We start from the raw sequence: 115,343 nt of genomic DNA on the forward strand, positions 1-115,343 counted from the left end.
TTTTGTATGCGGTATATTCAAGTGATGGACCTTTGGCAGGAAATTTTTCTGAACTATTTAGTTGGGATAAAAATTATGTGAAAAAGTATTTTAAAACAGCTTATCCAGTTATTTTAAATGAAACATTCTGGTCTTTAGGAAATGTCATGTATTCTATTGCTTATGCAAAAATTGGCACAGGGGCTACAGCTGCTGTTCAAATCACAAGTACGGTGCAAAATATATTTTTAGTATTTTCTCGAGGCCTTGCCAATTCCTGTACTGTAATGGTTGGAAACAAAATAGGGGAAGGAAAAGAAGAAGAAGCAGTAGACTATGCCAACAAATTTTTGAAAATATCTGGTATATTGGGAGTTTTTCTCGGCATCATATTATTTTTTACAACGGATTTTGTACTTATGCTATTTAGAAATTTACCCGAAGATTTGTATGAAATCTCTAAAAGCATGATTATAGTATTGGCTATTTTCTTACCTATAAAGATGTTTAATGGAAATTTGATAGTAGGAGTTTTTAGAGGTGGTGGAGATACAAAGTTTTCCATGATGGTTGAAATGGGAGCAGTTTGGGCAGTTGGAGTACCGTTAGCGTTTTTAGGTGCAACAGTATTTAAACTCCCAGTTTATTTGGTATCTGTACTTGTAAATATGGAGGAAGTAGTGAAAGCTATAATTGGAATTCCAAGGGTTGTATCTAATAAATGGGTACAAAATGTAGTTGAGAATATGTAATAAAAAAATACTGATTTTATCAGTATTTTTTTTATCTAATTTTACTGAACAAATTTGTAAGATATATATAATTGAAAATTAAGAAAAGTGTGATATTATACTTTGTTAAAAGAAGGTTATTAAATATGGGTTATGACAACAATGATGAGAAAGGGGATAAAAATGGAATCTACAAATGAAAAAACTCATGGTTATGTATGGATTTTTTTGATTTGTCTTATTGCAATTTTTTTTATATCTTTTTTTATTGGACGATATCCTGTTTCTATCGAATTGTTGTTAAAAGTGTTTTTTTCTAAGATATTTCCAATATCCAAAACTTGGCCAGACACTATTGAAACCATAGTATTTCAAATAAGACTTCCAAGAATTGTTGGAGCAATGCTTGTTGGTGCTTCTCTATCTGTATCAGGGGCAGTATATCAAGGTATGTTTAAAAATCCTCTGGTTTCTCCTGATATATTGGGAGCTTCTGCAGGTTCTGCCTTTGGGGCAGCTCTTGCTATATACTTATCTTTCAGTATTATTGGAATACAGATATGTTCTTTTATTTTTGGACTTATAGGAGTGCTTCTAGTATATTTAATCAGCACAAAAGTCAAAGAAGATCCTCTTATTGGTCTTGTGATTACAGGAGTGTTGGTAGGTTCTATATTTACTTCTCTTACTTCTCTTATAAAGTATATTGCAGATACAAATGACAAATTGCCTACTATAACTTTTTGGCTTATGGGTAGTCTTTCAAGTTTCTCTACAAGGGATATAAAGGCAATTCTTGTTCCAATATCTATTGGAATTATTCCATTATATATTTTGAGATGGAAATTGAATGTCCTTTCATTGGATGAAGATGAAGCTAAAACCTTGGGCTTAAATACTGGTAAGATTAGAGCTATTGTGATAATATGTTCGACATTGATGACTGCTGCTTCTGTTTCTGTAAGTGGAATGATTGGATGGATAGGGCTTGTCATTCCTCATTTAAGCAGAATAATAGTTGGTCCAGATTATAGAGTGTTGCTTCCTACTACTATATTGTTAGGTAGTTCATATCTACTTATGATTGACAATATTTCAAGAACTCTTCTGACGGTAGAAATACCTCTAGGAATACTCACTTCTCTTATGGGGGCACCTTTTTTTATATTTTTACTACTTAAAAATAAAAGGAGTTGAAAAGATTGCTTGAGGTAAAAAACTTAAGTTGTGGCTATAAAGATAAAATTGTTTTGAAAGATGTATCTTTTACCGCAAATCCTGGAGATATACTTTGTATATTGGGTTCAAATGGATCAGGAAAATCTACTCTTATAAAGACTATAATAGGTTTGTTGGACATTTATGAAGGTGAAATATTTGTAGATGGTGAAAATACAAAAGATTGGCCTTGGGAGCAAAGGGCAAGAGCAATAAGCTATATACCTCAATCATTTAACTCCACATTTCAATACAAAAGTATAGACATAGTATTGATGGGGAGAACATCTTATTTGGGATTTGCTTCATCTCCTTCTAAAGAAGACGAAAAAATTGCAGATGAGGCTATGGAAAGACTAAAAATATCCTACTTAAGAGATAAAGTTTATTCAAAGCTTAGTGGTGGCGAAAGACAATTGGTCAAGATTGCTCAAGCTTTAGCTCAAAGGTCAAATATAATCATAATGGATGAACCTACAAACAACTTGGATTTTGGAAATCAAATAGTTTTATTTAAACATATTAAACAATGTGCTGATTTAGGTATAACAATACTTATGGCTACACATTTTCCAGAACAGGCTTTTTTATATGGAACTAAGGCTCTTTTAGTGAAAGATGGGAGAGCTATTGAGATTGATAGACCAAATGAAAATCTGACAGAAAGTGAAATTCAAAATCTATATTGTGTAGAAGTAAAAGTTGTGGAACTTGATGTAGAAGATAAAACCATAAAAATGTGTTTACCTATTCTTTAGAATACAAATAAAAAGGAGTGTTTTCATATGTTTAAAAATAAAAGATTCATATCATTAGTCATTATTTTTATTTTAATATCATCTTTATTGTTTGGATGCAATCACCAAAAGACCAATGGAGAAGTTAATGCCAATGAGAGCTTAGAAGTTGAAGATATGGCTGGAAGGAAGATTTCCATACCTGCTAAAGTGGACAGAATATTTTCAGTTGATCCTGTGGGAACAATTCTTTTGTATTCATTAAATCCCGACAAAATGGCTGGGTGGAATTATGAATTGAGGGAAGGAGAAAAAAGATTTATAGGAGAAAAATATCAAAGTTTGCCTAATTTGGGTGATGCTGGAAAAGAAACTATAAATATTGAGGAACTTTTGAAGGTAGATCCAGAAGCATTGATAATGGTGACTAAGATAGATGACTCAACTTTATCCAAGGTAGATGAACTAGAAAAGCAAACAGGTAAAGCTATAGTTGTTTTGGATTATAACATGAAAAGGCTAGATGAAGCATATGAAATTCTTGGAGAAATTATGGATGAAGAGGACAAGGCAAAAGAATTGGCAAAATACTGTAAGAAAACCCTCGATGAGATAAGGAAAAATTCATCTAAGATAATTGAAGAAAAAAAGATGAATATATATTATGCAGAAGGGCCAGATGGACTTCAAACTGAACCTGCTGGCTCCTGGCATGTTCAAGTTATAGATATGATAGGTGGTAGGAATGTAGCACAAGTTGAAGTGAAAGGAGAAAAGGGAAAGTCTGAAGTATCCATTGAGCAAGTCTTGGCTTGGGATCCTGATATAATCATTTCTTGGGATGATGAAAGGGGAGGGTATTATTCAGAGATTTATAAGGACTCAAATTGGAAGGATATAAAGGCAGTTAAGAATAGAGAAGTATATGAGATACCAAACAAACCTTTCAACTGGTTTGATAGACCACCATCTATCAATAGAATACTTGGATTGAAATGGTTGGGGAATTTACTATATCCTGATGTATATAATTATGATATGAGAAATGAAGTAAAGGAATTTTATGATAAATTTTATCACTATAAACTTTCAGAAGATGAAATAGATGAGCTTCTTCAAAATTCTACAAGGCACTAATTCTTTGTATATAAAGGTATTATGGATATATATAAATACATCATTGTAATTAGAATGAATAGGTGATAATATGAATATACATAAATTCCTGATTGTATAATAAAATTATATGTAATTATAATTCGACAAATGGATGAATATAATTTAGTTTATTAAAAATATGATGAGGTGAGAAAATGGGATGTAGAATAGTTGCGGATAGTAGTTGTGACTTAAGCGATGAGCTAAAAGAGAAAATGGACATTGGTCTAGTTCCACTAAAAATAGATACAGAAAATCGAAGCTTCATAGATGATGAAAATTTAGATATTCATGAGCTTTTAACTGCTATGAAGGATAGTGAACATGGTGTAAAAACTTCATGTCCTTCTCCCAACGATTTTCTAAAAGAATACGAGAAGTCAGATAATACATTTGTAGTGACCTTGTCTTCTAAATTGAGTGGTACCTATAATAGTGCAGTTCTTGCTAAAAATATTATGTCTGAAGACAATGATAAGTTTATTCATGTATTTGATTCTAAAAGTGCTTCAATAGGAGAAACTTTAGTTAGCATGAAAATATTTGAATTGATACAAAAACAATATGATAAATTTGATATTGTGACTAAAGTAGAACAGTATATTGATGAGATGAAAACTTTTTTTGTATTGGACAATTTAGATAATTTAATTAAGGGTGGAAGATTGACTAAAATTGCAGCTCATATTGCTTCTTTTCTATCTATAAAGCCTATTCTAGGCTCAGATGGAGATGGAGATATTAAGTTGTATGATAAGGCGAGGGGTAGCAAAAAAGTTTTTAGGAGATTTGTTGAAGTGGTGGGAGAAGAAGGAAGTGATTTTGAAAATAAAGTTCTTGGAATAGCTCATTGCAATGCGCCCGAAGTAGCATATGAGCTTAAAGAGCAATTTCAAGAAAAATATCATTTTAAGGATATAATAGTAGTTGAAACGGCGGGTCTTAGTACTGTTTATGCTAATGACGGGGGAATAGTCATAGCATTTTAATACGAAAACATGGAGGTGTTTATATGAAGGAAATAGTTTTGGCAGGTGGATGTTTTTGGGGTGTTGAAGAGTACATGTCAAGAATAGATGGAGTGGTAGAAACAAAAGTAGGTTATGCCAACGGTATGAAAGAAAACCCTACTTATGAGGAAGTTTGCACAGGGCTTACAGGTCACGCAGAAGCTTGCTATATAAAATATGATGAAAATATAATATTTTTAAGTGAGTTGTTGAATAGATTTTGGAGAATAATCGATCCTACTTCATTAAATAAGCAAGGAGGAGATTTAGGTCATCAATATCGAACAGGAATATATTATATAGATAAAGAAGATTTAGATACAATCGAAAAGAGTTTTAAGGAAATAGAGAAAAAGTATGAAAAAGCTATTGTGACTGAAGTTAAACCTTTGAGTTGTTTTTATGCTGCAGAAGAATATCATCAGAAATATTTAAAAAAGAACCCAAATGGCTATTGCCATATAAATCTTGATGCATAAAAAAATGCCTATGGAAATTTCCATAGGCATTTTTTAAACATGATTTATTTTTTTGTTTTTTCCATATATATTTTCCCAGTCATCAATAAATTTATCTACACTTTTATTGGTCAATGGGTGATAAAGCATATCTTCAATTAAATTAAAAGGTACGGTGGCAGCATGGCTTCCAACAAGACTTGCATTGTAAACTTGTTCTACATTTTTGAAACTTGCAGCAAGTATTTTGGTGTCTAAATTGTGTATTTTAAAAAGTTTGGATATATCAGAAACTACTTTTATCCCATTTCCAGATATATTGTCCAATCTATTTACATATGGAGCTACAAAGGAAGCTCCAGATTTAGCTGCCATGAGAGCTTGAAGAGGAGTGAATACTGCAGTGGCAGTGATCTTTATATTTTTATCTGAAAGTATTTTCATAGCTTTTATTCCTTCGTTTATAACGGGAATTTTTACATAGAGGTTTCCACCTATTTTGTCATTTATGTATAATGCTTCTTCGATTATATCTTCTGCATTAGTTCCAAGAGCCTGAATGTGAAGAGCTTTGTCTTTTCCTATGATTTTTCGTATCTCTTTTAAAAGCGGTAAGAAATCTTTATTTTCTTTAGATATAATACTTGGATTAGTAGTTACACCATCAATTGGGTAGTATTCTATTCCTTTTCTTATGTACTCTATATTTGCTGTATCTAATAGTATAAGCATTTTGCACACTCCTTATAGTTTTTAAAAATATATTTTAAAATAATTCTAGAAAGCATTGACACAATATATTGTACTTTGATATCATGGATATACGATATGTTGTTTGAGTTGCTTTTATATCTAAGTATATATTGTATCACAAAAAATAAAAAATAATAGACTTGATTTATTTAAGGGGGCATTGAAATGATAACTAAGATTAAAAAAAGGGATGGGAGAGAAGTACCATTCAATATTGAAAAAATAGCAAATGCTATTTTTAAGGCAGCACAAGCTGCTGGGGGACAGGACTATAATACTGCACTGAATTTGGCAGAAGAAGTGACTAGATATCTTGAAGAAAATTATAATGGAAAAATACCTGAAGTTGAAGGAATTCAAGATGCAGTTGAAAAGGTACTTATAGAATCAGGTCATGCAAAGACTGCCAAAGAATATATCCTATACAGAGCTGAAAGAACAAGAACAAGAGAAATGAATACTAGACTTATGAAAGTCTATGGTGATTTAACTTTTAAAGATGCACAAGATAATGATTTAAAAAGAGAAAATGCCAATATAGATGGAGATACTGCTATGGGAACCATGCTTAAATATGGTTCTGAAGGAGCAAAGCAATTTTATGATTTATTTATATTAAATCCAGAACATTCAAAGGCTCACAAGGATGGAGATATACATATTCATGATTTGGATTTTCTCACATTGACTACTACTTGCTGTCAAATAGATATAGTCAATTTATTTAAAGGCGGATTTAGTACAGGTCACGGATACTTGAGAGAACCCAAGGATATACAAAGCTACTCTGCGTTGGCTTGTATAGCTATACAATCAAATCAAAATGATCAACACGGTGGTCAAAGTATTCCAAATTTTGATTATGGAATGGCTCCTGGAGTTAGGAAGACATATACTAAAACTTATAGACAGGATTTGTTGAAAGCTATAGAGTTTATAACATCAGATGAAACTATTAAAGATAGGGCAATAGAAATTTTTGAAGAGATAGAAAAAAATTATGGATTAGTTCCTACATTAGATGACAATGAAGAATATTTAAAGATTGAAGAAGATTATTTGTATGAATTGTTGAAGGACAGAGAAATGGTCTCTAAAGTGCAAAAATTCACAGTGAAGAATGCATATCTTGAAACTGATAGAAAGACTTATCAGGCTATGGAAGCTCTTATACACAACTTAAATACTATGCACAGCAGAGCCGGAGCTCAAATTCCTTTTAGTTCCATAAATTATGGAACAGATATATCTAGTGAAGGAAGAATGGCTATGAAGAACCTTCTATTAGCTACGGAAGCAGGCCTTGGGAGTGGAGAAACACCTATATTTCCTATACAAATATTTAAAGTAAAAGAAGGGATAAACTATAATACAGAAGATCCCAACTATGATTTGTTTAAACTTGCTTGTAGAGTTAGTGCTAAAAGACTATTTCCTAATTTTTCTTTCATAGATGCTCCATATAATTTGCAGTACTATAAACCAGGTCATCCTGAAACAGAAATAGCTTATATGGGATGTAGGACTAGAGTAGCAGCTAATGTATATGATCCTTCAAGGGAGATTATCTATGGAAGGGGAAATTTAAGTTTTACTACTATAAATCTTCCACGACTTGGTTTGAAAAGTGGTGGAGATATAAATGTATTTTATGAAGAACTAGACAAGACTATAGATATCGTTATAAGTCAATTGTTGGAAAGATTTGAAATACAGGCAAGGAAAAAAGTGAAAAACTATCCATTTCTAATGGGGCAAGGTGTATGGCTTGATTCAGATAAATTAGATAGAGAAGATGAAGTGAGGGAAGTACTAAAACATGGTACTCTCACAACTGGTTTTATTGGGCTTGCTGAATGCTTGAAGGCCCTTACAGGAAAGCATCATGGGGAATCAGAAGGATCTCAAAAATTAGGTCTTGAAATAATAGGACATATGAGGAAAAGAATGGATGAGGCTAGCAAGAAGTATCATATGAATTTTTCTCTTATAGCTACACCAGCAGAAGGTACATCAGGAAGATTTGTTGGGATGGACAGAGAATTGTTTGGAAGTATAGAAGGAGTTACAGACAGAGAATACTATACAAATAGTTTTCATGTGCCAGTATATTATGAAATAAGTGCTTATGACAAGATAAGACTAGAGGCTCCTTATCATGAACTTACCAATGGAGGCCATATCACATATGTAGAGGTTGATGGAGATCCAACACAAAATTTAGAAGCCTTCGAAAAGATAATAAGAGCTATGAAGGAATTGGGTATTGGCTATGGTTCCATAAATCATCCAGTAGATAGGGACCCAGTCTGTGGTTATACAGGAATTATAGGAGATACTTGTCCTAAATGTGGTAGGGAAGAGGGAGATATAAAATTTGAAAGAATTCGCCGTATCACAGGATATCTTGTAGGAACTCTTGATCGCTTTAACGATGCCAAGAGAGCTGAAGAAAGAGATAGAGTTAAACATTTCTCTTGTAAATAAGAGGTGATAAAATGAGTACTTATTTGAGAATTGCAGGCATTGAAAAAGAGTCTATTGTAGATGGTCCGGGAATTAGATTGACTGTATTCAGTCAAGGCTGTAAACACCATTGTCTTGGGTGTCATAACCCACAAACTCACTCTTTTGAAGGCGGACAGATTATAGATATTGAAAACATTTTAGATATGATAAAGAAAAATCCATTGCTAGATGGCATCACTTTTAGTGGGGGTGACCCTTTTGAGCAGGCAGAAAGTTTTGCGGTACTTGGAGGAAAAGTTAAGGCTATGGGATTAAATGTCATGAGTTATACAGGTTATACTTATGAAGAAATATTGGAAGGTATGGATAAAAGACCTGAGTGGAAAGAACTTTTGTATGTAACGGATATACTGGTTGATGGACCTTTTGATATAAATAAGAAAAGCATGATGTTGAAGTTTAAAGGTTCATCAAATCAGAGAATAATTGATGTGAAAGAATCTTTAACGAGCAATGAAGTGGTGATTTTTGATTAATTCAAATAGTAAAAAGCATCTACAAAAGTAGATGCTTTTTTATTATCTTATGGTATTATAAAATAAGGACGAGATTGAAGTGTTTTAACAATACTAGAAGAAAGTAATTAGTCGAAATCAGAGGTGGTTTTGTGAAGAAAATATTGCATATAATATCACAATATCCAGGGAAAACAGGAAGTGGAGTGTATTTAAGAGCTCTTATGAATGAAGCTAGCAAGAAGGGATATAGTCAAAGTCTTATAGCAGGTATATCAAAGGATGATGATTTAGTTTTAGATAATATAGATAAAAAATATTTTTATCCTGTGGTATTTAATACTGAAGCTCTTCCATTTTCTATAGTGGGGATGAGTGATATTATGCCTTATGAAAGCACTAGATATAAGGATATGACCGATGAAATGTTTCAAAATTGGGAAAAGGCTTTTAGTAGGAGTATAGGGAAGGCTTTAGATGAGTTTAAACCAGATATTATTATATCTCATCATCTATGGATACTTACTTCTCTTGTGAGAAAGCTTACACAAGACATCCCATTGGTTTCTATATGCCATGGTACAGATATAAGACAGTTTGAAATGTGCCCTAGGTATAGGGAATATGTCTTGGAAGGATGTAGCGGTATTGACAATGTACTTGCACTAAACGAATTTCAAAAGGAAAAAATAGTTGATATTTACAGAATAAGTAGGGAAAAGATTTCTGTCGTAGGTGGTGGATTTGATTCAGATATATTTTATCCATCAAGAAAAGAATTTGTTAAAGATAGAATTAGACTTATATATGCAGGGAAAATAAGCTGTTCTAAAGGCGTACTATCGTTAATTAGAGCTTATGACGGATTAGATACATTAGAGAATATAGAACTCTATATTGCAGGTTCTGGAAGTGGAAAAGAAGCAAAGATTATAAAAAGTGCTGGAGAAAAATCTAAGAATAAAATTATATTTACTGGAGAAGTATCTCAAGCTGTCCTTGGAGATTTATTTCGGGAAAGTCAAATATTTGTACTTCCGTCTTTTTATGAAGGGCTTTCCTTGGTGACCATTGAAGCCCTTGCTTGTGGACTTAGAGTCGTTGCAACGGATATACCTGGACTTAAAAATTTTTTGGGGGATACTATAAATAGTAGTGGTATTATACAATATGTACCACTGCCTAATATGGTAGATGCAGATACGCCAGATAGTAGTGAGATTAATATATTTGAAGAAAGACTAAAAAACGCAATGAAAATGCAAATACATGAGTTTGAAAAATATGGGAATGTAGAAGATGAAAAAGTTTTTCAAGATATAAAGGATATGTCTTGGGAAAATATTTTCAATAAAATACTTTGAGGGGGAAATAAGAAATGTTTAAGTTAGGACCTTTAAAAAAGATGACAGATGAGGAAAAATATAGGTATATGCTTATACTTTTAAAAGGACAATTAAGTTCAGAACAAGATGAAATTGCCAATCTTTCGAATGCTTCTGCTATAGTTATGACTTGTGTAGATAAGTTGAATTGGGCAGGATTTTATATATTGAGAGGCAAAGAATTAGTTCTCGGGCCTTTTCAAGGACTTCCAGCTTGCAATAGAATTCAAATGGGAAAGGGAGTATGTGGTACTAGTTTAGCCAATAGAACTACGCAGAAAATTGAAGATGTTCATGTTTTTCCAGGTCATATAGCTTGTGATGAAGCTTCTAGATCGGAATTGGTCATACCTATTGTCAAAAATGATGTGCCTTATGGAGTTCTTGACTTAGACAGCCCTTATGTGGGAAGGTTTACTGAGCTAGAGGAAAAATATTTGATTAAATTTGTTGAAGTATTGAATAAATATATAAATTGGCAGAATATATTGTAAGCACGGTTAAATAAACTGCAAGTAAGTACTCGTTTATGGTGATATAACTGGATTTGAACGGTAGCAAAACTTGACTTAATTTTCAGTAAGTTATACTATAGTCTTGTTAGGGTATGGTTATTTTGGTATGTCAAACCATGGAGGCAGTCTAAAATTTACAGGACTTTAGTATTAGACTGCAAAAGTGGGACTATTATTTTAGAAGGGGGACTATTTATGACCAGGTATGTTTATCAATTTTGTGATGGAAACAAAGACATGAAGGATTTATTAGGAGGGAAAGGTGCCAATTTATCAGAAATGACTAAAATAGGACTTCCGGTGCCTCCAGGAATAACAATTACAACAGAAGCTTGTAAGAGATTTTATGAAAAAGGACAAAAGATTGATTCAGATCTGGAAAAAGAAATTTGTGAAAATCTTGAAAAATTAGAAGAAAAGATGGGGAAAAAACTTGGCGACAAGGAAAATCCACTATTGCTTTCCGTTAGATCTGGTGCTCCAATTTCTATGCCAGGGATGATGGATACAATATTAAACTTAGGATTGAATGATGAGTCAGTGAAAGGGTTTTCTAAGGCGATATCCAATGAAAGAACAGCTTATGACAGCTATAGAAGACTTATTCAGATGTTTGGCGATGTTGTCATGAAAATTCCATCTGAGAAATTTGAAGAAGTACTAGATGATATAAAGAAGAGCAATGGATATAAAGATGATACTGAGCTTACAATTGATGATTTAAAAGAAGTAGTAGATAGATATAAGACTATATTTAAGGAAAATGCAGGAATTGATTTTCCACAGGATTCAAGAAAACAGATGATGATGGCTGTAGAAGCTGTATTTAGCTCATGGGAAAATGATAGAGCTATAACTTATAGAAATATAAATGGTATACCTCACACTTTAGGCACTGCTGTAAATATACAGAGCATGGTGTTTGGAAATATGGGAAATGATTCTGCTACAGGAGTATTGTTCACAAGAAATCCTGCTACAGGAGCTAAAGGGCTTTATGGAGAATTTCTTGTAAATGCACAAGGAGAGGATGTAGTTGCAGGTATCAGAACTCCTCAATTTATTGATGAAATGGAAAACGTATTTCCAGATAAATATAGAGAAATTGAAGAGGTTGCACAAAAATTGGAAAGACACTATAAAGATATGCAGGATGTTGAATTCACTATTGAAAAAGGCAAACTCTACATGCTACAAACGAGAAATGGCAAGAGAACTGGTGCAGCTGCTGTAAATATTGCCGTAGATATGGTGGAGGAAGGATTTATTGACAAGAAGACTGCGGTACTTAGAGTTGAACCATTGAGTGTTAAGCAATTGTTGCATCCAGCTTTTGATGAAGTTGAACTTCAGAAAGCTAAAAAGATAACTAAAGGATTAGCTGCATCTCCAGGTGCTGCTTATGGAAAGATTTATTTTACATCTGAAGAGGTTGTAGCAGCTGCTGAAAGAGGAGAAAATGCAATTTTAGTTAGAACTGAAACTTCTCCAGAAGATATTGATGGAATGTCCAAAGCAAAAGGATTTTTGACGGCAAGAGGAGGAATGACTTCTCATGCAGCAGTAGTTGCAAGACAATTTGGGAAAAGCTGTATATCTGGATGTAGTGAATTAGTTGTAAATGAAAAGGCTAAAAAGTTTTCTGTAAAGGGTGTAGAATACAAAGAAGGAGATTATATATCCTTAGACGGAAATACTGGATGTATTTATGAAGGAAAAATCCAAACTAAAGAAGCTGAAATCACAGGAAATTTAAATAAATTGTTGACTTGGGCAGATGAATTTAGAAGATTGGAAATTTGGACCAATGTAGATAAGGCAAAGGACTTGGAAAGAGCCCTTGAATTTGGAGCAGAAGGTATAGGACTTTGTAGAACTGAGCATATGTTCTTTGGAGAAGATAGAATTAAATATGTGAGAAGAATGATCCTTACAGATGATATTGAAGAAGAAATGAAGGTATTAGATAAATTGTTTGAATTCCAAAAGAAAGATTTTTACAATTTATTCAAGCATATGGATGGAAGACAAGTAATAATAAGACTTTTAGATATGCCACTTCATGAGTTTTTACCTGTCAGGGATAAAGACATAGAAGCTTTGTCCAAAGAAATGAATAAAGATTTTGATGAATTAAAACACAAAGTATCAAGTTTAAAAGAGTTCAATCCAATGCTTGGACATAGAGGATGTAGACTTGGTATGACTAATCCTGAAATATATAGAATGCAAGTAAGAGCTATAATTACAGCTGTGACAGAACTAGAAAAAGAGCTTAATATCACATTAAGACCACAAATAATGATACCCTTGGTTGGGATAGAAGAAGAAATAGCTTCAATAAGAAAGAATGTTACAGAAGTAGCAGATGAGATAATAGAAAGAGAAAATAGCAAATTGGTATATGAAGTAGGTACTATGATAGAAATTCCAAGAGCTGCACTTATGGCAGATAAAATTGCAAAACATGCGGATTTCTTTTCTTTTGGAACAAATGATTTAACTCAAATGACTTTTGGATTCTCAAGAGATGACGCAGATGCTTATTTGAAATCTTATGTAAAACAATGTGTACTTGAAATAAGCCCATTTGAATCTATAGACACAGAAGGCGTTGGAAAGCTCATGGATATAGCTGTTAGATTGGGGAGAGAGACAAATCCAAAACTTCACATTGGTATATGTGGGGAACATGGAGGAGATCCTAAATCCATACAATTCTGTGACAAGATAGGTCTAGATTATGTGTCTTGTTCACCATTTTTAGTACCAGTAGCTAGACTAGCTGCTGCTCAAGCAGCTATAAAAAATAATTAATGAGTAAAATAGCGTGGCAGTTGCCACGCTATTTTATTCATTTTAAATTTCCTGAGCTTCTATTATTTCAAGTATAGTTTCGTATTCTTGTGATTCTAAAAATCTATCATTGTATTCTATTTCACCTACTTGATTGTCACAGAAATCTTGTCTGAAATGTTTTTTAGAGGGCAAGAATTCATAATTCACATCAGAATTAGCTACCATTCTAAATGGATCAAGATTTCCAAAATAGAAGTTCCATCTTTCCTCATTTTTGTTTCTAAGAGCTCCTCCTCCAAAGGATGGATCAGCAAAAATCCAACCATAAGGTTCTATATAAAATTCAGCCCAGTCATGGCATCCTATATATTGTGGATTTACATATAATCCAGATTGCCATCTTGCAGGGATTCCGACAATTCTACATAAGGTTATAAATAGTAGAGCTTGTACACCACAATCGCCTTTTAAGTTGTAAGCACAGTATTCAGGAACATTTATTATAGTTGCATATTGAGGCATATAGGAATATTTCACATTTTGTGTTATATAGTCATATATTTTTCTTGCTTTTAGAAGAGGATTAGTTTCATTTCCTACAATTTTATCAGCCAATTGAACTAAAAATGGTGTAAATCTTATATGAGGAAGCCTTTCTTCAGTATAGAAATTTGGTTGTTCTTTTGAAATTATATTTGGGTCAAATTTTGTATATTTTACATGATTTTCATAAGTATATTCTACAGTGAATATTTCTTCTCCTTTTACTTCTGTTTCAAAATATATGGTTCTTTGAGGATAATTTTCTGGTGAAATATATTTTGGTTCATGAGAAGTACTGAGTATTTTTATATTTTTTATTTGTTGAGCATTTTGAGGAATAGGAATGTGTACTCTTACAGTTTCTCCAATTCTTGCATGCTCTCCATTTAATTTGATGCCTGTTTTTAAATGGAAGAAGTATTTTTTTTCTTTTCCATTTATCATTTCTTCTACAGTTTTTGAAAGTATTTGGCTATCATTATTTTCCTCATCTTTTTCAATAAGTCTGTCTTTAAGATTTGTATTGACTTTTATCATATTGTCTAAAAAAGAGTGGATGAATTTAACTTTTCCATTGACATAAATCCATTCTGCATAGCCTTCGTCCTTCATGATTTCTAGTTCATCTTTTGAAAAATCACTTATTTTTTTTGAAGCCAATTCTAGTGCTTCATCATAGCTATAGATATAGTCTTCTTTTAGCCTTCGAATTCTATCTTTTTCATATACAAGTCTTTCTTTAAGAATAGTAGGAATATTTCTATTCATGTAAAGTTCTATTAAATGTAGTGCCTTGTTAAAATCTCCATGATATTCAGCTTTCCTCACATCTTCAGGAAGGTCAACTACTAAAGATTTTAATATTTCCATCATTTCACCCCCGAAATAATATATTAATTGAATTATATCATTAAACTAATGATGATTAAAAGATATAAAATTCAGAAATAATAATATTTCATATCTTGAAGGTATTTATTAAAACATGTAGAATACAGATAAGACAAAGATTTTAGGAGGATGCAATTTGCTTAGGGAAATTGTTGATATTATAAGTGAAGGGAAAAGAGAAGTTGAGAATTTGCTAAAAGAGGACACGAAAAAATTTGAAACAGTAGAAATAGTAGGGGAATACAATGAAGAAAAATTGACTAACAGATTTATATCTGGAGATAATATATACATAATGAATGCTCTACTAAAGGGAAATGGCTGCACATCTATGAAAGAAAAAATTGATCTTATATATATTGATCCACCTTTTTTATCAAAAGCTGATTACAATTCAAAAATAGTATTGCCATTAGATGATGAATTGGTGACTATTGAAAATTTTGCTTATTCAGATACATGGAAAGAAGGCGATATTTCATATCTTAAGATGTTATATAAAAGACTGTTACTTATGAGAGAACTTTTGAGTGACAGGGGAAGTATTTATCTCCATTTGGACTGGCATGTAGTGCACTATGCAAAAGTACTAATGGATGAAATATTTGGAGAAGATATGTTTTTAAACGAAATAATTTGGAGTTATAAATCAGGAGGAGTCAGTAAAAAATATTTTTCAAGGAAACATGATACTATTCTACTATATTCAAAGACTAAAGATTATATATTTAATGCGCAAAAAGAAAAATCGTACAATAGGGGTTTTAAGCCTTATAGATTTAAAGGAGTAAGTGAATATGAAGATGAAATGGGATGGTACACTTTGGTCAATATGAAAGATGTTTGGAATATTGATATGGTAGGTAGAACATCTAGTGAAAGAGTGGGATATGGGACCCAAAAACCTGAAAAGCTTCTTGAAAGAATTATATTGGCTTCTTCAGATGAAGATTCAATAGTTGCAGATTTTTTTGCAGGTAGTGGTACTACAGCGGTTGTGGCAGAAAAGTACAATAGGAAATGGATATTATCTGATTTAGGATATACATCTTTACAAACCACTAAAAAAAGACTTATGGATATAGAATCTGAGGGATTTATCCATGAAAAAATCGAAGAATTTTCTGTACCTAAAGGTGGAAAATTAAAAATACATTCAATAGACAAAAAAAGTTTTGAGTTCGATACGAAAATTATTAGCATTAATTTGGAAGGATATGAAATAGATATAGATAATATTCCCATTGAAGAAAAATATAAGGATATTTTATATAAAGTTATGCTTAAAGATTCTCTTGCACTTATAGATATTATAAGTATAGATCCAGATTATGATGGGAAAATTTTTAGAAGTAGATGGCAAAGTAAAAGAGATAGAGAAAGCTATAAAATTCCTGACAAAATTGAGTTGGAATTATTGAAAAAGCCAAAAAGAAGTATTGGAATAAAGATTATAGATGTATTTGGATTTGAAAGTGAGTATATTATAGAAGTATGAATGTTTAACTTTATGAAGGAGGGTTTTGTATGAGAGCTTTAGAAAATTTGAAACCAGAAAGAGTATTTTATTATTTTGAAGAATTGACTAAAATACCTCACTGTTCTGGAGAGGAAAAAGAAATAAGTGATTATTTAGCAAACTTTGCAAAAGAACACAATCTTGATTTTATTCAAGATGAGGCACTAAATGTGATAATCAAAAAACCTGGTACAAAGGGATATGAAAATCTACCTACAGTAGTTTTGCAAGGACATATGGATATGGTATGTGAAAAAGATGTAAATGTTTGTCATGATTTTTCAAGGGATCCACTTGAATTAAAAGTAGATGGAGATTTTATAAGTGCAAAAAATACTACACTTGGGGCGGACAATGGAATAGCTGTAGCTATGTGTTTGGCAATTCTTGAATCGGAAGATATTCCTCATCCTCCATTGGAAGTTCTTGCGACTACCTCAGAAGAAACAGGAATGAATGGGGCAAATGGGTTGGACCCCCAAAACATCCAAGGCAAAATATTAATAAATATAGATTCAGAAGAAGAAGGAAAGCTATTGGTAAGCTGTGCTGGAGGAGAAAGAGATAGAATAGAAATACCAATACTTTGGGAAAATAGAAGTGAAAATACATCCGTCTACGCTTTGAAGGTAACAGGGCTCAAAGGTGGTCACTCAGGTATGGAGATAAATGAAGGCAGAGGAAATGCCAACAAACTTATGGGCAGAGTACTTTATGAGATAGAAAAACAAATAGATATTAGACTTGCAAATATTGAAGGTGGAGCAAAGACAAATGCCATTCCAAGAAGTGCAGAATCAGTACTTGTTATAGATAGTGATGAAGAAAGTATTTTAAAAGAAATTGCAATTAAAATGGATAGTCAATTTAAAAACGAGCTAATGTCAGCTGATGCCAATGTAGAGCTAGTTGTTGAAAAACTGAGCACAGAAGAATCAAAAGTATTTTCTAAGGAAACTACTGAGAAAGCTATTGCTACTCTTATGCTAGTTCCAAATGGAGTTCAAACGATGAGCAGAGAAATTAAAGGATTGGTAGAGTCTTCAAACAATTTAGGAGTAGTCAATACTTTAGATGAAAGTATTATTTTCGAAAGCTCTATTAGAAGTTCTGTGCGAAGTTTGAGGGAAAATATATCGAATCAAATGGCTATCATAGCTGAAATATTGGGAGGAAAGTGGGAAAGCTATTCTGCTTATCCTGAATGGGAATACAAAGAAAATTCCTATATAAGGGAGGTCTTTCAAAAGGTATATAGAGAACAATTTGGCAAAGAGTTAGAAATAGCTGCAATTCATGCTGGACTTGAATGTGGACTGTTCAACGAGAAATTTGAGAATATGGATATGGTTTCCTTTGGACCAAATATGTATGGAGTTCATACACCAGATGAAAAGCTCAGCATATCTTCAACGGAAAGGACTTGGAATTTACTTGTTGGAGTTTTGAAAGAAATAAAATAAATTATGAATTTCTATATACTTCTAGTTTAAAATGGGGTATTATAAGCATATATTAATTATTAAATAAATTGTAAAGGAGAATGATAATGACAAATAAACATGATGATCATAATTGCTGTGACCATTCTGACAATGCTTGTGATTGTGGATGTGACTGTGGACATGAAGAGGAAATGGATATTATAACTCTTACTTTAGAAGATGACAGTGAAATGGAATGTGCTGTATTAGGAGTTTTTGAAGTAGAAGATAAATCGTACATTGCATTGCTTCCACTAGAGGATGAACAAGTACTATTGTATGAATATATTGAAGCTGAAGATGGATTTGAATTAGGGCAAATTGAAGATGATTCAGAATTTGAAATAGTTTCAGAAGCTTTTTATGCACTATTCATGGACGATGAAGACTATGATGAAGAGGATTTTGAAGACGAAGACGAATAATCATCAATATATTTTCTAGAGAATATTAGAACGCATTATCCTGTGGAGATGGTAGTTATTTATGTCGATGAAACAGGATATTTTCGTTTTAAGAAAAATTTTATAAAAATATGAAAGGGTGGTTGATTTGACTGTAGAACTAAAATTTGCTGAAGAATTGGTGGATTTTATTGACAGAAGTCCTAGTCCTTTTCATGCAGTAGAAAACGTTAAACATGAACTTTTAAAAAATGGTTTTGTGGAATTAAATTTAAAAGAAAAATGGAATGTTGAAAAGGAAGGCAAATATTTTACTGTTAAAAACGATTCAGCTCTTATAGCTTTTGTTGTAGGTAAGGGAGATATTGAAGAAGATGGGTTTAAATTGATTGGAGCTCATACTGATTCTCCTACTTTTAGAATTAAACCAAATCCTGAAATGGTGGAAGAAGGGGCATATTTAAGGCTAAATACTGAAGTATATGGAGGCCCTATCATAAATACTTGGCTTGATAGACCACTATCTATTGCAGGAAGAGTAGCTATAAAAGGTAAAGATCCATTTAATCCAGAAGTTAAGTTTATAAATATAGACAAGCCTTTGATGATAATACCTAATTTAGCTATACATATGAATAGAAAAATAAATGAAGGTGTGAAATTAAATACCCAAAAAGAGACCTTGCCTCTTGTTGGAATGATAAATGATGAATTTGAAAAGAAAGACTTTTTAATAAAACTATTAGCTAAAGAATTAAATGTTTCTCATGAAGATATAGTAGATTTTGATTTATATCTTTATGAATATGAAAAGGGCTCCATTGTAGGATTAAATAATGAATTTATATCTTGTGGCAAACAAGATGATTTGGCTATGGCTCATGCTGGAATAAAAGCTCTTATAAATGGAGAAGTTGGAAATTCTACAAATGTTGTGGTTTTATTTGATAATGAAGAAGTAGGCAGTACTACAAAACAAGGAGCAGCTAGTCCTATGCTTAGAACTGTTCTTGAAAGAATTTGTATAGCTCTTGGAAAGGGTAGAGAGGATTTTTACAGGAGTTTATACAATTCATTCTTGATTTCAGCAGATATGGCTCATGCTGTTCATCCAAATTATGCTGAAAAGCAAGATCCAACTAATAGGCCAGTATTAAATGGAGGACCTTGTATAAAGATAAGTGCCAATCAGTCTTATACTACAGATAGTTTGTCACTTACAGTATATGAAAGTGTATGTAAATGTGCAGGAGTTCCTGTTCAAAAATTCTTAAATAGATCAGATGAAAGAGGAGGTTCAACTATTGGACCTATTTCATCCACTCAAATTGATATTTCTTCTGTAGACATAGGCAATCCACTACTTGGCATGCATTCTATAAGAGAATTGGGTGGAGTAAAAGACCACTACTATATATATAAATCTTTTGTCGAATATTTTAAATAATGATGATTAGGTTCGGATTTTCCGAACCTAATTTGTAAATACTGTATTAAAAAATTAGGGTGATAATATGAAATATAAGCTTATTGCTATTGATTTAGATGGAACACTTCTTACAGATGATAAAAGGATAACTGACGAAAGCATATCTGCTTTAAAGGAGATAATTGAAAGAGGATATGAAATTGTCATTGCTACTGGCAGAAGATATTGGTCAGCTAAAAGGTTTGTTGAAAGCATAGATGAGAATATATGCATATTGGCTAACAATGGGAATATAGTTAGGAATAAGAAAGATGACAAAATACTCATAAAGAAATATTTAAATGTAGAAGATTTCAACTTGCTAGTTGAGGAAGGGAAAAGGGAAGGACTATATCCAGTCATACATGTGGACAACTATGAAGATGGCTATGATATGGTCATAGAACTTGATAGAAAAAATTCTAAATATTCTACTTATCTATCGGACAATGTAGATAGATTTAGAAGAGTGGATGATTTACTTAAAATGGATAGTCCCAAAGTTTTGACTGTTGTTTATGTAGGAGATAAGGAAAAACTGGAGTCTTTCAACAACAAGATACTAGAGAAATATCCAGGTAAATACAGTTCACATGTGATGGAAAACATGACTATAGCAGGGGCTTTGCTTGAAGTTATGAATCCATTGGGTTCTAAATGGCTCAGCCTTGAGGAGTATGGAAAAGCTAAAGGCATAAAAGATTATGAAATGATTGCCATTGGAGATGACAACAATGATGTTGAAATGGTGAAAAAGGCTGGCCTTGGAATAGCTATGAAAAATGGTTCTCTAAAGGTAAAAGAAGCAGCAGATATTGTTACGGATAAAAGCAACAATGAAAATGGTGTTGGATGTATATTAAAAGAGGTGCTTAATATATAAAAAAAGGGGGAGTTTTTGTGAAAGTTAAGTCTAGAATATTATCTTTGTTTTTGGCATTCTTCATCATATTTAGCTTTATACCTATATCTTTTGCAGAAAATGTAGGAGATATAAATGAGTATAAAATAGATATAAAATTAAACCACAATGAAAAAATACTTAATGGAAAAGAAACTTTAGTTTTTAAAAATAACTACAATAGAGAATTGAAAGAAATAGTATTTCACCTTTATCCAGATTCCTACAATGATATAAAGACCATGCCTGCATTATCTTTTTTAGGCATTGAAGGAGAAGTTAAATTAGCTAAAGAAGAATTGGGAGACATACATATTGAAAAAGTTCTCGTAAACAAGAAAAACATAAAATATACTCAAGATAAAGAAGTACTTAAGATTTCATTAGATAAACCATTGAAACAAGGAGAAAAATTAGATATAAGTATGGATTTTACGCTAAAAATACCTTTTGGCAGAAATAGACTTGGATTTTATGAAGATGTTTATTCTCTGACAAATTGGTATCCTATGCTATCTATATATGATGAGAAAACTGGCAAGTGGGACGAAAATCCTTATCATCCTGTAGGAGAATCTAATTATAGCGATGTAGCAAATTATAATGTGCATTTGACTGTACCTAAAGATATGGTAGTAGCTCCCACAGGTAGTATAATTGACGAAAAAATAGAAGGACTAAATAAAACCCTTAATATAAAAGCGGAAAATGTAAGAGATTTTGTATTCATGATGAGCCCTAAATACAAAGTACTTACGAAGGAAATAGATGGAGTAAAATTGTACAATTATTATTTACCTGGGGATAAAAAACAAAATAGTGCTCAAATTTTGTTAGATGAAGCGGGTAAGGCAGTTTCATTTCTGAATAAAAAAATAGGAAAGTATGCTTATGATGAACTTAGAATTGCTGAAACAGGACTTTTAGGAGGAGCTATGGAATACCCTCAAATTGTACAAATGGGATTTTATCAGCCTATTGATGGATATGAAGAGGAATATATTCCATCAATTTTAGAAATGGTTGTTCATGAAGTTATACATCAATGGTGGTATGTAGGAGTTGGGAACAATGAATATAAAGAACCATTTTTAGATGAATCCTTAACTGTTTTTACTACAGCATATTATTTTGAAAATGAATATGGCAAGTACAATAATCGTGCTGTGAATATGAAAATAAGACGAAGTATATATGAAAGTGAAATTCCAGCACTTAATTCAAGTGTAGATGATTTTAAGGATTTTGATAGCTATGTGCATACTATATATACAAAGGGGCCTCAATTTTTTGAGGATTTGAGAAAAAGAGTAGGAGAAGAAAAATTTACTAAAATACTTCAAAATTATTATAAGAAATTTTTATTTAAAAATGCTACTATAGTTGATTTACTGAATACAATTGAGGAAGTAGCAGGAAAAGGTATTCGAAAGACAATGGAAGTTGCAGTTTCAAAGCCCAACTATTTTCCACAAAATATACAACTTACACAAGAAGAAGATAGGGCTATGGAAGTTGAAAACAAGAAAAAATATTTAAGTAAGAAAGAAAAAGAAAATGGTTTAGTTGTTGGAAGCCTTATTTTGAGATGCCTAAATGGAGAAGAAATAGTATTTGTAAAGCCAAATAATCTATCCCAAATTGATGCCAAATTGATGGATTACTTCATTGAAAATATGTCAGAAGAATTGCAACAAATTTATGGACTAAATATAAAAGTAGTAGAAGAAAATAGATTGACTGAAAAAGATAAACTTAAAAACTTGATTGTATTCGGATATCCTAAAAAGAGTAGTATTATGAATAAAATAGGGCCTAAACTTCCCATCAATCCAAATAGTGATGAAATAGTTATAAATAATATAAAGATAAAAAATGAAAATATTTCAGGAATGTTTATAGCTGAAAATCCTTACAATAAAAAGAAACTTAGTCTCATAATATTTTTAGATGAGAGCAATACCCAAGATGATAGTTTTATGTTTAACTACAATCCACTTTACAATGATGGTATTCAATTTATTTTAAATGTAAATGGTAAAAAAAATGTGCAGATAAAAGGTATGTATAAATAATTCTTTAATTTAGATGAGGTGAGAATTTGGAAGATATAGAAGTGTATAATGTCTATTCAAAATATTTAAGAAAAAGATTTAAACAAAAGGTATATAAACTTCCTATAAGTCTTCCTATTACATGTCCCAATAGAGATGGATGTGTGGGAGATGGAGGATGTATATTTTGTGGAGAAGAAGGAGGTTCTTTTGAAAATCTTTTAAATACTATATCTATAAGAGAACAAATCCTACAAAATAAAGAGTATATACAAAAAAAATATAAGGCTACTAAATTTATTAGCTATTTTCAAAATTTCACCAATACCTATATGCCAATAGAAAACTTTAAGGTTTCAATAGAAGAGGCAATATTAGAGGACGTAGTAGGTATTTCTATATCTACTCGTCCTGACTGTATTAGTGATGAGTATTTAGAGTATTTAGCTTTCGTTAAGAAAAAGTATGATTTAGATATAACAATAGAGCTAGGACTTCAAACGGTAAACTATCATACATTGTACAAGATAAATAGAGGTCATACTTTAGGGGAGTTCATAGACGGAGTTCTTCGAAATAAGAAGTATGGCATAAGGACTTGTGCTCATCTTATATTAAATTTGCCTTGGGACGGAGAAGTAGATGTAGTTGAAAATGCAAAAATACTTTCAGCCCTCCAAGTAGAAGAAGTAAAGCTTCATGCACTATATATACTAGATGGAACTACTATTGGCGAAATGTACAAGAATGGAGAAATATCAATTATTCCAAAAGATGAATATGTAGAAAGAGTGATTACATTTTTAGAGTATTTAGACGAGGATGTAGTCATTCAAAGGTTAATAGGAAGAGCTCCAGAAGAAAATTCTCTTTTCGTGAATTGGAATGAGAGCTGGTGGAAGATAAGAGATGAGATAGTAAGTGAAATGGTTAAGAGAAATACACATCAAGGTATAAAATGCAATTATTTAAATGGAAAGGCTTTAAAAAGATTTAAATAATTAAAAAATATTGAAAAAAATAAAGGATAAAAGGTTTTTTTGTAGAATACAATAAATATAGTATAAAAAAATATAAGGTTGGAGGGTGGTAGGAATGATAAAATTACTATGTGGCACTAAAGGTAGTGGCAAAACAAAACGTCTAATAGATATGGCTAATTCTGAGATGAAATCTGGAAATGGAAACATTGCATTTATTGATGTAGATGACAACCATATATTTAGTCTTGATTATTCTGTAAGACTTATAAATGCCATGGAGTTCAATATAAATAATATTGAATCGTTCTATGGCTTTTTGTGTGGGATTATAGGCATGAATTATGATGTAGAGAAGATTTATGTAGATGGCATATATAATTTGATTGACATAAAGATTGAAAATTTAGAAAGCTTGGTAAAATCTCTAGAAACCATAAGTAAAAAGTTTAATACAGATTTTTATATTGGATTAGATTATACAGTAGAAGAAATTCCAACAAGTTTAAAATCTATAGTTGAAGAAGTTACAGAAGAATAAGGCAGGATATCCTGCCTTTTTCTATCCTTTCATATTTGGAGAAAATGTGGCACAATCTGTTTCATCTGTAGAAGTAGCATTTCTAGGTTGAATTTCTATACTGGAAGCAGTACAGTAATCTCCTGAAACATGATATTGACAAGTGTTTACAACACATTTTACGCCATTTAATGGTTTATCAGATTTTTCTACTCTCATACTATATCTCCTTTCTTTTGTTTTTAGACACTATAATTATTTTTTCATATTATGTTTAAATTATTCTTTATTTATAGCTATAATTTCTTAAACAAAATAGTATATAATAATATAGGAAAGGAAGAGGAAATGTGATGGGCAAAAAAGAACGAGTTGATAAAATTCTTTCCAATATGGGATATGGTAGCAGGAAAGAAATAAAAAGCTGTGCAAGAGAAGGCAGGATAGAAGTCAATGGAGAAAGAATATCAGATAGTTCTATAAAAGTAGATCCTCAAATAGACGATATTGTTTTTGATGGAGAAAAAGTGATATACAGAGAATATATTTATATTATGATGAATAAACCTGATGGAGTAGTTTCATCTACAGATGATCCTATAAATAGAACAGTATTGGATTTGTTAGATGACAAATATTTGGTTTTTAATCCCCATCCGGTTGGACGTCTTGACAAAGATACAGAAGGGTTGTTACTTTTGACAAATGATGGGAAGCTTTCTCATGAACTTCTATCTCCAAGAAAACACGTAGATAAAACTTATTATGTAGAAGTAGATGGATATGTAGAAGAAAGACATGTGAAAATATTTGAATCTGGAATAATACTCGATGATGGCTATAAAACTATGCCTTCAGTTTTGAAAATATTAGAGTCTGGATATGTTTCTAAAGTACATTTGACGATAAAAGAAGGGAAATATCATCAAGTAAAGCGAATGTTTGAAGCTTTAGACATGAAAGTACTATATTTAAAGAGGATTTCCATAGGAAATTTGACTCTTGATGAAAATCTTTCAGAAGGAGAATATAGAGAATTGAGTGAAAGTGAACTTTTAGCATTATTAAATAGTTAAATTCAAATGTTTAGCTTTGTTAGATTCTATATTAATGGTATAATGTATTTGAGACTAATTGCAAATATGATATTAGATAGGGTGTTTTAAATTGGCTTATAATAGTAGAAGGGGTTTATTTGATACCTTTTTTGACCACAGAAATTCTCTTATTATCCAGTACAAGAATGGAGATATAAGTAAAAGAGAGTTTCTAGAAGGAAATTTTGATTTTGTCCAAGAAATGCATGTGAAACCTTTTTCGAAAGTTGATAGCTATGAGAAAGGAATGTACAATTATCAGTATTATAATGTACTGGCTAAGTATTATACAATGCTTGCCAAGGACTTGAAGAGGGAAGGCAAGCCTGAAAAATATTATATTTATTATTTAAATCAAGGGAATTATTATTATCATGAAAAAGATAGGGCTACTCTTCAACTTTTAAGATTTTTAAATTTTGAGAATGTAGAAGCTTATTTTATCAAAGTAGAATCAAAATTTCTAAAAAACAAACTCTATGAAATAGTACTTATGAATTATCAATATGCTATTTTTCATTCAAAGAGTAAGTGGTTGTTAGATATATTGAAGAAAGAGGGAGTATTTGTAGAAGGAACTAAAGTTTCGCTGATTGATGAGTATATCAATGAAAAGTATTGAAAAATAGTAGCCTTTGGCTACTATTTTTCGTCTATTTAGTTAAAGTTTTAATTATATCCTCTAATGAACTATTTTTCTTAATTTCAAATTCTCCTGATTTGAATTTTGTGTCTAAATGCATTTCTTGAGCTTTAGCTAAAAATTCTCCCTTATCAGTTATAAGACCTTCATTTTGTAAAATTCCTGCTATACTTGAACAAGGAGAACCTTGGGGAATTACAATTTTTGTTATTTCATCAGAATTTGTATCAGTATCATTTGCTTTTTTGTCGTCTTTTTCTGCTGTAGATGTATTGTTTTTTGATGTACTGCTTCTATTGGTTAAATTTTTATCTTTTGAAGTTTCTATTTTATTTTCTGTGGCAATATGTCCATTTGATGTATCTTCATCAAATAGTACATTTAGTCGCCAACCGATTATTCCTGCAACTACTATTATGATTGCAATCATGACTATGTAGTCAATGGCGTCATAAAAGAAGTCTTTTATCCCTTCGTTAAATTTTTTCATTCTTCACACCTCTTTTTTCTACGAGAATAATAGATAAATAGAGTAGAGCTTTTATTTGAACTTCGTGTATAATATATTATAACATATAAAAAAGAAAAAGGTGAGAAAAGTTTGAGGGAAATAATAGTAGATATAAATGAGTCAAATCAAAGAATAGACAGGTTTTTAAAAAAGTATTTATCTAAAGCAAGTCAAGGAACTATATATAAAATGATTAGGAAAAAAAGGATTAAACTCAACAATAAAAGAGCAAATCCAGAGGACATAATTGTAGAAGGAGATAGTATACAATTTTATATTTCAGATGAAGTTTTAGATAAATTCATACAGAAAAAAGAAGAAATAAATAGCTCCATTATGCCTAGAATAATCTATGAAGATGAAAATATAATACTTATGAATAAACCAGTAGGCATGCTTTCTCATTCGGCAAATAAGGAATATGGAGATAATGTTGTAGATAGTATGATAAGCTATTTGATTAAAAGTGGAGAATATAATCCAAGACTTGAAAGAATTTTCACTCCATCTATTTGCAATAGATTGGATAGAAATACTAGTGGAATTGTAATTGGAGCTAAAAACTATGAGGCATTGAAAGATATGAACAGTGCAATAAAATCAAGAAGTATAAAGAAATACTACAAATGTATGGTTAAAGGAACCTTGAAAGAGGATATCCTTTTAGAAGACTATTTATTAAAAAATGAAGATAAAAACAAGGTAAAAGTACTTAAAGATGATGTAAATGGGGCTAAAAAGATATCTACATATATAAAAATTCTTAAAAAACACGATGAATTTTCATTGCTGGAAATAGATCTTATAACGGGCAGGACTCATCAGATAAGAGCTCATTTGTCTTATATAGGTCACCCAATTGTAGGCGATACAAAATATGGGGATGCAAGTATAAATAAAAAGTTTAGAGAAAAATACAATTTAAATAGTCAATTCTTACATGCAGACAAAATAGTAATGAATGGACTAGGATATTTGGATTATTTAAATGGGAAAGAATTTGTAGCTGAACTTCCATCTACTCTTGAAAAAATTGAAAAAGACTGGTTTTAAATTTATAGTACTAAAAAATATAAAATTGCACATCCTAATAGTGCTTTATTATCAAACAAAAAGGATGGTGGTAGTTTGAAAGTTAAGGATATAATGACTACTAATGTTCAGTGTGCAAATCAAAGTACTACATTGGAAGAAGTAGCAAATAAGATGAAAAGTTTAAATGTTGGTAGTATACCAGTTTGTGATAGTGGCAATAGACTTCTTGGTATTGTTACTGATAGAGATATGGTAGTAAGAGGATTGTCTCAAGGATTACAGTCTCAAGCTGTAGCAAAGGATGTCATGACTGTAAATCCAGTGACAGTTTCTCCAGATACTGATGTGAATGAAGCTACAAGACTTATGTCAGAACATCAAATAAGACGAATTCCAGTGGTGGAAAATGGCACTCTTGTAGGAATTCTTGCAATAGGAGATATGGCGGTAAGAGATAGATTAACTGATGAGGCAGGAAATGCCTTATCAAGCATATCTGAACCAAGTAGGCCAAATATGTAAATAAATAAACTATAGAGGAAATTTCCTCTATAGTTTATTTATTTGGAATAATATATAATATATATACTATATATTTTGAGATTTGAATTTGGAGGGATAAGAATTGGGGAAAATAAAAGTTTTCGTAGACAATATTGGAGAAATTTCCATAGATAAAGGTGCGACACTAGAAGATATTTCAAATTTGGTTTATAAAAATGATTATAAAAAATATTTAGGAGCTAAAATTGAAAATGAAGTATTTCATTTGAGAACTGTGGCTAAAGATGGACAAAAGATAAAATTTATTGATATAACAGATGTTGATGGCCATAGAATATATACAAGAACTTTGGGTCTTATATATATAACTGTATGTGAAGAAATGTTTCCTGGATACAATGTGAATATTGAACATTCTCTTGGAGAAGGATTTTATACAGAATTAAGTGATAAAAGGACAATAAGTTTTTCAGAAATAGAAAAGATAAAAAAAAGGATGCTAGAAATTATTGAAGCAGATGTTCCTATAGAAAGAGAAAAGATAAATAGAATGGATGCATTAAAGATTTTCAAAGAAAAAGGTTATGAAGATAAGTTTAAATTATATAGTCATGTAGAAAAAGATGAAATTCATATATACAAAATATTAAATCATATAGATAGTTTTTATGGATATGTGGCTCCTTCTACTGGATATGTGAAAATTTTTGACTTGAAGTATTATTATCCAGGAGCAATATTGTTGTCTCCAAATCAGCAAAATCAAACAACGATTCCCGAATTTGTTGAACAAAGAAAATTAGCTAAGGTATTTAAAGAAGCAGAAGATTGGGCTGATATTTTGGATTTAGGCTATTTAGGATCATTAAATGACAAGATAATGGATGGTTCTATAGATGAAGTCATAAGAGTATCAGAAGCACTCCATGAGAAAAAGATAGCTAGTTTTGCTGATGAAATTTGTAAAGATGAAAGTATAAATTTAATAATGATAGCTGGTCCTTCTTCTTCTGGGAAGACAACTTTTGCCCAAAGATTGGGTGTTCAACTTAAGGTAAATGGTAAAAGACCAATTTCTATTTCCATAGATGACTATTTTGTCGATAGAGAAGATACTCCTAAAAATGAATATGGAGAGTATGATTTTGAAGCATTAGAAGCTATAGACTTAAAGAGGCTAAATAAAGACCTTATAAGTTTATTAGAAGGAAGTGAAGTAGAACTTCCTGTATATAATTTTATAAGTGGAAGAAGTGAACCTTCTGGTATCAAAGTCAAAGTAGATGAAGATCATCCTATTATAGTTGAAGGATTACATGCTTTAAATCCAAACCTTACATCTTCTATACCAGAAAAAAATAAGTATAAAATTTATGTAAGTGCGTTGACACAACTAAATATAGATGCACACAATAGAATTCCTACAACAGATACTAGAATTTTAAGAAGAATAGTTAGAGATAGCAAATTTAGAGGAAATGATATAGAAAGGACCTTTAAACTTTGGGAGTTAGTCAGAGTTGGGGAAGAAAAGAATATATTTCCATATCAAGAAGAAGCCGATGCAATGTTTGATTCTTCACTTGTATACGAATTGACTGTACTTAAAAAATATGTAGCTCCACTATTAAAGGAAGTAGATAGAGAGAGTATATATTATTCTGAAGCTAAAAGACTCCTTAAGTTTTTAAATTATTTTAAAGATGTGGAAGATGAATCTATAATACCTCCAACCTCTATTTTACGAGAATTTATTGGAGGAAGTTCTTTTAAAAAGCGTTAAAATTTCAATGCCAAATTAAAGGGGGTTATATTTATGAGAGAAATGCTAAAAAAAATAATAATGGATAATAGGGAATTAACTAAAAAAGGTAGAGTGGCGGATTATATTCCTGCTTTAAGTAAAGCAAATCCAGAAGATTTGGGGATTTGTGTTATAGATATGAACAACAATGTGTATACAGCTGGTGATTACAATAAAAAATTTACAATTCAAAGCATATCCAAAACTGTGGCTCTTATGTTGGCTATAATGGACAATGGAGAGGAGAAAGTTTTTAATAAAGTTGGAATGGAGCCTACAGGGGATGCATTCAATTCAATTTATAAATTGGAAACAAAGGATATTGCAAAACCTTTAAATCCTATGATCAATGCTGGGGCTATTGCCGTAAGTTCACTCATCAAAGGAAATAGTTCAGAGGAAAGATTTGAAAGACTTTTATCTTTGTTTAGAAAGATTTCCTCTAATGACAATTTAAAAGTAAATGAGGAAGTTTATTTGTCTGAAAAGAAAACAGGAAACAAGAATAGGGCTATGGGATATTTATTGAAAGATATGGGGGTACTAGAAGGAAATGTAGAAGAAACTTTGGATATATATTTTAAACAGTGTTCTATTGAAGTCGATTGTGTTGACATAGCTAATATTGGACTTTTTTTGGCAAATGGTGGGACTATTTTAGAAACTGGGGAAGATATAGTTACTGAGCATGTAGCTAGAATTGTAAAAACTTTTATGGTTACTTGTGGCATGTATGATTCTAGTGGAGAATTTGCTATAAGAGTAGGGATACCAGCTAAAAGTGGAGTAGGAGGAGGAATCATGGGGGCGGTTCCTCATAGAATTGGTATAGGCATTTACGGGCCGGCATTGGATGAAAAAGGAAACTCTGTGGCTGGATATGGAGTCTTGAGAGATCTATCAAAAGAATTGAATTTGAGTATTTTTTAGACGATTTATCACTTTATCACATTGCACAAATTTTTTATGATGGTATAATTTATTTAACGTATGAAAAAGGGGTGATTTTTTGTGAAAATATGTGATATGCAAATAGGGAAAATAAATATCCCACTTAAAAAACCTTTTAAGACTGCTTTGAGAGAAGTTTACGAATTAGAAAATGTAGTGGTTAAAATTGTGACTGATACTGGGAATATTGGCTATGGTGAGGCAGCTATTACTCCTGTGATTACGGGAGATACTTTAGGGTCTATAAAATGGGCTATTATGGATCAGATCAAGCCAAAAGTAATTGGTATGGACATTGAAAATTTAGAAGAGATAATGAAGAGAATAGACAATTCACTAGTGCACAATGAAAGTTCAAAAGCTGCTTTAGATATGGCTATATATGATTTATTTGGACAACTTCATGATGCTCCTGTTTTTAAACTTTTGGGAGGCTTTCGAAATAAAATAGTTACTGATATAACTGTAAGTGTCAATGAACCAGAAGAAATGGCAAGGGATGCTAAAGAAGCTGTAGAAAAAGGCTATGAAACTATTAAAGTAAAAGTAGGAAAGGATTCAAAAAAAGATTTAGAAAGACTAAAAGCTATAAGAAATGCAATAGGATATAGTGTAAATATTAGAATAGATGCCAATCAGGGCTGGACTTCAAAAGAAGCAGTGAAGGTCTTGAGGATGATGGAGGATGCGGGGCTTTCTATTGAGCTAGTTGAGCAACCTGTCAAGGCTTATGATATTGCTGGACTTAAATATGTTACAGAGAATGTAGAGATTCCAGTATTAGCTGATGAAAGTGTGTTTTCTCCTTTAGATGCAGCAAATATTATCCAAAATAGAGCTGCTGATTTAGTTAATATAAAGTTGATGAAAGCGGGTGGAATTCACAATGCGTTGAAAATATGCAATTTTGCTGAAACTTATGGTGTTCAATGCATGCTTGGATGTATGATGGAAAGTAAGATAGGACTTACTGCAGCATGTCATCTAGCTGGAGCTAAAAGTATCATAACTAAATTTGATTTAGATGGTCCAAATTTGTGTGCCGAAGATCCAATAACAGGTGGAGCTAATTATGATGAATATACTATAACGTTGGAAGATAAACCGGGACTTGGATTTGAAGAAATAGGCAATACCATATATTATTAAGGGTGAGTCTTATGTTTAATAGTGAAGGCTATTTAGAATTGTTTACTGACATGATGTCTGAAGGATTTATAGTCATTGACAACAATGGTACTATACAGATCTATAACAATAAAGCCAAAGAAATATTTGGTATTTTATACAACCAGCAAATAAGCCATCCTAGAGGCAAAATTCAAACTGGTGATATAGTCATTATTGGTGATAATGCTATAGGCAAGGATGATGGAAATCTTGATGCCGAAACTTTAGAGTATTTGGGAATTCATGACAGAAGAATTGAGAAGGAAAAGATATTAATTGCCGTAGGCGTCTATAAAGACAAGAATATAAAACCTGTATATCTTTGCAAAAGGGATAGTGAAGTAAAAGATGCACTAAAGATGGAAACCAAATTTCTTGGGATAGACATTAAAGTAATAATAGATTTTATGAATAAAATCATAACAATTGAAGTGGATAATGAAAAATATACCATGAATTATATAAACCATATTGGATATCTTGTCATTTTAGATGGAAAGACAAAGAAGATGAAGTTCTATCAAGCCCAAGGATATACGGCTAGAGGAGAGGGCTTAAGAGATATTTTAAATGGAAAAGAATATATGGCTAAAGGAGAAAATTCCAAATATCTCAATGTAATAGGGAAAAATATTTTTGAAATTCATGGAGGAAGTTCAACTATTAAAGAGTTTTGTGAAGTAGCAAAGGGAGAAAATATAAGCTATGTAGATGAATTTAAAGAAATAAATGGTTTTCCTACTATGTGTACATTGATACCAGTTGATAAAGATAATGAAAGAATTGGTGCAGCATTGAAAGTAGAAGATATTTCTGAAATAAAAAAAGTTATTAGAGAAAGGGATGAAGCACTTTTAAATCTTGAAGAAGCTGAGAAACAATTGGATGAAGAAAAAATGTTGAAAGAGTTGTTTCACAATATTGTTGGAGAAAGTAGGGAAATGAATTATATAAAGAAATTAGCACTAAAAGCTTCTAATACAAATTCTACAGTTCTCATACTTGGAGAAAGCGGTACAGGTAAAACACTTCTGGCAAAAGCTATTCATGAGAACAGCAATAGAGATAAACCTTTTATTCATGTCAACTGTGGTGCTATACCAGAAACTCTTTTAGAAAGTGAATTGTTTGGATACGCAAGAGGAGCGTTTACAGGGGCTAGAGTTGACGGGAAAAAAGGCTTTTTTGAAATGGCAAATGGAGGGACTATATTTTTGGATGAAATTGGAGAAATATCTACAAACTTACAAGTAAAACTATTGCAAGTTCTCCAAGATAAGAGCTTTTATAAAGTAGGAGGCCAAGAAAAAATAAAAGTTGATGTAAGGGTTATAGCTGCATCAAATAGAAATTTAGAGGATGAAATGCTCAAAGGCAATTTTAGGGAAGATCTGTATTATAGAATAAATGTATTTCCAATTTGGATACCACCGTTAAGAGATAGAAAAGAAGACATTTATTCCTTGGTAGAAATGTTGTTGCCATCAATATGTCAAAAGATTGGCTGTGAGAACAAGACCATATCAGTTGAAGCTTTAAATATGCTTTTAGAGTACGATTGGCCAGGAAATGTAAGGGAATTAGAGAATATATTAGAAAGGGCTATAAACTTATGTGATGGAAATACAATTTTCTCTAAACACTTAATTTTAAAGTTGAATAGAAGTGAAGAACTAGAAACCGAAGATATAGTTCCTCTTAAAGAGTCTATTGAAGAATTCGAGAAAAAAACTATTGAAAAAGCTATGAAGTTATATAAAGGAGATAAAAAGAAAGCTATGAGTGGATTGGAGATTAGCAAGACTACTTTTTATGAAAAATTGAAAAAATATGGAATAAACTAGTTCGGGAAAACGGAAATTGATTCTAATTGTAGGAAAATAGATAAAAATGTTGTATAATACTTATATAAATGCTTCCACTAATATTAGCAAAAAATTATTACGAAAATACGGAAATGGTATATAATATAGTATATGAATTAGAGGCAATTAAATATGATTTTGCTTGGCATGTTTTTTGCTAGTTAATATATTTAAAATATTGCAAAATTGTGAAAATTAGAATTTTTCTATTTATTGAAATGTTTTTGTACATCAAATTAATTTTCGATAAAAATAAAAGGGGGATGTAAGTATGTTTAAAAAGGGAAAACCCAAAGCCTTAATGGCTATTTTGCTAGTTTTGTCCTTGACTATGACCGCTTGTTCTTCAGGGAATAAAAAAGGGTCAAAAGATGGAAGCGAAGAATATTCAACAGTCTATTCGGGAGAAATCACAACATTAAATTATTTGGTTACTTCAACTACATTAGAATTTGCACTTGCAGCTAATTTGATAGATACTTTGATAGATTATGATGAGTACGGTGTGGTACAGCCTTGCTTGGCAACGGGATGGAATGTATCAGATGACAATTTGGTCTGGACATTTAAATTGCGTGAAGGAGTAAAATGGGTAACTTATGATGGCAAAGAGTATGGAGAAGTTACAGCACAGGATTTCGTAGATGCTATGAAATATATACTAGATCCAAACAATGAGTCACAAACTGCAAATATAGCTTATAGTGTTCTCAAAAATGCTGAAAAATACTATGATGGTGAAATCACTGATTTTGAAGAAGTTGGAGTAAAAGCTTTGGATAAATATACCCTTGAATATACCCTTGAAAAACCTACGCCATATTTTTTATCAATGCTCACATATGTATGTTTCTTCCCAGTTAATGGACAGTTTTTGGAAGAAGTAGGAGATAAATTTGGGACAGATAATATAAATTTTTTGTACAATGGTGCATATATAATGGAAACATTTGAGCCTCAAACAAGAAGAGTATTAGTTGCAAATGAAAACTATTGGGATAAAGAAAATGTTCATATTAAAAGATTGAATTATACTTATAACAAGGAAGCGGCAACATTGTCACCAGAATTGTTTTTGCGTGGTGATATAGATTATACTGATGTTCCTTCATCAGTTCTTGATGAGTGGATGAAGGATTCAGAAAAGAAAGATATGATTCGTCCAAATAGAACTTCGTTTTATACTTATTTTTATGCATTTAACTTCGATCCCCATTTTGCGGCAGAATATGAACCAGAAAATTGGAAGATAGCAGTTAACAATGTGAATTTCCGTAAATCTATATTCCATGCATTAGATAGAAAAGCTGCTATGCTTACCGAAGAACCTTACAACCCAGAAGATAGATTGACAAATACTATAACTCCAAAGAACTTTGTGAATTTAGATGGAGTAGATTATACTCAACTTGGTGGATTGGATAAATTTTCAGACAATGATTCTCTTGATGAAAAATTAGCTCTTGAATATAAAGAAAAGGCTATGACTGAATTAAAAGGAAAGGCTATATTTCCAGTTAAAATTTTGATGCCTTACAATACGAGTTCTTCTGAATGGGCAAATCGTGCTCAAGTAATAGAGCAACAACTTGAAAATTTGTTAGGCACAGATTATATTGATGTAATCATAGAACCACATCCACCTACAGGATTTTTAGATGAAACAAGACGTGCTGGAAATTATGCATTGGAAGAGTGCAACTGGGGGCCAGATTATGCAGATCCAGAAACCTATACTGATCCATTTACTCCAGATAGCAACTATAACTGGCCTCATTTGGCAGAAGGATATAAAGAATCCAACGGGAAAAATACCTATGAAAATATGATAGATAAAGCAAAAGCAGAAGTATTTGATATTGAGAAGCGTTATAATTTGTTTGCTGAGGCTGAAGCCTTCTTTATAGACCAGGCCTTTGTCATTCCTTATGCAGTAGGGGGAGGCGGATATTCGGCTTCTAAATTAAATCCATTTGAATCTCCATATTCACCATTTGGTGTTGCTGGAGAAAGATTTAAGGGACAGAGAATTATGGATAAACCTATGAATACAGATGGATATCATAAAGCATTAGAAAAATGGGAAAAAGAACGTGCCGAAGCATTAAAGAAAGCAGCACAATAAATATATATTTAAAAATATATTAAAGTCAGTTGAAGGACTATTTTTAAATAGTCCTTCAATTTTATAAGCTAAAATAAGGGAATTATTTGAATTATATTTTATTTATGGCTAAAAGGGGAGGTTAGAAATATGTTAAAGTATTCGTTGAAAAGATTATTGCAATCACTACTTACACTAATAATCGTAATAACTTTAGTTTTTCTTCTCATGCGCCTAATGCCTGAAGAAGGATATTTTGGAGATAACTATGAAAAACTTGATGAGTCACAAAGAGAAGCTATATTGACTAGCATGGGACTTAGGGATCCAATGCATGTACAGCTTAAAAACTTTTATAAATCTATATTATCTGGAGATTTAGGAACTTCTATAACTTATAGACCTAAAGTGCCTGTAGCTGATATTATTAAAACTAAAATTCCTTATTCATTGTATTTTGGATTAGTTGCTATGGCACTGTCATTAGTATTTGGAATTATGCTAGGTATAGCTATGGCACAAAGCAAAAGCAAATTTTGGGATAAATTTGGTACAGTATATATCGTTATTATAAATGCTGTTCCAGCAGCGGTATATTATTTGTTTATTCAGTTGTATTGCTCAAATGCTCTTAAACTTCCAATATTGTTTAGTCCAAGTCAACCTAGTAGTTGGATTTTGCCGGCTATTTCCATGTCCCTTGGTAGTTCTGCATCTTATGCAATGTGGATGAGACGATATATGGTGGATGAGTTGAATAAAGACTATGTGAAACTTGCAAGAGCTAAAGGACTTAAAGACAAAAAAACTATGAGAAAGCATGTTTTGAGAAATGCTTTTGTTCCTATGTCTCAATATTTGCCAGCATCTTTGTTGTATACTATAGCAGGTTCTATATATATAGAATCCTTGTATTCAATTCCAGGTATGGGAGGATTGCTTGTAGATGCTATTCAAAGACAGGATAATCCTTTGGTTCAGGCACTAGTTCTTATCTATTCATCAATTGGTATAATAGGACTTTTTTTAGGAGATGTTCTTATGGCTTCACTGGATCCACGTATAAAACTAGATAGGAAGGGAGGCGCTAGATAATGACTAATGCAAAGATCAATAAATTAGGGGATGGAATAAATGAATCATTGTTTACTTTTGCAGAATATGATGAATCCCAAGCAGAACGTACAGGATATTCCAATTATTCATATTGGCGCTCCACATTTCAAATGTTTAGAAGAAATAAAGTTGCAATGTTTTTTCTTGTACTCATGATAGTTCTTGTTGTATTTACTGTCATTCAGCCATATTTGCCAAATCAAAAATCTCCTACTAAAATATATATTGATGAAAATACAAATATGCAGATTAGAAACAACCCACCAGATTTAGAATTTTGGTTTGGAACCAATTCTATTGGTCAGGATTTATGGTCTCGTATATGGAGTGGTACACGTACTTCACTTTTAATTGGCTTTTTAGTAGGACTTTGTGAAGCTGTGATTGGTATTACTGTAGGAGCATTATGGGGATATGTAAGAAAGCTTGATGCGGTGATTACTGAAATATACAATGTTTTGGACAATATACCAACTACTATCATACAAGTTCTTTTAACGTATATAATGCGTCCTAGTATAGGGACTTTGGTTTTTGCCATGTGTATAACTGGGTGGCTAGGTATGGCACGTTTTGTACGTAATCAAATAGTCATCATAAGAGATAGAGAGTACAATTTGGCATCTAGATGTCTTGGAACTCCAACTAAAAGAATTATAACTAAAAATTTACTTCCTTATTTGGTTTCTGTCATTATGCTTAGAATGGCATTAGCTATTCCTGCAGCAATAGGCTCTGAAGTTTTTCTAACTTATATTGGTCTTGGATTGCCTGTAAGTATTCCATCATTAGGAAATTTAGTCAATGAGGGTAGAGTTGTTATGATGGTTCCATCATTGCGTTATCAGTTGATATTTCCAGCAATAGTTCTTTCTTTGGTCACGATATCTTTTTATGTAATAGGAAATGCTTTTGCAGATGCTGCTGATCCAAGGACTCATATTTAGGAGGTGAAAACATGGATGATAGGAAAAAAATATTGTCAGTTAAGGATTTAGTAGTGAAATTTGAATTAAGAGGCAGAGTTTTAACCGCTATAAGAGAGGCTTCATTGGACCTATATGAAGGTGAGAGCCTTGCAATAGTTGGAGAATCTGGATCGGGAAAATCTGTTTTCACCAAAACTTTTATGGGGCTTCTTGATGGAAATGGATGGATTGATTCTGGAAGTATAATATATAATGGGGAAGATTTAGCCAAATATAAGACAGAAGATGATTGGATAAAAATTAGAGGTAAGGAAATTGCAATGGTGTTTCAAGAACCTATGACTTCATTGAATCCACTGATGACCATTGGAAGTCAAATTGAAGAGGCGGTAGTACTTCATAGAGGACTTAAGGGAGAGGAAGCTAAAAAACTTGTAATAGATATTTTGAATGATGTAGGAATAGCTGAACCTGAAAAGAGATATCATCAGTATCCTCATGAGTTTTCTGGAGGAATGAGACAAAGAGTTGTTATAGCTATTGCGATAGCATGCAATCCTAGAATACTTATTTGTGATGAACCAACTACGGCATTGGATGTGACTATACAGGCTCAAATTCTTCAACTTTTAAGGAATTTAAAAGAAAAATATAATTTAACTATAATATACATTACCCATGACTTAGGAGTAGTAGCTAATGTGGCAGACAGAATAGCTGTCATGTATGCAGGTGATATCATTGAGATAGGGACTTGTGAAGAAATCTTTTATGATCCAAGGCATCCATATACATGGGCACTGCTTTTGTCTCTTCCACAACTTGGAATTAAGGGAGAAGACCTACATTCTATAAAAGGTACTCCACCAAATTTATTTAATGAAATAAAAGGGGATGCTTTTGCACCAAGAAATCCAAGGGCACTTAAAATAGACTTTGCAGAAAGGCCGCCATATTTTTCTGTAAGCCCTACTCACAAAGCTAAAACTTGGCTGTTAGATCCTCGTGCACCAAAGGTAGAACCACCTGAATCCATAAAAAAATTGAGTTCACAATGGAGGATGAGTGAAAATGAATGACAAACAAAGAGAAGTTTTATTGGAGACAAAAAATTTGCGTGTGGAATTTGGCAATAGAAAAAAGAAAAAATTTGTAGCAGTAGATGATGTAAGTTTTCATATTTATAAGGGTGAAACTTTTGGACTTGTTGGTGAGTCTGGTTCAGGAAAAACTACTATTGGCAGGGCTATTATGCGTATAAATGAAGTTGCTAATGGAGAAATACTTTTTAAAGGACAAAGAATAAGTGGAAAGATCAGCAAGGACTTAGATAGGGAATTGACAAGAAAAATTCAGATGATATTTCAAGATCCCATGGCTTCTTTGAATGAAAGGGCCAAAGTTGATTATATAGTATCTGAGGGACTATATAATATAAAGAATTACAGCAGTGAGGAAGAAAGAAAAGAAAAAGTTTGTAAAGCCCTTTTAGATGTAGGGTTACTTCCAGAGTTTTCAGATCGTTTTCCTCACGAATTTTCAGGAGGACAAAGGCAGAGAATAGGTGTTGCAAGGGCTTTAGTTATGGAACCGGAATTCATCATTGCTGATGAGCCGATATCGGCATTAGATGTATCTATTCGTGCTCAAGTTTTGAATTTATTGTCTGAACTTCAAAAGAAAAAGGGATTAACTTATTTATTTATCACTCATGATTTATCTGTTGCAAGATTTATAACTGATAGGATAGCTGTCATTCGAAAAGGGAAAATAGTAGAACTTGCAGATACAGAAAAATTGTTTGAACATCCCTATCATCCATATACTAGGGCACTATTGTCAGCTATTCCATTGCCTGATCCAATAAGGGAAAAGGAGAAAGTATTGGAGGTATATGATCCTAGTTGTCATGATTATGTAAATAATCCACCTAAATGGGTAGAAATAGAACCGGAACATTTTGTATTGGCAAATGAGAAGGAATTGGAAGAATATAGAGCTAGAAGTAGAGCATAAGGAGGAAATGGTATGGAAGATTATGCTATTATAAAAACAACTATAGGGTCTTTAAAACAAGAACCAAAGTTTACAGGAGAGGCAGCAGATGAAGCTCTTTTTGGAATGATAGTTAAATTGATCGAAAGGCCTTCTGATGAATGGTACTATATTGAAACGAGCTATAATTATAGAGGATATATTCATGAAAGCCAAATTGAGATTTGTGGTGAGTATGCTCTCAAATGGGATAGAGAAGCAGAGCATACTATAAATTTAGGTATAGTAGATGTCTTAAAGGAACCTAAATTTCAAAGTTATCCTATATTTCAGCTCACCAGAGGAGCGGTAGTCAAATTGTCTGGAAGAGTAAGTGAAAATTGGACTGAAATACTTTTCCCAGATGGAAATAGTGGATGGATAAGAACTGATTTTATAATTAAGAGGATTAGGCTGGAAGATAGACCATCTGAAGAAGTTTTGAGAGAAAGTGTAGTTAAAACCGCTTTGTCTTATTTGGGAACTCAATATAGATGGGGAGGAAAATCGCCATTAGGTATAGATTGTTCTGGATTATGTTCAATTTCTTATATGATGAATGGAGTCATCATATATAGAGATGCAAAACTTAAGGAAGAATTCAACATGAGAAGTATAAGTAGAGAAGAAATGAAACCCGGAGATTTGATGTATTGGCCTGGACATGTAGCGATGTATATAGGAAATGATAAATATGTTCATTCTACGGGAGCATCCAGTGGAGTTGTGATAAATAGTTTGAATCCTGAGGATATAGATTATAGAGAGGATTTAGCCAATATAAGTGAAATAGGAACAGTTTTTTAGATTTGCCCTAGCCTTGCTAGGGTAAAAATTTTTTATATGTAGAAACTAAAGCATAATAGGCTATAATGTAATGTGTAGGAAATATTAGAAGGGTGATATTGGTGAATAAAAAACTATGTATTTTTATGATAGTTATTTTTGCTTTGCTTTTAAATGGATGTCAAAAAAATGAGGATATTCCTAAAAAAGAAGACATAAAAGATATGGAAGAAAGTGAAGAAGAGAAAATAGATTCTATAAAAGAAAGTATGATTAATATGACTATGGAAGAAAAAATAGGTCAACTTCTAATTGTAGGTATTGAAGGGACTGCCATAGAAGAAAATACGATTGAACTAATTGAAGACTATAAAGTAGGGGGTTTTATATTATTTAGTCGAAATATCAATGACGAACATCAGACATTGGAGTTGTTAAATAGCCTTAAAAAAGCAAATTCTAACAATGATATACCTTTATTTTTATCTATAGATGAAGAAGGTGGAAGAGTAAGCAGATTGCCTAAATCCTTTGAAAAACTACCTGAAGCTAAAAAAATTGGTGATATTAATGACAAAGATTTTTCTTTTAAATATGGTAAGATATTAGGAGAAAGAGTAAAATCTTTAGGGTTTAATATGGACTTTGCGCCAGTTTTGGACATTAACTCTAATCCTAAGAACCCAACAATAGGAAATAGAGCTTTTGGTTCAACTATAGACGTAGTAGTATACAATGGATTGGAAGTAATGGAAGGAATTCAATCGGTAGGGGTTGTTCCTAGTATAAAACATTTTCCAGGGCATGGAGATACATCTATAGATTCTCATTTGGATTTGCCTATTATTGATAAGAATTTAAATGATTTAAAAGAATTTGAGTTAGTTCCTTTTAAGAGAGCCATAGATGAAGGTGCAGATATGGTCATGGTTGGGCATATGCTTCTTGCCGATGTAGATGCCGATAATCCTTCTTCTCTTTCTAAAAAGGTGATTACAGATGTTTTGAGACATGATTTGAAATATGACAAAGTAGTTATAACTGATGATATGACTATGGGGGCTATTGTGAAAAATTATGATATAGGAGAAGCTTCGTTGAAATCTTTAAAAGCAGGAAGCGATATAGTACTTATATGTCATGGATATGAAAATTCAAAAAAGGTCATAGATACTTTGAAAAAGGCTGTAGAAGACGGAGATATAACTGAAGATGAAATAGATGAAAAAGTATATAGAATACTAAAAGTCAAAGACAAATATAGATTAAATGATGAGAAAGTAAAATATGCAAATATAGAAAAAATTAATATAGAAACTAGAAAAATTTTAGACAAATATATAAAATAGAGGTGATGATATTGTATATTGTTAGTGCTTGCCTTGCTGGTATCAAATGTAGATATGATGGAAAAGACAATGGAGATGAAAAAATAATTCAACTTGTCAAGGAAGGAAAGGCAATACCAGTGTGTCCAGAAGTATTTGGGGGACTTCCCATTCCTAGAGTACCTTGTGAGATAGTATTAGATGATAAAGGAAATATAAAAGTTATAAATAAAGAAGGAGCAGATTGTACTGAAAATTTCAAAGAAGGAGCTAAAAAGACTTTAGTCATAGCTGAAATATTGGGGGTTGATACTGCGATACTTAAGTCCAAGAGCCCTTCTTGTGGTTGCGGTAAAATATATGATGGTACTTTTAGTGGGAAATTGGTAGAAGGAGATGGAGTAGCTGCAAAATTTTTAACTGAAAATGGGATAAAAGTCTATAATGAAGATAATTATAAATAATAAATACTATAAAGGAGTTGTATGCATTGAGTAATAAAAGATTAGAAAAGATGTGTACAGATGAAATATTGTCTTTAGCAGAATTAAAAGAAGATTTATATTTTAAGAAGCTACCAGAAGATAAAATAAAATATTATGTATATGAATCTATGAAAATTGGAGAAGAGGCTGCAAAAAAAATAATTTGTTCAAACCCAAATAAAAACATAAGGGATATATGTGAAGACAAGAAGATAAAAATAGAATTGAAAACTGATGAATACGATTTTGAAATAATACAAATGAGAGGCAAGTATGACGCAATTGAAAAAAAGATACTGTTGTATGATAAATCTATAAAATGGTTGGAAGATGAATTTAACAAATTGAAAGTGGACAAGATGTTTGATTATGAAACAATAGCAGAAATTCATATTGCCCATGAATTGTTTCATTATCTAGAGATTGAAGAAATAGATTATGTATATGATAAATTGGATAAAGCAGTAGTATTCAAAATGGGTCCTATAAAAAAGAACTATCCTATTGTGAAAACCAGTGATATTGCTGCCCACATTTTCTGCAAGAATGTACTTAATTTGCCTTTCAATCCCAAAATAATGGATTATTATTATTTAATAGGTAAGGGTTATATTGATTTTGACTATTTGGAAAATTATTTTAGGGAATTAGATGAGACATTAAAATGTAATTAGGGGGTAGTATATATGAGAAAAGTCATAGGAATTGATTTAGGTGGCACTAAAATTAATGGTGGTATTGTTGATGAAAGTGGAAATATTTTAAAAAAAATCACTATAGACACTAATATAGAAGGCGGAAGAAAAGGAGTGCTTGACGGAATAAAGTATATTGTAAGAGAACTTAAAAATGGTGAGGATATTGAAGCTATAGGTCTTGGAACTCCAGGTTTTATAGATGTCGAAAAAGGAGAGGTTATATTTCATGGTGGAAATATTCCAAACTGGGCAGGAGTGAATATAAAGAAGGAATTGGCCAGTGAGTTTAAAGATATACCTATTATCATTGAAAATGATGCCAATGTGGCTACTATATGTGAACAGTGGCTAGGTTCGGGGAGGAATTTAAATAGTTTTGTGATGATTACTTTGGGAACTGGAGTAGGAGGAGGAATTTGGACTAAAGATGAGAGAATTTGGCGCGGAAACAATTATCAAGGAGCTGAATTTGGTCACTCTATACTTTATCCTAATGGTAGACAGTGCAATTGTGGTCAAAGAGGTTGTGCAGAACAGTATATCTCAGGAAATGGGATAGAGAAGTCTTTTTATGAAAAGGGCAATAAAAAGATGAGTGGAGTGGATATATTCAAAAATAGTGAAGATGATCCTATTTGCAAAATGGTTGTAGAAGAGTTTGTGGATGATTTGTCTATATTCTTGATTACTTTAAAAAACATCTTTGATCCAGAAGGAATTGTAATAGGTGGAGGGGTAATAAATTCTAAAGAATATTGGTGGGATAAAATGATTAGCTCTTATGAAAAAAATTGCAACAATTCAAAAGGAACGAAAATACTTCCAGCGGAGTATTTAAATGATTCTGGAATGATTGGTGCTGGAAAAGTAGCTTTTGATTATATAAATATGGATTTCTAGGGGGATTTTTATGCCAAATAGAGTTGTCTATTATGGACCATTTAACAATACCAAAAGAGAAGAACTGCTAGAAAAATCTAAAAAGTATTTAAATGAAAACAAAGGAGATAAATTTTATTATATACTTCCAAATGGCAAGTTGTTCATAAAATATAGAGAGATATTGCTTAAAAGCAATCAGGGTGCCTTTGATATAAGATTGTTTACTTTTGATGATATAATAAGAAATTTACTGAAAGATAAACTTTATTCAACCATAGGTTCAGAATTGAAAGAAGAAATTATAAAAAATATTCTAAAAGAACTATATGAGAATGGAGACATTGTATATTATAAGGATGTATCTCTTATGGATGGATTTGTATGGAATATATCAAATATTATTGGAGAGATGAAGAGGTCTTTGATATCTCCTGAAAAATATTATGAAAATACACCTTCTTTACCTTTTTATAGTGAAATAGGTTTGGTTTATGAGAAATATCAAAAATTTTTAAGGGAAAATGAATTGATAGATGTGGAAGAAGGATTTATAAAGGGAATAGAGCTACTTAAAAGCAATGGGGATTTTTTTGAAAGTACAGATTTTGTTGTAATAGATGAGTTTTTTGATTTTAGGCCCCAAGAGTTAGAGATCCTCAAAGAAATGTGCAAATATCCAATGGATATCTATGTAAATATTCCATATAAGAGAGATAAAGAATTTTTAACTACAAAGAGTACATTGAACATTTTAAAAGAAATGGATTTTGAAGTAGTCAATTTAGATAAGAATGAAAAAAATACTTTTGAAGCACTTGGAGACAAATTATTTACTGAAGATAGTGAATTGTTACTAAAAAATGAGAATATAAAATTGATAAAAGTTCCAAACAAGTATTTAGAATTGAAAAGAATTTCTCAAGAGATAAAGTGTTTAAATAAAAAAGGTATTCCCCTAAATCGTATGGCAATTGTACTTACTTCTCCCAATGAGTATTCAAACACATTGTATAGAGTTTTTAGAGAGGAAAAAATACCTGGTTCATCAAATGAGGAGATAAGACTTATTGATATTCCATTGGTCAAAGAGTTACTCAATATAATAGATATAAAAATAAACAATTTTGACAAGAAATCAACTATAAATAGAGTCAAAAATAGCTATTTCAATATTTATTCTGATGAAAATAAGGACAAAGTGGAATTTATTTTGTATAAATTAAATTATAGTCAAATTGAAGAATTGAAGATTCTTCTTGAAGAAAAAAAGAAAAGGCTTTTAAACAGGATAGAAAGTGGAGTAGAAGGTTTCATAAAAAAATATGAAGAAGTAGTTCATCTTGAAAATTCTCTTGAAAAAATGTATATAGAAGGAAGTTCTATTCCTGAATTTACTTCTCCAGAAGAGATAGGTTCATCTATATTGAATATTATTGAAAGCTACAATTTAAGGCAAAAAATACTTGATAATTATAAAAAAACGGAAGATTACAATATTTTTTACAGAGATATTTCTGCACTTGCAAAGATTAAAGAAGTGTTCGTGAATATGAGTAGAGATATTTCTATAGTCTATAAGGAAATTCATCTGAAAGATTTCTATGAGATATTGCTTAAATATTTAGAAAAAGAAACTGTAGTTATAAGTTTAGGAAATAGTGAAGGGGTAAATATACTCACATCTGCAACAACTCAAGGAACAAACTATGATGTGATATTTATGACTGGATTGGTAGAAGGAAAGTATCCAAATTTAAAAGGAACCAACTTTTTCTTTAGAGAAGACAATCTTTCCATGTTTAAAGATATGGGATTAGACAGAAGTAGTTATTATGAAAAATTGGACAAGGAATGTCTATTGTTTGCCATAGGAGTGACCAGATGTAAACAAATATTGTATTTGAGTTTTCCAGAAAGTTCAACTGGTGATGAAGTAAATATTCCTTCTATGTTTTTAGATGAACTTTTAAATTTATTTGAAGGAAATAGTGAGGAAGAAAAAGTTGATGTGATAAGTTTGGATATGGACTATATAATAAAAAGGGATTTTGATGAAATAACTACAGATAGAGAACTTGTAGCTCATCTATTTTATAGATATTACAATGGAGAAGATTTAAAAGATTATTTTAGTATGCTAAATAGCCGAAAAGATGGTCTACTGGAAGAAATAAGTGAAAAAATAGAGTGTGAAACTTTGAGGAGTTCTAAAGAATATAATGAGTATTCGGGATTTATAAATGATGAGAATATAAAAAATGATTTAATGCAAAGTGAGAAGAATAGAATTTGTTCTATAACTTATTTTGAAAACTATGGGAAATGCCCTTATAAATTTCTCATGGAGTATATATTAGAATTAGAGGGAATGGAAAGATTCATGGAAGACTTTTCACCACTTGACAGGGGCAATATATATCATAGTGTGCTTAAAAATTATTATGAATTTCATAAAGCTGATTTCATAAAATCTATAAAAGGGCAAGCTGAATTTCAAGTAGAAGATACACTAGATGAAATAGTAAATGGAATAGAAAATATATTGCGAAAAAACGAGATAGATATCACCGATAAATTGTGGAGACTTAGAATAGACAATATGGCAGATACAATTTTAAATCTCATCAAATTAGATTTAGATAGAATGTCTAACTCAAAATACAAAATGGTACCTTATGATTTTGAAGTGGAATTTGGATTTAATGAGGATTTTTCAATAGATGTAGATGGTGAAAAAATAAGGCTGTTAGGGAAAATAGATAGAATAGATAAATTGGCAGATGAAGATAAATATATACTCTATGATTACAAGACTTCTTCCTATGGAATAAGAAAAATTGTAGATATGATGAATGGGGTTTCATTTCAATTGCCTGTATATATAATAGCTGAAGAAAACAAAAACATCATTGCTGGAGGATATATAAATATATCTAAGGGAGAAGTAAGTATAGAACTATTAAAAGAAGATGAAAAAGCTGTATTCAACAAGAAAACTGGGAAATACATTTTAAATGATGAAGAGTGGAATAGCTTGATGGAACATATAAAAGGAGAAATGAAAGAATATATTCAGAAGATATATGATGGGGATTTTTCTATAAATCCCAAAGAATGTGATTCATATTGTCCTTATGGTGAAATCTGCAGATATAGAGGTAGATAGGGGTGAAGGGAAAAGTGGAGTTAAATAAAAATCAAAAAAGAGCTGTTGAAACCATAGATAAAAATGTGGCAGTAAATGCAGGGGCTGGTTCGGGGAAAACTAGAGTGTTGGTTGAAAGATATTTATATATACTTGAAAATGGAGATTTAGATGAGGAAAGTGAAATTGAATCAATTTTAGCTATTACTTTCACTAAAAAAGCGAGTCAGGAAATGAAAGAGAGAATAAGAAAAAATATAAAAGAAAAGTTTCCTCTAGATCCAAAATGGAGAAGAATGTATAGGGATTTGGAGAAGGGAAGTATCTCTACTATACATAGTTTTTGTTCAAAGATACTTAAGGAAAATCCCATAGAAGCTAATATAGATCCACAATTCAAAGTATTAGAGGATCATGAATCAGACGAAATATTATATGAAGTAGTTAAAGAAATTATATTGAAAGGAATCAATTCTAATGAAAAAGTCTATGAACTTATAAAGAACTTCAATGTGTACAATTTGGACAACTTTATCTACACTATGATGAATTTGTATAAAAAAATAAGAAGTACTGGGATGAGCTTTGAAGAGGTAAGAGAAATCACATTGAACAATATGCAAAGTTTTGAGTTCAATGAAGAAGATATTTTTCACATGGTAGACGAATTTAAATATCTAATGTCAAAGAGCAGAAAAAATTCAAAATTGTATAAATTAAAGGAGGACCCAATATGGTTAGAGTTTAATGAAAGAGATAGTTATGATGAAAGTGTTTTAGATGTACTTCCATACCTAAAAGACAATATAGGAACTATGAGTTCAGAAGAGGATAGAGTTTCTGCACTGATGGAGACTATTGATAAGGTTTTGAAAGTAATTGAAAAAGATAAAATAGAATTCTATGAAACTCTAATAGATTTACTTGTTCAAATGGATTTGGAGTTTTCTAAAATAAAGAGCAGTTTAGGATATTTAGATTATGAAGATCTTCAGATAAAAGTACTTCATTTGTTGGACATAGATGAGATAAGAAAAGAATATCAAAGAAAGTATAAATATATAATGATAGATGAATTTCAAGATACAAATGAATTGCAAAGACAAATAGTGTATAAATTGGCAAGTGAGAATTCAAAATTAGATAGACAAAATTTATTTATTGTAGGAGATCCTAAACAATCTATTTATGCCTTTAGGGGAGCAGATGTAGAGGTTTTCCATGATGTAATTGACGATATAATGGAAGTATCTAAAATAGAAGCCATAAATCTTAAAGATAATTATAGAAGTATGAATACAGTTCTTGAATTTGTAAATTGTATATTTGAAAAAGTAATGAAGGAAAAATATGAACCATTAGATTCAATATTTAAATCTCCCAATAATGTAGATGTGGAAATACTTGAAAATGAGAATTTAGAAGTTCCAAATGGAGAAAACCCTGGCGAATTCAACAAATACTATGAGAGCAGATTAATAGCTAAGCGGATAAAAGCTTTAGTAGATAGTGGAGAGTACAAATATGGAGACTTTGCTTTACTTTTTAGATCCAGTACAGAAGATTATATTTATGAGGAAGCCTTAAGGGAATATGGTATTCCATATTATAATTTTGGAGGAAAGGGATTTTTTAGACAAGAAGAAATAGTGGATTTACTAAATGGGATAAAGGGAATAAGCAATATCTATGATACTATTTCACTAGTGGGGGTACTTAGAAGTCCCATGTTTGGACTTTCAGACAAAACAATCTATTGGCTTTTGCGAGAAAAAGAAGAGTCTATACTATATGCTCTAAATTCCAATATTCCATATATTGAAGATAGGGAACTTAAGAAAGTTCAAAGGGCTAAAGAAATATTGAATTTAATGATTGTAAAAAGAGATTTATTAAATGTTTATAATTTATTAAATGAATTGTTGAAGAAAACTTATTATAATGAAGTGCTCATGTTAATGTATGGGGGAAAGCAAAGAGTAGCCAATGTATATAAATTTTTAGAAATGGCTAGAACCTATACTGAAGAAGAAAATGGAACTATCTCTGATTTTATAAATTATATTGAAGAATTGAAACTAAAGGAAATAGATGAATCCCAAGCTAAAATAGAGTCAGAAGATGGAGATAGCGTGAAGTTGATGACTATACACAAGTCAAAAGGTCTGGAATTTAAAGTGGTTATAGTTCCTCAAATGGCTAAAAATTTCAATACGGATAAATCTCAAATTTTATTTGATAAAGATATAGGATTGGGTATAAAGTATGAAGGAGTTTCACCATTATATGATGAAATAAATGCCGTCTTAAAAGAAAAAGAAGAAGAAGAAAACAAGAGGATATTATATGTGGCAATGACTAGAGCAGAAGAAAGATTGATTTTAGGGAATCAGGGAAAGAAAAGTGGGTTTAAAAAATTCATAACTGATTTTTTAGACTTTGCCAGCTATGAATTGATTGAGGATTTGGATGTAAAAGAAGAGGCAGTAGAAGAAATAAGGACATTGGAAGGGATTACAAATGAGTCAAAGCCTTTTAATGAAAATATATTTCCCATATTGGGAGGAATAAAAGGTTTCAATCAAAGACAATTTAATACCTATTCTATATCACAATATTTAATATTTAAAGAATGTAAGAGAAAGTTTTTTATGACTTATTATAGAAGACTTCCCATAGATGAATACGAAGAGTTTCAGCTTACTAATAGAAAATCTATAAATCCAGTAGTTCGTGGAGAAATAGTTCATAAGTTTTGTGAATTGTATAGAAATGGAGAAAATAGTGCGAAACTTTTAAGAAATATAGTACAATCTTTTGGCATAATGCCTACAGAGGAATTAGCTCAAGAATTTTCACCATATATTCATAATTATATTGCAAATTATAGTGAAAATTATGATAAAATCTATAGTGAGAAAAAATTTTACTACAATTTGCCCAGTGGCATTATATATGGAATTGTCGATAGAATATATATAAGTGGGAACAATATTGAAATAGTGGATTTTAAAACAAATAAAGTTAAAGATAAGGATTCTTTGATAAAAAAATATTCTCCTCAAATTCAGCTATATACGAAGGTCTGTGAGAATTTATACGGTTTAAAGGCAAATAGGGCTTCACTTTTTCTTTTAGAGACTGGTGAAATAGTAGATGTGGACATATCTGATGAAATTTTAAATAAAAATCTTAAAGATATAGAAAATTTTATGGAATTTGTTTGTCATAACAACGATATTAAACAATATGAAAGAGGAGAAATTTGCAATTCATATTGTAATTTTAATGTGATTTGTAACGAATGATTGTGTAAAAACAAACAGAAGAAATTTAATATAGAAAATGAGGTGCTTAATTTGCTTATCTTTGGTATATTATTTATCTTGATAGGTATATATGTTATAATTAGTGATAAATACGAAATTGTTAATGACAACAACTATAGAGAAATAGTTAAAAAACAAGATTTTCAAAAAGATAGACTTTATAAATATAAAATCGCAATAGGAATATTATCTATTGTTTTAGGTTCCTTTAGCATTCTTAACTATATTTTATACTAAAAGGGTGTTTCTATGAAAAAAAATAGTTGTCTAATGGTTCTTTTAGTTACATTGATGGTTTTCATAAACAGTTTTGCCTATGGGAGTTCAGATAAGAAAACCATAATAATAGTATTGGATGAACTTGATTTTCAATTGGCTGAAGAAATAGGAAAAGATTCCTTTTCAATGGGACTTATGAATACAAAGGTGAGAGGAATCAATAATGCTGAAAGCTATTTTATGACCATTGCTACAGGTAGAAAGGTAAAGATAAAAGATGGAGAATTTGAAGGCCTTATAAAACGAAATGATGGAAGCATAGAAGTAAAAGGTTATGACAATATAATCAGAGATTTAAATAAGAAGTATCCTGAATTCACAAATAAAATTGATTTTTTTGGTGAGAAGCTTAAAGATAAGGGAATTGCCTTTATAGGGGAAGATTCATCATCATTGATAGCTTGCGATAAAAATGGGCTGATAAAAAATGGAGAAACTAAAGTTGTTTATGATGAAAGATGGTTAGAAGAAAAGACGAATGAACATTTGAGAAATTCAAATATTTTGGTCTTGTCTTATGAAATAGAAGAAAATAAGAATAGGGTAGAAGTGTTAAAAGGATACTTAGAAAGCTTAAATGAATATGATATTCTTATTTTTCCTGGAAAAGTTTCAGCTAATATGAAAAAGATAGTTAACAATTCTCTAGTTCCAATAATGTACAATAAACTTAAGACGAAGAGTGGAATTTTAACTAGTGACTCTACAAAAAGAAAGGGTATCATAACAAATTTAGACATATTGCCAGAAATAATGCATTCTTATGGCATAAAAAGTCATGTTGTCATAGGAAAAAAAATCAAAGTATTACCTAGTAAAGATACTATTGAAGAAATCAAAGTTATTTACAATGAAGTAATAAATATGACATGGATAACTTATATTTTTCATGGTATTGTCTATTTCATACAAGTTTATTTTACTTATTTTTTTGTCAAAAATAGAAGGGATAAATACTGGGACATAGCTTTTTATTACAATTTCATAATAATAACAATTTTTATTTCGCTCTTGATGGGATTTCTAAATATTCATAGGAGTGTTTTTGCTTATCTAATTACTTGTATAATGTTAAGCTATAGTATTTCATATATTATAACCAATAGAAAGTTAAATGGAGCTGGAATTTTTTCAACTCTTACTTATATAGTTTTGACATTGGGAATGCTATTTTATCCAGACTTCATTTATAACTCTTATATTGGATATGACAATTTAATTGCAGGAAGCAGATATTATGGTTTCAACAATGGTGCTATGGGAATACTTTTAGCTACTTCTATTATCAGTTATTTTACAATTAAAAAATATTTGCCAAATGATACAATGGAGAAAATTCTAGCAATATTGTATTTTGTGCTAAATATCATAGTATTGTCAGCTAGCTATGGAGCAAATACAGGAGGGTTTTTTACTTCTATTGTGTTACTTTTGATGATGATATATGTAGTTTTTCTTGACAAGAATTTCACATTTAAGAATTTGATTTTTCTTCTACTTTTAGGTGTATTGATTTTATTTGTCAATTTATATATAGATTTAAATAGTTTAGATAAAAGTCATGCTGGAAGTTTAATTTATAGAGCCAAAATATTGGGTAAGAAAGAAGTATATGATATTGCAAAAGTTAAACTTAAAGAACTCTTAATTTATACTTTATCTCCACCGTGGTGTATAGTGCTTTTTAGTCAAATTCTTTTTATTAAAAGTTTTTGGGATAAATGTAAGACTAAATTGCCTTATATATTGGAAGAAAGACCAGAAATTCGTAAAGAGTATATAGTTTTACTTATAACTAGTATTGTTGCATTTATTGTAAATGACACAGGAGTTATTGCATTTATATACATGATACAATACCTTTTAGTGTTATTTGTAAATATTTCTATTATCAGGGAGGTGTAAATATGGCAAAAATGGAGATGTCTAATTATCTATCAAAAAATAAAGATGGGCTAATGAAAATTGTAAACGTTCTTTCTAAAGAATATAAATATGTGTCTATATTAGGCACAGATGTAGTGGGGAAAAGATATTCAGTACAAAAAAGTGGGATAAGTATAAGTGATAGTGACTGGACAGAAAGAGGATTTGTACTTAGAGTATACAATGGTATAGGATACTCAGAGTTTTCTTTCAATGAATTGCCAGAAGATGTAGAGGTATTGAAAAGCAAGATAAATAATATTGCAATGGAAGATGTAAAAAAGTTAAGGGAATCTTCTGTTGACATGACTAAATTTCCAATCATAAAAGAAGATGTTATAGAAAAAAGTTTTATTGGCGAAGTAGAGGTACTACCTGGAAGCATTACGTCAAAGGAAAAGGTGGAAAGATTACTTAATATACAAAAAAAGGCCTTTGAATACTCTGAAGCATTGATAGATTTCAGGACATTTTATGAAGAAGTTCATGTATCTAAAATCTTCATATCTTTAAATAAAAAATTAGAGCAATCATATATTTGGAGCCAAGGATATCTTGTGCCTATAGTGAGAAAAGATGAGAATGTAAAGGTAAACTTCAATAGTTTTTCAGGACTAAAAGGCATTGAACTATTAGATGAAATGGATGGCGGATACAAAAAAGCTATTGATGAAGTTGTATCTCTATTAGATGCTGAAAGAATAATTCCAGGAGAATATGATGTTATATGTACTCCAGAAATTGCAGGACTTATTGCTCACGAGGCCTTTGGTCATGGTGTAGAGATGGATATGTTTGTAAAAAATAGAGCTAAAGCAATAGAATATATAGACAAGGAAGTAGCTTCAGATTTGGTTGTTATGCATGATGGGGCAGCTAGTGCTGTAGATGTTTCTTCCTATCTATTTGATGATGAAGGAGTTCTTGGGACTGATACCAAAATTATAGATAAGGGTATTTTGAAAACTGGAATATGTGATACTATTGCAGCTTTGAGATTGGGTATAGAGCCAACTGGAAATGGTAAAAGAGAATCTTTTGAAAGAAAAGTTTATACTCGAATGACAAATACTTTTTTTGAAGAAGGAAATTCAAAACTTGAAGATATGATAGCTTCTATTGAGTATGGATATTTACTAGATGGTTCTATGAGTGGAATGGAAGATCCAAAGAATTGGGGTATTCAGTGTATGCTTCTCATAGGAAAAGAAATAAAAAATGGAAGACTTACTGGGAAAATAGTGTCTCCTGTTGTCATGACTGGTTATGTTCCAGATTTACTTAAATCTATAAGCATGGTTTCAGATAGGGTAGTACTTTTTGGTTCTGGTGCTTGTGGAAAGGGATATAAAGAATGGGTTAAGGTTTCTGATGGTGGTCCATATATTAAAGCAAAAGCGAGGTTAGGATAAATGATAGAGAATATAAAAAACATTTTATCAAATATTAAAGAATTAGATGAGTGGAAGATTGTTGAAAACAAAATATCTTCCAGAGAATTGTTTTTTATAAGGCAAGAACTTGATATGAACAGGGGAAAAGAAGTGATAAAATATATAGTTACTGTATACAAAGATTTTGAAGAAGATGGGGAGAAATACAGAGGGTCTTCCACTGTTCAAGTTCATCCAACTATGACTAAAGAAGAAATAAAAAATAGTATAGAAGGAGCTGTTTTTGCTGCAAGTTTTGTTAAGAATGAATACTATCCTATAAATGAAGGAAAGTATTTAGAAGAAGTAAAAATAGAAAGTAATTTTGACAATGATACTATGTCTAATTATTTGCCCAAAATATCTAAATGTTTATTTGAAGAAGATGTATATGAAAAGGGTTGTGTAAATTCATCTGAATTGTTCTTAAATAAAGTGTATATTAGAATTGTTAATTCTAAAGGATTAGATGTTTCTTATAGTGGCTATTCTGGTATGCTTGATCTCGTCACAAACTGGAAAGAAGAAAGTGAAGAAATAGAAGTTTCTAGAAATATTGAATTTACAGAATATGATGGAGAAATGATAAAGAATGAAATAAGAGATATGCTTAAATTGAGCCAAGAAAAAGCAATTGCTAAGCCTACTCCAGATTTGAAAACTTCTACTATTATTTTAAGTGGAGAGCCTGTAAAAGAGTTTTTAAAATATTATTATATAAATGCTAATGGAAAACAAATATATGATGGGATTTCCACTTATAGGGCGGGTGAATGTGTACAAGGACAAGAAGTTATAGGAGAAAAAGTAAATCTTTTATTGGATCCAAAGCTAGAAAATTCTACTTATAGTGCTCCTTATGATGAAGATGGAGTATACCTTAAGAAAACTCAAATCATTGAGGATGGAGTACTTAAAAGATATTGGGGAGATATGAGGCATTCTTATTATCTAGGTATTGAACCAACTGGGAATATTAAAAATTTCATAGTTAAAAGTGGAAGTAAAAGTATAGAAGAAATGAAAGCATCTCCATATATTGAACTTGTAAGTTTTTCAGATTTTCAAATGGATACAATGACTGGTGATTTTGGAGGAGAAATAAGACTTGGTTGGTATTTTGACGGAGAAAATACTGTATCTATAACTGGTGGTTCTATTTCTGGGAATATAAAAGAAGTAGAAAAGGAAATGTATTTTTCTAGTGAGACACAAAAGCTAAACAATTTTTTAGGACCTAAAACTATAGAATTATCCAATGTATCTTTGGCAGGAATTGAATAAAAGTATAAAAGCCTTGATATTTAATCAAGGCTTTTGCTTACATTAAAAAACAAAAATAGAGCTACAATACCTGATACAGAAGCAATAGAAGCAATCAATTTATATCCTCCGAGATTATACAAAAGTGGTCCAATGAGGGTGAACAGGGTTATCATCATTGCATTGGTGAAAAATAAAAGAGTCATAAAGGTAGTCCTCTTTTCTGGGTATATTTCTGTACATATGGCTTGATAGGCAGTCCATCCGCCATCTAATCCAAAAGCAAAGGTGAATATAAGAGCAATTGTTAAATATAAAGATTTTGAATAGGGTATAAGTGATAGAGCTAAAATCATTATAGTATAAAATATTTTTGTAAACTTTTGTTTTCCAATTTTATCAGCTGCAAAAGTGGACATAGTGATTCCTAAAACAGTACCACAGGCTGCAGCCGTGTAGACATATCCAATTTGGAGCTGGCTTAAACTAAAATCTTTGCTGAGCCAAATACCTAAATAGCTGTAGATGGTAAAAGGAGCAGTTACAGTTAAAAACTGAATGATTAAAAGTTTAAGTCCAACGGGATTTTTCAATATGTTTAATACATCATTAGAATCTATTTTTTCATTATTAACTTTCTCAGATTCTGGAAGTTTTATAAGTAAAAACAAGCATATTATTCCCACTATTGCAAAAGGAATATATATTCCTTTTAAATTGTCAAAAGTCTCAATCATAAAGGTGGCATATAGAGGACTGGTAAGTAGAGCTAGTCCAAAAGCTATTCGAAGTATTCCAGAAGCTTTTCCTCGCTTTTCATAGGGAACAAAATCACTTATATAAGATATGACTGAAGCATTTAAGGAAAAGTATCCAATCCCTATAAAAGTTCTACCTATGGCGAATACGGATGGGGAATGTGAAATTCCACTGATAAAAGCACCCAATACAAAGAAAATTAATGAGGTAAATATGTATTTCTTTTTTCCATATTTATCGGCCCATGTTCCCAAGAGGGGTATCAAAAGCCCTACTATAGAAAAACCTAAGTTCAATGTGATTACAGAACTAGCTTTTATATTAAAGAAATTTGCTAGATATGGAGCTATGGCACTGATCAAATTGAATTCCATAGAAATTATTATGTGAATTAGAAAACCAGTTAAGAATATTAAAAATAAATCCATAAATTGACCTCCCTTTAACTGTACTAAATACAATTATACAATATTGTCAGTTGAATTTGTATTAAAAAAAGAATATAATATTCGTGAGTCGAAATATATTTTGAGGGGGAATAGATATTGCTTAAAAAATTTATTTCTTATTATAAACCACATATGAAGTTATTTATATTAGATATGGTATGTGCCTTTTTTATATCTGTTTTAGATTTGGTATTCCCTGTAGTGACGAAAAATTTTATAAACGATTATATTCCAAATGGGAATATAGAGCTATTATATAAATGGACTATTTATTTGGCTATATTGTTTGTACTGAGATACATAAGCCAGTACATTGTCAACTATTATGGTCATGTTGTAGGTGTCAGGATAGAACATGATATGAGAAAAGATGTATTTGCTCACTTACAGACTTTATCTTTTACTTACTTTGACAACAATAAAACTGGACATATAATGTCAAGAATAGTTAATGATTTAAGAGAAATAACAGAACTTGCTCATCATGGTCCTGAAGATTTATTTATATCACTAGTCATGCTAATAGGTTCTTTTATTATACTTATGAGAATTGAGTGGAGGCTTACTTTAATTATATTTGCTTTTGTTCCACTGATGGTATGGTTTGCTATTTCAAAGAGAAATAAAATGTCTGAGTCTTTTAGGCAAGTTAGGAAGCGAATAGCCAATGTAAATTCTCAGCTTGAAAATAGCATTTCTGGTATTCGAGTTGCTAAATCCTTTACAAATGAAGATTATGAGATAGAAAAATTTGATGAGAATAATATAGAATTTAAGGAGGCAAGAGAAGCCTCCTATAAGGTAATGGCTGAGTTCATGTCAGGAATAAACTTTATGTCCAACATACTAAATCTAATTGTACTAAGTCTTGGAGGAATATTTGTATATAAAGGATATATTGATTACGGAGAATTAGTTGCATATTTGTTGTTTGTAAACTACTTTTTACAACCTATTAGAAGGCTAACAGAATTTGCTCAACAATATCAAGATGGTATGACAGGTTTTGAAAGATTTATGGAAATAATGAATATTGAACCAGATATTAAAGATAAAGAAGATGCTGTAGAGCTTAAAGATGTAAAGGGAGAAATTGAATTTAAAAATGTATCTTTTAGTTATAGCAATGGGAAAGAGACAATTTTTTCAGGCATAAATTTAGATATCAAACAAGGTAAAACTGTTGCCATAGTTGGTCCGTCAGGAGCAGGTAAAACTACTCTATGTCATTTGATACCAAGATTTTATGAAATAGATGAAGGCCAAATACTTATTGATGAAATAGATATTAGAGATATAAAATTAAAATCATTAAGGCAAAATATAGGATTGGTACAACAAGATGTATTTTTGTTTACAGGAACTATAAAAGACAATATATTATATGGAAATCCAGAAGCCAGTGATGAAGAAATAGTTGAAGCAGCCAAAGAAGCAAGTATCCATGATTTCATAATGACTCTTCCAAATGACTATGACACATATATTGGAGAAAAAGGTGTCATGCTTTCAGGAGGACAAAAACAGAGAATATCTATTGCCAGATTATTTCTTAAAAATCCTCCTATATTAATACTTGATGAAGCAACATCAGCTTTGGACAATGAAACTGAAATAGCTATTCAAAAATCTTTAGAAGAACTTTCTCATGGCAGAACTGTTTTAGTTATAGCTCATAGACTATCTACTATTAAAAATGCTGATGAAATAGTAGTATTGACTGATAAAGGAATAGAAGAAAAAGGCAGACATGAAGAACTTCTTGAAAAAAATGGAGTATATGCAAGCCTTTACAAATCACAATTTAAACAATTATAGCATAGACAAGTTTCCAAAAAACCTCTCCACTCATATGATGATATTGTAATATATTTGGGGAGGTTTTCTTATGGATTATAGTTTAAATATTCCATATCCAGAACTATATTATCGTATATATCCAAAAGTAATAAGTGCAATCAGCAGAAGTACAGATAATTTATCGGTTGATGGAAATGTTTCAGAAGAGCAAGTAGACAAGATGGTGGATGAAGTATATGAACAAATGCTAGCTGAGTGCCCAGAAATAGGCGAAGATCCTATGGAAAGACGACAACGCTCTTCTAGGTACAAAGCTATGCAACGGCCTTATTATGGCAGGGGAAGACTTGTAAGAGACATAATAAGTATCATACTTATATCGGAATTACTTAGAAGGAGATATCCCTACAACTATTATGGATATGGTCCAGGGTATGGATATGAACCTTGGTACTAACATGAAATAAGCCTTAGGGCTTATTTTTTTGCTCTTAATCGTAACTAATTTGTAACTAATATTTCCTCCACATGAAGTATAATATAAACATAGAGAAATATTCTAAAAGTGGTATACTTAAGATTTTTAGAAAATTTAAAAAAATAACATGAGGGGGATTTGTTATGAAGAGAAAGGTTTCAGTATTGTTAGCGATTGTTATGATTTTGACTTTGATTCCAATGAGTTCATTTGCACAGCAAAATTTCGATAAACAGTTGAAAGAAGCCATTACAAAAAGTAAGGAATTGTTTAATATTGGGAAGGAGTATGACAAGTTTAGTTCCGATGTAAGTTCTTATGACGGGAAAACAGCTTTTAATTTAAATTGGTCAGATAGTAAGGAAAAGCTTGGCAGCATAAATGTTTCCTTAACAGTAGATGGAGAAATTTTAAGTTATTCAAAATCTGAACCATACTATGGGGAAAACAGACCTAAGTTGCCAAAAGTATCAAAAGACGAGGGACTAAAGATTGCAAAAGATTTTATTGGGAAAGTAAGCCCAGATATTGCAAAAAATATAAAATATATTGATAGAGATGAACAATTAGATATTTATTCGGATTTATATAATTATTCCTTTATAAGGACCATAAACGGAATGATCTATGATGAGAACAATGTCAATATAACTGTAGATAATATAACTGGTGAGGTAAGAGATTATTATACAAATTGGGATAAAGATATAGTATTTTCTGAAGCAAAGGATGTAATTTCAAAAGAGAAAGCTCAAGAATTATACAAACAAAAAATTGGATTGAAATTAATTTATAAGACTTCTTATATAGAAAGAGAACCTAGATTATATTTAACTTATGCATCTCTTAGAAATAATCTAGGCATAGATGCAAAGAATGGAGAAGCTGTTCAAATCGGCTATTATGGTCCATACTATGAAGGTATGGATATGAATATGGGAGCTAAAGGAGAAGAAAATGCTGAAAACTTGAGCCCAGATGAACAAGAGGCTGTGGAAAGTGTATCTGGACTTATATCAGAGGAAGAAGCAGAAAAACTTGGCAGAAAGTATTTAGAGATAAATAAAGATTATAAATTGGATTCAGTAAACTTGTATAGGGACTGGAAGAACAAGGGAGAATATAAATGGTATCTAGGGTTTAGAAAAAATGTAAATGGTGTAGAAAAGTATTCAAGTGTAGCTGTAAATGCAAAAAGTAAAGAGCTTATTTCTTTTTATAGATGGGATGATGTAAATTCAAATAAAGAAATTAAATACAATGAAAAACAGGCTTTAGATATTGCAAAGAATTTTATAGTTAAAACAAATCCTGAAAAGGTAAATAATATTGAATATATAGATCCAGTTGCTGATTCTAGAAGAGTTGATGAAGTTCCTCAAAAGATAGTCAATTTAAATTTCATGAGAATAGAAAATGGTGCTTATGTATTAGATGATGCCATAAGGGTTTCTGTAGATTTGACAGAAGGAAAGATTGTCGAATATGAGATGGATTGGTACAATGGGAAACTTCCATCAAAAGACAAAGTCATATCAATAGATGAAGCTTATAATATATTGTTTGATCAAATTGGAATGGAAGTTAGATATACAGTTCCAAATAGATATGAAAAAACAGATAACAAGAAATTAGAAGCCATATTAGTTTATGGTCTAAAGAAAGATAAACCAAATGATATAGATGCAAATACAGGTAAAATTCTAAATTATGAAGGAATACCATATGAGAAAAGAGAAAAAATCAGCTATAAAGATATAGAGAAAAGTTATGCAAAGGATAAAATAAATATTTTAACTCAATATGGAATTGGATTTTCTGGAAATGAATTCAAACCTAGTGAAAAATTGAATCAAAGAGATTTCTTGTTTTTACTTGCAAAAGCAAACAACTCATATTTAAGTTCAGATATTTCAAATAATGATGAAAAATTATATTCCTATTTGATAAATACAGGTATTGTAAAAGATGATGAAAAAGCACCCAAAAAGATAATGACTAAAGAAGAGGCTATAAAGTATATAATTAGAGCATTGAAGTATGACAAAGTTGCAGATTTAAATAATATATATAAAGATTTATTTAAAGATACAAAGGATATAAATCCAGAATTAAAGGGATATGTATCAATTGCCTATGGACTAAAAATTGTAGAAGGAAGTAATGGATATTTAAGGCCAAAGGCAGAACTCAAAAGAGAAGATGGAGCAAATTTAATTTATAATTTCTTGTTTAGCAATTAATATGCAATTAATATATAGAGAGAAGGTGAAAATAACCTTCTCTTATCTTTTGTAATAAATTTGTAACTAATGAAGAGATATAAATGGTATAATTTAATATATGAAAAAGTAACAAGAGGTGAATTTTCAATGGAAGAAAAAAAGTATACTATATTAGTTGTTGAAGATGAAGATTCTATAAGAAAATTTATAAAAATAAATTTAGAGAGGCAAGGATATTGTGTCATAGAAGCCCCTACTGGAGAAGAAGGAATACAAAATGCCAGAAATGAAGAAATAGATGTGGTAGTGTTAGATATCATGTTGCCAGGAATAGATGGATATGAAGTATGCAAAATACTTAGAAAAGAGTTTCCCACTATAGGTATAATAATGCTAACTGCTAAAAGTCAAGATATAGATAAAATTACAGGATTAGAATATGGAACGGATGACTATATGGTGAAGCCTTTCAATCCTACTGAGTTGGTATTGAGAGTTAAATCTTTACTTAGAAGAATAGCTCTAGCAAGTGCAACTAATGATGAAGAACTCATAATAGACGGACCATTTAAAATAGATACCTATTCAAGGATATTTTATAAAAATGAAATAGAAATTGAATTGACGCCTACAGAATATTCCATTATAAAAATCTTTATAGAAAATCCTGGGAAGGCATTTAAACGTGATGAGATACTTAATTGGGTATGGGGATATGATTTTTTTGGAGATTCAAAAATAGTAGATGTAAATATCAGAAGATTGAGAGCAAAAATAGAAGATGATCCTGGAAATCCCCAATATGTCGAGACTGTTTGGGGAGTTGGATACAGATGGAGAAATAGAGAGGATGAGAACTAGAAGATCATGGAAAAGAGTATTAGAACTAGACTTGTAGGGAATTTTATGCTTGTAATTTTTATCACTGTTGTCATATTGGAGGTATTTTTAATAAATGCGGTTAAGCATTATTATTATGAAAGTGTAGAAGCACTTTTGTCTAATCAAATCATGTTTTCCTCTGATTTTTATTCTAGATATTTTTCTTCAACTTCAATAGAAGATTTGATCATTGATGATGTAGATGTTTTTTGGCAGCAAACAGATGCAGAAGTACAGATATTAGACCTAAAAGGAAATGTTCTAATGGATTCCATTGGAGTATCTTTTCCTAATGTTGTAATGTCAGATGATGTTGTAAAGTCTTTAAAAGGTGAAAAGGGAACTTGGGTTGGGAATGTAGACTATGATACTTCTCCTGTAATGGCTGTATCATATCCACTCATGTCAGAAGGAAAGATAATAGGTATCATACGATTTATAACTTCTCTTAGGGAAACCAATAGAACTATTAAAAGCATAGCTATAATTTTTATTTGGATTGGGGTTATAGTTATATTTATTTCTGGATTCATGAGTATTTTTCTAGCAAATACCATTGTTAAACCCTTAAAAGAAGTGACAGATGTAGCTCAAAAAATGGCCAATGGGCAATTAAAGGTGAGAAGCGAGAAAAAGTTTGATGATGAAATAGGAAAACTTTCAGATACGTTGAATTTCATGGCAGAAGAACTAATAAAAAAAGAAGAATTAAAAAATGATTTCATATCTTCCATATCTCATGAGCTTAGAACACCTTTGACTTCCATTAAGGGGTGGGCTATAACTTTGAAATCAGAAGAATTGGATAATCCATTAATAAAAGATGGATTAGATATTATTGAAAAAGAAAGCGATAGGCTTACTTCTATGGTTGAAGAATTGTTGGATTTTTCAAGATTTGTTTCTGGTAGAATAAAGCTAAACAAAGAAGAAGTAGATATAGGGAAAATAATGAGTCAAATAACTAAACAGCTTACTCCTAGATCAAATTTAAAAGATATAAATATTGAACTAAGCATAAGTGAAGAATTACCTCGTATTATTGCAGATGAAAATAGAATAAAGCAAGTATTTATAAATTTAATAGATAATGCACTTAAATTTACTCCTGAAGGAGGGAAAATAATTTTTTCTGGAGAAAGTAAAGATAATATGATATTGGTTTGTGTCGAGGACAATGGTTGTGGTATTCCCAAAGAAGATTTACCTTATGTAATGGAAAAATTTTACAAAGGCAAAAATACTAAATCTCATAGTGGATTGGGTTTGTCAATAAGTGATGAAATAGTTAAATTGCATGGAGGATATATAAAAATAGAAAGTGAAGTAGATGTAGGAACAAAGGTATGTGTATTTTTACCTGTTGAGGAGGAAAGAATATGAGAAAATTTAACTTAATTGTGATACTAATTGTTTTAGTTCTAATTCTTACATCTTGTGGCTATAAAGATATTGATACTAATGAAAAGATCGTATCTCCAGATAACAATATTCCTCCTATATCGGGACAATGGAAAATAGATAGATATAAAAGGGGGAGCTCAAAAGGCCTTTCTGACGAAGAAGCAAACAAAATGATAGATAAAAGAGCGCTTTTTCATGAGAAAGCTGTAGTCATAGGAGATGATATATACTTAAGCCCATCTTATAAATTAAAAAATGTAAATTCCTTGGATTATTTATTGTATCAGTATAAAGTAAATCCAGATTTTTTAGGTATTAGCAGTAAGAAAATACAGGTAATATCTATGTCTAGTGAAGAACAGTTTTACTATGAATTCATAAGAGAAACTGATGATGAAATGATAGTGAATATTGATGGTGTATTTTTCTATTTAACTAAAATCTCAGATGATTTAGATGATAAAGAGATGAATAACTATATAGAAAAAATAGCAGGAAAAGCTAGAGTATTGAGTACTAAAGAAGATGAAATATTGAGATCAGGAATTATATTAGGACTCAGATATTATCAAGAAGGGGAGTCTGAAAATGAAGAAGATGAATATAAATATAGGACTATTTGGATTTGTAGCAAAAACAAGACTATAGATAAAATATATGAAACAGAAAACTTATTTGTTCCTAGAAAATCAGGATTTTGGAAAGTTGGAGTTGATAGAATATCTATAGAAGAAAATATAAAAGACATTATATATGCATATCCAGCAAATAAGAAGTCAGATGAAATGGGATATGAAGAGATATCTTATGAAGATAATTACAATACTCAAAAACAAATTAATTATGTTGGAAATAATTATATGATTGTGGAAATAACTGAAGGACAAAACAGAGCAAAATCAACTTTACAAGTATTACCTATAGATAATATAAAAAATGCAAATCCGATAAAAATATCAGATATTGCAGGAGAAAGTGGTAAAAATGCTTTTTATGAAGGTACAACAAGGTATTTTTCTACAGATCCTAAATTTCAAAACAAATATATAGATTTGAAGCCAACAGAAGAAAGTTTTGGCATTGTCAGAAGAAACGGACATTGGGTTATGAAAGGGAGAATTAATTTAAATGAAGAAAATGAAAAATCCTATGTGGATTTTAATATAAAAGCCATAACTCCAAAAGAATTGGTTAATTATGATGAATTAGCTATATCGTGGAATGCGGTTAAGATGAGAGTTCCCCAAGCAACAGATGTCTATACATCACCAAATGAAGACATAGCAGTAATATTGACTCATAGTAGCTTGATGGTATATACTCTTGAGAATGGTGAATTATCTCAAGAGCCAATAAAGAAGATAAAACTCAATAATGGTGAAAAAGTAGTTATGAACGAATGGGCAACAGGAAAATATATTTATACATGGGAAGAAGAATTTTTAAAGAATATGGTTTCCATCATAGATGAATAGCAAAAGTTTTTTTTACAAATCGAACAGTTTTTTCTAATATATTTACGGTTGTTAAATCGTTTAATCTAGTGTCAAAAGAATGACTACCATTTTTATGAACTAAAAATTCACATTTTACATTGTGAGCTTTTAGTTCTTTTATTAATTTTACTGACGAGTAAAAAGGTACAGTAGTATCTTGTTTTCCATGTACAATTAAACAGGGAACCATATTTTCAGTTATCCAATTTATTGGAGAGTAATAGTCATAGATTTCTTTTTTTTCTAAGGGAGTAGCTTTTAATGTTTTTTTAGCAGAGAATCTGGCAAATAAAGATTTATTTTCTGAAATAAATATATCATTTAAATCAGATGGAGCATAGTAGGCAACTACTCCTTTTATGCCTTCCATTTTTTTATTATCCTTAATAAAAGAATTGTAGGTTGAATACAATAGAGAAAGATGTCCACCTGCAGACAATCCCATAAGTACAATATTATTTGTATCTATATTGAGTTTTTGACTATTTTTCTTTATATAATCTAATGCATCAGTATAATCAGATAATATATCTTCCATACTGTTTTTTATTCCATATCTATAATCTATGCTGGACGCACAAAAACCCTTTGAAGCTAAATACTTGCACCAAGAAATATTATTTTTTTGATTTCTAAATCCTGATATCCAACCACCGCCATGACAAAAGAAAACTAGTGGATATAACTTTTGGGTAGGATTATTTGGATACCATATATCCATTTTCAAGTCTTTCCCATCTGATTTTTTGTAAGAATAAGTTTTATAGTTAAAATCCTTTTTTGGTTCTAGAGGAAGTTTAGATGTCAATAATTTTCCAAGAAATATTATTATAGAAACAATGAAATAATAAAATGCTAAAGTAAAATCTACAAAGGAAAGTAAGATAAATATTATATATAAATATATTTTGTTCACGATAAAAAAAGATTTTTTAAAATTTTCTTTTAATTTATTCATAAATTTTCTCCTAATGTAGATAAATTATTTTAAAGGCATGATTCTTAGAGGTTCTTCAATTTTTTCACGAGTAAGCAAAGCTTTTTTGGCTTTTTTGTCATTGATATTGGTTTTATGCAATATATATTTTGCTAGAACATATTCAAAAGGTAACCAGTTTACATGGCTTATAGGCAATACTCGTCTTTTTGCCCCTTTCATTTCATTGTAAAGTATTTCACGTGAGCCTATTGGAAGTGTAAAATCAAACAAGGCATCTACAAAAGTTACATCAGACATATTTAACAAATGAGCATAGGATATAGGATCTATCTTAAATAATGGATGAATATCTTCATTATTTATTATTTCAGATAAAGACATATTCTTAATTTTAGGGAATTGCTCATTATAAATATTATACAATTGCTCTTTGTCATTTAATGAAAAGTTAGCTTTATATCCATTTGCAAATAGTTTTCTGACAAAATTCGCTGCTGGGGATTCATGAAGTATTTGAGGAAGATATCCTCCTGTAGTCATAAATAGCTTATGATTTATTCTATTATCTAAGCAGGCTACTATGGATGTAATCATACCTCCTAGGCAATAGCCCATTAAGACATTGTTTTCTTTCCAGCGACCTTCTTGTTCTAGTAAATCTATTGTACTTAAGGTATCTACAACGGCATGTTCCCAAAACTGGTACATCAAATCCATATCTGGATACAAAAAACTTCTTCCACTGACAGAATTGTTTTCAACTCTTGTATAATTTCCAGGAAGAATAAGTATTGTTGTATTTACTCCAGCAGATGCTAGATGAGGTCCAATCCAAAGTAAAAATTTTATATTTCTACTTCCCAATCCATGAAGTACCATAGTAGAAGCACGAATTTCTTCCTTAGGTTGAAAATTATAGAATTCAACACTTTCAGTCCCAGGAGCTGGATTTCTATATAAAGTTTTATACCTTTCATAGCTACATCTGTAGTTTCTTCCCTTAAAAATATATCCAGATACATATTCAATTTTTTTCTTTTCATAAGTAAAATCAATATTCATAGAATTTCCCTTCATTCAAGTGTTTTTTCTATTATACCACAAAACCCCCTCTATTAATTATCAAAATCCGATGCACTAGGGACGGTTCTTTTTGTATCAAATTTATCTACCCGGCGCATCATTCTAGGCATCTCCCCATATTTAAATAAACTTTAATCTTTTATATAAACCTTATAAATTCTTTATAATTGAATGTTAGATTATATAGAGAATTTATAAAGGGAGGAATCAATATGGCTTTAGAAGATAGTAAAAAAGGATTTAAAGGATTCACAGGATTTCAAATTAAAATTTTAGCTCTAATATTTATGCTATTTGACCACATCCATTATTTTTTTGAATTTACAGGTAAAATACCCGTCGCATTTTCGTGGATTGGTAGATTGGCAGGAGATATGTTTTTATTCACAATGATAGAAGGGTATACTCATACTTCTAATAGAAAAAAATATTTTACAAGGATTTACTTAATGTCTGTATTTATGACACTTATAAAATATATAATTCAATTTTCCAAGCCACTTCAAAGAGGAGATGGATTTTGTCCTGAAAATGGCATATTTTCGACCTTTGTTATTTTAATTATTATATTTAAAGGAATAGATTATATAAAAGAGAAAAAGTTTTTTAAAGGTATTGGATTGACACTGTCTCCATTTTTAATAAGCTATGCTATAGCTTTTATTTTTCAACTTTTAATTATTCCAAACATGTCAATGGATACTGCAAATCATATTTATGTGATAGTATCTAGTTTTATTCCATCGCCATTTTTAGTTGAAGGCGGATTGTATGTGATTTTAACTGGTATTATATTGTATTTATTTCGTGAAAACAGAAAGTTACAATGTATATTTTTCACAATATTTATATTAACTTGGATGATAGGTATGCCTTTAATGTATATTAGACCTATTAGTCTAAAACTTATGTTTACAGATTATTATGAGTGGATGAGCGTCTTTGCAGTAATCTTTATGTTTTTGTATAATGGAGAAAAGGGCAAATCTATGAAAAAATTATTTTATATATTTTATCCAGCCCATATCTATATATTGTATGGATTATCAGTTTTAATTTATTATTTAAAATACTAATTAGGAGGATTACTATGGAGACTATCCTTGTTGTAGATGATGAAAAAGATTTAGTTATGATAATTAAAGACTCACTTGAGGCTAATGGATACAATGTTTTAACCGCCTATAATGGTTTTGATGGAATTGAACTGTCTAGAAAAAAACCAGATCTAATTATTTTAGATATTATGATGCCAGATATAGACGGTTTCAATGTCTGCAATCTTATAAGAGATAATATAGATTGTCCTATACTATTTCTATCAGCAAAGGATAGTGAAGTTGATAAAATCAAAGGGCTTGCTATTGGTGGTGATGACTATATAACTAAACCTTTTAGTTTAAAAGAATTAGTTTCTAGAGTTAAGGCCCATTTGAGACGTGAAAAAAGAAAAGCAAAAAAAGAAGACAATAGCTATTTAAATTTTAAAAAATTATCTATTGATTTAAAAGGTTTAAATGTAAAGGTAAATAATGAAGACATAAACCTCACGAAGAGAGAATTTCAAATAGTAGAACTTCTAGCTTTAAATCCAGGTCAAGTATTTTCAAAAGATCAAATATATGAAAAAATTTGGGGCTATGATGGTCTAGGAGATACCTCTACTGTTACAGAGCATATTAAAAAAATTAGATTTAAGATAAGCTCTATTGACAAAGAAAATAAATATATTGAAACTGTTTGGGGATTAGGTTATAAATGGGAGGCCTAAATTTTGAAAAATAAAAGCTTTAAAAGACAATTTGTAGTGACTTTCATTAAAATATTGGTTTTAAGTTTAATTTTTTCTGCACTTTCTTTTTTTATATGGCTTAAAACTTTTAACCATATTTATTATCCTGCTAATTATTATGAAAACCAAGTTGGGGATATTGTAAAAAAAATTTATGAAAGTCATGACAACGTATTAAACAAAAGTTTTGAAAGAGAAATGAACGAGATAATACCTTATAAGGGAATGCGCTATCAGGTATTAGATAGTGATGGAAATATTATATATGGAACACTAGATAAAAAGATGATAGAAAATAGAAATGACTTAGTTACTAATATAAACTCTACAAAACCCTTGAATGGTAAATATTTTGCCAAAATCATTCCTATTTTAGATAAAGATAGCAATGTTAAAGGAGCTGTTGTATTAAATTATAGTTTAGTAAGTACACAAAAAACTGATAGTACTGTATTATTCTTATTGTCTAAATCAATGTTATTTTTACCGTTTATATATATAATTGTATTTACGCTTATATATGCTAAAAAGTTAAGTAAAGAAATAAATAAACCAGTAAATATACTATTAGATGCATCTGAAAAAATCAAAAATCAAGATTTAGATTTTACTATCGGATATGATGAAAATAATGAGTTTACAAAGCTTTGCAATGCCTTTGAAGACATGAGGGTAAATCTCAAGGACTCTCTTATAAAACAATGGGATTTAGAAGAAAAGAGACGAGAAAATGTAGAAAGTATTGCTCATGACTTAAAAACACCTCTTACTATTGTAAGTACTTACTCTGAAGCTTTAATAGATGGTGCAGTCAAGGAGGAAAAAATTAAAGACTATATAGGAGTAATTAAGAGAAATAATGAAAGGGCTTTAATATTATTAGATGATATGAACAAGATATCTAATATTGAAAATCCTAATTTTATTTTAGAACCTATAGAAATTAATATTATAGAATTTTTAAAGTTAAAAGAAAAAGATTATAAACTTTTATGTGATGAAAAAGGAATAGACTTTAAAATTGAAATCATAGATTTAAGGGAAAAAAATTTCATAGATAAATTTGATATTAAGTCTCTAGAACAAGTATTAGACAATTGTATATCCAATAGTATTAGATATACCGAAAAAGGCGAATCAATAAAATTAAATGTACTGTGCAATGACGAAGAAATAATCTTTTCTATAGTAGATACTGGAAAGGGATTTAGTAATGAGGATCTAAAAAATATTTTTGACAAATTTTACAAAGGAGATAAATCCCGTTCATTTACAACGGGACATTCTGGTTTGGGTATGTATATAGCTAAAATTATGATTGAAAAACATGGAGGAAATATCGAAGCCGAAAACAATAATCCAAAGGGAGCTATTATTAGATTCAATATAAAACCAAAACGTGGCATCTGATGCACTGGGAACGGTTATTTTTGCATCAAATTTCAAAATAATATTAAAAGACAAACAGCCTCAGCCCGGCGAAATACCGAGCTTTGGCTGTATAAGTTGAAAAATCCTAGTTTAATTTTAATTATTTTGATTTACATTAATTGTAGCTTTGATGTGTTTATGTTTTTCTACGAGTAGACTACTTTTTATAGCATTGTTTGGACAAGAACTGATACAGTTACCACATCTGATACATTCTGGACTATTGGGAGTTTCATAGGGTTTGATATTCATTTTACAGTTGTTGGTGCATGCGTTACATTTTGTACACATATTTTCATCAATTTTAAAACTGTATAGACTGACAGGATTAAACAATGAATAGAAAGCACCCAATGGACATATATATCTGCAAAATATTCTATATATGAATATCGAAAATATTATGATAAATATTAATATGAAAAATTTCCATCTAAAAAGAAATCCTGTTGCATTTCTTAAACTTTCATTTGCCAGTAGAAGGGGTATACCCCCTTCAAGGGTACCAGCAGGACAGATATATTTGCAAAAATATGGGTCACTCATTCCTAAATCATCTTGAAGGATTAGTGGGAAAGTAAATACAAATAATACAAGGATAGCATATTTTAGATATTTAAGTACATTATTTAATTTTCGTGGTACTGATAATTTTGGTGAAGGTATTTTATGCAACAAATCTTGAATGAATCCAAAAGGGCAGAGCCAACCACAAACAAATCGTCCTAATACAATTCCTATTAATGTTATAGCTCCAAATACATAGTAGGAAAAGTTATATTTCATGCTTCCAATCATTGCTTGCATAGAACCTATAGGACAAGTTCCTAATGCTCCTGGACAGGAATAGCAATTAAGTATTGGAACACAGATTTTTTTTACATTTCCTGTATATATACAACCTTTAACAAAACCTTTTATATTTCCATTGGCAGCAATAGAAGATATAGTTTGAGTTAAATGTCTTTTTTTATTATTATCCAATTCCTATACACTCCAAGCATATATTGATAGCTTTGTTAAGAACTGTTGCTATCTCACTTCTACAGATACCTAAAAATATTGACAATATACTACCAATTAAAAATATAATTTGTATAAAAAATTTTTTCATTTAGTTACCTCCATACATAAGTTCTATTTTAATAATTTAAGTGTTTCTGATATTTTTTCCTTGTATTCATCTTTACTCATTGAACCTGTTATTACTTCACCAACAATATTTCCTTGACTATCTACAAAGAAAGAAGTCGGAACTCCTGCTATACAGTTTATTACATTCTTTTTTATATTTTCATCAGAAATTAGATTTGTGTATTTTACACCACTTTCTTTGATTATTTCCCTTGCTGCATTCTCATTATCTTCATTTGGTGTATCAGATATAATACCTATAATATTTACATTTTCATCTTTCATTTCTTCATATAATTCTGCAAGGTCTGGCATTTCTCTTTTACATGGTCCGCAAAATGTTCCCCAGATATTTATCATTGTTAGATTATAGTCTTTGAATATTTCATTGTTTACTTCATTTCCATCAAGGTCTTTTAAATTAAATTCTAATTTTTTGATCGATGTCAATGCTTCTTGAGGAGTTTCAGGTTTGTAGGTTTCTAGAGATGTTTTTATGTTTTGTATATCATCATACAGATTTTTATATATATTTTTTTCTTCTTCATCTAATTCAGAATCATCAAAGTCATTGTAGCAAAAATAGAATACATATCCTGATTTTTTGTTCATTTTTTCGTTGTGGGACATATTTGTCAATTCTGAAATTTTGTCTTCAGCTGGAATTTTATTTTCCCTAAATACAACTATGGAGAATATGTTTTTTACCTGAGAAAAAATTTCATCATATCTTTTAAACCTTTCTTGTTCATCGGCTACATTTTCAGCTATATCCAAGTACTGTTCAATTAAGTCATTGGATATATATCCATAGCTTATTCCATTATATATTGGTTCATTTTCATCTTCAGAATCTCCTAGACCATCTAGAAATATATTGTCATCATACTTTTTCCAATCTTCTCCCATTTTGAATTTTATCCCCATGTCTCTATAACCCTTGTATCCTTGACTTTTTTCTTCATCTGTTACTTCTAATTTCTTTCCACAACCCCCAAGAGGCAATACCATAAATACTATAAGTAGCAGAGATGTGATTCTAAACAATTTCTTTTTCAATTTGAATCCCCCTTTTAAATATTTTCATGTTTACAATTTACTATTTTTAGTTTGTCTTTCACCTCCTTTAAATTGAACTATAGTATGTACTAATACTATTTTATTTTTAGATTGAAACAATATGCACTGTATTCACTGGGGACGGTTCTTTTTGCATCAAATTTCACATTTAATATTATTAAACATATAATGAACTAAATCCAATGTAAAGGAGTAATAATTTATGAATAATAATTCAAATGCTCTCATATATTGCAATAATGCTTCTAATCCTGGATACTCCGATACTGTGAACTGCTACAATAGATCTTGTGTATGTTTTCCACCTTGTAGCATCCCCACCCCATCAATATATAAACCATATATGGAATACCAAGTTGCAGTACCTATTAATTTGACAAAATCTCTAGAGGGAAAATATTTTGTAGGTTATGCTGATGAACTTTTATTTGGGAAAGGAACAAGTGCATGGGCCAGATTATTTAATCCTCTTGACTCTGGAGTTAATTTACATGTAACAGTATGGACAGTAAGCGATGTTTCTAAATCCTCATTTCGAGCACAAATTTGGTTCAATACAGAACCCCCTGAAACACCACAGGAATCTACTCTTGTTACTCCAGCAAATTTGGCAATTTGTCCTCTTCCAAGACCCAAAATTAGATTACAATATGCAATAAATGTATCTGGAAACCCAATAGGTGGTATAAAAGCATTTGTAAGACGAGGTCAACCGGAAACTACAATTGTTGATGATGAACAAGGGAAATTTATTTTTTCTCCTGGTGGTTCTTTTTTAATATTTTTATCAAATCCAGAATCACCTGATATAGCAACTAGCGGCCGAATTGCTTTTGGTTGGTGGGAAGAACCAATTTGTAATAATAGTTAAAAGTTAAGTTTAAAACCCAAAATTAAAGCCATAGAGAATCAAAAAATTCTCTATGGCTTTTAATTGATATAATTCTTATTCGTTTAAACTTTGTGGATTATAGGATATAATAAGTATAATATTAGAGTACATAAAGGGATGGTTCAATGATTAATATAGCTTTGTTGGGAAGTGGCGGAAGTATGCCTATGCCTGGAAGATTTTTGTCTTCTTTACTTATGAGCTATAAAGGTAGAAAGATTCTTGTAGACTGTGGAGAAGGTACTCAGGTGTCTATGAAAAATATGAATAGTGGATTTAAATCGATTGATATCATATGTATAACTCATGTACATGGGGATCATATTTTTGGTTTGCCAGGACTTATTTCAACTATTGGGAATAGTGGTAGAACTGAACCCATTACTATAATAGGCCCGGAAGGTATAAAGGATATAATGAATAGTATTGTGACTTTGGTGCCATATCTTTCCTATGATATAAATGTAATAGAAAATCCTCCCCCAATATTAGGTATTAGCTTTTCTACTAATGGATTAAAAGTAGAAGAAGCGGAAGAACATTCAAATGAAGACATTCAGATGAGTATATTAGAACTTGATCATTCATGTCCATGTTTGGGCTACAGTTTTTATATAGTGAGGAGACCTAAATTTTGTGTACAAAAAGCAATTTCAAATCAGGTGCCTAAAGCAATTTGGTCAAGACTTCAGAATGGCGAATTTATAGTTTATGAAAATCACATGTATGAACCTGATATGGTATTGGGAGAAAAAAGGAAAGGTATAAAATTAAGTTATATAACAGATACACGACCAATAAATACGATATTAGATTTTATAAATGAAAGTGATTTGTTTATATGTGAAGGAACTTATGGGGATAATGAAGATATAGAGAAAGCTATAAAAAATAAACATATGACCTTTGCTGAAGCAGCAGGATTGGCGTATAGAGGCAAAGTGGAAGAACTTTTGCTTACTCATTTTAGTCCTTCAATGGATGAACCGAATTTATATACGACGAATGCACTAGAGATATTTCAAAATACAAAAATAGGATATGATGGATTTACTAAAGAATTATGTTTTTAATATTTCTAATGGAGTTTGTTTAGAATTATATGGTATTATATAATATATCAACTAATAAAGAAGAGGGAGGAAATAGTATGATACCTGTACAATCACCAAATAGTGGAGAAGAAATAGCAGTTATAAAAACTAACTATGGAGATATAAAGATTAAATTTTTCCCTGAAGTGGCTCCAAAAGCAGTAGAAAACTTTAAAACGCATGCCAAGAATGGATATTATGATGGGGTTACTTTTCATAGGGTAATTCAAGATTTTATGATTCAAGGTGGAGATCCTGAAGGAACAGGAAGAGGTGGAGAAAGTATTTGGGGAGAACCTTTCAAAGATGAATTTGATATAAACCATCGTAATTTCAGAGGAGCAGTATCTATGGCCAATAGTGGACCTAATACTAATGGAAGTCAATTTTTTATTGTACAAAACAGTAAAGTGGATAAGAAGATTATTGACCAGATGAAGAATTTGGGAGAAGAAGAAGGATTTCCAGAACAAGTAATCAAGGGATATGAAGAACTAGGTGGAGCATATTGGCTCGATGGAAGGCATACGGTATTTGGTCAGGTATTTGAAGGAATGGATGTAGTAGACAAAATTGCAGGAGCAAAGACTGATACATTTGATAAACCTTTGGAACCAATAGTTATGGAAAGGGTAGAAATTTTATATTACTAAAATAGGGGGCAGAAGTAATGATAGCAGATCGAATAAGGGATGGATATGGAGAAGAAGAAAAATTGAACTGTGCTGAAAAAATACTTTATGCTTCAAATGAAGTATATAATTTGGGATTAGATAAAAATGCTTTAAAGTTAGCTGCTGGATTTGGAGGTGGAATGTGCACTGGAGATTTATGTGGTGCTATCACTGGTTCTATAATGGTTCTTGGAACTATGTTTGTTAAGAACAACGGGCATGAAAGTGACAAAATAAAAAAATTAATTCAAGAGTTGATATCTAGATATAAAGAAGAAATGGGATATATAGACTGTATACCATTGAAGGAAAATCATTTAGATGAACAAGTGAAGTGTAGAAATATTATTGTAAAAGCTGCAGAAATATTGGATGATATAATTGAAAGAGAAGCAAAATAAAATTATGAATAATTTATTCAGAATAAAGTTATAATATAGTCACAAAGATTTAAGAAAGTAGAAAATTTTGGTTGCAAAACAAAATGAATAGTGATATAATTAAAAAAGCTTTGATTCGTAATAAATATTTTGTTTCTTAAAAATTTATGAAATTATTTTGGATATGTTTGCTATATATTTGAGCTACATAAATGACGACAATTTCGAAAATTTTTATAGATAAATGTTTTAAAGAGAATTAAAGAAATAAATTTTTGGAGGTATTTACATGACTAAAGGTACAGTAAAATGGTTTAATGCAGAAAAAGGATTTGGATTTATCACAGCTGAAGACGGAAATGATGTTTTCGTTCACTTTTCACAAATTAACAAAGAAGGTTTTAAGACATTAGAAGAAGGCCAAAATGTTACTTTTGAAATAGTTGAAGGACAAAAAGGACCACAAGCAGCAAATGTAACTATTGATTAATAAAAAAAACAAGAAAAATAAAAGCTTAAAGGGCTGTGCTCTTTAAGCTTTTTTTTAAAAGATTTTATGGAGGTAGAAATGATTAAGGTAATGATAGTGGATGATCAAGCTCTCATAAGAGAGGGATTAAATATGATGTTAAGTTTATATAAAAACATAGAAGTAGTAGGAGAAGCTACTAATGGACAAGAGATCATAGACAAGCTTGAAAGTGAAAAAGTAGATGTGATTCTCATGGATATTAGAATGCCTGTAATGGACGGAGTAGAAGCTACAAGAATTATAAAAGATAAGTACCCAGGTTTAAAAATACTTATATTGACTACTTTTAATGAAGATGAATATATTTTTAGAGGACTTAATTATGGAGCTGATGGATATATTTTAAAAGATGTGAGTTCACAAGAACTTGTAAATGGAATTGAGACTGTATATAAGGGAAATGTACTACTTCAGCCAGAAGTTGCAAAAAAGGTTGTTAGTGGCATAAAAAATAATGGTTTTAATAAGAAAGATAAATTGGATTTTAAAGAACTTACGCCTAGGGAAAGGGAAATTGCTTGTCTTGTAGCTGAAGGGAGAACTAATAAGGAAATAGGTCAAATACTTTACATAACTGAAGGAACAGTAAAAAATCATATAACCAGAATTCTTGATAAATTAGAACTCGATAGTAGAACACAATTGGCTTTAGTTGTAAAAGAGGTAGAATAGGGGTTTGTTTTTTAAAAGCTTTTATGTGACTTTAGTCATATGAAAAATTGTCCGAAAATGGTGACTAATGTTTGAAGCTTTTTCTTTTCTCACAATATATAATAAAATTCAGAAAATGAAAGAAGGAGGTATTTTAGTGGAAGCTATAGAGGTTAATAGATTGTCTAAATATTATGGAAAATTAAAAGCAGTAGATGATATTTCTTTTTCCATTAAGAAAGGAGAAATATGTGGAATACTTGGTCCCAATGGTTCTGGGAAAACTACTACTATAAAATGTATTTGCAATTTGATTATTCCTAATAGTGGTGAGATTAAGGTATTTGGGGAAGATAACAAAAAATCTACGGAATATATATCTGCGCTTTTTGAAGGTACAAGAAATCTTTATTGGAAACTCACACCAAGGGAGAATTTACGTTACTTTGCAGGAATAAGGGGGTTTGGAGGGAAAAAGGTTGAAAGGCATATAGATGAACTGTTGGATAGATTCAATTTGTCAGATAAAAAAGATACAATGGTCAACAACTTATCTAGGGGGATGCAGCAAAAAGTTGCTATAGCTATGACTCTTGTATGTGATACAGAAATTATATTGCTAGATGAGCCAACCCTTGGATTGGATGTGCAAAGTCATATAGATATAAAAGAGGCACTTATGGATATTGTCTCTAGCATGAACAAGACTATTTTGTTAAGTACTCATGATATGAATTTAGTTCAAGATATTTGCAAAGATGTAGTCATTTTAAATAAAGGCAAGATAGTTGCTCAAGATAGCGTAGAAGCACTTATGGATATGTTTAGAAGTATGACTTATGAAATAGTGCTTACAGAAAGTTTGTCTAGAGATGATGAAAAATATTTATCAAATTTGGGATATGATTTTTATTTTGTAAACAATGGGACTAAGATAGAAGTTGATATATCTGAAGTAAATGAAATATATGCAATTATAGATAGCTTGAAGGGAAAAAGTATTTTTATAAAGGAAATAAAACAAAAGGATAACAATTTTGAGAGGATATTCTTGAACATTACCAATGGGGAGGTGGAGTAGTTGAAAAAAATTCACTATTTATTCAAGGTTTCATTGGAGAAAAATGTAAAGGAGTTATATAGATACAAATTTAATACAATTTCTAATTTTTTGATTCTTTATATACTATTTATGGTAATGTTCTCGGGACTAAAAAGTTTCGGAATGTCATTAGGAGTATCACCTCTGGACATGGGAGAAAATTTAGAGGGGTTTATAGTTGGTTATTTTTTATGGACTATTATCATGGTAGCTTATTCAGATATTGCTTTTAGTATAATTGATGATGCAAGTAAAGGAACCTTGGAACAACTAAATATGTCCAATATAAATTTATCTCAGATATTAATTGTGAGAAGTATTTCAAATTTATTGATAGAGACAATATTTTCTATTTTTCTACTTCTAATCATAATGAAAACAACTGGTCATTGGCTGGAAATAAATGTACTTTCTATTTTAATTCCCATATTTATTGGTGTTTTTAGTATATTAGGCATAGGACTAATGTGTGGAGGACTAGCTCTTATTTTTAAAAGAGTTCAATCCCTATTAAATATTATTCAATATTTTTTAATAGTATTAGTTGCTACATTTCCGAGAAGTAGAATTATATCTGGTTTGCTCCCATTTAATTATGCTGCAGGTTCTATATTTTCAACCATGATGGGGGGATGTTCTTTTAGAGATTTTTCAGCATTGGATTATGGAATAATGGTTGGGAATTCTTTGTTGTATTTCATCATAGGTTTATTTGTTTTTAATCAATGTGTAAAAGTGGCAAAGCGCAGAGGTTTGCTGGGGCAATATTAGTTAAGCGAGAGTAGGGATAGATTTGGAAAATAAATATTTGAAATATTATTTCTATTTAGGCCGATTGATGTATATTTTTATTTTTATAGATATATTGCATAGAACTAAATATACTGACATAAGTTCTATATTATTTGCCAGTATATTTATAGCAATTGCAGTAAATGATCATTTAAGAATATATGGTTTTTATAAATGTAAAAATGGAAATTATATATCGTTATTTTTTTCAGCAGTGACAGGTGGATTGATAGCATATTTTGTTTATGGATATATAGATATTCATATGTTTATGATATTATATGAAATAGTTCTTTTCAATAAAGGTAAAAGTGCAAAAATTCTGTTTACAATAGATATACTAATGATAATGAGTGTAGTTATATTAAGACAAGCATCTTCTTTTAAAATGTTATATGATATTAGTTTTTGGAAAGAAAATTTATTTGATATACTAATGTGCTTAACTTTTGTTGTCTCTTATTCTTTTGTTATTTATGCCTACAAAGTATTATATAGAGAAAAATCAAAAGTTGAGGAATTAAACAATGAATTGCAAGAGTCTTATAAAATTCTCAAAGAACAATCAGAAGAAATAGAAAAATTAACGGTAGAAAAAGAAAGAAACAGGGTAGCGCAAGAAATTCATGATTATTTAGGTCATAGCCTTGTAGCATTGAATATGAATTTGGATGTGGTTGAAAATATTATTGAACGAGATCCTAAAAAAGTAAAAGATATAATTGCTAAATCTAAAAATCTTGCAAAAGATTCTATGAATAGCTTAAGATGTGCTGTTTATGCCCTTAGAGATGAGGGAGAACATTTTGTTCTTAAGGAATCGATAGAAAAACTAATTGGGAATGTCGAGCATGAAGATGATATAAGTGTTGAATTTCAGTTTAATGAAGATGTAGAAAACTTAGCTCCTGGATATAAAAATATTATATATAGAACCATACAGGAAGGGTTGACTAATGGAATTGTACATGGGAAGGCTGATAAATTTAAAATAAATGTTGATATTAAATCTAATAGAGTATATTTGACTATTGAAGACAATGGAATAGGTTGTGAGAATATAGTTAAGGGAAATGGACTAAATGGTATTGAGGACAGAATAAATAGTATAGGGGGCAATACCAGATACAGTACCAAAATAGATAATGGTTTTAAAATTGAGGCAAGGATTCCATATTAAAAAGGGCTTGTAATACTTTAAGGAAGCTTTTTTTCTTATGTAAGGAGGATATTCACAAGTATTATGGAATATATAATATAATTGTTTTGTTTTTAAGTTTAAGGGGGGTTTTCATGAAAATTTGCAGAGAAAAATACTATTATAGAGAAGTAAGAGAAGATATTGAATCTTTAGTGAATGTGGATGGAAGTTTTAATTTTGGAACATATAATAGGGCTGTTTCTAAAGTGAATATGTTGGATGCAAAGAAACCTTTAGGACGTGCTGCACCTAAATGGTTTTTAAATTTTAGATTAAAAGAATGGGAAGCTTTTCAAGCAGGAAATAGGGATATATTTATTTTTGGTGTTGTATATACTCCAAAAATATCTACACTTATCTGTTTAGTAATATATGACAAGAGGAATAAAAAATTATATGATTATGAAAAAATAATTAATACTAAAAGAGCTTCAATAGGAAAAGGACTGTTTAATAGTGAGACAAAGGGTCAAATTAAAGCTTACTATATGCGCTATGAAAACAATTTAAGAAAAAATGAGATAGCAGTTGAAGCTAAAATGGGGCCTCATGATTTACCTATGGCAATACTTGATATAAAAGCATATCATATTACTGAACCTATAGTTATATGTCAGCCTTTTGGAGAAAATAGAGGGCTTTATTCGCACAAAAATTTTATGCCAATGGAAGGATATTTAATTTTAGGGGATGAAAAGATTGTATTTAATAAGGAAAATTCTCACATGATAATAGATGACCATAAAGGGTATTATCCTTACAATATGAAATATGATTGGGTAACAGGATGGGGAAAAGATAATAGTGGAAATACTTTTGCTTTTAATTTGACAGACAATCAAGTATTGGATCATGAAAAATATAATGAAAATTGTATTTGGATTGATGGAAAGATGAATGTACTTCCTCCTATAAAGGTAGAAAGAAAATATGAAAATGATGAAGTGTGGAATATTAAAGATGAATATGATATGGTGAATATTTCTTTTTATCCAGAAACAAAGACAGAAATAAAATTTAATTACTTAATAGTAAAATCAGACTATGAAGCTCCCATAGGAAGTTATAAAGGTTATTTTAAATTGGGGGATAGAAAAATAGATATAGTTGAATGTTTTGGAATGGGAGAAAAAAAGAGAATTAGAATATAGTGGAGGTGATGGTGTGGAAAATGTTGGAGCATTTTTTGATATAGATGGTACCCTTTATAGAAATTCTCTTATGATACAACATTTCAAGAAATTGATTAAATATGAGGTCATAGATCCGGCTATATGGCACAATCATGTGAAACATACTTATTATGAATGGGAAAAGAGATATGGAGATTTTGAGGATTATTTAGAGGAATTAGCTGAATTTTATGTAAGAGAACTTAAAGGTGTAAATAAAGATTATATAGATTTTATAGCTAATCAGGTAATAAAAATAAATGGAGATCAAGTTTATAAATATACTAGATCTAGAATAGAATGGCATAAAAACAGTGGTCATAAGGTGTTTTTCATATCAGGAAGTCCTGATTTTTTGGTAGAGAAGATGGCTAAAAAGTATGGTGTAACTGAATATAGAGGTAGTGAGTATATAGTAGATGAAGAAAATAATTTTACTGGAGAAATTGTAAGACTGTGGGATTCTGAAAATAAGCAGAGAACAATTGATGAATTTGTATCTAGATTTGATGTGGATTTAAATAAAAGTTATTCTTATGGGGATACTGCGGGAGATTTGTCAATGCTTAAGATGGTAGAAAACCCTATAGCCATAAACCCCAATAAAAATTTATTGAAAGCAATTAAGGAAGATGAAGAGCTTTATAAAAAAATTGATATAATAGTTGAGAGAAAAGATTTAATATATAAATTGAGTCCTGATGTAGAGATAATAGATATATAGCAACACAAAAAATATTCTTCAAACATCTTGAAGGATATTTTTTTATATAGTAGAATTGTTAGAGATACGAAATATTAAAAATTTTCATAGTATGGATAGACAAGGAGAGAAGAATATGGCGGAAAATAGTAGATTGACAGGAGGAAATATAACAGAAACTCTTGTTAAACTTGCCCTTCCAATCATGGGGACATCATTTGTGGAGATGGCATATAGCATGATGGATATGGCATGGCTTGGCAGAGCAGGAACCAAAGAAGTGGCAGCAGCAGGAACTGCTGGATTTTTTACGTGGATTGGAGCATCTATATTTTTGATACCTAAAATAGGCGCTGAAGTAGGAGTTGCACAATCTTATGGAAAAGAAGATATGAAATCTGCTAGAAAATATGTATTACATTCAATTCAATTGGATATAATCATTGGACTATTGTACTCCATATTTTTGATAGCTTTTAGGCATCAGCTTATAGGTTTTTTTAATCTTGAAGATGTTGAAGTGATAGGAATGGCTGTAGATTATTTAACTATAGTGTCTATTGGAATGGTATTTTTCTTTTTGAATCCAGTGTTTGCAGGGATTTTTAATGGTGCAGGGAATAGTTCTACTCCATTTAGAATAACTGCAGTTGGACTTATAACTAATATGATATTAGATCCACTGATGATTTTAGGTTTTGGACCATTTCCTGGAATGGGAGTGAAAGGAGCTGCATTAGCTACAATTATTTCCCAATTTGTTGTTACTCTTATTTTTATAAAGGTAAATACAGATAAATTGGATTTGTTCTCTGGTTTGAATTTGTTTGAGATTCCTGAATCAAAATATATAAAAACTATATTTAAGTTAGGATTTCCAGCAGCATTGCAAAATGGAATTTTTGCTTTTATGTCCATGGTTATAGCAAAGATATTAGCTCAATGGGGCTCTACTCCTATAGCAGTACAGAATGTCGGTTCACAAATAGAATCTATATCATGGATGACAGCAGGAGGATTTTCTACTGCTCTTTCTGCATTTGTGGGACAAAACTATGGGGCCGATAGATGGGATAGAATTCATGAAGGATATAGAAAAGCTATAGGACTTGTAAGTATTATTGGTATATTTGCAACGTGTTTGCTTATATTTGGTGCTACACCTGTATTTAGAATTTTTATTCCAGATGATAGTGAAGCCATAAAATTAGGGACAACCTATTTAAGAATATTAGGACTTTCTCAATTTTTTATGTGTATAGAGATAACGACAGGAGGAGCTTTCAATGGTTTAGGTAGAACAATTCCACCATCTGTTGTTGGAATTGTATTTAATGCTCTTCGTATACCTTCTGCCCTATTACTTTCAAAGACATCTCTAGGGTTAAATGGAGTATGGTGGAGTGTAAGCATAAGCAGTATATTTAAAGGCATTGTACTTACAGGATGGTTCATGATATATTTAAGGAAAAAGCCCTATTAGTTCAAGCTTTTCTTTTCTTGTCATTTGTTTTATTTCATATTCTCTTTTTTGGGCAGATATCTTATCTTCATATTTTTCAAAATATACAAGTTTTACAGGAAGTCTACCCCTTGTATATTTTGCACCTTTCCCACTGGAATGAGTTTTTAATCTCTTATGAAGATCAACTGTCCAACCTGTATATAAGGTATTGTCAGAACACTTTAATATATATACATAGCACATTTTTATCACCAATTAGAACAAAGCCCCTTAGTAGGGGCTTTGAGTTATTCAGAAACTGGAATCAATTGTTCAATATTTGTAAATATATTGGATACTATAAAATATAGACCCAATGCAGCTGGTGATTTAGTTAAGAAAAGCAGTGAAATCATAACAGCTGGTACTATTGACATGGGAGTCAATTTTGGTATTGATGAATTTTTGATTATTCCTACATATGACAGAAATCCTGGCAACAATTGAGTTATTATATAGAGTATAGGTAGTATAAAATATGGATCTGGACTAGATAAATTGTTTATCCATGGCAAAATCACAGTTGGTGAATCTACAATATTGTGGGCAAAGGTCTTGTACATTGCTACAAAAATAGGCATTTGCAAGAACAATGTCAAGAATCCAAAACCACTGCCTGGATTTTCTTTATATAATTTAAGCATTTCTTCATTGAGCATTTCTTGATCGTCTTTATATTGATTTTTTAATTCAGCCATTTTTCTAGATAACTCTTGCTGTATTTTCATTGATTTCTTTTGTTTAATAGTTAAAGGTAATAGTGCTATCTTTATCAATAAGGTAAAAAGAATTATAGCTATACCATAGTCACTGGTGAAGTTCAAAATTTGATTAAACATTTGAATAAATAAATTTGTCATAGTATTTAATTCCTCCTAATTTTGTAGTGAATTGTGAAAAATACTATGACCTAATATTCCACCACAAACAGCCAAATCATAAACTTGTTATATGCATCATAGTCAACTACAGTCATATCATGAATTCGTATATAGTTTTCGCATATTTTGTTAGAGACATTATTTATGCATAGTGAAACATTAAAATTGTTTAGGACAATTTTAGAAAAGCATAAAAATAATACTACAAACATGGAAAGCAAATATAAAAATTGCAATATATTAAAATCTATCATATTTATCATATTATCACCAATCTAATTTAGTATAGATATATTATACTAGAAATATAGAATTATTCAAATGAGATATTTTCAAATTTAGCATAAATATATTATAATGATTACAAAAGAAAGATAAAAGGAGAGATATATACATGAATAAATACATTCTTGACAGAGAAGACACAGTTTTACTTATTATCGATATTCAGGACAGATTAGTTAAACCAATGAAATATGGGGAAAAAGTGATAGAAAAGACAAAGATATTGATTTCGGCAGCAGCAGAATTGAATATGCCTATTATATATACAGAACAATATCCAAAGGGCTTAGGGAATACGGTTTCTGAATTGGAAGAGGTTCTTAAAAATGGGAAGAGATTTGAAAAGGTTGAGTTTTCAGCATATACAGAAGAGGTAAAGAAGTATATTCAATCTACTGGTAGAAAAAAAGTTATAATATCAGGGATGGAGACTCATGTATGTGTTTTCCAGACGGCAAGGGATTTGCTTTCTGATGGATATGATGTATTTATAGTAGAAGATGGAGTTTGTTCAAGAGCAAAGGAGAATTATGTAAATGGTTTATCTTTAATGGCAAATATGGGAGCTGTAATAACCAATACAGAAACAGTTATTTTTGATTTATTGAAAAAAGCAGGTACAAAAGAATTTAAGGTATTGTCAAAATTGATAAAGTAAAAGGGCCTAGGCCCTTTTGTTTTTACTAAATAAATTTGAATATTGAAAGGATTTTTATATAAATATGTGGAATTATATAATATGTAAAATTAAAAAAGGAGAATAAAAGGTGTACTATTATGGAGATAAGAAAACAAACAAATGGGAAATTGTGGGTGTATTTTGGATGATAATTGTAGGTTCATTGTTACATTTTACATACGAATGGTCAAACAATTTAACTTTTGTAGGAGTCATAAGTTCGATAAATGAAAGTGTTTGGGAACATTTAAAATTAGGATATTGGTCGCTGATATTTTTTTCGTTAATTGAATATCCAGCTATCAAGAGATATGTGAATAGTTTTTTATTAGGAAAGGCACTGGGAATTGTTGTTTTAGAAGCTACAATTATAGGGGTTTTTTATAGCTATACTGATATAATTAAAAGAAGTATTTTGTGGGTAGATATTTCTTCTTATGTACTAGGAGCTATTTTTTGCCAATGGATAAGTAGTAGCATGATTAAGAAAAAGTTTTCTAGAACCAGTGAAACAATTGGATTGATTATTTTTATTGTTTTAGGTTTTGCATTTATAGTTTTTACTTTTTATCCACCTAAATTGCCAATATTTATGGATCCTATTACAAAGACGTATGGTATATATAAACTAAAGTAAGAACTACAACTAATATTTCAGGCTAGGGGGAGTTTTTTTGGAAAAGGTATGTATTTTAAGTTGTGAAAGCTATGATTATGAATTGGTAGAGAAAAAGATATTTGAATGTTTAGATAGTATAGAAAATATAAAGCCCAAAGTGAGGACAGGCAGTAAGGTGTTAGTTAAGGCGAATCTACTTAAGAAAAATTCACCTGATGATGCAGTAACTACTCATCCGACTGTTGTTGAAGCTATAGTCAGATATTTTCAACAACTAGGTTGTAAAGTAATTGTCGGTGACAGTCCTGGAGGACCTTTTAATGAAAAATCTCTAATGGCCGTATATAAGGCTACTGGAATGTTTGATGTTCAAAAAAGAACGGGTTGCGAACTCAATTTTGATACATCTTTTGTAGAAGTGAAAAATGATGAGGCAAAAATGCTTAAAAACATGAAAATCGTCAAAGTTTTTGATGAAGTTGATTTTGTTGTTTCTGCTGCTAAACTTAAAACTCATGCTATGATGACTTATACAGGAGCAATAAAAAATCTCTATGGTACAATACCAGGAGTGACAAAAGCAGAATATCATTTCAAAATGAACAATATAGAAAATTTTGCCAATGCAATAGTTGATATTTGTGAGTATGTGAAACCAGATTTGTCAATTATAGATGGTATAGAAGGAATGGAAGGAGATGGGCCTTCTTCTGGGGATAAAAGATTTGTAGGTCTTATATTTGCTTCAGAAAATCCTTATGCATTAGATACTGTAGCATCAAAGATAATAGGTATAGATCCATTGTCTATACCTATTCTTAGAGCAGTTAAAGAGAGGAATATTTTTAGTGTTGATATAAATGATATAGAATTTTTAGGCTTAAAGCCACAAGATATAGATATAAAACAGTTTAAACTGCCAGTTTCAGCTAATGTAAATTTTGTTGGAGGAAGAGTCCCTAAATTTATGGAAAATTGGATTTTAAATAATTTTAGACCGCGTCCTGTATTCGACCACAATATATGTGTTTCTTGTGGTATATGTGCCCAGAATTGTCCACCAAAGGCTATTGATATGTCAAAAGGGAAACCAGAAGTGGATTTGAAACGTTGCATCAGATGCTTTTGTTGTCATGAACTATGCCCTAAAAAAGCAATAGACATAAAGAAGCATGTAATACATGAGAGAATATTTAATAGGAAGTAAATTTGATCACTCCACGCATCTTATTTTATTAATATTGTAAATTAGATTTATATTTTAGCATTTACAGTATTAACTTAGTTATATAATGTAATATTTTGCATAGATCGTTTGAGAGAAAAGGAAGGGATTTGATTGTAATATGATGAAAAGGAATATTTTGATTTTAGTTTTAGTTATAATTGTCATTAGTTTTTTGATTTTATACAGAATCTATTCAAGTAAAGACAATAATCAAGTTTTAAAAAATGAAAAATACACGAAATTATTTAACAATGCATTGACATCAGACGGAGCTCATTCTGAAGGCTTTTTTTCAGAATTAAGTGATCTTTTTTTAAAAGAGCCTGAATATTTTATAGAACAGCTATCAACATTAAATGATGAGGATAGGAAAAGTATTTCATTTCACGTCGCTTATATTATGTGCATTAATGAACCAGAATTAAATAATGAATTTAAAGATGTTCTATATGGTGTTAAGCATAGAGAAAAAGATTTAAAATTTAATGTTATATTAGATGATTTAATTAAAGAATATGAAAAAATTAAAAATGATATTGAAAATCAAAACAATGATTAAAATATTAAATGAATACTATTACAATGTATGGAAAAGGTTAGTATAGTAAAATGTGATAGCTATAATTATCAGTTGGTAGAAAGAAAAGTATTTATAAAAAAAGGAGGTAATATTTTGTCTAATGAAAAAGAAAAACACACTGATGATATTGAAATGGTGGTTTTAAAAACTACTAATAATAGTCTAGAACTAAACTTTATAAAAAACCTATTAGAAGAAAATAGCATTCCATATATATTAAAAGATTATGGCGCAGGAGGGTACATGAGAATAGCTACGGGTTCTTCCCTTTGTGGAACTGATATATTAGTGGAAAAATTAACATTTGAAAAAGCAAAAGAAATTTTGGATAATTTTATGTATAATGAATGAGAGGAAAGCATAGGAGCAGGATTTGGAATTCTAAAAATAATGTTTAAGGGGGAATTCATATGTTTAAAAGGTTACTATCAGTTGTTTTAGCTATTTGTTTGGTGTTAGGTATGTCTACTATCACACTAGGTGCATCTCAGTTTAAACCATGTACTATGGTCAATGGTACAATAATTTCTTTAGAAGATGAAGCGTATTTAAGTGAAGAAGGACTAATAATGTGTCCATTACGTGAGATTGCTGAAAAAATGGAGTATTTAGTTACTTGGAATGGTAAAGATAGAAGTATTACTCTTGCAAAAGATTCTGAAAGTATCAAATTAATAATTGGAGAATCAAAAATTAGTGTAAATGAAGAAAGCATGGATATAAATTCAAGTCCTATTATTAAAGAAGGCAAAACTTATGTACCAGTAGAATTATTTAGCAAAGCTTTGAAGCTTGTTATAGGATGGGATAATAAACAACAAGTTCTAAAAATAAATCAACCTAAAGAAAATAAAGAGGACTTCTTTATAATGTCTAAGGATGAAAAGATACAAAATGAATTAGATACTTATATGAAAGCATTTCAAAAACATCATAATTTTCATGGAAGTGTGCTAGTTGCTAAAGATGGAAAAGTGCTTCTTAACAAAGGTTATGGATTTGCAAACTTTGAACAAAACACTTTGAATAAATCTCAAACAAAATTTGCTATTGGCTCTATTACAAAGCAATTTACAGCAATGGCGATTATGCAACTGAATGAAAAAGGTTTAATAGATGTAGAAGATACGGTTTCAAAATATTTACCTGATTTTCCAAACGGAGATTTAATTACTCTACATAATCTATTGACCCACACATCAGGACTTAAGAATTATACTGAAATAAAAGAATTCCTAACTTTAAAACCGGAAAATAGAGATCCAATGACAGTAATTGACCTAATAAAAAATATGTCATTAGAGTTTGAACCAGGTAGTGAGTTTAGATATAGTAATACAAATTACACATTATTAGGCATAATAATTGAAAAGGTTACTAATATGTCATTTGAAGATTATTTACAAAAAAATATATTTGCGCCTCTAAATATGTCAAATACAGGTATATGTTATGGTGAAAATAATGAACTTTATGATGCAACACCATATTCAGGCTATTTGGAAGTTGTTCCTGTAGATGACGAACTAGTACTTACTCAAGCTTATGGTGCTGGAAATATATATTCAACAGCTGAAGATCTATATAGATGGGATCGAGCTCTAAAAACTGAACAACTTGTAAAAAAGGAAACATTAGATAAGATATTTGCAGAACATGTAGCTATATCAGATGGTGTTAGTTATGGTTATGGATGGATGATTACAGACAATGGTAAACAAATCATGCATGGTGGAAATACCTTCGGATTTACTTCTAATATAGCTAGATATATTGATGAAGACCTTACTATTATTATTTTAACTAATAATGGTTATTTTGATGTTTCTAGTTTAACTGAGTCTTTAGCAAATATAGTATTTAAAAAAGATTATAAAATACCAGAAGCTAAAAAGGAAATAAAAATTGATAATCTAGAATTATACGATAACTATGTAGGAAAGTATGAATTCCTAAATGGAGCATACATTGATATAATTAAAAAAGATAACAAACTTTTTGCTCAAGTAACAGGTCAAGATGCTTTTGAAATATTTCCAGAATCAAATAATAAATTTTTTGCAAAAGTAATTGATGCTAGTATTGAGTTTAAAACTAATGATAGGGGAGAAGTTACAGAACTAATATTTGAACAAATAGGTATGGAGTTTATTTGCAAAAGAGTAGAAGATATTGAAGAGCAGATTGAAGTAACTGTAGATCCTAAAATATATGAGGAATATGTTGGAGAGTATAAACTAATACCAGGTGTAATTATTATCATTACAACTGAGGATAATCACATATATGCTCAGCTTACAGGTCAAGATGCATTTGAAATATTCCCTATGTCAGAAAGTGAATACTTCTACAAGGTAGTTGATGCTAAGATTACTTTTGAAAGAGATGAAAATGGCAATGTAACAAACTTGGTATTACATCAAAACGGGCAAGATATGCCTGCAACTAAAATAAAATAGGTACATCTAAACCTCAAGGTCAGATTAAAAATCTGACCTTTTACTTACCTAATAAAGCCTATATATTACTCCACAAGCGAGTCTTTTCCCTGAATTTCCAGCAGGTTGCGATCTGTAGTCATCAGGATTTTCGTGAATTATTACGGATTTTCCCACAACATCTTGAGGCATAAATTTATTTGTAAAAAAACTCATTTTAGCATAGCCATTGTTTGAAAATAGTACAGGGAAATCCCCAGCGTGATTCCCATGGGGTTGATTGGTTGGATTCCAATGACCACCAGCAGCTTGGAATGGATTTTCAGGATTTCCTACTTCACAATTCCCATTTTCATGAATATGAAAACCATGAGGACCTATGGGCTGTTTTTCTCCTTGAGCGGGTTTATATGGAGGAAGTCCCCAAACCTCAACGTATACTTCAGTTCCTCCTGAAACTTGTGAAAATGTAATTATTCCGTACAATTGTGGAGCAAGGGGTCCACCTCTTATTTCGGTCATGCTCGTTTCAGGCATACAATTTGTTGTATCATAATACATTTTTTTAACCTCCTTTCATACTTATAATATGAATTCTAGTTTTTAAAGGTGAAAAAACAACTCTCATCAATATGAGAGTTGTTTTTAGAAGTTGGTTGCTTTTATATTAGAATTTTTATATTTGAAATTATAGAATAGAGTCTTTAAATATAGAGAACCAATAACAATTTTTGTATTAAAAACGGAGGCTAAGCGTCTAATCTTATTTGTTTCATCATTTTCAAAATTTTCGTCTGTTAAATAAGATAAAAGAAATTTTGCATTGTTTTTGATTTCTAATTTTATTTTCTTTTCTACATTTTTTTCTCCGTCTTTCGAAGAAATATATTCAATTTCTTCGATGTATTTTTTATATATTGTATTTTTTAGTATTTCTTTATATTCATCTATTATTTTATCATTAAGATCATCTAATGTGTAGGCTACTTTTAAGTCTATACTTAGAATTTCTCCAGTTATTTCAGCCATTGCATTGCTTAGGGCTACGTTGGTTTTTTCCTCTGAATCCATGTAGTTTTCAATTGTTCTAAAAAATTTGAGAGTAATCAATTTTTTTACAGGAAGAGGTGTGTTTTTTGTAATACCTAAAGCATTACGAATTAGCTTTCTGTTTATATAGTTTAATTCTTTGACTTCACTTTCAACATTTAAACTATCTGGAACTAAATAATACTTTTTTCCCTTAACTATATTGAAAGTTTTCATAGTATCTAAATATCCCAACTCAATATTTTGTTCAGCTTTTTCTGGGTTTATTTCTAACGTTTTGCCTAAATCATGAGAACTTTTAATATATATTGTATTTGAATCTTCAGAAGGCTTGGATTTTGGAATGCCTTTTCCGCTGATGTCAACAACAATGAGGTTTTTAATTCCCTTTTTATTCATTAATGCTATAGGTACATTATCGTGGAATCCTCCATCAATATATTTTTTATTGTCTATTTTTATGGGTTTAAAAGCAGGAAAGCAAGCACTAGCAACTAGATAATCCACAAATTGTCCTCTTGGTATATTATCTTTAAAAATTTCAAGGGGTTTCAGGTCTGTAACTGAAAAAGTGACAAGTCCAAAGTCAATTGTAGAATTTCTTATTCTATCTTCATCGACATACAATTTAAGAGCCTCTATCAGTGGCGTCATTTCCATTCTTTCAGAAGTGATTATATTTTTAAGTATTAAAAAGGGGGTGAAGTGTTTGTTGTATATTTTTTGATTTTCCCATTCATCTTCATCAGTGTTATCAATTACTTGTTCGACTGAAAAATTAGTCCATGCCAATTGTACAAGATCATAGTCTCCTTGAACTAACATTGCACCATTTAATGCACCTATAGATGTACCTGTGATTGCAGCAATGGGAATACCCAATTCTTGAAGTGCTTTCCATACTCCTATTTGATAGCTGCCTTTTGCACCTCCACCAGAAAATACTACACCATATTCCTCCATAATATCTACCTCCACTGCCTATTGAAATATGTGAATTTTCTTAATTTTATAATACTACATTTCGCAATAAAAGTCCAAATATTGAACAATAGAAATATTTTCAATTAAAGGTTTGTGAAAAATTTGGAATCATATATAATAAAGCTATAACAATATATAAAATAGAAAAATATAAAAGAAGATAGAGAAGGTGATAAAATGACAAATAAAAATGTGGGCTTAATTCTTGAAGGTGGAGGAATGAGGGGAGCCTATACATCGGGAGTATTGGCTGCTTTTATGGATTCAAATATAAAATTTCCTTATGTAATAGGAGTATCAGCAGGAGCAAGCAATGGGGCTAATTTTGTGGCAGAGCAAAGGGAAAGAAATAAAAAGGTATTTGTTGAACATGTCAAGGATAAGGAATTTTCGGGGTTTAGACATTGGATCAAAGATAGGAGCTATTTCAATATGAACTATCTATATGATAGCCTTCCAAATAAAGTAGTACCTTTTGATTATGAAACTTTTAAGAAATCCAAGACTATATTTAAGGCATGTGCTACTAGTTGTAAGACTGGAAAACCTGTATATTTTGGGAAAAATGATTTTGATCCATTAGAATATATGGAAGTAGTTTTAAGAGCTTCTAGTAGTTTACCTATAATTTCAACTCCTGTAGAAATAAATGGGGAACTTTATTATGATGGTGGTATTTCAGATTCTATTCCTATAAATAAATCTATTGAAGATGGGAATCAGTATAATGTAGTTGTACTTACAAGAAATAAAGAATATAGAAAAGAACCTCAAAAAATAAATTTTGCAATAAAAAAACTTTCTAAAAAATATCCTAAAATAGTTGAAGCAATTAAAACTAGACATATTAGATACAATTCTTCATTAGATAAAATTCAAGAACTTGAAAAAAAAGGTGAAGTTTTTGTGTTTAGACCTGTAAAAAAATTTGCTGTAGATAGACTAGAAAGAGATATTTCTAAGTTAGATGCTTTATATATGCAAGGATATAATGAAACAATGGCTAAAATAGATGATTTGGGAAAATGGTTAGAAAATATCTAATTTCTGCATACCTCTCTTTTATCAATAGTATAATTATATAGAATACAAGGGAGAATGAGGAGGAATAATGTGGAAATATTTGTTGATGGGGTCGAATATATTTTGAATATTTTAGAAGATGACAAATTTGACGATAAAAAGTTAAAAAAATATCTTTCTTCTAAAGAAGGAAAGTTGTTTTTAAAACATGAAAAAGAGTTGAGAAGAAAAACTAATAGTCTGACAATAGAAGAAGAATTGAGAAAAGTTGTTGAAGATGAAAATTATAAAGATCCATATGAATTTTATATTTTAAAAGACAATATAGAAGAAGTTAAAAAAAATCTCCAGTTCATTAAAAAAAATGAGGATATTATCTTTGAAAATGTACTTAAACAGATATACAAATATATTCCGGAATCTATAAAAGTAGATCCCAATATAGTACTGTATGCTGGCGGCGTAGATGGTGGTTTTGCTATATTTACTAAAAATGTATATATAAATTTCATAAAATACATTGGAAATATAGATGAATTTGAGAAAATACTTGCTCATGAGTTCTATCATGCTAGACAAATTCCTATAGGGAAAAAAGTTTCATTAATATTAAAGATGAGTTTTTATTCCAAGAAAGCGCTATATGATACTTTGGGAAGACTTTTGGAAGAAGGAATAGCTTCTTTAGTTGAGCACGGAACTGATTTTGTCAGAGATGATCCTGTAGGCACATTGACTCATAGAGAGATATTATTTTATAAAGAGCATTTTAATATTTTAAATAGAGCTTTGTTGTCAATAAAAAATGGAAAACCAGATTACAATTTGATATATAAAATCAATGTATATGTATTGGGGTATATAATTTCGAAAACTATTTATGAAAGAGAAGGCACTTCTATTCTTAATAAATGGACTGTTGATTTTGATTATAAAATTCCTATAAAAAAGTATATAGAAATATGTGAAATTGAGGGGAAACCTTCAGAATTCGATATAGATGTGGAAAATTGGATAATGAGCATGTAAATATTTAAACATGAAATTTCATTTTAAAAATTGCATAAAAAATAATAAACAAACAGTGATTATTATGATATTATTGGGTATAAATAAGTGAATATTTTTGAAAGGGTGGTATCATGATAAGATTTTTTAAAAGGGACAAGAACATAGAAATATTGTCTCCAGCCACAGGTAAAATTGTGCCAATTGAGGAAGTTCCAGATGATACTTTTTCAAAGAAAATAGCTGGTGATGGATTGGCAATAGAACTTACAGATGGAAAAATTGTTGCACCTTTTGATGGGGAAATAACAAGTGTTTATAATGCTAATCATTGTTTAGTTGTCAGATCCGAAAGTGGCTTGGAATTGCTTATACATATTGGGATAGATACTGTAAAGTTAAAAGGCGAAGGATTTAAAAGATATGTAGAGCTAAATGATAAAGTGAAATCTGGAGATTTGTTGTTAGAAGCTGATTTAAATTTATTAAAATCAAAGGGCAAATCTATTTTGACTCCAGTAGTTATAACCAATAGAAGAAATATAGAGTCTATAGAAAAAATGGATGGAGAAGTAGAAAAAGATAAAGATTTATTGATGAAAGTGAAAATGAAAAATGATTAATGTAAAAAGCCCACTTGTAGAAGTGGGTTATATTTTGCATATTCATGAAACAAAGTTTCAAATTTAAAATATTATATTGAAATAAAATTTCAAAAATGATATAATGAAAATAATTCAAAAGGTATATAGAAGAAAGGTGATAAGATGATAAATTTAGAAGAACTAGTAACAGAAGGAATAAATCAAAATACAAGTAGTATTGATAAAGTATCCACAACTGAAATGGTTAAGATGATTAATGATGAAGATAAAAAGATTGCTTATGCTGTAGAAAAGGAAATTCCCAACATAGCAAAAGCTATTGATATTATTGCAGAGAAGTTAAGTGATGGTGGAAGACTTATTTATATAGGTGCAGGTACTAGTGGCAGAATTGGAATTTTGGATGCTTCAGAATGCCCTCCAACTTTTGGGGTAGAACCTACTTTGGTACAAGGTTTAATTGCTGGAGGAAATAAAGCAATATTTGAGTCTGTGGAAGGAGCAGAAGACAATAAAGATTATGCCATTAAAGATTTGAAAGAAATCAACTTTTCTTCTAAAGATATATTGGTTGGACTTGCTGCTAGTGGAAGGACGCCTTATACAATTGGAGCATTGGAGTATGCAAATGAATTGGGAAGTTTCACTATTGCAGTAACTTGTAATCCAAATTCTCTTTTATCAAATACAGCTAAATTATCTATAAGTCCTATAGTTGGTCCTGAAGTGATATCTGGTTCTACAAGGCTTAAGGCTGGAACTGCTCAAAAGATGGTTTTAAACATGTTGTCTACAGGAACTATGGTGAAATTAGGAAAAGTATATGAAAACCTTATGGTAGATTTAAGAGCTCAAAATCAGAAATTGGTTGAAAGAACCAAAAAAATAGTATGTCAAGCAACAGGAGTATCAAAAGAAAAAGCATCACAAGTTTTAGAAGAAACTGACTATGATGTAAAATTGGCAATTCTTTTGATTAAAACTGGTCTCAACCTTGAAAAAGGTAAGGATATTCTAAAAGAAAACAATGGCTATTTAAGTAAAGCCATTGAACAAGCGATTTCTAAATAAAATAAAAAGGGGGATGCAAAATGAGTGAAAAAATTGGCAACATGGCCAAGGGTATCCTTGATAACATTGGCGGTGAGGAAAACATTTTAGGCTTTGAAAATTGCATGACCAGATTGAGAATTACTTTAAGAGACATGTCCAAATTTGACAAGGAGAGATTGCAAAAAGTAGAAGGAGTTATGGGTGTAGTAGAATCTGGCAACCAAATTCAAGTTGTTGTAGGTCCAGGGACTGCAGCAAAAGTTTCAGATCATGTCAAAGACACAACAAATATAAAAGTAGTTGATGTAGAGGAATTTGGGAATGCCGAAGCTGTTAAAGCTCAAGTAAAAGAACAGTACAAGGCTCCAGGTAGCGACTTTTTGAAAAAGATTTCAAATATTTTTATACCTTTGATTCCTGCATTTATTGGTTCAGGACTTATAATGGGAATTAATAATATACTAAAAACTGCGGGAGTAAATCCAACTATAACTGGATTATTAGGAGTATTTTCAGGAGCAGTTTTTGGATATATGGCAATAATGGTAGGTATGAATGCAGCAAGGGTATTCGGAGGTTCGCCAGCAATTGGGGGGTTGATGGCAGGTATAACTATATCACCTGGATTGGCTGATGTAGAGTTGTTTGGCAAGGCACTTATACCAGGACGTGGTGGAATATTTGCAGTATTGCTGGTAGTATGGTTTGCATCATTTATTGAGAAGAAAATAAGAAAAGCGATGCCAGAATCTGTTGAATTGGTTTTAACTCCACTTTTGACTATATTGATTTCAGGATTTGCTTCAGTACTTGTATTGCAGCCATTAGGTGGTCTTGTTTCTGATGGTATAGGAGCTGCTGTTACAGGAGCGATTGATAAAGGTGGAGCAGTAACTGGAGCTATATTAGGTGGAACTTTCTTGCCATTGGTAATGACTGGGTTACATCAAGGATTAACTCCAATACATGCAGATTTACTTCAGAGAACTGGAGTCACTACATTGCTTCCAATTTTAGCTATGGCAGGAGCAGGTCAAGTAGGAGCAAGTATTGCAGTACTTGTAAAGACTAAAAATGAAAGATTAAAGAAAACTGTTGCTAATGCTCTTCCGGTAGGGATACTTGGAGTGGGAGAACCGTTGATTTATGGAGTCACATTACCACTTGGAAAGCCATTTTTAGGAGCTTGTATTGGTGGAGCTGTAGGTGGAGCAATAGTAGCACCTTTAAAAGTAGGAGCTATAAATATGGGCATTTCTGGGATACCACTAGCAATACTAATTGAGCCAGGACATGTTGGACATTATCTATTAGGAATTTTAGGTGCTTATGTTGGTGGATTTATTGCAACAATGTTGTTAGGATTTAAAGATCCTGTTGATTAGTATGATTTTAATTATTTGAAAAATTATGGTATAAGGTGCTGAATTCAGCACCTTATATTATCTTAAATGAGGTGATATTTTGTTTGGAATATCTATTTATGCTGGAATGGATAATACTATAGAGGAAATAATTGAATATATGGATAGGGCTCATAGTTTAGGTTTAAATACTATATTTACTTCAGCTCATATTCCTGAAACTAATGAAAGCTTTAAAAAAGATTTTGAAAAGGTTTTACAACATGCTTCTAAATTGGGATTTATAACTATGGTTGATATTTCAAAAGGTTATTTTGACAGTTTAGATATAAAAAAATATAATATAGATTATTTAAGGCTAGATTATGGATTTACATTAGAAGAGATAGCCAAAATGACTCGAAATTATAGCTTTGGTGTAACTGTAAATGCTACTACTTTTGTAAAGAAGGATATAGAGAAATTTATAAATTATGGTGGAAGAATAAATAAAATAAATGCATGTCATAATTTTTATCCTAGAAACGATACAGGAATATCTGAAGAGTTGTTGATTGAAAAAAATAGCATTTTTAAAGAATATGGTATAAAAACCATGGCTTTTATGCCTTCGCAATATAAAAGAAGAGGTCCTGTGTATGAAGGGCTTCCAACGTTAGAAATGCATAGAAATATGAAAACTCTAGTATCTGCCCAACATTTACAAAGACTAGGAGTTGACTTTATTGTTATAGGAGATGCAATGGCTTCAGAAGATGAGATGAAAAGTCTGAATTATATTAAAAATGATGAAACTATTATTCCGATAAAATTAAAAAAGGATTTATCAAAAATTGAATTGGAAATACTAAATAGCACACATACAAATCGTATGGATCCAGGAGAGTTTGTTGTAAGATCTCAAGAATCTAGAATTATAAAATCAGGGAAAATAATACCCAACAATAATATTTTGCCAAGAAAGAAGTATTTTGTTACAATAGATAATGAAAAATATAAAAGATATGAAGGTGAATTGCAAATACTGAAAAAGGATTTTGATATTGATGAGAGGGTAAATGTAGTAGGGGATGCCAGTGAAGGCAATATATTGATTGAAATATTAAAACCAGGGGAAAAGTTTAGCTTTTATATAGTGGAGGATTAATATGGGTGTAGTTTTAAAAATCAATGAAATAAAAGACCAACTTACTAATTCAGAACAAAAAATTGCAAACTGTATTTTAGATAATTCTCACAAGGTTTATAATATGTCTATACATGAGTTAGCTGATTGGTGTAGCACAAGTTCATCTAGTATAGTTAGATTTTGCAGAAAAATGGGTTTTGACGGGTTTAAGGAGTTTAAGATTGAACTTGCCAAAGATGTAGCTGATTCTGAAAAAAGTAAGGATATTGTCTATGAAGATGTATCAGTTGACGATAGCATTCAAGCTGTTATAAACAAGATATCTTCTGGAAACATTAAGTCTATAGAAAATACTTTGGAGTTATTGGATAGCTACGAAGTTGAAAAAGCCATAAATGCACTAGATAAGGCCAATAATGTTTATTTATATGGAATAGGTGCTTCAGGATTGGTTGCTATGGATTTTCAATATAAACTTATGAGAATAAACAGAAATGCTTTCATGTATTTAGATAGTCATACACAGTTATCGACTTCTGTAAATATTCAAAAAGATGATGTGGCTGTAGCTATCTCTCATAGTGGAAAAACATTGGAAGTATTTAAAGCTATAGATATGGCTAATATGAAGGGGGCTACAACTATCTCTATAACTAAGTATGGAGACAATCCAGTAAGCAATGTATCTGATATAAAATTGTATGTTGGAGGTATAGAACAAAATTTAAGAGTAGGAGCTATTGCATCTAGAATAGCACAACTTACAGTGGTGGATATTCTCTTTGTAGGATTGGCAAGGAAAAATTTTAAAGTTGTGTCTGACTATTTAAAGGGTACAAAAGAGATTGTAGAAGATTTTAAAATTGAAAAATAAGCAAAGGGTGAATATAAATGTTTAATTTTTTTAAGAAAAATAAAATCATTGAAATAGGAACTCCCGTAAATGGTGAAATAATAAGTATAGAAGATGTACCAGATGCTGTTTTTTCTGAGAAAATGATTGGAGATGGTGTGGCCATAGAACCTAGCGAAGGTTTGGTATTGTCACCTGTTGATGGAGAAATAGTGAGTTTGTTTCCAACTAATCATGCTATTGGTATTAGGACTTATGAGGGGTTGGAAATATTGATTCATATTGGCCTAGATACAGTAGAGTTGAAAGGTGAAGGATTCAAAAGAATTACTAGTGAAAATGCCAAAGTAAAAAAAGGAGATCCATTGATGGAATTTGATATAGATTTCATAAAATCCATGAAAAAATCTCCTATAACACCTGTAGTTATAACCAATATGGACATGGTTAAAGATATAGTTAAAAATAGTGGAAAAGTTCAAATTTCAAAGGATATTATAATGAGTATCAAATATTAAAGCCCACCTAGGTGGGCTTTAATATTTGATATTGCTTACTAAAGATTGTAGTTCTTCAGATAGTTTAGATAAACTATGGCTTGATGATGCTATTTCTTCTACAGAAGCTGTTTGTTCTTCTGTGGAAGCGGAAATATTTTGTATTTGTCCGGCTACTTCTTTACTCATTTGTTCTATGGAACTTGCTTTTGATTTTAGATTTATATTTTCATTGGCTACATTATCTATGGCTTTGACAGTTTCATCTATTTTTAAATTTATTTTATCAATAAGTTCTAGAATTTGATTAAAGGTTTCTTCAGCTTCTTTTACAGTGATTTTTCCAGTTTTCACATTTTTGTTATTAGAATTCATGGATACATTTGTTTTATCAATAGTGTTTTTGTTTTCGTTTATAATAATATTAACTGCTTCTGTAGATTTTCGTGTTTCTTCAGCTAATTTTCTTATTTCATCTGCAACTACAGAAAAACCTCTCCCATATTCACCAGCTCTGGCAGCTTCAATAGCTGCATTCAAGGCAAGTAAATTTGTCTGTTCAGCTATGTCTTGAATTACTTCCATTATATCATTCATTTTGTTAGAGCTATGAGTTATTTCAAGCAATGAATTTTGTACTTCAATTGTACTTTTATCTATTTCATCCATTTGGTGTATAACTTTTTCAATTTTATTTTTGCCTAAATCACTATTTTTTGAAATATTTTCACTTAAATTTGAAATTTCTCTAGCATGGTCTACAACTTCATCAACTTGATTAGATACTTTTTCAATGGAGTCGACAACGCTTATTACTTCTTCTAATTGATGGTCAGAGCTTTCTGCAATATTATAAGAAGAATCTGCTATGCTTTGCGAAACTAATGCGGATTGTTCTGTTGTGGCAGTAAGTTCTTCTGCTGCTGCTGCTACTTGTTCAGAGGATTCATTTACTTCTTTTGTAAACTTCCTTAAATTTTCAATTATGGTTTGGAAAGAAAAACTTAATTTCCCCAATTCATCTTTTCTTTTTAGATGCTCTTCAGATACATCAATTTTTAAATTTAAATTAGCCACATCATTGGCGGTGTTTGTTATAGCTATAATTGGCTTTGTTATAAATCGCGTGATTAAAAGTGAAAATATTATTCCAACTATTAGAGAGATTAAAGTTGTAATGAATGTATTTGTTCTCAAACTATTTAAACTTCCCAACACCTCATTTTCAGGGGCTGTAACTGCGACAGACCAGTTAGTAGTTACTACTGGATAAAATGCAGCATATTTAGTTGTATTTTGAAAGTCATACTTATATATTCCAGATTTTCCATCAACCATTTTTTCCATCAAATTTTTTAATTCTATAAATTTTTTATCTTGTTTGATAGTTCTTAAATCAATTTCTTCAGTTTCTACATATTTTGCATTTGGATGAGATATAATGGAGCCATCTTTATTGACAATAAAAGCATATCCAGTTTTGGCAAATGTAATATTAGAAGTTATTTCATTGAATATTTGTGCTTCACCAAAGGCAACTATAACTCCTGTTGTTATATTGTTAGATTTTAAAGGTACAGCTATAGCTATTTGTTGTGTATTTGTGTTTTTATTTATAAAAGGTTCAGTTATATAACTATTGCCTTTTCTTGCCTCTTTGTAATATTCTTCTTCCCATATATTATATTCTTTTCCGCTGACAAGTTTCAAATGTCCAATAGGGTCTGCTATCCCTATGTCTATGTATCCCAAACGTTTTCCTTCATTTTTTAGAAGCGCTATTTTTTCTTCCCAAGGTATATCTTTGTTGGCTAGTTGTTCAAGTTTTCCAACTGTTTCTAAAGAGGAAATTTGTGCATTTAGTCGAGTATCTATTAAATTTGCAGCATCTTCTGCTATTTTAGGTAGAGTATCTTCAGTGTTTTTTATTAAAGCAGTTTTCGCATTGTTGTAAGAAGTAATACCTTGTACAATACAGATAATTATAATCAATGCTACTAGAGCAAGGGTTATTTTAGTCTGTATACTTCCTAAATTAAAATTCAATTTTTTACTTTTACTTTTGTTTTTTTGTTTTAAATTACTCATTTTTAATTTAAACGGTTTATGCTTTTTTAGTTTAAATTTTTTGTCCCCCATGTTTTATCCTCCTTAATGTACAAAAATTATGACTATTTATATTATAGAATAAATTTTGGAGAATGTATACAAATTTGAGTAAACATTAAAATAATTTAAAAAATATTGTAAAAATCAGTGTTTATTGACTTCACAGTGTCACTTTATGTTATACTTTTATGTATAGATTATATAGATTTAGGAGTGGTACTAGAATGATAAAATGTATCCATACAGGAGATTTACATTTAGGTTCTCAATTTGAGAATGCAAGTTTTGATAGTTTATATGGAAGACAAAGAAGATTAGAATTTTGGGAAACCTTTGAGAGAATAATAGATAGGGCTATAGAAAATAAAGTTGATTTTTTATTTATTGTGGGAGATTTGTATGAAGAAAAATATTTCAATGTTGGAGATATAAAAAGAGTTAGAGATGTTTTAAAGAAAGCAGTTGATACCAACATTATAATTTCAACAGGAAATCATGATCCATTAAGAAAGGATAGTTTATATAATACTATAGATTGGCCAGAAAATGTATATATATTCCATTCCAAAGGGATTTCTTTTGTGGAATTTAAGGAATACAATACTGTTATATGGGGATATAGTTGGGATAAAAAAGAGGAGAACGAGGATATTCTTGAAAGTCTGTCCATAGAAGACAGTGACAAAATAAATATATTGACAATTCATGGGGATGTGTTGAATAAAAATTCCCCCTATTTACCAATGAATAAGGACAAGCTTAAGTCAAAAGGTTTTGATTATATTGCATTAGGTCATATACATAAACCTCAATTTGTAAGTAACAATATAAGTTATTGTGGAAGTCCAGAACCTTTGGATTTTGGAGAAACTGGTGTTCATGGAATAGTTGAAGGTACTATTGAAAAAGAAAATGTGTACATGAGTTTTTTCCCATTTTCAAAGAGGAGTTTTATCATTAAAGAAATAAATATAAGTGAAGCAATGACCTACAATGACATACTGGATAAAATTATGAATATTGACAATGCTTTAATGAGGAAAAACAATTTGTACAGGATTTTCTTAAATGGTATTAGAGAAAGAGATATAAATATAGATATAGATGATTTAAAGGAAGTATTGAAGGATTGTTATTACTATGCTGAAATTATCGATAATACAATACCTGATTATGATTTGGGAAAATTAATGATTCAAAATAAAAATAATATCATTGGAATGTTTATTGAAGAAATGAAAAAAAAAGATTTAGAAAATGAAGTTGTAAAATCTGCTCTTTATGCTGGATTAGAAGTTCTTTTAGATGAAAAGGTGATGAAATGAAAATTGATGAGTTAAATATTATATCTTTCGGAAAGTTTAAAGATAAGAAAATAACTTTAAGTAATGGCCTAAATATTATTTATGGCGAAAATGAAACTGGAAAGACTACTATTCATAAATTTATTGAAGGAATGTTTTTTGGTTTTTTTAAACCCTATTCAAAGAGAAAAATATATACTGATGATTACGAAAAATTTTTTCCCTGGAAATACAATAAATATTGTGGTGTACTAAAGTTTGAATATAAAGGCGAATTGTATAGAATTGAAAGAAATTTTGTGAAAGGTTTTGATGATGTAAAAATATATGATGATAAAACTGGGGAAGATGTAACAAATTTGTTTGAGTATGATCCAGTATTAAGACTGCATTGTCCTAATTCTAGGTTATTAGGGTTTAATAGCATTGTGTATAACAATACCGTAAGTATCAAGCAACTAGGTTCTAAAACTGATGATGGGCTTTCTAAGGAAGTAAAAGACAGCTTAATAAATATTGGAGGTAGCTTGGATGAAGATATTTCAGTAAAAAATGCAGTAGAAAAATTAAATAAAGAAATGGATTTTATAGGTACTGCTAGCCAAAGAAAATCTTCACCTTATGGAAAAACTGTGGAAGAATTAAATGCTTTATTGAATGAGAGGAAAGAGGCTGTAAAGTATATAAAGCAAATAGAAGAAGAAAAAAATTGTTTAAATAAAATGAAACAAGAAATGATGAAACTTGAGAAGTATAGAAAGACGCTTAAAAAACAATTAGAAGCAATAGAAAGAAAGGAAATAAAAGGAAAATATGAAGAGGCTATAAAACTTAGTGATGAAATAGAAAATTTTAAAAGAGAAATAGAAGATTTAAAGGATTGCGAAAACTTAAATTTAATTGATTATACTCAATTGATTACTTTGAAAAAAGAAAAGGATGGTATAGAAAAAAACATTAATGATTGCAATGATGAAATAAAAAAAATAGATAAAAGTATCAAGAATGTATTTGAGAGTATGAAGAAACTTGAAAAGTTTACGAATATAGATAATGATGAATTTGATGATATTGTAGAAGGTTATAAAATGTTGTACAATGTTAAGGATAAATTAGAAGAAATAGACAGAGAAATAAATGAGATAAATAGAGATGATGAGAAAGATAATGAAAATATGGGAGATTTAGTAAATGACGTATATACGTATGAGGAAATAGAGGATAAGCGGAATGCTATTTTGTATAAAACAGAATATACAAATACAATGTTTTTAAAAACACGATTAGATGAGAAATCAAAAGAATTAAAGAAAAAAAATCTTTTGATAATTGTACTATGGTTTCTTATGGCTGGTTCCGTGTTTTTAGGGTTTAAAAACAATTTATTTTTTATTGTAGCTATATCATTTTTAGTTTTTAATATATATATTATTCGCTTAAAGAGTGAAATCAAGAATTACATACAAAAACTAAACGAGCAAATAAAGGATAGTGAAGATAGAGAGGAAGAAAGAAATCAACAATTGAAGTCTTTAGACAAAGATATGGAAGAAATTTTGAATAAGTACAATTGTTCAAATAAAATAGAATTAAAGAAATTGTTAAATATGAATTATGAAAAAAGTATAAAGTACAAAAATATAGATGAATCCTTTGAAAATTTAAATGTTGAGAAGAATAATTTGATTGAAGAAATTGAAAAGCTAAAAGAAAAATTGTCAAAGTATTTGTTTTTGCTTGAAGGTGTAGTTGATTTTACATTAGAAGATGTAAATAAGCTCCAAAAAGAGTATTTTGAATATATAAGACTTAAAAATATGAAGGACAAACTATTAGAAGAAAAAAACTATTTAGATGATAAATTAAATAGTTTCAATAGCAAGATAGACCAGATTTCTAAAGAAATAGAAGAAATATTTGCTAGAAATTCTTTATCTAATGTAGAAGAATTTGAACAGGGGCTAAAAGGTAAAGAAAAATATGAGACATTGAAAAGTAATTTGGAAAATAAGGAATTATTGTTAAACAATATTTTAGGAAGCAGGAATTTAGAATATTTAAAGAGCAAGACTCTAGAAGTTAATGATTGTTTTAATGATGATTTTAATGTTTTAGAAAAAGAAAAATTGGCTTCTGAATTGGGAAAAACAGAAGAAAATATAAATGACATGAGATATAATATTGCAAGGGTAGAAGAAAGGGTAGAAAATTTAGTATTAAATTTTAGACCTTTAGTAGAAATAGAAGAAGACATAGATATAGTAGGGAAAAAGAAAGATGAATATGAAAAAAGGCTAGAATCTTTAAAAATGGCAAGAGATACTATTGAAGGAATATCTAAAAATATACAGAGAGATTTTGCTCCTGTTTTAAATAGGCAAGTGAGTGAGATTATTAAAAATATAACAGATGGAAGATATAGTGAAGCAAAAATAGATGAAAATTTAAATATTTCCATAGTAGAACCAGATACTAATACTATTGTAGATATAGATAAATTGAGTGGCGGTACTATAGATCAACTTTATTTTGCAATTAGATTTGGTATAGCTAATCTTGTCATAGAAGAAGGAATTCCTTTGATACTAGATGATTGTTTTGTTCAGTATGATATAAAAAGATTAGAAAATATTTTAAAGTTTTTAGAAAATGAATCTAAAAATAGACAGATAATAATGTTTACTTGCCATACTAGAGAAAGTGAATTGATAAGTAAACATAATGCCAAATTTAATTATATAAAATTATAAGTTAAAGTATTAGTTGAATGGTTAGGAACTGTAAAAATAGCCGTTTTCAAGTTAAAGTTTAACATTAACTGAGGTGAAAATTATGATATTTGGTATAGGTGATTTACATCTAGATTATTCTCAGGAAAAACCTATGGGTGTATTTGGTGAGAAATGGATAAATCATGAAGAAAAGATATTTAACAATTGGAAATTGAAAGTAAGAGATGAAGACCTAGTTCTTATACCTGGAGATATATCTTGGGCTTTGAAATTAGATGAAGCTTATTATGATTTAAAGCGTGTTGATGAATTGCCAGGCAAAAAAATCATAACTAAGGGAAACCATGATTATTGGTGGGAAAGTAAAAAAAAGATGGATAGTTTAAAACTCAATTCTATATTTTTTATTCAAAATGATAGCTACATATATGAAAATACAGCTATTGTTGGATGTAGGGGCTGGATAGCTAAAGATGGTGAAGGGTTTTCACCCCATGATGAAAAAATGTACAATAGGGAATTGGGGAGACTGGAAAATTCTTTGAATTCAATTAAACAAAATACTGAAAAGAAGATTGTTATGCTTCATTATCCACCATTTAATGAGGATTTTTCACCAAATGAATTTGTATATTTGATGAAGAAAAGTGCAGTTGATATTTGTGTTTATGGGCATTTGCATTCTGAAGGTCACAAATATGTTGTTGAGGGAAATATTGAAGGAATACGATTTATTTGTGTGTCAAGTGATTATATAAATTTTTCACCTAAAGAACTATTATAATATCTGGGAGGTTTGAGAGTATGAAAATTATTGTTAAAAAAGATTATGAGAGTTTAAGTAATACAGCTGCTAATATCATAAAAGAGGAAATTGAGAAAAAAGAAAATTTTTTATTAGGATTAGCAACAGGGAGTACACCTATAGGTACTTATAAGGAACTTATAAGATTTCACAAAGAAGAAGGATTAGATTTTTCTAAAGTAGTTACATTTAATTTAGATGAGTATTTAAATATTCCATATACCAATTCAAATAGCTATCATTATTTTATGGAAGAAAATTTGTTTAAACATATAAATGTTCCTAAAGACAATATTCATATTCCAGATGGAAATGCAGAAGATGTGGGAAAGTTTTGCAGAGAGTATGATAAAAAAATAGAAGATTATGGTGGAATGGATTTACAAATACTGGGCATAGGAGAAAATGGACATATTGCTTTCAATGAGCCTGATGATGAACTTTATTTAGGAACTCATATCGCTGGACTTACTGAATCTACTATAAAGGCAAATTCAAGATTTTTTGATTCTATTGATGAAGTTCCCAAAAAGGCTATAACTATGGGAATTGGAAGTATCATGAAGTCGAAAAAAATACTTCTTTTGGCTAATGGAGAGAAAAAAGCTCCTATGATTGCTGAATTGTTAAAACAAGAGAAAGTTTCTACAAAAATACCAGCTTCTTTTTTATTATTGCATCCTGATGTAGTTGTAATTTTAGATGAAGCAGCTGCTAAGGATTATCTTAAAGAGGTATAAAGGCAGGTGAAATTCTAGTATGGAAAAGGAATTGGAAGTTAAGATACTTAATATTGTCAAAGATGAAATTCAAAAGAAATTATCTAATGTTGGTGCATCTTTAATAAAAAGAGAAGAACAAATAAATTATCTATTAGATTCAAAGGACAATAGCATACAATGTAAAAATAATAGCTATTTGAGATTGAGAGAAACAAAAGATTTAGATACAGATCAAACAAAGTATACTCTTACTCTAAAAGAAAATGTTTCTAAAGATGGAATCAGAGAAAATATAGAAATTAGTAGTGATATAGAAGATAAAAAAGCATTATTGTATATAATGAAAGTATTAGGTTATGATGTGATTCAAAAAGGCTTTAAAGAGAGAATTTCATATATTTATGATGAAATAAGATTTGATATAGATACTTGGGATGAAAGTACTTATCCATATACTTATATGGAAATAGAAGTTAAAAGCCAAGATGATTTGATAAAAGCTATAAAATTGTTAAATATAGATGAAAAGAATATATCAACTAAATCTATAGTGGATTTGAGAAAAGACCTGGGTTTAACTACCTAGGTTTTTTTATGAATAAATAGTAACCAAATGAAACTGCCGGAATAATATGTAGTAAGTATTTTATTAATAAGGAGGAGTGTTTATGTTACAGGATATATTCAAAGGTGGCAATGAGAGCATGCTACTATTATTTTTCTTACTCTTCGTATTTTTCTGGGGTGATTCAGGAAGCATATTTGGTGATTTAGGAAAAATGTTTGGCGGTTCAAGTGATATGTTATTGATAATATTTCTAATATTCTTTTTGTTTTCAGGATTTTAGTACTATATTTAGCTACACAGTAGATTTTCTACTGTGTTTTTCATTTTTAAGAAAAAATAAAAAGTAACCTTTAAAGCATATATTACATAAAATAAAGTAAGTGTAAAAAAGGAGGTTGTTCATTTATGACAGAAGATCTAAATGTTTCAAGTCCACAAAAAAGAGGATTGTTTGACATACTTGGAGGCGGAGATAGCGAAAATTTATTGTTCTTCTTTCTACTATTGGTAGTTTTTTTTAGTAATTGTGGCTATGGAGATAGAGATGATGATTCCTTACTATTCTTTTTCCTCTTGCTGGTAGTTCTATTTTGCTATTGTTAAAAAAATCCCGTTTATAAACGGGATTTTTTTATGCATTTAATAGGCCTTTATATGGAATACTATTAATTAACTGAATTAATTATTTTTAAGAACGAAAGGAGAAAATTCACATGAAAAGAATGTTTATAACTTTTATATTGATATGTTGTAGTATTTTACTTTCATCTTGTGGCTATAAAACACCAAAGAAACTAGATATTGATAAGTTTCAACTAGAAAACAGTATAAATGAAGCAAAAGATGAAAAAGAATTGGAGTCAGATATTAGTGATATAAGTGTAAAAGAAGACAATAGTATGACATCAAAGGCCCAAAATGGTCAAAATATTGATTATCTTTTGAGAAATAAAAAGTATTTACAAAAAAATGAATCACTTGCCAATTTTTCTTTGGGAGCTGGAAATTTAAGCAGAACATTTAAAACGGTAGTTCCAGAAAAGTTTAATGTAGATATAAGATATAATAAATATTTAATGCCTTATGATTATTATATGTTTACAGTTGATACTGTAGATATATACAATAAGCCATCCTATAATGGCAATGTTTTAGGAAAAGCAAAAATGTATGACAAAGTAAAACTATTGAATGAAGTGAATGGTGACAAAATAAAAAACATGAATTCAAATAAGTGGTTTGGAATTAACTGGTATGACAAAAATGGAAATTTGCTTGAGGGATTTGTTCCAAGTGGTACGGGGTCAGTTAGAACTTTTAATTTTGAAAATATGTATACAGCTATAATAGATCTTGAAGGAAAACTGAAAGCTGGTAATTATGGTTATATATCCAATTATAAGGATGAAAATGGTTCTCCTCCCTTAATGAATGGAAAGGCATTAGATGAATATGATATGCAAGCTTACCAAAGCGCACCTGCCTATGCAAATTTAAATGATATGACTAAATTTAGATATTTTCCTGATGGAATGCTGGTTTCTGTATTAGGGGAAGTTAAAGGATATTTCAAAGTTAAAAGTACAGAGTATAGTGGAGAGTATTGGATCCCTAAAAAATATATTTCTTTTGATGATAACTTAGATACATTTGCCAAGGCTATTGTTGTAGATACTACCAATCAGAATCAGGCAGCGTTTGAAAAAAGAGGAGATAAGTGGACGCTTATATCATATGCATTGGCTACTACTGGAGTTAAAGACAAGATTAGATATGAGACACCTCTAGGAAAGTTTAAAGTTATGGAAAAAAAGGAGCGATTTTATTATTTAGATGAGAACCTAAAGGAGATCAGTGGATATGCTCCTTATGGTATCAGATTTTCTCAAGGAGCATATATACATGGAATACCTGTAGAATTCGTAGTTAAAAATGGTAAGAAAACAGACCCGGGAATTAAAGAATATCTATTTACTATAGGTACTGTTCCTAGATCACATAAATGTGTTAGAAACTACACAAGTCATGCTCAATTTCTATTTAATTGGGCAGATCCTAATGATACAGCAGTTATAGTTATTAAATAAAGAACTAAAAAACTTTACATTTTTGTAAAGTTTTTTTTTAGAAAAAAACAATAAATAGTATAGCACATTTAAAAATATATGATATAATATATATATAATTATTGCGTAGGAGGTATACTTTATGAGCGAATATAAGTATATAAGATGGTTTAATGAAATAGACAAAAACGATATACCTGTTGTGGGAGGAAAAGGAGCAAACTTAGGCGAAATGACGCAAAAAGGAGTTAATGTACCACCTGGATTTTGTGTGACAGCTGGTGCTTATAGAGATTTCATCAAGTTATCTAATTTGCAAGACAAGATAAAAGAAAAGATTGCAAGTTTTGATGTAGAAAATTCTGATGAATTACAAATTAAATCTAAAGAGATAAGAGATTTAATCAACGAATGTCAAATACCAGAAGTTATAGCAAATGAAATAATAGAAGCATATAATGAATTTAGTAAAAATGTTGAATTGGAAAATCCATTTGTAGCGATTAGAAGTTCAGCAACAGCTGAAGACTTGCCAGAAGCTTCTTTTGCTGGACAACAAGATACTTATCTTCATATAAATAGTATAAAAGAAGTCCTAAATTTCACAAGAAAATGTTGGGCATCTCTTTGGACAGGAAGAGCTATTTATTATAGACAGGAACAGGGATTTGATCATTTTGAAGTTTCACTTAGTGTGGTAGTACAAAAAATGGTCAATAGTGAAAAGTCTGGGGTTATGTTTACAGCAAATCCTGTAAACAACAACAGAAATGAAATGATGATAAATGCAAGCTGGGGATTAGGAGAGGCAATAGTATCAGGAACAGTTTCTCCAGATGAATATATATTTGATAAAGAATCAAGAAATATTTCAGAAAAACATATTGCAGAAAAAATCACTATGATAGTTAAAAAAGAAGATGGAGTCGGGACAGTAGAAGTAAATGTAGGAGATTATTTAGGATTTGATAAAATAAACAAACAATGTTTGACTGATGAAGAAATATATAAATTGGCAGATTACGGAATGAAAATAGAAAATATTTATGGGAAACATCAAGATATTGAATGGGCTTTTGATGAAGATACACACGAACTTTATATTTTGCAGGCAAGGCCTATTACTACACTGAAAGAGAAGGAGGAAGTAAAAGCCATGAATGAAAAAACTGAGTTGAATGTATTGGTTAGAGGATTACCTGCTTCTCCAGGTATAGCTAGTGGAAAAGTAAAGAATATACTTGATATAAGTGAGATTGCAAGAGTAGAAGATGGGGATATTTTAGTTACAGTTATGACAAATCCAGATATGGTTCCAGCCATGAGAAGAGCAAGCGCAGTTGTCACTGATGAAGGTGGCAGAACTTGTCACGCAGCTATTGTTTCAAGAGAACTTGGCATACCTTGTATAGTGGGAGCTAAAACTGCAAGTGAAACTCTAAAAGAAGGCATGGAAGTTACTGTAGATGCTACAAGAGGAGTAGTTTATGAAGGAAAAGTATTGCAGGAAGAAAAGAGTAAAGAAAAAGGTGAAGTTACTGTTTCGGGTGCAGCTATAAGTGAAGATTTTATACATCGATTAGCCCCAATTACTGCAACAAAGATATACATGAATCTTGGAGAACCATCCATAATAGGAAGATATAAAAACTTGCCTTTTGATGGAATAGGTCTTATGAGAACTGAATTTATATTTACTAATATGATTGGAGCACATCCAATGTATTTAGTGAAAACTGGTCAAGGACAGTTGATGATAGATAAAATGGCAGAAGGAATCATGACTGTAGCACAAGAAATATATCCAAAACCTATAGTTGTAAGGCTTAGTGATTTTAGAACTAATGAATTTAGAGGATTAAAGGGTGGGGATGAAGTAGAACCAATTGAAAACAATCCTATGATTGGATGGAGAGGTGTATCTAGATATATTTCACCTGATTATGAAGAAGGATTTAGACTTGAATGTAGAGCTCTTAAAAAAGTAAGAGAAGAATATGGTCTTACAAATGTATGGGCAATGCTTCCTTTTGTAAGAACTACATGGGAACTTGTGAGAGTTAAAAATATCATGGAAGAAGAAGGATTGGTTCAAAACAATAGTTTTAAATTATGGATAATGGCAGAAGTACCATCAGTAGTATTTGAAGCTGAAGAATTTGCACAACTTGTTGATGGATTCAGTATTGGTTCAAATGATTTAACTCAACTAATTATGGGAGCTGATAGAGATTCAGGTATTCTAAACAATATGGGATATTTTGATGAGAGAAATGAGGCAGTTAAAAGAGCAATTTCAATACTTATAAAGGCAGCTCATAAATATGGAAAGACTATTTCAATTTGTGGTCAAGGACCATCTCAATATCCTGAATTTGCAGAATTCCTTGTTCAAGAAGGAATAGATAGTATGAGCGTAAATCCAGATACAGTAGCATATACGAGAAGATTAGTTGCTACTGTAGAGCAGAGAATTATACTCAACAAAATAAGAGGATTATAATAATATAAATAATTATTATATGATAAACATATCATAGACCCCTAACAAACAGACCCTTCGCATGATGCGAAGGGTCTGTTTTTGCGTATGAATTTGGAATATGTATGAAATAAGCAAAAAGTAAAATAATAAAGGTATAATAAGAAAATATTGGAGGTTTTAGCATGAGAAAAACAAAAACTATGGATGGAAATGAAGCAGCAGCTTATATTTCCTATGCTTTTACAGAAGTTGCAGCTATATATCCTATAACACCATCGTCTCCTATGGCGGAATTGGTGGATTTGTGGTCAAGTCAAGGGCAAAAAAATTTGTTTGGACAAAAGGTAAAGGTAGTAGAGATGCAATCAGAAGCTGGAGCAGCAGGAACACTTCATGGTTCTCTTCAAGGAGGAGCATTGACTACTACTTATACTGCATCTCAAGGACTTTTGCTTATGATACCCAATATGTATAAAATTGCAGGGGAACTTTTGCCAGGAGTATTTCATGTGAGTGCAAGAGCTATTGCCACTCATGCCCTTTCTATTTTTGGAGATCATCAAGATGTTATGGCTACAAGACAAACTGGTTTTGCACTTCTCTCGTCAAGTAGTGTTCAAGAAGTTATGGATTTAGCTGGAGTAGCCCATCTAAGTGCTATAAAAGGCAGAGTACCTTTTTTACATTTCTTTGATGGGTTTAGAACAAGTCATGAAATTCAAAAAGTAGAAATCATAGAATATAAGGAACTTGAAAAACTTATAGACTATGAGGTGGTAGAAGATTTTAGAAATAGATCTTTAAATCCAGAAAGGCCTGTTGTTAGAGGGACTGCTCAAAATCCAGATATATATTTTCAAGGCAGAGAAGTTTCAAATTCATATTATGAAAAGATACCAGAAATTGTTGAAGAGTATATGAATCAGATAAATGGGATAACTGGAAGAGACTATAAACTTTTTAACTACTATGGTCATCCTGAAGCTGAAAGAATAATAGTCGCCATGGGCTCTGTATGTGAGACTATAGAGGAAACCATAGACTATTTGATGAATAAAGGTGAGAAAGTAGGATTAGTAAAAGTTCATCTTTATAGACCATTTTCTATAGAACATTTTTTCGAAGTATTGCCTAAAACAGTTAAAAAAATTGCTGTATTAGACAGGACAAAAGAACCTGGTTCTATTGGGGAGCCACTTTATTTAGATGTAAAAAGTTCTTTTTATGAATCTGAAATGAGTCCTATAATTGTAGGAGGAAGATATGGATTGGGGTCAAAAGATACAATTCCTGCACATATCATATCTGTATATGAAAATTTGAAAATGGATAAACCAAAAGATGGATTTACTATAGGAATAGATGATGATGTATCAAATACTTCTCTTGAAGTAAAAGAATTTGTAGATACATCCAAAGAAGGCACTATAAGATGTAAATTCTGGGGACTTGGTTCTGATGGAACTGTAGGAGCAAATAAAATGGCTATAAAAATAATAGGAGATAATACTTCTTTATATGCTCAAGGATATTTTTCATATGATAGCAAGAAATCTGGAGGGACCACTGTATCTCATTTGAGATTTGGGAAAAATCCCATAAAATCTACTTATTTAGTTTATGAATCAGATTTTGTTTCTTGTCACAACAAGACTTATATATATCACTATGATTTATTAAAAGGATTAAAAAAAGGGGGAACCTTTGTTTTAAATTGTCCTTGGAATGCTGAAGAATTAGACCAAAAACTTCCCAATTATATAAAAAGGTATATAAAAGAAAATGATATCAACTTTTATATAATAGATGCAGAAGATATAGCTCAGGAAATTGGATTAGGCTCAAGAATTAATATGATCATGCAAGCTGCCTTTTTTAAATTGGCCAATGTGATTCCAGTAGAAGATGCGGTTAAATATTTAAGAGAATTTGTCCAAAAGACTTATGGGAAAAAAGGAAATATTGTAGTAGAAATGAACAATCAGGCTGTTGATAGAGGAATAAAGGAACTGACTAAAGTTGATATTGACAAATATTTAAATTTTTCAGAAGAAAGTGAAGTAAGAGATGAAAGAAAAGAAGAACCAAAATTTGTGAAAGATATACAAAGACCTATGGCTAAAATGGAAGGGGATAATCTTCCTGTCAGCGCCTTTAAAGAAATGGAAGATGGAACTTTTCCATTGGGTACTACTGCATATGAAAAAAGGGGTATAGCAGTTCTCATACCTCAATGGCAGACTGATAAGTGCATTCAGTGTAATCAATGTAGTTTTATCTGTCCCCACGCAGTGATAAGACCATTTTTATTAAATGAAGAAGAAAAAAGAAATGCCCCTGATACCTTTGAAACTAAAAGTGCAGTAGGGAAAGGATTAGAAGGATTAGAATACAGGATACAGATAAGTTCCCTTGATTGTACGGGTTGTGGGAATTGTGCCGATATATGTCCAGCACCTGGAAAGGCTTTGGTTATGGTGAAGGCAGAAAAAGAAATAGAAAGGCAAAATGATAATTGGGAGTATGCAGTTAATAATATAAAATATAAAGATAATTTAATGAATAAAACAATATTAAAGGGAAGTCAATTTGCAAAACCTCTATTAGAATTTCATGGAGCTTGTGCTGGCTGTGGAGAAACAGCTTATTTAAAACTTGTTACTCAATTGTATGGAGATAGAATGATGATAGCTAATGCTACAGGTTGTTCTTCTATTTGGGGAGCTAGTGCACCATCTATACCTTATACTGTGAATTGGGAGGGAAAAGGACCTAGTTGGGCAAATTCTCTATTTGAAGATAATGCAGAATTTGGTCT

The 115,343-nt window shown here is 30.5% G+C and carries 104 protein-coding genes (2 of these 104 cut by a window edge); 88 read left to right on the forward strand and 16 right to left on the reverse strand.

Annotated elements, in window-relative coordinates; all coding sequences use genetic code 11:
- The 6 genes from BUA21_RS06130 to msrA form a co-directional block, all read left to right on the forward strand.
- Positions 1–731, forward strand: partial view of an MATE family efflux transporter gene (locus tag BUA21_RS06130; RefSeq protein WP_072743927.1) — the 3' portion only. Its footprint begins 634 nt before the window's first position; only the last 731 of its 1,365 coding nucleotides appear in the window; the start codon falls outside the window, past its left edge; the stop codon is at positions 729–731.
- Between the two features lie 162 nt (positions 732–893).
- A complete protein-coding gene (locus tag BUA21_RS06135; RefSeq protein ID WP_084604184.1) occupies positions 894–1,907 on the forward strand; it encodes a FecCD family ABC transporter permease in 1,014 nt (337 codons plus the stop codon).
- Positions 1,908–1,912: 5 nt separating this feature from the next.
- Positions 1,913–2,686: an ABC transporter ATP-binding protein gene (locus BUA21_RS06140; RefSeq protein ID WP_072743929.1), complete on the forward strand. Its 774-nt coding sequence runs from the start codon at positions 1,913–1,915 to the stop codon at positions 2,684–2,686.
- 27 nt (positions 2,687–2,713) lie between these two features.
- Positions 2,714–3,802 (forward strand): ABC transporter substrate-binding protein, encoded by a 1,089-nt coding sequence (locus tag BUA21_RS06145; protein ID WP_072743930.1) that lies wholly within the window; start codon positions 2,714–2,716, stop codon positions 3,800–3,802.
- Positions 3,803–3,978: 176 nt separating this feature from the next.
- Positions 3,979–4,812 (forward strand): DegV family protein, encoded by an 834-nt coding sequence (locus tag BUA21_RS06150; RefSeq protein ID WP_072743931.1) that lies wholly within the window; start codon positions 3,979–3,981, stop codon positions 4,810–4,812.
- Positions 4,813–4,835: 23 nt separating this feature from the next.
- The gene (gene msrA / locus BUA21_RS06155) at positions 4,836–5,312 is read left to right on the forward strand and encodes a peptide-methionine (S)-S-oxide reductase MsrA (RefSeq protein ID WP_072743932.1); all 477 of its coding nucleotides are present in this window, start codon (positions 4,836–4,838) and stop codon (positions 5,310–5,312) included.
- Between the two features lie 33 nt (positions 5,313–5,345).
- Here msrA and BUA21_RS06160 read toward each other — a convergent pair whose 3' ends face one another.
- Positions 5,346–6,023, reverse strand: a complete 678-nt coding sequence (locus BUA21_RS06160; protein ID WP_072743933.1) for a fructose-6-phosphate aldolase — start codon at positions 6,021–6,023, stop codon at positions 5,346–5,348.
- A 186-nt stretch (positions 6,024–6,209) separates the two neighbouring features.
- Between BUA21_RS06160 and BUA21_RS06165 the strand changes: the two genes are divergently transcribed.
- The 5 genes from BUA21_RS06165 to ppdK all read left to right on the forward strand — a co-directional run bounded on the left by BUA21_RS06165 (position 6,210) and on the right by ppdK (position 13,745).
- Positions 6,210–8,531, forward strand: coding sequence for an anaerobic ribonucleoside triphosphate reductase (locus BUA21_RS06165; RefSeq protein ID WP_072743934.1), 2,322 nt, complete (start codon positions 6,210–6,212; stop codon positions 8,529–8,531).
- 11 nt (positions 8,532–8,542) lie between these two features.
- Positions 8,543–9,049 (forward strand): anaerobic ribonucleoside-triphosphate reductase activating protein, encoded by a 507-nt coding sequence (gene nrdG / locus BUA21_RS06170; RefSeq protein WP_072743935.1) that lies wholly within the window; start codon positions 8,543–8,545, stop codon positions 9,047–9,049.
- A 131-nt stretch (positions 9,050–9,180) separates the two neighbouring features.
- Positions 9,181–10,392 carry a glycosyltransferase family 4 protein gene (locus BUA21_RS06175; protein WP_072743936.1) on the forward strand — a complete coding sequence of 404 codons (1,212 nt, stop codon included), beginning with the start codon at positions 9,181–9,183 and terminating at the stop codon, positions 10,390–10,392.
- 14 nt (positions 10,393–10,406) lie between these two features.
- Positions 10,407–10,907, forward strand: coding sequence for a GAF domain-containing protein (locus tag BUA21_RS06180; RefSeq protein ID WP_072743937.1), 501 nt, complete (start codon positions 10,407–10,409; stop codon positions 10,905–10,907).
- A 216-nt stretch (positions 10,908–11,123) separates the two neighbouring features.
- Complete coding sequence (gene ppdK, locus BUA21_RS06185) at positions 11,124–13,745, forward strand: pyruvate, phosphate dikinase (RefSeq protein WP_072743938.1); 2,622 nt, start codon at positions 11,124–11,126, stop codon at positions 13,743–13,745.
- 42 nt (positions 13,746–13,787) lie between these two features.
- On the opposite strand, the gene BUA21_RS06190 is transcribed toward ppdK, so the two are convergent.
- The gene (locus tag BUA21_RS06190) at positions 13,788–15,140 is read right to left on the reverse strand and encodes a transglutaminase-like domain-containing protein (protein ID WP_200796525.1); all 1,353 of its coding nucleotides are present in this window, start codon (positions 15,138–15,140) and stop codon (positions 13,788–13,790) included.
- A 157-nt stretch (positions 15,141–15,297) separates the two neighbouring features.
- Between BUA21_RS06190 and BUA21_RS06195 the strand changes: the two genes are divergently transcribed.
- The 8 genes from BUA21_RS06195 to BUA21_RS06230 all read left to right on the forward strand — a co-directional run bounded on the left by BUA21_RS06195 (position 15,298) and on the right by BUA21_RS06230 (position 24,512).
- Positions 15,298–16,659, forward strand: coding sequence for a DNA methyltransferase (locus BUA21_RS06195; protein ID WP_072743940.1), 1,362 nt, complete (start codon positions 15,298–15,300; stop codon positions 16,657–16,659).
- A 29-nt stretch (positions 16,660–16,688) separates the two neighbouring features.
- Positions 16,689–18,143, forward strand: coding sequence for an aminoacyl-histidine dipeptidase (locus tag BUA21_RS06200; RefSeq protein WP_072743941.1), 1,455 nt, complete (start codon positions 16,689–16,691; stop codon positions 18,141–18,143).
- A gap of 86 nt (positions 18,144–18,229) precedes the next feature.
- Positions 18,230–18,589, forward strand: coding sequence for a DUF1292 domain-containing protein (locus BUA21_RS06205; RefSeq protein WP_072743942.1), 360 nt, complete (start codon positions 18,230–18,232; stop codon positions 18,587–18,589).
- A 127-nt stretch (positions 18,590–18,716) separates the two neighbouring features.
- Positions 18,717–20,015, forward strand: a complete 1,299-nt coding sequence (locus BUA21_RS06210; protein WP_072743943.1) for a M18 family aminopeptidase — start codon at positions 18,717–18,719, stop codon at positions 20,013–20,015.
- A gap of 67 nt (positions 20,016–20,082) precedes the next feature.
- The gene (locus BUA21_RS06215) at positions 20,083–20,919 is read left to right on the forward strand and encodes a Cof-type HAD-IIB family hydrolase (protein ID WP_072743944.1); all 837 of its coding nucleotides are present in this window, start codon (positions 20,083–20,085) and stop codon (positions 20,917–20,919) included.
- Between the two features lie 17 nt (positions 20,920–20,936).
- Entirely contained in the window at positions 20,937–23,012 is a 2,076-nt protein-coding gene (locus BUA21_RS06220) for a M1 family metallopeptidase (protein ID WP_072743945.1), read from the forward strand.
- Positions 23,013–23,038: 26 nt separating this feature from the next.
- On the forward strand, positions 23,039–23,992 hold the full coding sequence (locus BUA21_RS06225) for a TIGR01212 family radical SAM protein (RefSeq protein ID WP_072743946.1): 954 nt from the start codon (positions 23,039–23,041) through the stop codon (positions 23,990–23,992).
- Between the two features lie 94 nt (positions 23,993–24,086).
- Entirely contained in the window at positions 24,087–24,512 is a 426-nt protein-coding gene (locus BUA21_RS06230; protein WP_072743947.1) for a hypothetical protein, read from the forward strand.
- 21 nt (positions 24,513–24,533) lie between these two features.
- On the opposite strand, the gene BUA21_RS06235 is transcribed toward BUA21_RS06230, so the two are convergent.
- Positions 24,534–24,710 (reverse strand): DUF1540 domain-containing protein, encoded by a 177-nt coding sequence (locus BUA21_RS06235; RefSeq protein WP_072743948.1) that lies wholly within the window; start codon positions 24,708–24,710, stop codon positions 24,534–24,536.
- Between the two features lie 134 nt (positions 24,711–24,844).
- Here BUA21_RS06235 and BUA21_RS06240 point away from each other — a divergent pair, with 134 nt between their 5' ends.
- Positions 24,845–25,567 carry a pseudouridine synthase gene (locus BUA21_RS06240; protein WP_072743949.1) on the forward strand — a complete coding sequence of 241 codons (723 nt, stop codon included), beginning with the start codon at positions 24,845–24,847 and terminating at the stop codon, positions 25,565–25,567.
- 91 nt (positions 25,568–25,658) lie between these two features.
- Positions 25,659–26,210, forward strand: coding sequence for a DUF6648 family protein (locus tag BUA21_RS06245; protein WP_072743950.1), 552 nt, complete (start codon positions 25,659–25,661; stop codon positions 26,208–26,210).
- Between the two features lie 31 nt (positions 26,211–26,241).
- Here BUA21_RS06245 and BUA21_RS06250 read toward each other — a convergent pair whose 3' ends face one another.
- The gene (locus BUA21_RS06250; protein ID WP_072743951.1) at positions 26,242–26,721 is read right to left on the reverse strand and encodes an MltG/YceG/YrrL family protein; all 480 of its coding nucleotides are present in this window, start codon (positions 26,719–26,721) and stop codon (positions 26,242–26,244) included.
- Positions 26,722–26,832: 111 nt separating this feature from the next.
- Between BUA21_RS06250 and BUA21_RS06255 the strand changes: the two genes are divergently transcribed.
- From BUA21_RS06255 to BUA21_RS06360, 22 genes are all read left to right on the forward strand, one after another.
- On the forward strand, positions 26,833–27,795 hold the full coding sequence (locus tag BUA21_RS06255; RefSeq protein WP_072743952.1) for an RluA family pseudouridine synthase: 963 nt from the start codon (positions 26,833–26,835) through the stop codon (positions 27,793–27,795).
- A 75-nt stretch (positions 27,796–27,870) separates the two neighbouring features.
- On the forward strand, positions 27,871–28,299 hold the full coding sequence (locus BUA21_RS06260) for a CBS domain-containing protein (protein WP_072743953.1): 429 nt from the start codon (positions 27,871–27,873) through the stop codon (positions 28,297–28,299).
- Positions 28,300–28,402: 103 nt separating this feature from the next.
- A complete protein-coding gene (locus BUA21_RS06265) occupies positions 28,403–30,064 on the forward strand; it encodes a nucleoside kinase (protein ID WP_199229048.1) in 1,662 nt (553 codons plus the stop codon).
- 33 nt (positions 30,065–30,097) lie between these two features.
- Positions 30,098–31,015 carry a glutaminase A gene (gene glsA / locus BUA21_RS06270; RefSeq protein ID WP_072743954.1) on the forward strand — a complete coding sequence of 306 codons (918 nt, stop codon included), beginning with the start codon at positions 30,098–30,100 and terminating at the stop codon, positions 31,013–31,015.
- Between the two features lie 81 nt (positions 31,016–31,096).
- Positions 31,097–32,185, forward strand: a complete 1,089-nt coding sequence (locus BUA21_RS06275) for a dipeptide epimerase (RefSeq protein ID WP_072743955.1) — start codon at positions 31,097–31,099, stop codon at positions 32,183–32,185.
- Positions 32,186–32,196: 11 nt separating this feature from the next.
- Positions 32,197–34,050 (forward strand): sigma-54 interaction domain-containing protein, encoded by a 1,854-nt coding sequence (locus BUA21_RS06280; RefSeq protein ID WP_072743956.1) that lies wholly within the window; start codon positions 32,197–32,199, stop codon positions 34,048–34,050.
- A 292-nt stretch (positions 34,051–34,342) separates the two neighbouring features.
- Positions 34,343–36,196 carry a peptide ABC transporter substrate-binding protein gene (locus BUA21_RS06285; protein WP_072743957.1) on the forward strand — a complete coding sequence of 618 codons (1,854 nt, stop codon included), beginning with the start codon at positions 34,343–34,345 and terminating at the stop codon, positions 36,194–36,196.
- A 129-nt stretch (positions 36,197–36,325) separates the two neighbouring features.
- Positions 36,326–37,270, forward strand: a complete 945-nt coding sequence (locus BUA21_RS06290; protein WP_072743958.1) for an ABC transporter permease — start codon at positions 36,326–36,328, stop codon at positions 37,268–37,270.
- Positions 37,270–38,238 (forward strand): ABC transporter permease, encoded by a 969-nt coding sequence (locus tag BUA21_RS06295; RefSeq protein WP_072743959.1) that lies wholly within the window; start codon positions 37,270–37,272, stop codon positions 38,236–38,238. Before BUA21_RS06290 ends, BUA21_RS06295 begins: the two co-directional genes overlap by 1 nt.
- Positions 38,239–38,249: 11 nt before the next feature.
- Complete coding sequence (locus BUA21_RS06300) at positions 38,250–39,299, forward strand: ABC transporter ATP-binding protein (protein ID WP_072743960.1); 1,050 nt, start codon at positions 38,250–38,252, stop codon at positions 39,297–39,299.
- The gene (locus tag BUA21_RS06305; RefSeq protein WP_072743961.1) at positions 39,292–40,236 is read left to right on the forward strand and encodes an ATP-binding cassette domain-containing protein; all 945 of its coding nucleotides are present in this window, start codon (positions 39,292–39,294) and stop codon (positions 40,234–40,236) included. The genes BUA21_RS06300 and BUA21_RS06305 overlap by 8 nt, the downstream gene beginning before the upstream one ends.
- 12 nt (positions 40,237–40,248) lie before the next feature.
- The gene (locus BUA21_RS06310) at positions 40,249–41,061 is read left to right on the forward strand and encodes a C40 family peptidase (protein ID WP_072743962.1); all 813 of its coding nucleotides are present in this window, start codon (positions 40,249–40,251) and stop codon (positions 41,059–41,061) included.
- Positions 41,062–41,186: 125 nt separating this feature from the next.
- Positions 41,187–42,389 carry a beta-N-acetylhexosaminidase gene (gene nagZ, locus BUA21_RS06315; RefSeq protein WP_200796526.1) on the forward strand — a complete coding sequence of 401 codons (1,203 nt, stop codon included), beginning with the start codon at positions 41,187–41,189 and terminating at the stop codon, positions 42,387–42,389.
- A gap of 5 nt (positions 42,390–42,394) precedes the next feature.
- Positions 42,395–42,832: a 2-thiouracil desulfurase family protein gene (locus tag BUA21_RS06320; protein WP_233242614.1), complete on the forward strand. Its 438-nt coding sequence runs from the start codon at positions 42,395–42,397 to the stop codon at positions 42,830–42,832.
- 26 nt (positions 42,833–42,858) lie between these two features.
- Entirely contained in the window at positions 42,859–43,527 is a 669-nt protein-coding gene (locus BUA21_RS06325) for a hypothetical protein (RefSeq protein WP_072743965.1), read from the forward strand.
- A gap of 12 nt (positions 43,528–43,539) precedes the next feature.
- Positions 43,540–44,451, forward strand: a complete 912-nt coding sequence (locus BUA21_RS06330) for an ROK family protein (RefSeq protein ID WP_072743966.1) — start codon at positions 43,540–43,542, stop codon at positions 44,449–44,451.
- Between the two features lie 10 nt (positions 44,452–44,461).
- Entirely contained in the window at positions 44,462–47,599 is a 3,138-nt protein-coding gene (locus BUA21_RS06335; protein WP_072743967.1) for a PD-(D/E)XK nuclease family protein, read from the forward strand.
- 2 nt (positions 47,600–47,601) lie between these two features.
- Entirely contained in the window at positions 47,602–50,886 is a 3,285-nt protein-coding gene (locus BUA21_RS06340) for a UvrD-helicase domain-containing protein (RefSeq protein WP_072743968.1), read from the forward strand.
- A gap of 51 nt (positions 50,887–50,937) precedes the next feature.
- Positions 50,938–51,144: a hypothetical protein gene (locus BUA21_RS06345; RefSeq protein ID WP_072743969.1), complete on the forward strand. Its 207-nt coding sequence runs from the start codon at positions 50,938–50,940 to the stop codon at positions 51,142–51,144.
- 12 nt (positions 51,145–51,156) lie between these two features.
- Entirely contained in the window at positions 51,157–53,091 is a 1,935-nt protein-coding gene (locus BUA21_RS06350; RefSeq protein WP_072743970.1) for a hypothetical protein, read from the forward strand.
- Positions 53,092–53,093: 2 nt separating this feature from the next.
- On the forward strand, positions 53,094–54,524 hold the full coding sequence (locus BUA21_RS06355; protein ID WP_072743971.1) for a TldD/PmbA family protein: 1,431 nt from the start codon (positions 53,094–53,096) through the stop codon (positions 54,522–54,524).
- Positions 54,525–55,829: a TldD/PmbA family protein gene (locus BUA21_RS06360; RefSeq protein WP_072743972.1), complete on the forward strand. Its 1,305-nt coding sequence runs from the start codon at positions 54,525–54,527 to the stop codon at positions 55,827–55,829.
- A 20-nt stretch (positions 55,830–55,849) separates the two neighbouring features.
- Here the strand turns inward: BUA21_RS06360 and BUA21_RS06365 are convergent, their stop codons facing one another.
- The gene (locus BUA21_RS06365; protein ID WP_072743973.1) at positions 55,850–56,995 is read right to left on the reverse strand and encodes an MFS transporter; all 1,146 of its coding nucleotides are present in this window, start codon (positions 56,993–56,995) and stop codon (positions 55,850–55,852) included.
- A gap of 117 nt (positions 56,996–57,112) precedes the next feature.
- Between BUA21_RS06365 and BUA21_RS06370 the strand changes: the two genes are divergently transcribed.
- From BUA21_RS06370 to BUA21_RS06395, 6 genes are all read left to right on the forward strand, one after another.
- Positions 57,113–58,834: an ABC transporter ATP-binding protein gene (locus tag BUA21_RS06370; protein ID WP_072743974.1), complete on the forward strand. Its 1,722-nt coding sequence runs from the start codon at positions 57,113–57,115 to the stop codon at positions 58,832–58,834.
- Between the two features lie 70 nt (positions 58,835–58,904).
- Complete coding sequence (locus BUA21_RS06375) at positions 58,905–59,273, forward strand: hypothetical protein (RefSeq protein ID WP_072743975.1); 369 nt, start codon at positions 58,905–58,907, stop codon at positions 59,271–59,273.
- Between the two features lie 164 nt (positions 59,274–59,437).
- Entirely contained in the window at positions 59,438–61,537 is a 2,100-nt protein-coding gene (locus tag BUA21_RS06380; RefSeq protein ID WP_072743976.1) for a YcdB/YcdC domain-containing protein, read from the forward strand.
- A 129-nt stretch (positions 61,538–61,666) separates the two neighbouring features.
- A complete protein-coding gene (locus BUA21_RS06385; protein WP_072743977.1) occupies positions 61,667–62,380 on the forward strand; it encodes a response regulator transcription factor in 714 nt (237 codons plus the stop codon).
- 45 nt (positions 62,381–62,425) lie between these two features.
- Entirely contained in the window at positions 62,426–63,784 is a 1,359-nt protein-coding gene (locus BUA21_RS06390) for a sensor histidine kinase (RefSeq protein WP_233242615.1), read from the forward strand.
- Positions 63,781–65,280 carry a hypothetical protein gene (locus BUA21_RS06395; protein WP_072743979.1) on the forward strand — a complete coding sequence of 500 codons (1,500 nt, stop codon included), beginning with the start codon at positions 63,781–63,783 and terminating at the stop codon, positions 65,278–65,280. Before BUA21_RS06390 ends, BUA21_RS06395 begins: the two co-directional genes overlap by 4 nt.
- On the opposite strand, the gene BUA21_RS06400 is transcribed toward BUA21_RS06395, so the two are convergent.
- Positions 65,267–66,259, reverse strand: coding sequence for an alpha/beta hydrolase family protein (locus BUA21_RS06400; protein WP_072743980.1), 993 nt, complete (start codon positions 66,257–66,259; stop codon positions 65,267–65,269). The genes BUA21_RS06395 and BUA21_RS06400 overlap by 14 nt on opposite strands.
- 24 nt (positions 66,260–66,283) lie before the next feature.
- Positions 66,284–67,303 carry an alpha/beta fold hydrolase gene (locus BUA21_RS06405; RefSeq protein ID WP_072744113.1) on the reverse strand — a complete coding sequence of 340 codons (1,020 nt, stop codon included), beginning with the start codon at positions 67,301–67,303 and terminating at the stop codon, positions 66,284–66,286.
- A 233-nt stretch (positions 67,304–67,536) separates the two neighbouring features.
- Between BUA21_RS06405 and BUA21_RS06410 the strand changes: the two genes are divergently transcribed.
- Genes BUA21_RS06410 through BUA21_RS06420 form a run of 3 tightly spaced genes read left to right on the forward strand, consistent with a single transcriptional unit; the run spans position 67,537 to position 70,526 of the window.
- Positions 67,537–68,400 carry a TraX family protein gene (locus tag BUA21_RS06410; RefSeq protein WP_072743981.1) on the forward strand — a complete coding sequence of 288 codons (864 nt, stop codon included), beginning with the start codon at positions 67,537–67,539 and terminating at the stop codon, positions 68,398–68,400.
- Between the two features lie 14 nt (positions 68,401–68,414).
- Positions 68,415–69,095 carry a response regulator transcription factor gene (locus BUA21_RS06415; protein WP_072743982.1) on the forward strand — a complete coding sequence of 227 codons (681 nt, stop codon included), beginning with the start codon at positions 68,415–68,417 and terminating at the stop codon, positions 69,093–69,095.
- A 3-nt stretch (positions 69,096–69,098) separates the two neighbouring features.
- Positions 69,099–70,526 carry a sensor histidine kinase gene (locus BUA21_RS06420; RefSeq protein WP_072743983.1) on the forward strand — a complete coding sequence of 476 codons (1,428 nt, stop codon included), beginning with the start codon at positions 69,099–69,101 and terminating at the stop codon, positions 70,524–70,526.
- 117 nt (positions 70,527–70,643) lie between these two features.
- Here BUA21_RS06420 and BUA21_RS06425 read toward each other — a convergent pair whose 3' ends face one another.
- The 3 genes from BUA21_RS06425 to BUA21_RS06430 are packed head-to-tail and all read right to left on the reverse strand — an operon-like array spanning position 70,644 to position 72,740.
- Positions 70,644–71,531: a 4Fe-4S binding protein gene (locus BUA21_RS06425; RefSeq protein WP_072743984.1), complete on the reverse strand. Its 888-nt coding sequence runs from the start codon at positions 71,529–71,531 to the stop codon at positions 70,644–70,646.
- A complete protein-coding gene (locus BUA21_RS14905) occupies positions 71,524–71,661 on the reverse strand; it encodes a CD1871A family CXXC motif-containing protein (RefSeq protein ID WP_199229049.1) in 138 nt (45 codons plus the stop codon). Before BUA21_RS14905 ends, BUA21_RS06425 begins: the two co-directional genes overlap by 8 nt.
- Before the next feature lie 23 nt (positions 71,662–71,684).
- Positions 71,685–72,740, reverse strand: coding sequence for a TlpA family protein disulfide reductase (locus BUA21_RS06430; protein ID WP_072743985.1), 1,056 nt, complete (start codon positions 72,738–72,740; stop codon positions 71,685–71,687).
- 223 nt (positions 72,741–72,963) lie between these two features.
- Between BUA21_RS06430 and BUA21_RS06435 the strand changes: the two genes are divergently transcribed.
- The 12 genes from BUA21_RS06435 to BUA21_RS06490 all read left to right on the forward strand — a co-directional run bounded on the left by BUA21_RS06435 (position 72,964) and on the right by BUA21_RS06490 (position 83,437).
- Complete coding sequence (locus tag BUA21_RS06435; RefSeq protein ID WP_200796527.1) at positions 72,964–73,632, forward strand: DUF6143 family protein; 669 nt, start codon at positions 72,964–72,966, stop codon at positions 73,630–73,632.
- Between the two features lie 146 nt (positions 73,633–73,778).
- Positions 73,779–74,726, forward strand: coding sequence for a ribonuclease Z (locus BUA21_RS06440; protein ID WP_072743986.1), 948 nt, complete (start codon positions 73,779–73,781; stop codon positions 74,724–74,726).
- Positions 74,727–74,803: 77 nt separating this feature from the next.
- A complete protein-coding gene (locus BUA21_RS06445) occupies positions 74,804–75,400 on the forward strand; it encodes a peptidylprolyl isomerase (RefSeq protein ID WP_072743987.1) in 597 nt (198 codons plus the stop codon).
- Between the two features lie 17 nt (positions 75,401–75,417).
- Positions 75,418–75,822, forward strand: coding sequence for a C-GCAxxG-C-C family (seleno)protein (locus BUA21_RS06450; RefSeq protein WP_072743988.1), 405 nt, complete (start codon positions 75,418–75,420; stop codon positions 75,820–75,822).
- A gap of 268 nt (positions 75,823–76,090) precedes the next feature.
- Entirely contained in the window at positions 76,091–76,291 is a 201-nt protein-coding gene (locus BUA21_RS06455) for a cold-shock protein (protein WP_072743989.1), read from the forward strand.
- A gap of 78 nt (positions 76,292–76,369) precedes the next feature.
- A complete protein-coding gene (locus BUA21_RS06460; protein WP_072743990.1) occupies positions 76,370–77,005 on the forward strand; it encodes a response regulator transcription factor in 636 nt (211 codons plus the stop codon).
- A gap of 136 nt (positions 77,006–77,141) precedes the next feature.
- Positions 77,142–78,065: an ABC transporter ATP-binding protein gene (locus tag BUA21_RS06465; RefSeq protein WP_158281654.1), complete on the forward strand. Its 924-nt coding sequence runs from the start codon at positions 77,142–77,144 to the stop codon at positions 78,063–78,065.
- On the forward strand, positions 78,066–78,857 hold the full coding sequence (locus BUA21_RS06470; RefSeq protein WP_072743991.1) for an ABC transporter permease: 792 nt from the start codon (positions 78,066–78,068) through the stop codon (positions 78,855–78,857).
- A 22-nt stretch (positions 78,858–78,879) separates the two neighbouring features.
- On the forward strand, positions 78,880–80,058 hold the full coding sequence (locus BUA21_RS06475) for a sensor histidine kinase (RefSeq protein ID WP_072743992.1): 1,179 nt from the start codon (positions 78,880–78,882) through the stop codon (positions 80,056–80,058).
- Between the two features lie 113 nt (positions 80,059–80,171).
- The gene (locus BUA21_RS06480) at positions 80,172–81,230 is read left to right on the forward strand and encodes a DUF2804 family protein (protein WP_072743993.1); all 1,059 of its coding nucleotides are present in this window, start codon (positions 80,172–80,174) and stop codon (positions 81,228–81,230) included.
- Between the two features lie 13 nt (positions 81,231–81,243).
- Entirely contained in the window at positions 81,244–81,975 is a 732-nt protein-coding gene (locus BUA21_RS06485; RefSeq protein WP_072744116.1) for an HAD family hydrolase, read from the forward strand.
- 115 nt (positions 81,976–82,090) lie between these two features.
- The gene (locus BUA21_RS06490; RefSeq protein WP_072743994.1) at positions 82,091–83,437 is read left to right on the forward strand and encodes an MATE family efflux transporter; all 1,347 of its coding nucleotides are present in this window, start codon (positions 82,091–82,093) and stop codon (positions 83,435–83,437) included.
- Here the strand turns inward: BUA21_RS06490 and BUA21_RS06495 are convergent.
- The 3 genes from BUA21_RS06495 to BUA21_RS14550 are packed head-to-tail and all read right to left on the reverse strand — an operon-like array spanning position 83,417 to position 84,593.
- Entirely contained in the window at positions 83,417–83,662 is a 246-nt protein-coding gene (locus BUA21_RS06495; RefSeq protein ID WP_072743995.1) for a GIY-YIG nuclease family protein, read from the reverse strand. The genes BUA21_RS06490 and BUA21_RS06495 overlap by 21 nt on opposite strands.
- 44 nt (positions 83,663–83,706) lie before the next feature.
- Positions 83,707–84,318 (reverse strand): YidC/Oxa1 family membrane protein insertase, encoded by a 612-nt coding sequence (locus BUA21_RS06500; protein WP_072743996.1) that lies wholly within the window; start codon positions 84,316–84,318, stop codon positions 83,707–83,709.
- 50 nt (positions 84,319–84,368) lie between these two features.
- The gene (locus BUA21_RS14550; protein ID WP_234973684.1) at positions 84,369–84,593 is read right to left on the reverse strand and encodes a hypothetical protein; all 225 of its coding nucleotides are present in this window, start codon (positions 84,591–84,593) and stop codon (positions 84,369–84,371) included.
- A gap of 140 nt (positions 84,594–84,733) precedes the next feature.
- Here BUA21_RS14550 and BUA21_RS06505 point away from each other — a divergent pair, with 140 nt between their 5' ends.
- The 6 genes from BUA21_RS06505 to BUA21_RS06530 all read left to right on the forward strand — a co-directional run bounded on the left by BUA21_RS06505 (position 84,734) and on the right by BUA21_RS06530 (position 90,189).
- Positions 84,734–85,282: an isochorismatase family protein gene (locus tag BUA21_RS06505; RefSeq protein ID WP_072743997.1), complete on the forward strand. Its 549-nt coding sequence runs from the start codon at positions 84,734–84,736 to the stop codon at positions 85,280–85,282.
- 109 nt (positions 85,283–85,391) lie between these two features.
- Entirely contained in the window at positions 85,392–85,940 is a 549-nt protein-coding gene (locus BUA21_RS06510; protein ID WP_200796528.1) for a DUF6512 family protein, read from the forward strand.
- A gap of 37 nt (positions 85,941–85,977) precedes the next feature.
- Positions 85,978–87,129, forward strand: a complete 1,152-nt coding sequence (locus BUA21_RS06515) for a DUF362 domain-containing protein (RefSeq protein WP_072743998.1) — start codon at positions 85,978–85,980, stop codon at positions 87,127–87,129.
- A 142-nt stretch (positions 87,130–87,271) separates the two neighbouring features.
- Positions 87,272–87,709 carry a hypothetical protein gene (locus BUA21_RS06520; protein ID WP_143147143.1) on the forward strand — a complete coding sequence of 146 codons (438 nt, stop codon included), beginning with the start codon at positions 87,272–87,274 and terminating at the stop codon, positions 87,707–87,709.
- A 27-nt stretch (positions 87,710–87,736) separates the two neighbouring features.
- The gene (locus BUA21_RS06525; RefSeq protein WP_132996018.1) at positions 87,737–88,081 is read left to right on the forward strand and encodes a putative signal transducing protein; all 345 of its coding nucleotides are present in this window, start codon (positions 87,737–87,739) and stop codon (positions 88,079–88,081) included.
- A gap of 59 nt (positions 88,082–88,140) precedes the next feature.
- Positions 88,141–90,189, forward strand: a complete 2,049-nt coding sequence (locus tag BUA21_RS06530; RefSeq protein WP_072744000.1) for a serine hydrolase — start codon at positions 88,141–88,143, stop codon at positions 90,187–90,189.
- Positions 90,190–90,237: 48 nt separating this feature from the next.
- Here BUA21_RS06530 and BUA21_RS06535 read toward each other — a convergent pair whose 3' ends face one another.
- Together BUA21_RS06535 and BUA21_RS06540 are read right to left on the reverse strand one after the other, a co-directional pair.
- Positions 90,238–90,729: a superoxide dismutase family protein gene (locus tag BUA21_RS06535; RefSeq protein WP_072744001.1), complete on the reverse strand. Its 492-nt coding sequence runs from the start codon at positions 90,727–90,729 to the stop codon at positions 90,238–90,240.
- Positions 90,730–90,813: 84 nt separating this feature from the next.
- Positions 90,814–92,181: a patatin-like phospholipase family protein gene (locus BUA21_RS06540; protein WP_072744002.1), complete on the reverse strand. Its 1,368-nt coding sequence runs from the start codon at positions 92,179–92,181 to the stop codon at positions 90,814–90,816.
- A gap of 198 nt (positions 92,182–92,379) precedes the next feature.
- Between BUA21_RS06540 and BUA21_RS06545 the strand changes: the two genes are divergently transcribed.
- The 8 genes from BUA21_RS06545 (at position 92,380) to BUA21_RS06580 (ending at position 99,755) form a co-directional block, all read left to right on the forward strand.
- Complete coding sequence (locus tag BUA21_RS06545) at positions 92,380–93,246, forward strand: patatin-like phospholipase family protein (RefSeq protein ID WP_072744003.1); 867 nt, start codon at positions 92,380–92,382, stop codon at positions 93,244–93,246.
- 69 nt (positions 93,247–93,315) lie between these two features.
- Entirely contained in the window at positions 93,316–94,254 is a 939-nt protein-coding gene (locus tag BUA21_RS06550; protein WP_072744004.1) for a DUF5700 domain-containing putative Zn-dependent protease, read from the forward strand.
- 113 nt (positions 94,255–94,367) lie between these two features.
- Positions 94,368–94,856, forward strand: a complete 489-nt coding sequence (locus BUA21_RS06555; protein ID WP_072744005.1) for a PTS sugar transporter subunit IIA — start codon at positions 94,368–94,370, stop codon at positions 94,854–94,856.
- Positions 94,857–95,000: 144 nt separating this feature from the next.
- Complete coding sequence (gene murQ / locus BUA21_RS06560; protein WP_072744006.1) at positions 95,001–95,909, forward strand: N-acetylmuramic acid 6-phosphate etherase; 909 nt, start codon at positions 95,001–95,003, stop codon at positions 95,907–95,909.
- Between the two features lie 20 nt (positions 95,910–95,929).
- Positions 95,930–97,276: a PTS transporter subunit EIIC gene (locus BUA21_RS06565; RefSeq protein WP_072744007.1), complete on the forward strand. Its 1,347-nt coding sequence runs from the start codon at positions 95,930–95,932 to the stop codon at positions 97,274–97,276.
- Positions 97,277–97,355: 79 nt separating this feature from the next.
- Positions 97,356–98,402: a MupG family TIM beta-alpha barrel fold protein gene (locus BUA21_RS06570; RefSeq protein ID WP_072744008.1), complete on the forward strand. Its 1,047-nt coding sequence runs from the start codon at positions 97,356–97,358 to the stop codon at positions 98,400–98,402.
- Position 98,403: 1 nt separating this feature from the next.
- Positions 98,404–99,258 (forward strand): MurR/RpiR family transcriptional regulator, encoded by an 855-nt coding sequence (locus BUA21_RS06575; RefSeq protein ID WP_072744009.1) that lies wholly within the window; start codon positions 98,404–98,406, stop codon positions 99,256–99,258.
- 17 nt (positions 99,259–99,275) lie between these two features.
- Entirely contained in the window at positions 99,276–99,755 is a 480-nt protein-coding gene (locus BUA21_RS06580) for a PTS sugar transporter subunit IIA (protein WP_072744010.1), read from the forward strand.
- An 18-nt stretch (positions 99,756–99,773) separates the two neighbouring features.
- Here the strand turns inward: BUA21_RS06580 and BUA21_RS06585 are convergent, their stop codons facing one another.
- Entirely contained in the window at positions 99,774–101,873 is a 2,100-nt protein-coding gene (locus BUA21_RS06585; protein WP_072744011.1) for a methyl-accepting chemotaxis protein, read from the reverse strand.
- Positions 101,874–102,067: 194 nt separating this feature from the next.
- Between BUA21_RS06585 and BUA21_RS06590 the strand changes: the two genes are divergently transcribed.
- The 10 genes from BUA21_RS06590 to nifJ all read left to right on the forward strand — a co-directional run.
- Positions 102,068–103,168, forward strand: coding sequence for a metallophosphoesterase family protein (locus BUA21_RS06590; protein ID WP_072744012.1), 1,101 nt, complete (start codon positions 102,068–102,070; stop codon positions 103,166–103,168).
- Positions 103,165–105,897: an ATP-binding protein gene (locus BUA21_RS06595; RefSeq protein WP_072744013.1), complete on the forward strand. Its 2,733-nt coding sequence runs from the start codon at positions 103,165–103,167 to the stop codon at positions 105,895–105,897. The genes BUA21_RS06590 and BUA21_RS06595 overlap by 4 nt, the downstream gene beginning before the upstream one ends.
- Before the next feature lie 82 nt (positions 105,898–105,979).
- A complete protein-coding gene (locus tag BUA21_RS06600; protein WP_072744014.1) occupies positions 105,980–106,663 on the forward strand; it encodes a metallophosphoesterase in 684 nt (227 codons plus the stop codon).
- A 20-nt stretch (positions 106,664–106,683) separates the two neighbouring features.
- Positions 106,684–107,424, forward strand: a complete 741-nt coding sequence (gene nagB, locus BUA21_RS06605; protein ID WP_072744015.1) for a glucosamine-6-phosphate deaminase — start codon at positions 106,684–106,686, stop codon at positions 107,422–107,424.
- 19 nt (positions 107,425–107,443) lie between these two features.
- Entirely contained in the window at positions 107,444–107,992 is a 549-nt protein-coding gene (locus BUA21_RS06610) for a class IV adenylate cyclase (RefSeq protein WP_072744016.1), read from the forward strand.
- An 82-nt stretch (positions 107,993–108,074) separates the two neighbouring features.
- On the forward strand, positions 108,075–108,254 hold the full coding sequence (locus BUA21_RS06615) for a hypothetical protein (protein ID WP_072744017.1): 180 nt from the start codon (positions 108,075–108,077) through the stop codon (positions 108,252–108,254).
- A gap of 125 nt (positions 108,255–108,379) precedes the next feature.
- Positions 108,380–108,577, forward strand: coding sequence for a hypothetical protein (locus BUA21_RS06620; RefSeq protein ID WP_072744018.1), 198 nt, complete (start codon positions 108,380–108,382; stop codon positions 108,575–108,577).
- 110 nt (positions 108,578–108,687) lie between these two features.
- Complete coding sequence (locus tag BUA21_RS06625) at positions 108,688–110,061, forward strand: L,D-transpeptidase (protein ID WP_072744019.1); 1,374 nt, start codon at positions 108,688–108,690, stop codon at positions 110,059–110,061.
- A 121-nt stretch (positions 110,062–110,182) separates the two neighbouring features.
- Positions 110,183–112,543 (forward strand): phosphoenolpyruvate synthase, encoded by a 2,361-nt coding sequence (gene ppsA / locus BUA21_RS06630; protein ID WP_072744020.1) that lies wholly within the window; start codon positions 110,183–110,185, stop codon positions 112,541–112,543.
- A 164-nt stretch (positions 112,544–112,707) separates the two neighbouring features.
- Positions 112,708–115,343 carry the 5' portion of a pyruvate:ferredoxin (flavodoxin) oxidoreductase gene (gene nifJ, locus BUA21_RS06635; protein ID WP_072744021.1) on the forward strand. It continues 892 nt past the right edge of the window, so only the first 2,636 of its 3,528 coding nucleotides appear in the window; its start codon is at positions 112,708–112,710; the stop codon falls past the right edge of the window.

This window comes from Sporanaerobacter acetigenes DSM 13106, from assembly GCF_900130025.1.
Taxonomy (GTDB): Bacteria; Bacillota; Clostridia; order Tissierellales; family Sporanaerobacteraceae; genus Sporanaerobacter; species Sporanaerobacter acetigenes.

What these genes read in the sequence shown, in the direction of transcription:
- BUA21_RS06135 (WP_084604184.1), top strand. Translation starts at nt 894, where the DNA reads ATGGAATCTACAAATGAAAAAACTCATGGTTATGTATGGATTTTTTTG.
- BUA21_RS06145 (WP_072743930.1), top strand. Translation starts at nt 2,714, where the DNA reads ATGTTTAAAAATAAAAGATTCATATCATTAGTCATTATTTTTATTTTA.
- BUA21_RS06150 (WP_072743931.1), top strand. Translation starts at nt 3,979, where the DNA reads ATGGGATGTAGAATAGTTGCGGATAGTAGTTGTGACTTAAGCGATGAG.
- msrA (WP_072743932.1), top strand. Translation starts at nt 4,836, where the DNA reads ATGAAGGAAATAGTTTTGGCAGGTGGATGTTTTTGGGGTGTTGAAGAG.
- BUA21_RS06160 (WP_072743933.1), bottom strand. Translation starts at nt 6,023, where the DNA reads ATGCTTATACTATTAGATACAGCAAATATAGAGTACATAAGAAAAGGA.
- BUA21_RS06165 (WP_072743934.1), top strand. Translation starts at nt 6,210, where the DNA reads ATGATAACTAAGATTAAAAAAAGGGATGGGAGAGAAGTACCATTCAAT.
- nrdG (WP_072743935.1), top strand. Translation starts at nt 8,543, where the DNA reads ATGAGTACTTATTTGAGAATTGCAGGCATTGAAAAAGAGTCTATTGTA.
- BUA21_RS06180 (WP_072743937.1), top strand. Translation starts at nt 10,407, where the DNA reads ATGTTTAAGTTAGGACCTTTAAAAAAGATGACAGATGAGGAAAAATAT.
- ppdK (WP_072743938.1), top strand. Translation starts at nt 11,124, where the DNA reads ATGACCAGGTATGTTTATCAATTTTGTGATGGAAACAAAGACATGAAG.
- BUA21_RS06190 (WP_200796525.1), bottom strand. Translation starts at nt 15,140, where the DNA reads ATGGAAATATTAAAATCTTTAGTAGTTGACCTTCCTGAAGATGTGAGG.
- BUA21_RS06200 (WP_072743941.1), top strand. Translation starts at nt 16,689, where the DNA reads ATGAGAGCTTTAGAAAATTTGAAACCAGAAAGAGTATTTTATTATTTT.
- BUA21_RS06205 (WP_072743942.1), top strand. Translation starts at nt 18,230, where the DNA reads ATGACAAATAAACATGATGATCATAATTGCTGTGACCATTCTGACAAT.
- BUA21_RS06215 (WP_072743944.1), top strand. Translation starts at nt 20,083, where the DNA reads ATGAAATATAAGCTTATTGCTATTGATTTAGATGGAACACTTCTTACA.
- BUA21_RS06230 (WP_072743947.1), top strand. Translation starts at nt 24,087, where the DNA reads ATGATAAAATTACTATGTGGCACTAAAGGTAGTGGCAAAACAAAACGT.
- BUA21_RS06235 (WP_072743948.1), bottom strand. Translation starts at nt 24,710, where the DNA reads ATGAGAGTAGAAAAATCTGATAAACCATTAAATGGCGTAAAATGTGTT.
- BUA21_RS06240 (WP_072743949.1), top strand. Translation starts at nt 24,845, where the DNA reads ATGGGCAAAAAAGAACGAGTTGATAAAATTCTTTCCAATATGGGATAT.
- BUA21_RS06250 (WP_072743951.1), bottom strand. Translation starts at nt 26,721, where the DNA reads ATGAAAAAATTTAACGAAGGGATAAAAGACTTCTTTTATGACGCCATT.
- glsA (WP_072743954.1), top strand. Translation starts at nt 30,098, where the DNA reads ATGAGAGAAATGCTAAAAAAAATAATAATGGATAATAGGGAATTAACT.
- BUA21_RS06280 (WP_072743956.1), top strand. Translation starts at nt 32,197, where the DNA reads ATGTTTAATAGTGAAGGCTATTTAGAATTGTTTACTGACATGATGTCT.
- BUA21_RS06285 (WP_072743957.1), top strand. Translation starts at nt 34,343, where the DNA reads ATGTTTAAAAAGGGAAAACCCAAAGCCTTAATGGCTATTTTGCTAGTT.
- BUA21_RS06290 (WP_072743958.1), top strand. Translation starts at nt 36,326, where the DNA reads ATGTTAAAGTATTCGTTGAAAAGATTATTGCAATCACTACTTACACTA.
- BUA21_RS06295 (WP_072743959.1), top strand. Translation starts at nt 37,270, where the DNA reads ATGACTAATGCAAAGATCAATAAATTAGGGGATGGAATAAATGAATCA.
- BUA21_RS06300 (WP_072743960.1), top strand. Translation starts at nt 38,250, where the DNA reads ATGGATGATAGGAAAAAAATATTGTCAGTTAAGGATTTAGTAGTGAAA.
- BUA21_RS06305 (WP_072743961.1), top strand. Translation starts at nt 39,292, where the DNA reads ATGAATGACAAACAAAGAGAAGTTTTATTGGAGACAAAAAATTTGCGT.
- BUA21_RS06310 (WP_072743962.1), top strand. Translation starts at nt 40,249, where the DNA reads ATGGAAGATTATGCTATTATAAAAACAACTATAGGGTCTTTAAAACAA.
- nagZ (WP_200796526.1), top strand. Translation starts at nt 41,187, where the DNA reads ATGATAGTTATTTTTGCTTTGCTTTTAAATGGATGTCAAAAAAATGAG.
- BUA21_RS06320 (WP_233242614.1), top strand. Translation starts at nt 42,395, where the DNA reads ATGATATTGTATATTGTTAGTGCTTGCCTTGCTGGTATCAAATGTAGA.
- BUA21_RS06330 (WP_072743966.1), top strand. Translation starts at nt 43,540, where the DNA reads ATGAGAAAAGTCATAGGAATTGATTTAGGTGGCACTAAAATTAATGGT.
- BUA21_RS06335 (WP_072743967.1), top strand. Translation starts at nt 44,462, where the DNA reads ATGCCAAATAGAGTTGTCTATTATGGACCATTTAACAATACCAAAAGA.
- BUA21_RS06350 (WP_072743970.1), top strand. Translation starts at nt 51,157, where the DNA reads ATGAAAAAAAATAGTTGTCTAATGGTTCTTTTAGTTACATTGATGGTT.
- BUA21_RS06355 (WP_072743971.1), top strand. Translation starts at nt 53,094, where the DNA reads ATGGCAAAAATGGAGATGTCTAATTATCTATCAAAAAATAAAGATGGG.
- BUA21_RS06360 (WP_072743972.1), top strand. Translation starts at nt 54,525, where the DNA reads ATGATAGAGAATATAAAAAACATTTTATCAAATATTAAAGAATTAGAT.
- BUA21_RS06365 (WP_072743973.1), bottom strand. Translation starts at nt 56,995, where the DNA reads ATGGATTTATTTTTAATATTCTTAACTGGTTTTCTAATTCACATAATA.
- BUA21_RS06375 (WP_072743975.1), top strand. Translation starts at nt 58,905, where the DNA reads ATGGATTATAGTTTAAATATTCCATATCCAGAACTATATTATCGTATA.
- BUA21_RS06380 (WP_072743976.1), top strand. Translation starts at nt 59,438, where the DNA reads ATGAAGAGAAAGGTTTCAGTATTGTTAGCGATTGTTATGATTTTGACT.
- BUA21_RS06385 (WP_072743977.1), top strand. Translation starts at nt 61,667, where the DNA reads ATGGAAGAAAAAAAGTATACTATATTAGTTGTTGAAGATGAAGATTCT.
- BUA21_RS06390 (WP_233242615.1), top strand. Translation starts at nt 62,426, where the DNA reads ATGCTTGTAATTTTTATCACTGTTGTCATATTGGAGGTATTTTTAATA.
- BUA21_RS06395 (WP_072743979.1), top strand. Translation starts at nt 63,781, where the DNA reads ATGAGAAAATTTAACTTAATTGTGATACTAATTGTTTTAGTTCTAATT.
- BUA21_RS06400 (WP_072743980.1), bottom strand. Translation starts at nt 66,259, where the DNA reads ATGAATAAATTAAAAGAAAATTTTAAAAAATCTTTTTTTATCGTGAAC.
- BUA21_RS06405 (WP_072744113.1), bottom strand. Translation starts at nt 67,303, where the DNA reads ATGAATATTGATTTTACTTATGAAAAGAAAAAAATTGAATATGTATCT.
- BUA21_RS06410 (WP_072743981.1), top strand. Translation starts at nt 67,537, where the DNA reads ATGGCTTTAGAAGATAGTAAAAAAGGATTTAAAGGATTCACAGGATTT.
- BUA21_RS06415 (WP_072743982.1), top strand. Translation starts at nt 68,415, where the DNA reads ATGGAGACTATCCTTGTTGTAGATGATGAAAAAGATTTAGTTATGATA.
- BUA21_RS14905 (WP_199229049.1), bottom strand. Translation starts at nt 71,661, where the DNA reads ATGAAAAAATTTTTTATACAAATTATATTTTTAATTGGTAGTATATTG.
- BUA21_RS06435 (WP_200796527.1), top strand. Translation starts at nt 72,964, where the DNA reads ATGAATAATAATTCAAATGCTCTCATATATTGCAATAATGCTTCTAAT.
- BUA21_RS06440 (WP_072743986.1), top strand. Translation starts at nt 73,779, where the DNA reads ATGATTAATATAGCTTTGTTGGGAAGTGGCGGAAGTATGCCTATGCCT.
- BUA21_RS06445 (WP_072743987.1), top strand. Translation starts at nt 74,804, where the DNA reads ATGATACCTGTACAATCACCAAATAGTGGAGAAGAAATAGCAGTTATA.
- BUA21_RS06450 (WP_072743988.1), top strand. Translation starts at nt 75,418, where the DNA reads ATGATAGCAGATCGAATAAGGGATGGATATGGAGAAGAAGAAAAATTG.
- BUA21_RS06455 (WP_072743989.1), top strand. Translation starts at nt 76,091, where the DNA reads ATGACTAAAGGTACAGTAAAATGGTTTAATGCAGAAAAAGGATTTGGA.
- BUA21_RS06460 (WP_072743990.1), top strand. Translation starts at nt 76,370, where the DNA reads ATGATTAAGGTAATGATAGTGGATGATCAAGCTCTCATAAGAGAGGGA.
- BUA21_RS06480 (WP_072743993.1), top strand. Translation starts at nt 80,172, where the DNA reads ATGAAAATTTGCAGAGAAAAATACTATTATAGAGAAGTAAGAGAAGAT.
- BUA21_RS06490 (WP_072743994.1), top strand. Translation starts at nt 82,091, where the DNA reads ATGGCGGAAAATAGTAGATTGACAGGAGGAAATATAACAGAAACTCTT.
- BUA21_RS06495 (WP_072743995.1), bottom strand. Translation starts at nt 83,662, where the DNA reads ATGTGCTATGTATATATATTAAAGTGTTCTGACAATACCTTATATACA.
- BUA21_RS06500 (WP_072743996.1), bottom strand. Translation starts at nt 84,318, where the DNA reads ATGACAAATTTATTTATTCAAATGTTTAATCAAATTTTGAACTTCACC.
- BUA21_RS14550 (WP_234973684.1), bottom strand. Translation starts at nt 84,593, where the DNA reads ATGATAGATTTTAATATATTGCAATTTTTATATTTGCTTTCCATGTTT.
- BUA21_RS06505 (WP_072743997.1), top strand. Translation starts at nt 84,734, where the DNA reads ATGAATAAATACATTCTTGACAGAGAAGACACAGTTTTACTTATTATC.
- BUA21_RS06520 (WP_143147143.1), top strand. Translation starts at nt 87,272, where the DNA reads ATGAAAAGGAATATTTTGATTTTAGTTTTAGTTATAATTGTCATTAGT.
- BUA21_RS06525 (WP_132996018.1), top strand. Translation starts at nt 87,737, where the DNA reads ATGGAAAAGGTTAGTATAGTAAAATGTGATAGCTATAATTATCAGTTG.
- BUA21_RS06530 (WP_072744000.1), top strand. Translation starts at nt 88,141, where the DNA reads ATGTTTAAAAGGTTACTATCAGTTGTTTTAGCTATTTGTTTGGTGTTA.
- BUA21_RS06535 (WP_072744001.1), bottom strand. Translation starts at nt 90,729, where the DNA reads ATGTATTATGATACAACAAATTGTATGCCTGAAACGAGCATGACCGAA.
- BUA21_RS06540 (WP_072744002.1), bottom strand. Translation starts at nt 92,181, where the DNA reads ATGGAGGAATATGGTGTAGTATTTTCTGGTGGAGGTGCAAAAGGCAGC.
- BUA21_RS06545 (WP_072744003.1), top strand. Translation starts at nt 92,380, where the DNA reads ATGACAAATAAAAATGTGGGCTTAATTCTTGAAGGTGGAGGAATGAGG.
- BUA21_RS06555 (WP_072744005.1), top strand. Translation starts at nt 94,368, where the DNA reads ATGATAAGATTTTTTAAAAGGGACAAGAACATAGAAATATTGTCTCCA.
- murQ (WP_072744006.1), top strand. Translation starts at nt 95,001, where the DNA reads ATGATAAATTTAGAAGAACTAGTAACAGAAGGAATAAATCAAAATACA.
- BUA21_RS06565 (WP_072744007.1), top strand. Translation starts at nt 95,930, where the DNA reads ATGAGTGAAAAAATTGGCAACATGGCCAAGGGTATCCTTGATAACATT.
- BUA21_RS06575 (WP_072744009.1), top strand. Translation starts at nt 98,404, where the DNA reads ATGGGTGTAGTTTTAAAAATCAATGAAATAAAAGACCAACTTACTAAT.
- BUA21_RS06580 (WP_072744010.1), top strand. Translation starts at nt 99,276, where the DNA reads ATGTTTAATTTTTTTAAGAAAAATAAAATCATTGAAATAGGAACTCCC.
- BUA21_RS06585 (WP_072744011.1), bottom strand. Translation starts at nt 101,873, where the DNA reads ATGGGGGACAAAAAATTTAAACTAAAAAAGCATAAACCGTTTAAATTA.
- BUA21_RS06590 (WP_072744012.1), top strand. Translation starts at nt 102,068, where the DNA reads ATGATAAAATGTATCCATACAGGAGATTTACATTTAGGTTCTCAATTT.
- BUA21_RS06595 (WP_072744013.1), top strand. Translation starts at nt 103,165, where the DNA reads ATGAAAATTGATGAGTTAAATATTATATCTTTCGGAAAGTTTAAAGAT.
- BUA21_RS06600 (WP_072744014.1), top strand. Translation starts at nt 105,980, where the DNA reads ATGATATTTGGTATAGGTGATTTACATCTAGATTATTCTCAGGAAAAA.
- nagB (WP_072744015.1), top strand. Translation starts at nt 106,684, where the DNA reads ATGAAAATTATTGTTAAAAAAGATTATGAGAGTTTAAGTAATACAGCT.
- BUA21_RS06610 (WP_072744016.1), top strand. Translation starts at nt 107,444, where the DNA reads ATGGAAAAGGAATTGGAAGTTAAGATACTTAATATTGTCAAAGATGAA.
- BUA21_RS06615 (WP_072744017.1), top strand. Translation starts at nt 108,075, where the DNA reads ATGTTACAGGATATATTCAAAGGTGGCAATGAGAGCATGCTACTATTA.
- BUA21_RS06620 (WP_072744018.1), top strand. Translation starts at nt 108,380, where the DNA reads ATGACAGAAGATCTAAATGTTTCAAGTCCACAAAAAAGAGGATTGTTT.
- BUA21_RS06625 (WP_072744019.1), top strand. Translation starts at nt 108,688, where the DNA reads ATGAAAAGAATGTTTATAACTTTTATATTGATATGTTGTAGTATTTTA.
- ppsA (WP_072744020.1), top strand. Translation starts at nt 110,183, where the DNA reads ATGAGCGAATATAAGTATATAAGATGGTTTAATGAAATAGACAAAAAC.